Here is a 114,217-nt window from a genome sequence, read left to right on the forward strand (position 1 = left end):
GGCCCAGCCGATGCCGGTGACCACGCCGCGAAAGCGCTTGCCGGGATAACCGACCAGGAAGACTTCGGCCTCCTGGCCAGGCTGGATAGCCTGCAAATAGGTTTCCTTGAAATCGGCGATGGCATACCAATGGCGGTCGTCGACCAAGGCGAACAACTGACTGCCGACCTTGGCATATTCGCCTTCTCGGGTGTTTAAATTGGTGACGTAGGCGGCGAACGGCGCCCGCACGAAACAATATTCCAAATCCAGTTGGGCGGCAGTGACTTGGGCCTTGGCCGCTTCGACCCGGGCGTTGATATCGCCGACCTGGGCAATCAACGATTGGGCGCGGCTGCTTTCGCTTTCGGCTTCCGCAATCGCGCTGGCCATCGCCTGCTCTTTGGCCACGGCGTCGGCCAATTCGGCGCGCGACGCATCCAGCCGGGAACGGGCCTGACGCAGCTGGTCGCCGGTCACGTATTGTTTGTCGGCCAGCGGTTCCAGTTCCTGCAAACGGTGGTGCAGATACTCGTCCTCGGCGGTGATGCGTTTGATCTCGGCCGCCGCCGCCGCGCGTTGGTGGCGCAGGCGTTCGACCGCGCTTTGCGCCGAGCTGCCGGACGCCCGTCGCGATTCGACCTCTTTTTCCGCCAACAATAATTCGGCTTTGGCCCGGTCCAATTTGGCCTGGTAAGGCCGCGGATCGATGACGTAGAGCAACTCGCCCTTGCGCACGAACTGGTTGTCTTCGACGTGCAATTCGGTGATGCGGCCGCTGACTTCGGCGGTGATGCCGACGATGTTGGCACGCACCATCGCATCGTTGGTGCGCGGATGCCGGTAATTGATGCGCCAGACCATGCTGCCGGTGACAATCGCGCCCAGTACGATCAAAATGCCGAGGATGCGGCCGATCAGAACCCGGCGTTGCGGAAGATCGGGATTTTGCGGAGTTTCCATCGAAATCCTAACGAGAGTAAAACAACAACCAAATGCTGAAGGTGCACAAGGCCCACAAACTCGGCGCAACCAACAACGGCGGCCCCAGATGCGGCGCCAGCCGCAGGCGGACCAATTGCCACATCAGCAGCATGCTGGCGGCCAATCCGGCCATGATGCAGACGATCCAGGCCGGCCAGAACGAGCCTTGCAGGCTCAACATCGGATCGCAGCCAGTCGCGAATAACGTCGCGGCAAAGAGCGCGGCCGTTTTGGGCAGGTTTGGAATCGGCTTCATGGCGGCCTCCGGAAATAGCGGAAATCGATGCGGCCCGCAGCCGCTGCCTATCCGGCAGACGTTACAGGCGGGTGTGCAACCGGCGTCTGCGCAATATCCCACGCAAAGCCGATGCGGAGCTATTCTAACCCCGATCGGACAAGCTTATTATTTGCTGCTTGTTGTCAATTTGTTGCACCAATTTGGTTAGGCGACTACGTTACTATATCAGCATTTTCTTCTGGAGCAGGCCTGCCTTGATGACGCTATTTCTACGCAACGCGCGGCTGGCGAACGCTCCGCGGCCGCACCAGCCGCGCCGAGCTTGGTTTCGGCCCAGCCCGAGGTTTGCCGCCCTGGCCTTGGCGTTGCCGTTAGCGGCCTGCGCGCCGCCAACGCCGTTGCGCAGCGAAGCGGCACCTGCCGCCTCTACGCCGCCGCCTAGCGTGAGTTGGGCGGAGTACCGGGAGGCCAAGGCCGCAACGTCCGCCATGGCACTCGACGCTGAAGCCGCAACCCCGAAACCTGGGCAAAGCTACGATTTGCCGGCTCTGGTCGATCTGGCCTTGCAGACCCATCCGGAAACCCGGCAAAGTTGGGCAGAGGCCAAAGCCGCCGCCGCCCGCGTCGATAAACAACGCAGCGCTTGGTACCCGATGCTGACCGCGCTGGCCTTCGGTCAGTATTTCAAAACCAGCATTCCGATCCCGGAAAGCGCGCTGGTCAGCCACGGCTACGGCAGCTTCGCCGGCCTGGAACTGGCCTGGACCCTGTTCGATTTCGGCCGCCGCGAAGCCTTGGTCGATGCCAGCCTGCAACGTCTGGATGCGGCGCAATTCGCGTTGACGCGCAAACACCAGCAAATCGCTTACCGGGTCGCGACCAGCTTTTTCAGTTACCAAGCGATGCTGGCCAAAGTCAATGCCGCCCAGCAGACGTATGCGGCCGCGGAAACCAACGCCGCGGCCGTCAAAGCCAAACTGCAACGCGGCTTTGCGACCCGTCCCGACCTGTTATTGGCGATTCAGGAACAAGCCAAGGCCAATTACGATTTACAGGACGCGCGCGGTTCGGTGACCCAGATTCGGGCCGAGCTGGCCGCCAACATCGGTATATCGCCGGCGCAAACCTTACAACTGGCCGATTTGAGCCAGATAGCGCTGCCGGCCAAATTGGCGGCGTCGGTCGAAAACATCGTTGACGACGCCTTGGCGCAACGGCCGGACCTGATGGCGCAACTGGCCGAATTGCGCGCCCGCGAAGCCGAAGTCAAAAAAGCCCGCGCCGAGTTCTGGCCCAAACTGTCGGTGAAGGGCAACGTCGGCAACCAGTATTGGGGCGACGTCCACACCCGACCGGCCAGCCGGCAAAACTATGCGGCCGACGACTTGGTCGGCAGTGCCATGCTGAATCTGGAATGGAAATTGTTCGACGGTTTCGAGCGCAGCAGCGCGGTCAGGGAAGCCGAAGCCAAACAACAGGCCAGCCAGGCCGAAGTCGAAAGCTTGCGCCTGGCCATCATGCGCGACATCTGGCAGGCCTATGCCGATACCAAAACCGCGCTGGAAAAGCGCGAATTCGCCTTGGCGCTGTTGCGCGCCGCCGAAGAGTCGTTCGCCGCCACCCAGGAATCCTACAACCACGGTTTCTCCACCGTGATCGAATTGTTGTCGGCACAAAAGGATTTGGCCCGCGCCCGCTACACCGAAATCGACAGCCGGGCCGGCTTGCTGAAATCGGCAGCGGCCTTGGTTTATGCGGCGGGGGGAAGAAACGCGGGGGAATGAAGGATGGTAAGGGCGGCGGGAATATTGTCGGCCAAGTTCGTAGGCCAGCATATTCAAGGGGGAAAACTACGCCGACAGGCGTTTCTGGCTATTTGGATTTGCCGGAAACGCTTTCGCTTATTCCGGCCTACGGGGGTTGTTGACCTAACAGGTTGGTGAAAAACTCTTTTTTGAGACCGATTGAGTCTATATTTAGTATCCAAATAAAGAACCAATACTAAATAGAGCTATTTTCCTGTTAAATTAGAGGCCGAGATATGGTTTTTCACCAACCTGCTAATCGTTAGAGTTTTTACGTTTTGTTGTGCCGGAGAACATTCGTTTAACCACGGCATGTCTTCCATTTTCTTTATCTATGTGTTTTTTCACAATATCACCTGGAACCAGTGTCAATATAAGAGCCCATAATTGAAAAAAAGTAAGAACTGATAGCAGTGAGAAGGAGCCACCTCTAAGAATTTCTTTATATTGATGGAAAGCATCGATTGTCTTTGCTAACTCGATTAACGGGAAAAGCACTAATACAACAGCAATGATTGAAGTAGAAATAATGATTGGTGACAAGAGCAACATTATTGTGCCTTTTTCTTTTTCAGGAATTTTTACGCCATCATTTCCAAACACTTTCTTTAAACTATCTGGATGCAGTATTGCAAGCCACGCGCCCATGACGCCAAATATTATCGATGATGTATTTCTTAGACCTTCAAATAAAGGCGTTTGCCTTGACATTTCAATCAATTGACCGTGAACAAATGCTAACAGAGCAACGCAAGCCACGAGCAAATATTTGAGAATTTTGAGCCTCATTATTTGCGTTATCCGACAAGACCCAAAATAACGTTCCTGTTTTGAGTTAGAGAGTCGAGAAGTGATTGGGCATTAACGATTTCGTCATTATTCCTTTCGACGTCTAAGTCATATTCCGTTTTAGCAATCGAGTGAGACAACCATCGTATTTCTGTAACACCAGATAACTTAAATCCAATGTCGTCCCACTTTGATTCATGGTTCTCCTCCCACTCTTCTACCATCCCATCAAACTGCTCAACGGTCGGATTAAAAGGGATCTCGTACTTGATTTTCACGTCTGCAGTTAGAATCCGCTCTTCCTGACTCACCCGCAGACCTTCAAGCATTTTCTGCCAAACAGTTCTGTGCAATTCCACTTGGGGGCTTAACAGGCTGGTGAAAAACTCCCAAAGCTGCAGTCATCAAGGCGCATAGCCTCAGCAAACAAGTAAAATAGCGCATCTAAATTGGAGAAGCCCCCCATGCGCGGACACGATGCCATTCAAAATAGCTGGTTCAGCTACGTTAGCCTGGAAGACCGTATTCCCAAACAGCATCCGTTGCGTCGTTTACGGCTACTCGTCGATGGCGTATTGGCCTCTATGGATGCGGTCTTTGCCGAATGCTACTCCCATACTGGCCGCCCGTCGATTGCGCCCGAAAAACTGCTGCGCGCCTTGCTATTGCAAGTGCTGTACACCGTTCGTAGCGAACGCCAGTTGATGGAACAGCTGGACTACAACCTGCTGTTTCGCTGGTTTGTCGGTTTGGGTATCGACGATGCTGTCTGGGAACGCAGCGTGTTCAGCGCCAACCGCGAGCGCCTGCTGTCCGAAGCACTGAGTCGCGAGTTTTTTGAGCGGGTCTTGGCCATTGCCGAATGGCAAAACCTGGTGTCCGACGAACACTTCAGTGTCGACGGCAGCCTGATCGAAGCCTGGGCCTCGCACAAAAGCTTCGTGAAGAAAGACGGCAGCGGTCCTGATAAACCCGCCGGCCGCAATCCCGAGGTCGACTTCAGCGGCGAAAAGCGCAGCAATGCCACGCATCAGAGCACGACAGACCCCGAAGCGCGGCTTTACAAGAAAGGCGAATACACCGAGGCCAAACTGCGTTACATCACCCATGCCCTATCCGAGAATCGTAACGGCCTGATTGTCGATGTCGAAACCACCCAAGCCACCGGCACCGCTGAAATCGAAGCCGCGCAAACAATGATCAAACGCCGTGTTCCCAAAGGCGGCAGCGTCGGTGCCGACAAAGGCTATGACCAACCGGCGTTCGTCAACAAACTCAAGACGCAAGACATCAAAGCCCATGTTGCTCGCAAAAAGACCGGCAGTGCCGTCGATGGCCGCACCGCGCGCGGCAAAGCGTACGCTCAAAGCCTCAAGCGCCGCAAAATCGTCGAAGAAGCCTTCGGCTGGATCAAGACCGTCGGGGGCCTGCGTAAAACCCGCCACATCGGCTTAGCCAAAGTCGCAGGTCAGGCCTTGTTTTGCTTTGCCGCCTACAACCTGACGCGCTTGCTCAACCTATTGGTGTTCACGCCGAAACCGGCGTGGAGTGCGCCCACCTAGGGCGAAGTGCGCCTGAAAACCGTCCACAGACGGCTTCAGGCGAATAAAAAGCCCTTGAAACAGGGGCAAAACGGTTGAAACTCGATGTCATGACCGATTTCAACACGAAAAAATCACGGAAACCGTGGGTAAGGGGAAATATCAGTGGGTTTTTCACCAGCCTGTTAATCGATTTTTTCTAATTACTTTTGTTATCGTGTCGCACGAGCTTCGTAGAGCTTCGATTTGTCCAGGCTTCTTATAAAGAAATGATTTGAAATCTGCTTTTAAGTGTTTCGAGTCACTGCCGTCGAAGGAGTATCCGAATACTTCAGCTCCATCATGATTTTCTTCAACAACCACATAAGATGTAAATTTTGCACAATACTCACGCAAGTATTTTTCAAGGTTCGACTTTCCAATAAGTAGTGTGTGATAGAATCTGATCGCAGCGAACACGTTGCTATTTGGTACAAACCAAAAATACGTTGCATATCCAGGAATAGAACCTTCAGGTAGATCAGTAAAATTAACTTCTGCGTTACCAACAGGTTGTAGACCATTTACGGTTACAACCCGGCCTTCGTTAGTAGGTGTCTCGTTCCAAGTAACTAAGACGAAGTCACCTGTTTGTTGATTACGCTTTATATCAAAACAGAACGTTCGGTATATGTCTTCACCGTCTTCAAGCTCATAGGTGCATGTTTCATTTAAAGATTTATCATTACCGGAAACCCATTCATAAAGTTGATTCAATATGTCCGCAATATTCCCGAATTCAGGACTCGATTCCCCGTACTTGTAATATCCACATTTTGCAATTTTATAAAATTGGATTTTTACTTTCTCGATCATTCCATATCCCTTTTTTTATACTCTAACAAGTTATTACCCAGGTCTACATATCTTGTACACTAGACTTATTGCTTAAGGGAACCTCTAAAAATTGCGCCCGGCGAGTAAAATGAGTCGGAGCTAAAGACCTTTGGAGAGCAGAGATGACGGTGGCACAAGACGACCTTTTCGGTTCCCTGTTTGAACATCGAGATCGTCGAATCGATCGTTTGGGTAATCCGTTGTTGGAATTGGACGCGCAAGTGGATTGGGACGCGTTCCGGCCGCTGCTGGATCGAGTCCATCACAAAGTCCGCAAATCGTCTGCCGGGCGTAAGCCTTGGGATGGGGTGTTGATGTTCAAAGCGTTGGTCATCGCCAGTCTCTACAATCTGAGCGACGAGCAACTGGAGTTTCAAATCGAAGACCGGCGCAGTTTTCAGCGTTTTATCGGTTTGTCGGATGCCAAGCACGCGCCGGACCGCAACAGTTTCTGGCTATTTCGCGAGTCGCTCAAGGCGTTGAAATTGACCGAAACCTTGTTCAACGAATTCAACCGGCAATTGGATCGCGCCGGCCTGATTGCCCGCAAGGGTCAACTGATTGACGCCAGCTTCGTCAAGGCGCCGGTGCAGCGTAATACGCCGGACGAGAACGCCCGGATTAAAGCTGACGAAACCGTCGAGGACTGGTCAGCCTCCAAACGCCGTCAGAAGGATACCGATGCGCGCTGGACCAAGAAAGGTGACAAGAGTTATTACGGGTACAAGAATCACGTCAACGTTGATAATGCCCACAAGTTGGTGCGCAAATACACGGTCACCGATGCCAGCATCCACGACTCCCAAGCCCTGAACGGCTTGCTCGATAGCGGCAATACCAGCCGGGATGTGTGGGCCGACAGTGCGTACCGATCCGAAGCCACGGAAGCCTGCCTTAAAGCACAAGGCTACCGCAGCCGGATTCACCGCAAAGGGGTGCGCGGCAAACCGCTGACTGACCGGGAAAAACAAGGTAACAGTACCCGCTCCAAAACCCGTTGCCGGGTCGAGCACGTGTTTGCCTGGATGGCGCAATGGGGCGGTAAGACGATCCGTTGCATTGGCCTAGCCCGCGCCGAAGTGCGTATCGGCTTCATGAATCTGGTGTACAACATGCGACGTTTTTGCGCCATTCGCAGGGTAGCTGCGTCTTGATGCCGCCCATCGGAGCTGAAAAGGTTTCGAGTTGAAGGTAGTCCGCTTGGAAATGTCCGCTTTCGAGCGCGTTTTACGCCCCGAATCTGATTAATCGTGGATTTTTAGAGGCTCCCTTAAGTCAATCTCCGCCTGAAACGCTTTGGAGCTCCGAACGGGATAACACGCATTTTTGGCATGATGCCTAGGTCTAGATAGCCACAACCAGCGAGTAACTAGAGAAAAACGTTTCAGATCTCTTAATGTCTGCTCGTCATAAACGTGCTGTCGTTCGGAAAATTCACCGATAGTCAGCTTGGGGTCGGTAAGGCTCTCTGAAGTTAGAGTCCAATTCGAAATACCAACTTGGCATTAAAACTCGTCAATCAGATTTGTTGTAGTCGGTGGCAAGGACCGGAAAGCAAAGCAATTATTTTCCTATACAAAAACTGGAAAAAATCTCGCCCAATAGGTCGTCGGAGCTGAATTCTCCGGTGATTGCCGACAGGCTGGTTTGAGCTTGGCGCAGTTCTTCGGCGACCAGTTCGTGGGCCAGGTGCTGCAATTGTTCGGCGGCGTTTTGCACGGCCTGAGCGGCCTGTTGTAGGGCTTGAATATGGCGGGCTCTGGCGACGTAAACGTTATCGGCGCCCTCGCTGAAGCCCATACTGAGCTTCAGGTGTTGCCTCAACAATTCCAAGCCCAGGCCCTGTTTGACCGACAAATGGATCTCGGTGCCTTGCGGGCCGTCTTCGATTCGAGGCTGGCCGCCGACTAAGTCGATTTTGTTGAACACTTTGGTCACGGCGATACCGGCCGGCAACTCGCCATCCAAGTTAGCACCGGCGGCGTCGTTGCTGTCGATCAACAGCAACACCCGGTCCGCCTTGGCGATTTCCTGGCGGGCGCGGCGGATGCCCTCCTGTTCGACCGGATTGTCGCTGTCGTGCAGGCCGGCGGTATCGATCACGTGCAGCGGCATGCCGTCCAGTTGAATCCGCTCGCGCAGCACGTCGCGGGTGGTGCCGGCGATGTCGGTGACGATGGCCGCATCGTGGCCGGCCAACGCATTCAACAAGCTGGACTTGCCGGCGTTGGGTTTGCCGGCCAACACCACAGTCATACCGTCGTGCAACAGCCGGCCTTGTTCGGCGCTGCGGCGGATTTCGCCGATCTGGCTTTGTAAACGTGCGATCCGACCGGCAACGACGCCGTCGCCGAGAAAGTCGATTTCTTCGTCGACGAAATCGATGGCGGCTTCGATAAATACCCGCAGCTCGATCAATTCGTCGATCAGTTCGGCGATTTTCTCGGAAAACACACCTTGCAGCGACTGCTGCGCCGAGCGCACGGCTTGTTCGGTGCTGCTGGTAATCAAATCGGCAATCGCTTCGGCCTGGGCCAGATCGATTTTGTCGTTCAGAAAGGCGCGGCGGCTGAATTCGCCCGGTTCGGCCAGCCTGGCGCCCAGTGCCAGTACCCGCCGCAGCAGCATATCCAACACGACGCTGCCGCCGTGGCCGTGCAGTTCGACGACGTGTTCGCCGGTAAACGAGGCCGGGCCGCAAAAATACAGCAGCAGGCCGCTGTCGATGGCGCGGCCGTCGGCTTCCAGGAAGGATACGAATTGGGCGTAGCGGGGTTGGGGGAGCGGTTTGCCGGTCAGTTGGCCGGCGATGCCGGGCGCGGCAGGCCCGGAGATGCGGATCACGCCGACGCCGCCGTTACCCGGCGGCGTGGCGATGGCGGCTATGGTGTCGCCGTCCAGCATTAAGGTACTACGCTATGCTTGTGCGCATCCTCTTCCAGCACGTGTTTGGTGATGTACCACTGTTGAATGATCGACAGGCTGTTGTTGCAAATCCAGTACAGTACCAAACCGGACGGGAAGAACAGGAAGAACACGGTGAACACGATAGGGAACATTTTCATGACCTGCGCTTGCAGCGGATCGATCGGCGCCGGGTTCAGGCTTTGCTGAATCTTCATCGTGATGCCGTACAGGATCGGCAACAGGTAGAACGGGTCTTGCGCCGACAAGTCCTGAATCCACAAGGCAAAGTCGGCTTGGCGCACTTCGACCGTTTCGATCAATACCCAATACAGCGAAATGAACACCGGAATCTGCACCAGGATCGGCAAACAGCCGCCGAGCGGGTTGACCTTCTCCTTTTTGTACATGGCCATCATTTCGGTGTTGAACTTCTGGCGGTCGTCGGCGTAACGCTCCTGCAAGTCTTTCAGGCGCGGCTGAATCTTGCGCATTTTCGCCATCGACTGGAAGCTGGCTTTGGATAATTTGAAGAACAAGGCTTTGATGACGAAGGTCACGCCCAAAATCGCCACGCCCCAGTTGCCGACGAAACCGTAGATTTGGTTAAGCAGCCAGTAAATGCCTTTGGCGATCGGCGTCAGCCAACTGTAATCGACAGTCAGTTCCAAGCCAGGCGCCAAAGCTTCCATGATCGGCTGAATTTTGGGGCCGGCGAACAATTGGCTGCTGAACGAGGCTTCTCCGTTGGCTGGCACGATCAAATCCGGCGACAGCGAGCCGACTTGGTAGCGGGTATCCTTCAAATCGTTGGTGTAGAACTGGGCGTCCTGATCGGCCGGCGGAATCCAGGCCGCAGCGAAATAGTGTTGGATGATGCCGCTCCAACCGCCTTTACTATGGACGTTGTCTTTGGCTTTGACGTCGTATTTGTCGTCGGCCATGTCCTCGAATTTGATTTTTTGGAACTTGTCCTTTTCGGTGTAAACCACGCCGCCGGAAAAGGTTCTGATGAAGCTGTTGTTGCTTTTATCGCTGTACAGCGTTCTCAGCAACTGGTTGTATTGCTTGCCGGACCAATCCTGGGCGGTGCGGTTGCTGACCTTTTGCTCCAAACCGATGGCATAGTTACCGCGTTTGAAGGTATAGGTTTTGGTGACGGTCAGACCCTGGTCGTTGGTCCAGGTCAACGGAATCCGCAATTCGTCCTGGCCTTCAGCCAATTGGTATTCGTGCTTTTCGGCGCTGAACACGCTTCTGTGGTCGGGAGCCGGCGCCGAGTTGGCGTTGGCGATCAAACCGCTTTGCGCCAGGTAGAGGCTTTCCGGATTGCTGTCGAACAGGCGGATCGGGTTAAGATTTTTTTCCGGCGGCGTCATGCCGATCAGAGCATAGGCCTTGTCGACAACGGTGTTGACTTTTTCGTGGGGATATTTCAGTAAATCGAGATTGCGCAACGTGCCGCCTTGGATATCGATTTCCAATGCGAAAACGTCGGTTTTGACTTTGATGACTTTATCGGCAGGAGCTTGAACAACGGCTGGATTTGCGGCGTTTTGCCCGGCTTCGGCGGCCTGTCCGGCTGTAGCTGGCGTCGCGTCTCCCGCGATCACGGGCTTGTCGGAAATGATCGCTTGCGGCTTCGGTCCATAATCGATCTGCCAAGACTCCCACAACATGTAGGAGATCATCAACATCGCCATGACCAAGACAAATCTTATGTTATCCATTGTTATTTACTCAATTTTTCCGGAACAGGATCAATGCCGCCCTCGTGAAAAGGGTGGCATTTCAATAATCGGCGAAGCGTGAGGTAAGAGCCTTTGAAAGCACCATGAAGCTGGATTGCCTCTAAGCCATAACTTGAACAGCTGGGATAAAAACGACATCTCGGCCCCAGCAAAGGACTTATGAAGTATTTGTAAACCTTGATCAGGGTTATGAGCAGGAATCGCATCGCTCTACCAGTTTCAGCCAATGCCTTTCCAATGACTTCCTCAATATCGGCGAGGCTGCGCTAGCCGCGTCGCCCCGCGCCAAAACGACAATATCAATGCCGACGATGTGTTGACGCTGCAATCTGAAACTTTCCCTGGCAGCCCTTTTAATGCGGTTCCGTGCGACTGCTTTTTTTATCGTTTTTTTGGCGATGGCCAGGCCCAAACGCGAATGGGCCAGGCAATTGCTTACCGCCAATACCGTAAAATACCTGTCGGTCGATTTTACCGGGTTGGCGAATACTTTTTTATACTCAGCGGGCGTCCCTAGCCGATACTGATCGGGAAAGCCAAAACCTTCCGCCGACAATTAAACCGTCAACGAAGCGCGGCCTTTGGCTCTGCGCGCGTTAATTACTTTGCGGCCGCCGACGGTAGCCATCCGGGCGCGAAAACCGTGAGTTCTGACGCGTTTGATTTTGCTGGGTTGGTATGTTCTTTTCATGAGGTACTGCCCTGATTGATAACGGATAAAAAGGCTGCGAATCATACGTGAAGCGGCGCGCCACTGTCAATTCAACTTGCCGATTCCAAATTGGTGCGAAATCGGCTAATCTCTGGCCCACTTCCGCCAAGGCGGACACCATCGGGAGAAATGACATGCAAAAATTATCGCTTAAATCGGTGCTGGCAACCGGCTTACTGGTTTCCGGCTGCGCGACCACCACCGGCTGGACGCCGACCGTGGACACCTACAACGACCGTAACGCTTACCGGTTGAACCAGGACATGCAGGAATGCCAACAGTTGGCATCGCAATCCGCAAGTACCTACAAGGATACCGCAATCGGCGCCGGCGTCGGCGGCCTGATCGGTGCGGCCGGCGGCGCGGCAATCGGTGCGGCAACCGGTAACGCCGGCAAAGGCGCCGCCATAGGTGCGGCCGCGGGCGGCGTCGGCGGCGCGGCACAGCAAGGCATCCATTCCAACGACAGCTACAAGAACGCTTACCGTAACTGCTTGCGGCAACGCGGCCACAACGTCATCAACTAAAGGTAAGGCAGCAACCGGCATTGGAGGGCTTGCTACCGCTCATTGTGCTCGCCGCCGCGATCGTGCTGGTATTCGACTATACCAACGGCTTTCACGACGCCTCCAATATCGTTGCCGGAGTCGTCGCCTCCAGGGCGATGACTCCGCTCCAAGCCGTCCTGGTCGTGGCTTGCGGCGAGTTTCTCGGGCCGGTGCTAGGCGGCTCGGCCGTTGCCAACACGCTGGGCAACCTGATCGATCTATCGCACCTCCCCAAAGGCCAAGCCTTGCCCATCGTTATCTCCGGCTTGTTCGCCGCCGTCGCCTGGAACCTGTTCACCTGGTGGCGGGGCTTGCCTTCGTCCTCATCGCACGCACTGGTGGGCGGATTGATAGGCGCGGTACTGGTTTCGGCCGGAGCCGAACCGGTTTATTGGGGATTCGCAGAGCTGCGCCGCGGAGAATTCGACGGCTTCAGTAAAGTTTTGCTGACCTTGTGCCTATCGCCGCTTTTGGGCTTTTTCGCCGGCTTCGTGCTGCAGCGGCTGACCATGTTTTTACTGCGCGCCGCCCATCCGCGCATCAACAAATATTTGCAACAAAGCCAATGGTTGACCGCTGCGGCGTTGGCCTTCGCTCACGGCAGCAACGACGCCCAAAAAAGCATGGGTATTTTGACGTTGGTGCTGTTGCTCGGCGGCGCCATCGATAGTTTTCGGGTACCCGGGTGGGTGGTCTTGCTCTGCGCCGGCGCAATGACAGCCGGCACGCTGACCGGCGGTTGGCGCATCGTCCGCACGCTGGGTTTCTCGATCTACAAAATCCGGCCGCTTCACGCCTTGAATTCGCAATTGAGCGCCTGCGGCGCCATATTCGTCGGTTCGTTGTGCGGTGCGCCGGTGTCCACCACCCATGTCGTGGCGGCGTCGATCATGGGCATCGGCGCCTCGGAGCGGCCGCGCACCGTGCATTGGGGCAAAGCCTGGGAAATATTGGAAACCTGGCTGATCACCATTCCCGGTTCGGCACTGATCGCCGGCTTGAGTTACACGTTGATCAGCCATTTGCCCGCATTGGGACCTTGAACCGCCATGCCAAGCCAAAACACGTCTGCCATTTCACGCATCCTGCAACGGATTTTCCCGAAAACCGCCGATTTTTACCTGCTATTGCACGAGCAATGCCGCCAGGTATGCGTCACGGTCGATAACCTAGCCCGGTTCATGGCCAACGAATGCATAGCCGCCGGCGAGATGTTGAAGGAAGACGAACACGAAGCCGACCGTCTGCGGATGCGCAATCTGCACGCGCTTAACAGCTCGTTCGCGACGCCGATGGACCGCGAAGACATCTACCGGGCGATAGCGGCGCTGGACAGCATCGTCACCTATTGCAAAAGCACTTACAACGAAATGCAAGCGCTGCAACTGGCGCCGGACCGACATTCGCTGGCCATGGTGCAAGAGTTGCAAGTCGGCATCAACGCCTTGGAAAAAGGCTTTGCAGTGCTGGGAAAACAGCCGCGCGGCGCCGAACCGCATGCCTTTGCCGCCCGCCATTCGGAGCGGCGCATCGAAAAAATGTACCGCAAGGCCATCGCCGACTTATTCCAGGGCGACGATTATTTGAATATGTTCAAACAACGCGAGCTTTACCGCCATCTTTCCAATGCCGCTGACAAGGTCCACGCCACCGCCAACGTGCTGGAAGACATCATCGTCAAACTCGGTTGAGTTTGGCACGGCTTGGGACGGCTGGCAAAGCTGAAACCGGCGAAATACGGCGCTTCCGGGCCTTGCCGCCCAACCCAAAAGCCCGATCATCCATGCTACAATCAGCCGCGATTCACATACCGTTTCTCAAAGAGGTTCAATTCGTGGCAAACATCTCCAGCCGAAAATCCGCAATGACTCTTTTCAGCTCGGCCAATTGCATAATGAGCCACTGCGCCAGGCTGGTGGTGCATGAGAAAGGCGTACCGGCCGACATCGAATTTTTCGACCCGAACGATCCGCCGGAAGACTTGCTGGAATTGAACCCGAACGGCAACGCGCCCACCTTCGTCGAACGTGATCTGGTTCTGTACGACGCCCGCATCATCATGGAATACCTCGACGAACGCTTCCCCCACCCCGCCCTACACCAGATGGACCCCGTATCCCGCGCCAACGCCAGGATGTTGATCAAACGCATCGACCAGGAATGGTACCCGTTACTGGAGGAAGTCCAGATTCACGGCGATAAGAAAGCGGCAAAAGCCAAGAAACTGTTGCGGGAAAGCTTGATCGCGGCGGCGCCGGTATTCGAAGCCACCCCCTATTTCATGAGCGAAGAATATTCCCTGATCGATTGCGCTATGGCGCCGTTTTTGTGGCGCCTGCCGAGCATCGGTATCGACATCGCCGGACTCGGCAAAGGCATCACGGCCTATGCCAACCGCTTATTCGGCCGCAAAGCCTTCCAGGAAAGCTTGAGCCGCGAAGAAAAAGACATGATGCAACTTGCAAGCAAATGACCCCATTAAAACCTTATCTGATCCGCTCCATTTACGAATGGATCGTCGACAACAGCCTGACTCCGCATTTATTAGTTAATGCCGAATATCCCGGCGTCGTGCTACCGACCGATTTCGTCGAGGACGGCCGCATCGTGCTGAACATCCGGCCGGAAGCCATTCAAGGGCTAAATTTGGGTAACGACGAAATACAATTCAACGCCCGCTTTGCCGGCAAAGCCATGCGTATCGTCGCCCCCTGCAAAGCCGTACTGGCGATTTACGCCAAAGAAAACGGCAAAGGCATGATCTTCGATCCGGACGATACCGACGACGAAACCCCGCCGGCCCCCACCGAACCCAAACCGCCGCAAAAACCGCAACTGCGCGTTGTGAAATAAAACGATACTGGTTCAGGCAATAAAGCTTGGATTCGGCATCCGCTAGGGCTTTGGTTGTGCCGTAGCCGGTTTCCGAACGGCCAATCCGACTACACAAGTTTTCGCCGCGCAGCAAAACTTAGCCGAAATCGATTGAATCGCAGCCCAACCCTTACCGGTATTCGCTTGGATGTTGCCGCTAGATGCGGACGGCAGGCGCCCGGATTTCCGGGGAATATTATTATTTGGGGCGGGACTCTTTAGTCGCTCCACTCTCTCAAAGGTCCGAGCCTGGGAGAAATCAGAGGCGATTCAACGGGTATGTCAGGTGCTTTTGTAAGCTTGGGTGGCGCGGATTCCGCGTTCCAGCGATTGCTGTTGTTTTGCCATCGCCGATTTGTCGGCTTCGACCTTGCTCAAGAATTCAGCATCGTCGGCTAATGTGGACAAGGCAATTTGCTTGACCCATTCCCGGCGCTCGTCGGGTATCGGTTGGCTGGCGATGTGTTCCAGATAAGCCTGCCTGGAAGCCAAAATGCCTGGAAGCTCGTCCCATTCGGCGTTTGCCAGGCATTGTTGGATCCGGCTTTTGAAATCCAGCAGCACCGCCGCGTAATTGTCGATGCTGCGGTCGGGTTCGTCGCCTGCCGCTTCAGCCGATGGCATCCCACGCCTCTTTGATATCTTTCATCAATGACGCGACTTCGTCCAAGATCTGCTCACTATTCTCGCCGCTGGCTTGCAATAAACGCAGGTTGATATAGTTATACAACTGATTCAGGTTGGCAGCGATATCGCCGCCCTGTTCGATGTCGACCGCCTCGTTCAAGCCGCCGATGATGCCCATGGCTTTGGAGATGTAGACGCTCTTGGCTTCCAGATCGCCGTGGGCAATCGCGCCTTTCGCGGAATTGATTCGAGCCAGAAAGCCTTCCATCAGCATTTGTATCAACCGGTGCGGAGACTCCTCTCCCAAACCGCTAGAGGTATGCACATCCGCGTATTGCCTTGCACCGTTTCGAGTTTTCGCCATTGCGTACATGTTATTCCCCTATTACAACGAGTTAATCCAATTCGTCAGAAAAGAACCCGTGCTCTTAAATTGCCCGACCGCACTGTCCATTGCGATAAATTGTTTCTGTAAAGCCGCCTGCACCCGCTGGAACCTGACATTGACGTCGTCTTTTTGGTCATCCAGCTTGGAAATGGTTTTGTTCAACGAGGTTTGCTGGCTGTCTATCGAGCCGCCGGATTGCAACAGCCCCGACAGCTTGCCAGCCAAGCGGGTTGCGACGCCATCGGTAGACGAAAATACATCGCTGACCGATTGAAAATTCGCAGCCAAGGCGGTTTTCAATTTGGCACTGTCCAACGACATCACGCCGGCTTTATCGATGGAAACCCCGATCATCGCCAACGAGTTGAAATTGCCGCTGGCGGAAGAAACCGTTCCGGTCGTATTCTGCCGGATTTGAGTCGCTACGTAACGCAAAGTAGAATCGCCGATCAAGGCGCCATTGCCGCTACCGCTGCCATCGGTGCTACCACCGTATTTACCAAGGTTTTTCACCGTGGAATTCAATTTGTTATAAGCGGTGACGAAGGCATTGATGCTATTTGCTATCGCATCGTTATCGATTCCGACATTGATAGTCACCGGCGTATTGACCTCGGTTTGCGCCGCCAAATTTAAAGTGACGCCGGGCAATACATCGGTAATGCTATTGCTGCTTCTGGTAGCAACTTGGCCGTCGATGGAGATCACCGCGTCCTGCGCCGGGGTTTTGATATCCAGGTTAGCGTCGGAAAGTTGGGACAAGCTGACGTTGCCGCCGATAGTACCGTCATCGGTGCCGCTTACGGTAAAGCCGCTTGCGGTACCGGTATTTTTTGCGGTCAACACCAGTTTCGAAACCGTTCCGGTATGCGTCGCATTATCCACGTTGACGATACTGGCCGAGACAAAGGTATTGCCGTCGGCTTTGTTGATCGCATCGCGCAGTTTTTCCAAGGTATTGTTACTACTGTCGACCGTAATATCGAAGCTATCGCCCGAGGCCGCAGAAAACGATAGCGTGCCCGAGTTCAAAGCACTCGTCACGCCGCCGGTAAACTCGACATTGGCAACCGCTTTTTTCGCTTTGGCCAACTGCGTGATTTCCAACGAATACGTTCCGGTAGCCGCATACGCGTCCGCCGTAATTTTGAGCTTGGACTCATCCGAAGACGAGCTGGTATGCGCGCGAAAGGCACTACCGTCTTTCAACGCATTGATTGCCGTTTGAAAGTCCGATAGTGCGCTCTTTAATGTCCCCAATCCACTCAGCCGGGCACTGGCCGTATCCCGATGCCGCTGTATCGCATTCAATTGCGGCTGGGTTTCGGCCGTTGCGAGTTGCGTTACCAGCGACTGAATGTCGATACCGCTACCAAGGCCAGTCGAAGACACTATGCTCATGACACTCTCCCAAGCTTGACTAGGCTCGATCCTGAATCACCGAACCCTGGTCGCCTTGCAGTTCCTGCATCCGTCTAATAAAAGCCAACATTTCTTCGGATGGAATTTGCCGCACCAGTTCCCCACTCTCGCTATCGACGATTTTGACTACAACTTCCTTGGTGTCGTCGTCGACTTTGAACTGCAAGTTACGTTGAGTCGCTTGCAGTATGGAGTTTCCCTCTTTTGCGGCTTGCCGGACCACCTCCAAAGGCGGCTTCTGATCGGCTTTGTCTTTTTTCTCGTTACCGGACAAAGCATTGGTGGCGCTTTGCTTGTCTTGAGATAAAGCGGCGACATTGTTGTCGCCCCGATCGGTTGCTGCCTTCGCGTTTTGAGGCGGTACTTTACCAGTCTCTTGCTTATCGGTTTTTACGGTAGTCACAGGAACCAGCTTCAACACATTTGTAATTTCACTGTTCATGACATTAACCCTTGTTTAATTAAACATGACGGAAGGCCGCATCAAGCAGCCTTCCTCTCAACCTTATCTAAGCAAGCTGAGCACTGTTTGCGATGATTGGTTAGCTTGCGCCAGCATCGCGGTACCGGCTTGTTGCAGAATTTGGGTACGGCTCAGGTTAGACGTTTCGGATGCGAAATCGGCATCCATGATTCTGGACCGGGCTGCACTTTGGTTTTCGATAGAAGACTGCAAATTACCGATGGTCGTGGTGAAGCGGTTTTGGATCGCACCCAGAGTCGAGCGGAAATTATCGATCTTCTTGATCGCGTTATCAATGGCGTCTATTGCATTTCGGGTATCGGCAGAAGCCGCGCCGGAACCGATCGAGACGGCATTGGTACTGAACAGCGATTGTATACCGGAAGCGGTCGCCAAATCACTGACGTTAATCGAAATCTGGTTATTAGCCGAAGTACCGGCCCCGACTTGGAAGTTAACGTTTTGCAGCGATCCGTTCAACACTTTTTTACCGTTGAACTCGGTATTTTTAATGATACGGCCGATCTCGTCGCCTAATTGTTTAAATTCGGTTTGCAGTTTTTCCCGGTCGCTGGAGCTTACCGCACCGAAGTTGGAAGCCTGGACCGCCAAGTCCCGCATCCGTTGCATGGTTTCGGTGATGGAACCCATCGCGCTTTCCGCGGTTTGCGCCATTGAAATGCCGTCGTTGGCATTGCGGATCGCAACCGTCATACCTCTGATTTGCGAGGTCATACCGTCGCTGATCGCCAAACCGGCAGCGTCGTCTTTGGCAGAGTTAACCCGCAAACCGGAAGACAATCTCTCCATCGAGGTTTTCAGCGAGTTGGTTGTGTTGCTCAATAACCGTTGGCTGGTTAAGGAAGCTACGTTGGTATTGATGACCATTGACATGATGTTATCCTCCTAGTACGCCCTGCTGCATAAGCGGAAACGACTGATGTTGGTTAAGTGACTGAAGAAAAATGTTTCATTTCGAACTCGAAGGATGTATCGGCGTCGTTTTGGATAACTTTAACCCCGCAGTTTCAAAAATATTGGGCAAATTCGCCTTGGGCGCGCAAAAAATCGGCTTCGCGACCGATGTCCAACCAGTAGTCGTTGACCGCAAACATAGACACCGTCTCGCCTAGAGCGATTTGCTGGTTGAAAAGAGTCGGCATGTCCAGCTTTTTTTGCTCGGCAATACTCTTGATCAAACTGTGATCTAACACATAAATTCCCGCGTTAGCCAGACAGCTCTGCAGCGGCTTTTCCTCGATACCGACGATGCGTTGCTGCTCTGCCGAGACCACGCCGTAAGGAATTTGGTACTCGTATTGCCTGACGCACATCGTGGCGATTGCCTGCTGTTCGTTGTGGTAAGCCAACAGCCGGGAAAAATCGATCTGGGTCAGAATATCGCCGTTCATCACGATCAACGGCACGTCCGGCAACTCCTCCGGCAGCAAGCCGATCGCACCGGCAGTGCCCATCGGCTCGGCCTCGTCGATATAACTGATCGAAATCCCCCAGCGGCCGCCGTCGCCGAAATAGTTTTTGATTTGGTCGGCCTTGTAGTGGACCGCAATGAAAAACTGGCGAAAACCGGATTTGACGAAATTCTCGATAATGGTCTGCAAAATCGGCTTACCGCCGATTTCCAGCAACGGCTTCGGGCAATCGTCGGTATAAGGCCGCAAACGCTTGCCGAAACCGCCCGCCATCAAAAATACCGGATTCGGAAACGACGGTTGCTTGTACAAAGCCTGCAGCGACTCCAGCCGCACCACCCGGCCTTGTTCGTCGACCACCGGCAATTGGTAGAGGTGGTGCCCCTCCATCATCGCAATCAACTGAGTTTTGCTATCCAGCAAACTCGCCACCTTCGGCCGCTTGTTCATGACTTCGGCCACTGGATGCTCCAACGACAAACCGCGGATCAGCGCCCGGCGGATATCGCCGTCGGTGACGACACCGACCAATTTTTCCTGGTCGTCCACCACCAACGCAATTTGCAGCGCGCCGCGGTCGATCACTTCTATTGTCGTCCGCAGGCTCGCTTCCGGCCTGATCAATACCTGTTGCCAATGTTGTTTCATCTCTTCTATAAATCCTGAATCTGAGAACGAGCCGGATACACGATCTGTTGCGCGCCGATGTCCTTTGTCACGACGCTGCCGGCACCGACGATGCTGCCGCTGCCAATATGGATGCCCTGGATCACGACCGCGCCGGTGCCGATATGGGCGCCGTCGCCGATTTCCACGCCGCCGCTCAAAACCGCTCCCGGCGCGATATGCACGTGCCGGCCGATCCGGCATTCATGGTCGACGACCGCTCCGCTGTTGATGATACAGTTCTCAGCAATTAACACGCCAACTTGAATCACAGCTCCGGCCATGACCTGGACTCCGGCGGCCAAACGTACCTGGTCGACCACAAACGCCGCCGGGTCCAACACGCTCTGGAAGCGGTAGCCGGCGGCCGTGAAGTCGTCGAACAGCTTTCGCCGCAAGCCGCCGTCGCGCGGCAAAGAGCCCATGCCGTTGACCAATAACACGCGATCCGGATCGAAGCCGCTTACCGCCTCGTCTCCGCCCAGAATCCGGCAGCCCAACCATTCGCTGCCGGGTACGCGCGCCGGATCGGTCACGCCGGCTATTTCGTAGCCGCAACGCTGCAACATGCCCAACAACACTTTGGCATGGCCGCCGCTACCGAGTAACACCACCGGCTTTCTCATGGCAGCTCCCGCCGATCGCCAAGCAAATCGTCGATGGCATAGTTTTGCGAGCTGGCAGTACCCAAAAAACGCCAATATTCCATCGGACTCAGTCCGGTGCCGGGACGTTTACACGCCAAATTTTCGACGCTAAACAATTCGCCCGCTGCGATAGGTGCAGCCGCAACCAGGCTCTTGCGGGCCACCTCGCGCGTTTGCAACTCGACCGGCTGCGGTATTTTTAGCGGCGAACCGAGCGCCCGTTCGATACTCCTGACCGCCGCGACCATTTGCTTTAGCTCATCCGGCTCCAGCGACACTTGATGGTCGGGACCTTTCGCACTCCGGTCCAACGTAAAATGTTTCTCGATCAATACCGCGCCGCGCGCCGCCGCGGCAATCGGCACCGCCAAGCCCTCGGTGTGGTCGGAATATCCAGCCGGCAAGCCAAAAGCTTGGGCCAACGTGTCCACGGCCTTTAAATTTACATGTTCCGGCGGCGTCGGATATTCGCTGGTGCAATGCAGCAGCGTCACTTTTTGCCGTAACATGGCCTGCCCTGGCGCCGATGCGTAAGCTTCGCGAAACCGCGCCAAGCCCGGCCGCTCCCAGCCCAGATAACCGAAGGCCAGCACGCCCAACGCGGTTTCCACTTCGCCCAACGTCGCCATGCCTGTGGAAAGAATGATGTCTTTACCAGTCTCGGCATGCGCCAATAAGAACGGGCCGTTGGTGATTTCGCCGGACGGAACTTTCAGTTTGGCGACCCCGACTTCGTCGGCCAAAAACCGCAAACTGTCGAAATCGAAGGCAGTAGACAAAAACTCGATATGGCGGCCGCGGCAATAATCGCGCAATTGGGCGTGAAATTCGTACTTCAACTCCAGCTTACGCAGCATGTCGAGCTGGCTTTCCCCGGCATCGGTGGTTTGCTTTTGATACTCGGCTTTGGCTGCCGCTTGCGTGACCAGTTTTTCGGCCTTGAATGTCTGGAACTTAACCGCATCGGCACCTGCCGCCGCCGCCGCGTCCACCAGGCGCATCGCAGTTTCCAGACTTCCGTTATGATTGACGCCCGCCTCGGCGATGATAAAAACCCGGCTCATGCCTTTCTTGACTCCCCGGCCGCATCCGGCCATGACTGGCTAAAGCGTAAAGGTTAGCCCAATCGGCAACGGCCTGCTGCCTCGAACGCGGAAATGGCGGCGAAGAAAGGCTTTAAACGATTGCTTGAACAGGATACAGGGGCGGCCGGACCAAGCTAAGCGGTATGGTCGAGCCGATGGGGGTTTCGGAGCGGAATTCGGTGCGGATAACCGGTTCCTGCTCCGAGACGGGATTGTGTCTAAGCCCGGCGTTTACGCTGATAGGCCAGGAAGCCGGCGATGCCGCTGGCGAAAAACCAGACCGCGCCCGGCAGCGGCACCGGCGGCGCGCATTGGTTGTCTTCGCTGCTAACGCAGACGTTCAGCGCGCCGGTATTGTCGCCGAAGATATCGTCGTTGAAACCGAACTGTATGTGGGTGGCCCCGTCCGGAATGCCGAAACTGGAACCGACCAAAAAGCCCTGTCCTTCGCCGGTATAAACCACGGTACCCAACGTCAACAATTCGATGATACCGCCGTTGTCATCGGTCAATGCGCCGAGCAAGGCCTGCAAAAACAAGCCGTAAGGCGCCGGATCGCTTGGATTCTGGGTTTTGCCCCATTCGCTTTCGTAGTAGTAACTGGGAAATACCTGTCCGCTCGCGCCCAACTCGTCGTCTTTAAAAACGCTGCCGACGTAACCGTTGTTATTGACGTCGGGTATAGCTCCGAATGCACTGGTCAAACCGCCGAGAAAGAAAATGTGCAGCACATCGCCCGCACCGACGCCGATATCGGACAATTTCAGCCGGGCCGGCGCGGTGTAATCCGGAATCGCATCGCTGCCGTCCGCACCGACGCCGTAACGGTAAGCGTCGTTCAAACCGCCAACTTCCCACGCCCACGGGCCCGCCGTCCCAGCCACGTTCAGTACTTGGTAAGACGCATGCGCCTGGGCGGAAGAAAACGCCAACAACCCGGCCAAACACACTCGACGTAAACAGCCAAAATGATCTTTCATAATCGAACTCCTAAAATATTTTGAATCGCGCGGCCCTTGGTTTTAAAGACCAACCCTTTTTTCAAGCAGAAAGCGCACCAAACCGGATATTGCTTTTTATTCAAAAAGTTATTCCTACTCGGTCGGCGGCGCCGCCAAGACTTGTAAAATTTTTCGACACCACCATTGGACGTTGGCTTGCCGCTATCTGCCTCGACCAGCCAAGCTTGCCATCGTTATCAAACGGCAACTGAAACCGTCTCTGTCTGTACCCGGCCGGGTATCGGTGTTAAACGTGTAAAATTGCGCCAGGGCAATCCGCCGCTCGAGCCGGACCGCACGCCAGCAGCCGGCCCAACGAATAAACCCGCCATTCAGACCACTCCAGCAAATCGAATATGGCCATCATTTCACTGAAACAACTACTCGACTACGCCGCCGAACACAGCTTTGCCGTCCCGGCCTTCAACATCAGCAACATGGAACAGGTACAGGCCATCATGCAGGCGGCCGACGCTTGCGACAGCCCGGTGATCATGCAGGGTTCGGCCGGCGCCAACCGCTATGCCGGGGAAATCTTCCTGCGCCATTTGATCCAGGCCGCCGTCGAGCAATATCCGCATATTCCGGTCGTGATGCACCGCGACCACGGGCCCAGTCCGGCGATTTGCGCCCAAGCGATCCAAAACGGCTTCAGTTCGGTGATGATGGACGGCTCGCTTTTGGAGGACATGAAAACCCCGGCCTCGTTCGAATACAACGTCGCAGTCACTCGCAAAGTGGTCGACATGGCCCATGCCTGCGGCGTGTCGGTGGAAGGCGAAATCGGTTGTCTGGGTTCGCTGGAAGCCAAACCCGGCGCCGACCACAGCCGACTATTGACCGATCCCGACGAAGCCGCACAATTCGTCGGACTTACCGGCGTCGACGCGCTGGCCGTCGCGATCGGCACCAGCCACGGCGCCTACAAATTCAGCAAACCGCCGACCGGCGAAGTATTGGTGATCAAGCGCTTGAAAGAATTGCAGCAACGCCTGCCGCACATGCATTTCGTCATGCACGGCTCCAGCTCGGTGCCGCAGGAATGGCTGGAAGTCATCAACGCCCATGGCGGCGAGATTCCGCAAACTTACGGCGTGCCGGTCGCGGAAATCGTCGAAGGTATCAAATACGGCGTACGCAAGGTTAACATCGACACCGACCTGCGCATGGCTTCGACCGGGGCCATGCGCCGCTTTCTGGCGCAACCGGAGCACGTAGCGGAACTGGATGCCCGCAAAACTTATGCCGCGGCGCGCGACGCAATGCAGGCTTTGTGCCGCGAACGTTACGAAGCCTTCGGCTGTGCCGGCCACGCCGGCAAGATCAAACCGCTGCCGCTCAGCGCAATGGCGCAGCGTTACTGAGCCGAAGCCGGCCGGTTCGATGCAACGAAGGCAAAATTCAGATAATCGAACAGTTCCCGGGCATGCAGATCGCTAATCCGATCGCTGCCGAATTGCGGCATCACGCCCGGCGAGCCGTCGGGCATGCGCGGATTGCGGATAAAGGCCAAAAACTCGGCGAAATCGTGCAATTGCGGCGCATTGCGCAGCGGCATATTCGGTTCGATGATGTTTTCGCCGCGGCGGTGGCAGCCGGAGCAATGGCTGTCGAATACCTGGCGGCCGATTTTGAATTGCACCGGCGCTTCCGGTGTAAAGCCGTGATAGACCAACTGGCCGCCGAAAAAGCCCAGGCCGGCCACCGTAACTACGCTAGCGAAATACAATACCGGCAACGCTTTCGACTCAAGGCACCGGCGGCCAATCACCGCGGCGCTGGCGATCAGCAGCAAATACAGCGCGGCTAACACAGCCTTGATTTGAATCTCGAAAAACCAGGCCCCGCCGTAAAAACGCTGCCAATCGAAAATGCCAACCGGAATCGCCAACAGGGTAAACGCCAGCGCAAACACCGCCACATGGTAGGCCGTAGCGCGAAAGGCCGCCTGCTTGGTCAGCGCCGCCAATATCGAAAACCCCAGCGCACCGATCGACATACCGGCCGGTACGTGTACCAGCACCGGATGCAGCGGATGGCTGTAGCCAAGCGCCGCCAGGAAATCGTAAAACCAGTGGCTCATGCGGGCCGTTCCAAATCGTAAAACCGCTTTTTCAATAATCCGTTCAAATCGGTGCTTTGCAACACCTGCTTGATCGCGGCCGATGCGCCGCCGCTACCGTAAGGATGCTGCAAATTCGCCAATACCGGCGCCAATTCGCCGGACCAGACTTGTTCCAGCGCGGTTTTGATCGCATCGGCTCGCGGCGGGCAATGCAGTACGCTGGCGGCGCACAAACGGCCGCGCTGGCGGTCGCCGATATTGACGGTAGGAATCTTGAAGGCCGGCGCTTCCAACAAACCGCTGGACGAATTGCCTACCACCGCATCGACGAGGCGCATCGCCGATAAATAGCGTAGCGATCCAAGCGATACGAAAGCCGCGACCCGCTGCGGCCAACGCTGGCGGTAACTTTCAATCGACTCGGCAATGACTCGGCCGTCGGCATCGGCATTGCTATAGGTAAAAATGACATTGACCTCGGGATATTCGTCGAGGGCTAGCAACAACTGATCGAACTGCTCGTTAGCGCTGGCATGCTCCAAGGTCGCCGGATGAAAGGTTACCAACAGATTGCGCTCGGCCAACTTGAAACCGATGGCGGCTTCCAATTCGGTACGCGACAACAGCGGCAAGCGGACAATTTGGTCCAGGCCCGGCGCGCCGACGTTGAATACCCGCTCCGGCTGTTCGCCGAGTTGAATCACCCGTTGCCGGTAGACTTCGGCGGCGGTGAAATGCAGATGCGACAATTTGGTTAACGCATGCCTGATCGCGTCGTCGACCGCGCCTTCGCTGAGCTCGCCGCCATGGATATGGGCCAGCGGAATCCGTAAATTCATCGCCGCCTGCGCCGCCGCGAAAATTTCGAAACGGTCGCCTAGCACAACAACGATATCCGGCTGCAACTCGGCCAAGGCATCGGCGAAGCCGATCAAGCCCAGACCCATCGCCTTGCTGATGCCGACCGGGGTATCCGACGACAGCAGCATTTCCACCTTGCGGTTTATCGTAAAACCGTCGGCTTCGATTTGGCGCCAAGTCAAACCGAACTCCGGCGACAAGTGCATGCCAGTGGCGATCAATTGCAACGCCAGCTCAGGATCGCCGGCAATCTCTTTCATCAGCCAATACAGCAAGCCGTACTCGGCCCGCGAGCCGGTAACGACGCAGATTTTGCGTGGCTCGGCCATCAAAACACCACACTGCTGGGCACGTTAACCACACGGTCGGCCAGGCGGCGCGAATGTTCCAGGCCGTCGCATTGGCAGTGCCGGTACATCGGTAAGTTCGGCATCAATTCCCACAGCGGCCGGGCCATCACGCCTTGGGCGTTGCTGTATTCCAGAAAGGCGTCGCGCTCGGCAAGATCGTCGAGCATCAGCGCGTTCAACCAGTAATTGGCACATGCAGCTTCCGGCTCTTGCAGAACGCTGACGCCGTTCGCCGCGCCCCAAGCCAAATAGCGGGCAGCGAGTTTGCGTTTGGCTGCGACGAACGCCGGCAATTGCTCCAGTTGCGCCAAACCCAGCGCCGCATTTAAGTTCGGCATCCGATAGTTGAAGCCGATTTGGTCGTGTTCGAATTTCCAGGCATGCGCCAATTTGGCAGTCGTGGTCAAATGCTTAGCCTGCCGGGCCAGGTCGTCGTCGTCGGTCAAAATCATGCCGCCGCCACCGGTGGTGATGATTTTGTTGCCGTTGAAACTGAGCACGCCGAGCTTGCCGAAGGTGCCGCAGTGCTTAGGCTTGGTTAGTTCATTAGGCTGGAATAAATGCGGCTCGGAGTTAGCCGAGCCGCTTGTTTCCGGCGAGAGGTTGGACTTGCCGGAAACGCCCGCCTCCGCTGCCGCTGCAGCGGGCTGATTCCGGCCTACATCATGAAAAATCCCGCTACCCAACGCCTCCGCCGCATCTTCGACCATCGGCAGATCGTGAGCCTCGCAAACCTCGAGCAAACCGGCCATATCGCAGGGATGGCCGAAGGTGTGCATCGGCAGGCAGGCGGCGATGCGTTTGCCGCTGGTTTTGTTGTAAACGCCGTCGGCGCGGCGTTCGCCGTGTTGCTCGAGAAACGCCGCCAACGCCGCGGTCGATAAACCCAAAGTCGCGCAATCGACATCGACGAACACCGGCTCGGCGCCGCAGTAATGGATCGCGTTGCAGGTGGCGACAAAAGTCACTGCCTGGGTAATGACCTCGTCGCCGGGGCGGACGCCGGCCAGCAACAAAGCGATATGCAACGCCGCGGTACCATTGACGGTAGCGACGGCATGTTTGGCGCCGCAATACTCGGCAATCTTGTTTTCGAAATCCGTCACGTACGGCCCGACGCTGGACACGAACGTGCTATCGATCACGTCGTTCAGATAGCGTTTTTCGTTACCGCTAAAGCGCGGTTCGTGCAATGGAATGAAGGCGTCGGTTTGGTAAATCTCGCGGACGAAACCGACGAAGCGCTCAAACATTGTAAATATCCGTTTTGTACTTTTTCAGATTGCCCGCTTCGCTAAACCAGGCCACGGTGCGGCGCAGGCCTTCTTCCAACGGCACCTGCGGGGTAAAGCCGGTCAAGGCCTTGAGTTTGGCGTTATCGCACCACAGCCGGTTGACTTCCGATTTTTCCGGCCGCAAGCGTTGCTGATCAAGCAGAAATTCGACGTCACTATTCATAATGGCCTTGATCAGATTCAGCGTGTCGCCGACCGAAATTTCGAAATTGGAACCGATATTGACCGTTTCGCCGACGGTGTTGTCGGACTCGGCCAGCGCGATGAAACCGCGGCAGGTGTCTTCGACGTAATTGAAATCGCGGGTCGGCGACACGTCGCCCAATTGAATTTGCTTTTTACCGGCGGCGATCTGGCTGATGATGGTCGGAATCACTGCCCGCGCCGATTGGCGAGGGCCATAGGTATTGAACGGCCGGGCAATGGTCAGCGGCAGATCGAAGGCATTGAAAAAACTCATCGCCATCGCATCGGCGGCAATCTTCGAGGCGCTGTACGGCGACTGCGGTTGCAGCGGATGTTTCTCGTCGATCGGCACGTATTGGGCGGTGCCGTACACTTCGCTGGTCGAGGTATGGATCACCCGGCCGACGCCGGCATCGCGCGCCGCCTGGCAAATATTCAAGGTGCCGCGGATATTGGTATCGACATAACTGTCCGGCGCCGCGTAGGAATAGGGAATCGCGATCAACGCCGCCAAGTGGAATACGGTATCGATGCCCTGGCAAAGGCTGCGGCACAACGCCGGGTCGCGCACGTCGCCGCACACCACGTCGATGTCGTTCTTGCAGGCGACGTCATCCAACCAGCCCCAGGAATTGAACGAATTGTAATGGGCCAAGGCGCGCACTTCGCAGCCGCGCGCCGCCAGCATTTCGGTCAAATGGGAGCCGATGAAACCGTCGGCGCCGGTCACTAAAACTTTATTCATACCAACCCTTGCTTAATAAAGGCCTCGGCGATAGCCCAGTCGTCTTCGGTGTCTATATCCAGGCTTTGAATGGTGTTCATCACCAACGGCACGGTCTGCGGCGGGTAAAACGACTTATGCGTCAACAAAAAATCGGTCCGGCACAAATACATCGCGCCGTTCGGCGTCAGTAACGGCCGGCTTTGTTGCCGGCTGGCTTGGGTCGGTTGCCGGTTGTCCAGCGCCTGCATAAAGCCGTCGCATAATTGGAACAAGGTGGTCAGGTTGCGCTGAATTTCCTTGCAGCCGATTACCGCCGCGACGTTACCGCCGTTAGCCAATGCCATAGCCTGGCGAAGTATAGCCGGGCTGCGGAACGGCGAGGTCGGTTGCAACAACATGACCCAGGCCGGCAGATAGGCGTAATGCTGGCGAAACCAGTCCAAGGCATGTTCCACCACCTGCAGCGACGATGCGGCATCCGTGGCATGACAGGCCGGACGCAAAAACGGCACCACCAGTCCGCTGCCGCGGCCGATTTCGGCATACTGTTCCGAGTCGGTGGACAACACGGCCAAGGCCTTGGGCAACCCGGCCTCGCCGATGGTTTGTGCGGTCCAGCTCAATAGCGGTTTGCCGGCCAACGGCCGGATGTTTTTGTCCGGCAAGCCTTTGGAGCCACTGCGGGCCGGCACTACCATCAATAAATCCAATGCCTCCGCCATGCCGAGCTCCCCTTAAATCAACCTCAAACCCGGCGGCAAGGCTTCGCCGAAGATTTGTTTTTCCTGGCTTTCGTCGAGCACCTTGTATTCGGCAACCATCTCCTGCCAAGACGCCGGGGCTTTGGCCTGCTTCAATTTTTCCAACACTTGCTGGCGTAAGGCATCGTCGATATCGCGGACGCGGTCGTCGCAGCGCCGGGCCAGCAAGGTCGCGGCAAAGCCGGCCTGGGCCTGCTTCTTCCAATCGACCGCCAGCAACTGTTGCAACCAAGCGGCCGCCTGCGCCGGCGGAATCACGTCGTGGTTATTGCCGTGAAACAGTATCCGTGCCCCGATCCGGCCCAAGGCCCACCAGCTTTGCTCCGGCTCACCGGCTTTGGCCAAGCGTTTTAACAGCCATTCGCCCAGTTGCAGTTTATCCGCCACGGCCAAGCGCTCCAGCGACGCCGCCAAGCGCAACATATCTTCGTAACCGCGGGTGGCGATTTGTTTCGCCAGTCCCGGCTGGCGCGCCGAGGCCGGGTTGATGAACTTGCCGATGTCGTTAAAGATGCGCTGCTGCGCCTCGGCCGGCAAGCCGCCGGCCACCCGCCGCCAACAGGTCCACCATTCGGCCCAGTTTTGTTTTTCGTTGACGAACTGCAGGCCTTCCGGATACAGCTTCCACAATTGTTCGACTCGCCAATCGTCCAGCGGATAACCGAAACCGGGGCGCAGGCAAAATCCGGCCAGGCTGAACCACAGCCGCTCGTGCTGCTCGCTACGCCGGCGGTATTTGCTGCCGTCCAACAAAGCATTGCACAACTCGCGCAGCAGCGGGGTTTGCCAATCGCCGCGCGGCGCAGCCAACACTTTTTCCAAATCGGCACGCAGGATTTTTACCGCCTGCGGGTCGACTTGTTTGGATTTGGCACCGAACACGGCCTGAATTTTTTCCACAGCTTGCGGCAGTTGTGCAGGCAAATCGGCGTTCACCAGCGCGGATTTGGCTTTGCGGATCTGAAACTCGACGTCCCAACGCTGGCCCTCGCCATCGAGCGCGACGCATTGCAAACGCAGGGTGCCGACTTCGGTATAGGTTGCCGACAACTGCACGGCGACTTCGGCTTTTTGCTGGCCTTCGAACGCCACCGCCAACGGCGGCAGGCTATGAAAGCGGTCGTCGTCGAGCTCGACCAGATCGCCGGAGCGATAATCGCCGTCGCCGCTGGCGGACAGCAAATGGAATCGCACCGGTTGGCCGACGCGTAATGCAAAGTGGCGGCCGGCCAGCAATAGCTCATGCCCCTCTTCGCTGCCTTTCGGCAGAATGCAGACGCCGCGCCGGTTTTCCCCGGCGCCGTCGATCAGCAAAAAGTAACTGCGCGCCGCGCCGCCGCCGATCCGCAATTTTTTATCGCGGCGGGCGATGGCATAGCTGACCGCACCGTAGGCGACCGCCAACTCCGGGTCCGGATTGTCCAACACGGTCGGCGCCCGGCCGCCGCGCCAGGCCGACAACAACGCGGTTACCCGCTGCACCAGTGCCCGGCTGCGGAAGACGCCGCCGTTCAACAACAGCGCATCGGGCACAATGCCGGACTCGCCGAGCGCCTGTTGCGCGGCATGAGCATGCGACTGCAAAAAGCCGGCGATGTGCTTGCTGATCGCCGGCTCCGCGGCGTAAGGCAGGCCGAATTCGACCACGCCGCTACGCTTCTTGTCCGGCAGTTCCTGCAAACCGGACAAGGGCAAAAAACCGTCCAGCGCAATCTGCCTGACCTCTTCCCGGCTCAAAGCCGCGCTCTTGCTGCCGCCGATCAATTTGGAGCCGCCGCCCAGCAAGGTCACGGCAACCTGCTCCGGCGCATCGTCCGCCAACAAGCGCTCTTTGGCGATCCGGCATTGCTCCAGCAGTTGCGCCAAATCGGCGCTGGACAATTTGCGTTCGGCGCCGCGCAGCCGATTCTCGGCCAGATGAGCCAAGGCCAGATCGATATTATCGCCGCCCAGCATCAAGTGGTCGCCGACGCCGATCCGGGTCAATTGCGGTTCGCCGGCGCCGTATTCGATCTTGATCAGAGTCAAGTCGGTGGTACCGCCGCCGACATCGCACACCAACATCAAGCGGCTGCCGGCCAGGCTAGGCTCGATACTGCCGGCATGGCGCCGCAACCAGTCGTAGCAGACGGCCTGCGGCTCTTCCAGCAGCCGCACGTCGGCCAGACCGGCCAATTTCGCCGCTTCCAGCGTTAACGACCGTGCGGATTCGTCGAACGAAGCCGGCACGGTAACGACGATGGTTTGCCGTGCCAACGGCGCATCGGGAAAGCGCTGTTCCCAAACGGTACGCACATGCTGCAAATAACTCGCACTCGCCGCCAGCGGCGATACTTTGAATACCGACTCGTCGCTACCCCAAGGCAAAATCGGCGCCGTGTGGTCGACCGCCGTGTGCGACAGCCAGCTCTTAGCACTGGTTACCAGCCGCCCTTGCGATTTGGCGCCCAATACTCGGGCGGCCTCGCCCAGCACGGCGCCGTCGTCGGCCAACAGGAAACCGGCGCCGGCGCTCAATTCGCCCGGCGCCGGATGGTAGCGCACCGACGGCAGCAGCGGTTTCGCCGCGACTTCGCCCGGCGCGGTCATCTGCGGTATTTCGAACAGACGAATGGTCTTTTGCGGATCGCCGGCAGCGGCATAGGCCACTACGGTATGGGTGGTACCGAGATCGATACCGACTAAATATTGGCTGGCTGAGGTATTCAAAATCGTTAGTTCTGGCTGGTGGGTTGCGGCTGGTACAGCCATTCGTTGACTTCTTGCAGGTTTTGCGGCGAGATCACGCCGACCGCGTGTAAAAAGCGCATCCGGCTTTTAACGTAGCTGTAGCGACCCAGCGCTAAATCGCGTTTGGCGCGGAATTCGGCTTGCTGTGCATCCAGCACGTCGCCAACCGTTTCCAGACCGAATTTAAAGCCTTTTTCCTTGGCTTCGCGCGATTTTTTCGCCGATTCCAAGGCTTTAGCCGACGCGGCAATCCGCCGCACGCTGGCGTTGGAGGTCAAAAAGGCGTCGCTGATTTCCTTGACCAAACCGCGGATTTTGCTTTCGTTTTCGTTTTTTGCCAACTCCAGCCGGTGCTGCGCTTCGTTGGTTTTCTCGGAAATCACGCCGCCGCTGAAAATCGGCACGCTGACGTTGATGGCGGCAGTCTGCACTTCGGTTTGCGGCGTACGCGAACTTTGGTAGCCGGTATCGCTGTTGAAATAATTGAATTGCAAATCGACCACCGGCAAATGCCGGGCGCGTTGCATCGCCACGTCGTCGCTGGCCGCTTCGATTGCGCTCAGTTGCGCCCGCAGCAGCGGATTTTCGCTTTTCGCCACGGCAATCCAATCCTCCAGATTACCCTCCAGCGGCCGGTACTCGATATCTTCCCGCAGCCGCGCCAAGTCTTGCGGCAGGTTATTGGTCATCTCCCGCAAATTTTCCCGGGCTTTGACCAATACGGTCTCCGCTTCGATCTGGCTGGCCTGCAATTGGTCTAGCCTGGCCTCGACTTCGTAAAGATCGGTAATTTTGACCAGTTGTTTGGCAAATTGGCGTTTGATTTGTTCGTGCTGCATGGCCAGCGCTTCGGTCTCGCCGCGCAGTAAATTCAATTGGTCCTCGGCTTGCAGCAGGTCGAAGTAACGTTCGACCACATCGTCGATCAGCGCGTTTTCGGCTTCGATCTGCTCTTCGATATAGACGTTCTCGGTTTCCTTGGCCCGACGCCAGTTCCAGAATTTGGCGAGATCGACCAGCGATTGGTTGACCGAAATGTAATAGCGCTTGCCGGGATAAGTGGTGTTGACCGAACGCGCGGTGCCGCTGACGGTCTGGTCGTTATGCGACCAGTTACCGGTCGCCGTGACTTGCGGCAAGAACTCGCCGAAGGATTGTTCTTTTTGAGAAGTACCGATATTCAGTTTCAAACCGGCGGCTTTCAATTTCGGATCGCCGCCCAGCGCCTGTTGATAGACGGTCAACAAATCGTCGGCAACGGCCTGGCCAACACCGGATACCGCCAACACTAAGGCAAAACTCCAAGCCGATTTCATCAGTCTTCGTTGAAGGCGCGGGCCACAGCGTTGGTGATCGGTTGCAGCAAATATTCCAACACGGTACGTTCTCCGGTCGTGATCAACACCTCGGCCGGCATGCCCGGCAACAATTCCACCTCGCCCAGTTTGGCGTAACTGTCCGGGGTCAATTCGATCTGGGCCTGGTAATAGGCCATGCCCGATCTTTCGTCGCTGAGCCGGTCGGCGGACAGATTGGTAACGATACCGTCGAGCTTGGGCACTACCGATTGTTTGAACGAACTGAAGCGGACTTCGGCTTTCAGGCCTTCGTGTACCCGGTCGATGTCCATCGTCGACACCTGGGCGTTGACGATCAGATCCTCGTTTTGCGGCACCAAGTCCAGAATCTGCCGTCCCGGCCCGACCACGCTGCCGACATTATGTAACGTCATCCCCAGGACGCGGCCGGCGCCAGGCGCCCGAATTTCGGTTCTGGCCAGTCTTTCCCGGGCCGCGGTCAAGCGCTGAGTCACGTCGAAAAGTTGAGCCTGCGCCTCGCCCAGCTTGCCGGCGATGCCCTCCTGGAATTGTTTTTCCAGTTGCAAAATCTGCAACTGGGTTTCGCCGATCTGCATTTCGTTACCGGCAATTTCGGCGGCCAGTGCGGCGATTTCGCCGGCAGCCAGGGTCAGGTTGCGCTCGATATCGCGCACTCGTTGCTTGCCGGTAAAGCCTTCGGCCAGCAATTCGCGCAAATCTTTCAGCTCGTCTTTATACGATTCGACCAAAGCCTGTTTGGCGGCGCGCTGCCCGCGCAAGCCTTCCACCCGGCTGGCTAACTGCGTGCTACGCTGCTTCAGCACCGAAATTTCGCCTTCGTGGGAAAGTTTTCGTGCCAGGAAAATCCGGCTCTCGGCCTGTTTGGCTTCCAGCGTACGAGCGTCGGCGTCATCCTGCAACGTATCCGGAAATTCGACGGCCGGCTTGAGGTCGCGCTCCGCGCTGAGCCGGGCGACTTGGGCCGACAAAGTAATCTGCTGGCTGCGCAGGATATCCTGTTCCGCGCGGATTGCGGTATCGTCGAGCCGGATCATCACGTCGCCTTCCTTGACGAAATCGCCGTCTTTGACCAGTAACTCGCTGACGATGCCGCCGTCCAGATGCTGCACGGTTTTGCGGTGTGATTTCACCGCAACGTAGCCCGGCGCCATCGCCGAGCTGTCGAGCGGCGCGAAATAACTCCAGACGCCGAAGATGCCGAGCGTGGCAAAAATGACGGCGTGGCCGATATTGCGGATCGGCCGGTCGTCGGTGACTAAAGAGACGGCTTCCAGTTCCGAAGATTGGCTCATCGATTAGGCTCCGGCGTGGGCTTGTTCGGCCCGTTGTTGCTGCGCGGTTTGCAACGCGACCTTTTGCAAGTGGGCCACAACCTGGTCCTTTGGTCCGTACACCGACAGTTGGCCGTCGCTGAGCAACAGCAATTTGTCGACATTGTTCAAAACGTTGTTGCGGTGGGTGATGACGATCACAGTGACTTTGTTGGCTTTGAGGCGTTGAATGGTGCGGCCCAACGCGACTTCGCCCTGTTCGTCCAAGTTGGAGTTGGGTTCGTCCAACACCACGATGACCGGATTACCGTACAAAGCCCTAGCCAAACCGATGCGTTGGCGCTGGCCACCGGACAGATTGCCGCCATTGGCGCCGATCAGGGTGTTATAGCCGTCCGGCAAATGCAGCACCAGTTCGTGGACATCGGCCATCTTCGCCGCGGCGACGACTTTCTCCGGATCGACGTCGCCGAAGCGGGCGATGTTTTGGCTGATGCTGCCTTCGAACAATTCGATGTCTTGCGGTAGATAGCCGATATGCGGCCCGAGTTCGTCGCGGTTCCAATTGAAAATCTCGGCGCCGTCCAGCCGAATAGTGCCGCTGGAGGTTGGCCAGATACCGAGCAAGGCACGGGCGAAGGTCGATTTACCGGCACCGCTGGGGCCGATCACGCCGACCACGTCGCCTTTGGCGATAGCCATGCTGATGCCTTTGATGACTGGAGTTTTCGCGCCCGGCGGCGTCACCTGCGCTACCTCGAGTTGAAAGGCACCGACCGGATCCGGCAAGGTCATTTTCTTCGATTCGGCCGGCATCTGCACCAACAACTCGTTCAGCCGGTTATATTGGCCGCGGGCGTTGATAAAACCTTTCCAGGTGCCGATCACGATATCGATCGGCGCCAACGCCCGACCCAGCAAGATGGAACCGGCGATCATCAAACCGGAGGATATCTCGTTTTCGATGACCAGATAGGCGCCGAGCGCCAGTATCAACGATTGCGACGACAAGCGTACCAATTTGGAAACGGCATTGATCAGACCGGCGCGGGAACTGGCGATGGCCTGTAGCCGCAGCACCTTATGCACGCTGTTCAGCCAGCGGCTCTGGATGTTGGGCAACATGCCCATCGCATCCAGCACCTCGGCGTTTCTGAGGTTTTTACTGACCAGATTGCGGGCATTCATCGCCGTACCGTTGGCTTCGCTCAACATCCTGCTGGTGGTTTTTTCCTGCACGTAAGCGACGATGACTAGCAGAATTGCCGTGACGACGCCGGCCCAACCGTACCAGGGGTGGAACATAAACATCACTGCCAAATAGATCGGCAACCAGGGCGCATCGAAAAAGGCGAACAAACCGCTGCCGGTCATGAATTGGCGTAATGAGGTCAAGTCGTCGAGCGGTTGGATGCTGGCGCGTTGACCGTTCGAATACAAGGCCATTTTATAAGCCACTTTCAACAAGCGTTCGCTGAGCAGTACCTCAATGCGAGTACTGACTCTGACCAATATCTGCGAGCGCACCCATTCCAACACGCCCATCGTTACGAACAACACCATCAAAATCAACGTCAACAGCGACAGGGTCGTCAGGTTGCCGGTCGGCACCACCCGGTCGTAAACCTGCAGCATGTAGATGGTCGGCACCAGTTGTAATACGTTGATTACAAAACTAAAACCGGCAGCGGAGATAAACGCGCCCTTGCACAGCCTCAACGCTTCAACTAAATCGGATTGGGGGGTGTTCATATCCTTGGTTGCGGCTCAAAGTTCCCGAAAACAGCACAATTTTCACACACTCGCCAGCGCCCCACCAAATCCGTCGCATTTGCCGGACCGGTAAATTTCGATGCGCAGCTCAGTTTTGTGTCTACACTTCGTGACAATTGGCCAAACTGTGACAGGCGTCAAACAGGGCTGATATTTAATTAGCGTAGATGCTGCTATAACTCATCGCCAGTAAAAATCCATTAAAGTTTTTTTGCCCCTTACCGAAAAGCTAACACACAAGTAGGTACTCGGCCGTTGTTCTAAAGCACCGAACACAATTCCGCCGAATTTCAGAAATATTCATACAGGACCGCAATTATGGCTATCACTACCGATACAGACATTACCACTTTGACGCCAGCCCAGATTGCGGCTCTGACGACCACTGAAATTGCTGCTCTGACTACCGGCGCTACCGGTCAGATTGCGGCTTTACTAACAACCCAAATTCCGTCTCTAAGCGCGGCTCAAATAGCGGCGTTTACAGTCGATCAGATACCTTCATTCACGACCGAGGCAATTAACAAACTTTCTGCATCGCAGATCAGCAAATTCTCCTCCACGCAAGTCGGTGCGCTGGAAACTGCCGATTTTAGTGCGATCTCATCGGCCGCGATCGCCGGCATGACTACCGCCGTCCTCAGCGGCCTGACCACGACGCAGATTCAATTGCTGACGACCGGCACCAACGGCCAAGTCGCCGGCCTGAGTGTGGGCAGCGCTGGACAAATCGCAGCGTTGACAACTACGCAAGTTAAAGCGTTGACCTTCGACCAAGTCGCGTCGTTGACTTCCAATCAGGCCAAGTACCTCAGCGGCGCTCAAGTCGCCGCGCTGGATGATGCCGATTTCGGCGCGCTGAAGGATTCTGCGCTCAGCCAATTGACCACGTCCGCCATCTCGTCTATCACGACGACGCAGATTCAAAACCTGACATCCGCCCAATCCGACGGCTTGACCAATGCGCAAGTCGCACGCTTAAATTCTGCGCAAGTGGCGCAAATCTCGACCGATGCGCTGGCGAGTATCACCACCGCCGCGATCAAAGGCCTGACAGCGTCCGCCGTGGCGGGTTTGACCGACGCTCAGGTGGCGGCGCTGACCACCGGCAGCGCTGGTCAAGTTGCCAGTTTGACCACCTTGCAAGTTGCAGCACTGAAGTCAACTCAAATCGACGCCTTGACCTCCGCCCAAGCCGCGGCCTTGACTTCGGCTCAAGCTGCAGCGCTTAACTCGACTCAAATCAGTAATTTGTCGACCTCCGCCTTTGCCGCATTGGATTCCGATGCTATCCGTGGTTTGTCGACCGCCGCAGTTGCGGCATTATCCACCGCAACCGACGGCCAAATCGTGGCCTTGTCGACGCAGCAGGCCGCTGCATTCACTTCTGCCCAAATTGCGGCATTGTCTTCCAGCCAGTTTTCGGCCATGGAATCGACCGATCTAGTCGCGATTTCCAGCAGCGCGATCAAAGGCATGACCACCTCCGTGCTGACCTCGCTCAGCACTACGCAAATCCAGAAACTGACCACCGGCACCAACGGCCAAGTGGCCGGACTGACGACCGCGCAAATCGCGGCGATGACCAGCGACCAAATCGTGGCTTTCGGTTCGTCGCAAGCCGGTTCTTTGACCAGCGCTCAAGCCGCGGCATTGACCTCGACCCAAGTAGCCAATATGGAAACCGAGGATTTCGCCGCCTTGACCACCGGAGCCAACGGCGCCCTGGCCAAATTGACGACCAACGCAATCACGGCACTGACCACCGGCGCCAGCGGCCACATTAGAGCTTTGACTACCGGCCAAGCCGCCTCGTTGACTGCGGCCCAAGTCGGCAAATTTAACTCCGACCAATTGAGCGACATGGAAACGGCCGATTTCGCGGCGCTGAGTTCCAGCGCAATCGCCGGCATTTCCACCACCAACATCTCGTCGTTGACCACCAGCCAAATTGCCGCACTGTCCACGACGCAAGCACCGGCGTTGACGGCAGCCCAAATTTCCAAACTGTCGACCGGTCAAGTTCAAGCCATCGAAACCGCCGATTTTGCCGAATTGTCCAACTCTGCGGTAGCAGGCTTCACCACCGCACAAATCGCGGCGTTGACCACTGGCGCGACCGGCCAGATAGCTGCGCTGACAACCAATCAGGCCGCTTCGCTGACATCCGCCGAAATGGCCGCATTCAGCTCAGATCAAATCACCAGTTTCGAAACCGCCGATTTGGCGAAAATCAAAGTTGCCAGCATCAAAGGCCTGACGACCGACGCCTTGGCCGCATTGACTACCTCGCAAATTCAGGCACTGACCACCGGAGCAACCGGGCAAATCGCTGCGTTGACCACCGCCCAAATTCAGGCATTGACGCCGACACAAATCGAAGCTCTGACGACTGCACAAGCGGGTTCTTTAACATCCAGCCAAGTCGCAATCTTGAGCACAGCCCAGTTTGCGTCGATGGAAGCCACGGATTTTGCCGCGATCACGTCATTAGGCATCAAAGGCCTCTCAACCGCAATCGTAGCGAACCTGACTACCACGCAATTCGCCAGTCTGACCACCGGCACTAACGGCCAGATCGCGGCACTGACCACCGCTCAAATTGCCGTGTTGACTACCGGCACTAATGGCCAAATTGCCGCGCTTACCACCGATCAAGCCGCATCGTTGACATCGACTCAAGTCGCCAAATTCACCTCCGATCAATTTGCGTCGATGGAATCCGCGGATTTCGCAAAATTGTCTCCGGCCGGCGTCAAAGGCCTATCCACCGCAACGATCGCCGGTTTGACTACCGCCCAGATTGCCAGCATGTCCACCGGCGCGACCGGCTTGTTGGCCGGTTTGTCGACCTCTCAGATTGCGGCCTTGACATCGACGCAATTGGAAGCTCTGAGCTCCGATCAGGAAGCTTCTCTGACATCGGCTCAGGTGGCGGCACTTAGCACCGGCCAATTCAGCGTGTTGATCAGCGAAACCACGGATTCCGCGGATTTCGTCAACTTCTCGTCCATCGGTATTAGAGGCTTGTCGACCGGGGTCATTTCCAATCTGACCACCGACCAAATCCAATTGCTGACCACAGGCAGTGCCGGCCAGATTGCCGGCATGACCAGCCTGCAAGTCGCGGCCTTAACCACTGACCAGATTGTCGCGTTGACCACCTCGCAAGCAGCATCGTTCAGTTCCAGCCAACTGACCGGCCTGACTACGACCCAAGCCGCCAACCTCGAATCCGCCGATTTCCAAAAATTGAGCAGCAATGCGATTAAGGGCTTGAGTTCAAGCGTGATAGCCTCGTTGTCTACTACCCAGATCGCCGACCTGACCACAGACCAAGTTGCCGGTCTGACCACGACTCAAATTGCCGCGCTGACGACCAGCCAATTGCCAAAATTCAGTTCGGAGCAAGCGGCTGCTTTGACATCGACTCAACTCGCCAAAATGAGCTCGGCCCAAATAGCGATCATGGAATCGACCGATTTTACGGCCATATCCACGGCGGCCATCAAAGGTTTGGCAACTGCGGTCTTGCAAGCACTGGCTACTGACCAAATCGCGATTCTGACCACCGGCGCGACTGGTCAAGTTGCGGCTTTGACTTCTGCGCAAATTGCCGCCCTGACCACATCTCAGATAGCTAAATTCACCTCCGCGCAGGTCAATTCTTTAACTTCGGACCAAGTCACTAAATTCAGCGTCACTCAGTTGGCGAAGATCGAGACTTCCGATATTTCGGCACTGAAAACCGATGCCATCGCCGCTTTGACCAGCACCCAATTGCAAGGCCTGACTACGCAGCAAATTGCCGCGTTGACGACTACCCAAGCCGCAGCTTTAACCGCGGACCAGGCGTCGAAATTAACCGCGACCCAAGTCGCCAATATGCCGACACCGTCTTTCGCCGCACTGACCACCGGGGCCACCGGTGCTTTGGCCAAGCTGGCCACCGATGCGATAGCCGTTCTGAACGCGAATCAGATTCAAGCCCTGACTACAGCCCAAGCCGCATCGTTGACCTACACCCAGTTCAACAAGTTTACCTCTACCCAAATCGAAAACATGCAGGCGGTAGACTTTGCAGCGCTGACCACCAACGTCATCGCCAACATGTCGACAACGTCGCTGAAGGCTCTATCGACCGACAAGATTACCGAATTGTCGACGGTACAAATTGCCGCATTGACGCCGGACCAGATCGCGGCGTTGACCACTACCCAAATGCAGGCATTGACCGAAGGCACAGCCGGCCAAATCGCTAGCTTAAGCGCCGATCAGGTCCAGCAATTGAGTACGACACAGATCGCCGCTTTGAGAATTGCGCAAATCACGGCACTGGAAACCAACGATTTGGTAGCGATGAGCAAGGTTCAAATCGCGGCACTGACTACCGGCGCAACCGGGCAAATTGCCGCTCTAACGACAGCCCAAGTACAGAGCCTGACCACGAGCCAAGTCGAAGCGTTGACCTCCAGCCAAATCGCTTCGTTGAGCGATGCCCAAATTGCCGCACTGGATTCCGGCGACTTGGCTTATCTCGCTTCAACCGCGATCGGCGGCTTGTCGACCGACCAAATTTCGGCACTGACCAGCAACCAAATCGCCGGTTTGACCACCTCGCAAATCAAGGCGCTGACCTCCGACCAGTTGCAGACGTTGTCGGTCGGCACCGCGGGCCAAATCGCCGCGCTGACCACCGAGCAGATTCAAAAACTGACAACCACTCAGATTTCTCAATTGCTGCCCGATCAGATCGCTGCGATCGAAACCGCCGATTTGCAAAAGCTGACGGTAGACCAAATCAAGGCCCTGACAACCGGAACTGCCGGCCAAATCGCGGCATTGACCAGCACCCAAGTGCAAAAACTGACTACAACCCAGGCCGGAGCTCTAACCTCGGCGCAAATGGCATCGTTGCGCGCCGACCAGGTCGCCGCAATGGAAACCGAGGATTTGGCACAAGTGACAACCGATGCGATTAAAGGCTTGTCGACTTCGGCTATTCAAGCTTTGACTACCGCAACCAACGGCCAAATTGCCGCTTTAACTACCAGGCAATTGACCGAGCTGACCAGTAGCCAGCTCACTTCGTTGACTGCCGGTGCCAGTGGTCAGATTGCCGCACTGACCTCAACCCAAGTGTTGAATCTGCAAGCCAGCCAGATTGCGTCGCTGACTACCGACCAAATCCAGGCATTGGAAACGACGGATATAGCGGCGCTGAAAGCGGCTCAGATTCAAGCCTTGACCACTGGCGCAACCGGCCAAGTTGCCGCTTTGAGCTCCACTCAAGTTGCCGCATTGACCTCCGATCAAGCGGCAAAATTGAGCGGTGCACAAGTGGCTTCTTTGACACCGGGCCAGGTAGCCGGCTTGGAAACCGCGGATTTGAGTGCGGTTACCACCACCGCAATTCAAAGCCTGACCACCGACGCGCTGCAGGCTCTGAGCACCGGCACCAACGGCCAAATCGCCTCGTTGACCACAAACCAAGTTGCAGCCTTGACCACAACGCAACTGACGGCTTTGACCGTGGAAGCCGATGGTCAAATCGCCTCTTTGACGACCGATCAAGTAGCCAATTTGACCACCACCCAAGTGAGCAAATTAACTACCAAGCAAATCCAAGCCTTGGAAACTGCCGACATAGCAGCCTTGAAGACTCCGCAAATCCAGGCGTTGACCACCGCTCAAGTCGCCGCTTTGACGTCATCGCAAGTGACGGCGCTGACTTCCGACCAAGCGGCGAATTTGAGCGGTAGCCAAGTTGCCGCTCTAACCCCGGGTCAAATAGCCGGATTGGAAACCGCCGATTTGCGGGCGATTTCCGCAACGGCGCTGCAAAGCCTGACTACCGATAGCTTGCAAGCGCTGACCACGGCAACCAACGGCCAGATCGCAGCGCTGACGACGGCACAAGTTGCGGCACTGACGACAACGCAAATTCAGGCATTGACTCTGGGAGCCGGCGGCCAAGTTGCCGCTCTGACCACCGAACAAGCGGTGGCATTAACCAGTGACCAATTGCAAAAACTAACCACTAACCAGATTCAAGCGCTGGAAACGGCAGACTTGGCGGCATTGAAAACCACGCAAATCGAGGCGTTCACATCTACCCAAATCTCGGCGTTGACGACTTCGCAAGTGGAAAAACTGACCAGCAGCCAAGTGCAAGCGCTTAGCTCGACCCAGTTGGGGGCGCTGAGTGCCGACCAAATCGTGAAAATGGAAACCGCCGACTTGCGAGCGGTTACCACCGACGCGATCAAAGGGTTGTCGATTTTGGCTCTGCAAGCCTTGACCACGGCAACCAACGGCCAAATCGCGGCGTTGACGACCGACCAATTGCGGGCTTTGACTTCCAACCAATTGCAAGCTTTGACGCTGGGAACGGACGGCCAGATTGCAACGTTGTCTTCGGCCCAGTTCGCGGCACTGTCGGCAACGCAAATAGCACAACTGACCACGCGGCAAATCGAAGCGATCCAAACCGCCGACCTGCAAAAACTGTCGCTCACGCAAATCAGTGGATTGACGACAGACCAAATGGGGGCGCTAACCACAGACCAAGTCGTGGCCTTGGATACCTTGCAAGTTTCGGCGCTGACATCGACCCAAGTGTCGGCACTGTCGAATGCGCAAGTCGCCAAAATCGAAGCCGGCGACATGGCTTTCGTCAACGTGGCGGGCTTATTGGCTACCGGCGGCTTGACCGCACTGACTTCATCGCAAATTCAGGCTTTGAATACAACCCAGTTGGCCGCGCTATCCACTACCCAGATTGCGGCCTTGTCTGCCGGCGCCGGCGGCCAAATTGCATCGCTAACCACGTCGCAAATCAGCCAGTTGAGTACCACTCAAGTCGGTGCGTTGACCTCGGACCAAATTGCTTCGATCGAAGTCGCCGATTTGCAAAAAATGACGACGACCCAAATTGCGGCGATTTCCACCAACGTGATCGATAAGTTAACAACTGCGCAAATCGACGCTTTGACAACCACCCAAGTGGAAGCGTTAACCACAGTCCAACTGCCAAAACTGACGGCAACTCAATTGAACGCGTTGTCGACTTCGGATATCCAGGCGTTGACCGAAGCGCAGTTTGCGGTACTGACCACCAGCCAGCTCGATGCGTTGACTTCGACCCAAGTCGGTGCGATCACCGCCAACCAGCTCGATTTCCTGACCGGCGCCCAGGTCACCAGACTGGCAACGCTGGGTTACAGCACGGTAGACACAGTTGGCATCGAAACTACTTCGACGGTAACAGGCACTACGGTGGCAGACGTGATTGTCGGCGGCGACGGCGCTCAAACTATCGACGGCGGAACCGGTGCGGATGACCTGTCCGGCGGCGCAGGCAACGATACCTTTGTGTTCGATACCGGCGACGTCAGTTTCGGCGAAACCATAAACGGAGGTACCGACTGGGATATCCTGAAAGTCGTTACCAGCACCGATTTTGCCGGAGCCGGTAACTCTGGCATCACCAATGTTGAAGAGTTGATTATTACCTCCACCCAAACTGCAACTTTCACCGGCGCGCAATTGACCGGCTCGACATTACTGGTGAACGCTACAGGGGCTGCTGCAGCAACCTTGCAAGTCAACGTCGTCGGTGGTACGGCGGTCAGCTTAGCGGGCCTGACCTTTGACGCATTCGGTTCAGGCGACGCTTTCGATACAGGTGTCGACAAAGTGCTTATTACTGGAGATTCCGACGCCAACACCATCACAGGCACTAGTTTGGCTGACGAAATAACGGGGGGTGCGGGTGCAGACACGATGACGGGAGGTGGCGGTGCAGATACCTTCGTATTTGCGGCTGGTGACAGTGGCAACGTGCAGAGCGGCAGTTTCGACACAATAAACGGCTTTATTCTGGCCGATGGTACTGACCCGGATACTCTTGAGTTGGGTAACCCAACTATTACTGCCGATGCCGCTGGTATAGATATAAAAGATAAACTTAGCGGTGTTGCTCCCAGTAAAGATATAACGGCTACTACCTTGAATGGCATCATTACTTTGGGTGGCGCTGATGCTGGAGACATTAGTACTTTGCCTCAATGGGTTGAAGTTGCGAGAGCAATGACGACAGTAGATGGCGCAGTTAGCGCGTTTAAATTGGGTTCAGATACTTATGTGTTCCAAGAAAACACCGGCGGCGATTTGTTGATCAAATTGACCGGTATCTCCACGGCAGACGCTTTGGCAACCTCCGGTACCGGAGCAAACGACATCCTGATCGGATAAGCTCTAGCCGTAAGCCCAAAAGCCGTCCCCTGCGCGAGCGGGGACGGCTTTTTTATTGCCGTTATTCGGCGGGCCTTAATGCCTGGCAAATAAAAACACTGCCGGCAGTCTATAATTTCCAGAATACGGCCGCCGTGGCAACTCAGCAGTTTTGCATGCACAGCGGCAGCCCCGAGCCGCCGGAACCGAATTTTTATTGCCTACGATTCCCGAAACTCGCAACCACAACGCAAAACAAGGTAGATACATGGAGAAAACCCCTTTTTGGCCGATCGATATCGAGAACGGCGTTAGCGTATGCGCGGCCAGCGACATCAATTTGATGACCCCCTACGTGTTGCTGGAACAGGAGGATTGGTTCGAAGACGAAATGGATTTTATCCGGAGCTACATCGAGCCGGGCATGAACAGTCTGGATATCGGCGCCAATCATGGGGTATATGCACTAAGCATCGCTAAACTGCTCGACAGCGGCAGGGTCTGGGCGTTCGAACCGACCTCGGCGCCGGGAACAATGTTGCAGCGCAGCATCGAGCTGAACGCCTTTTCCGGTAAAGTCAACCTGCTGCGTTTCGGCTTATCCGATACCACCCGGCAAGCGGAAATCAGCGTATCGGCCAACAGCGAACTTAACTCGTTGAGCGGCAGCGGCCAAAATAAGGAGACCATCCAGTTACGCACCCTGGACGACAGCTTGGCCGAATATGCTCCAGGCGTAACGGTCGATTTCGTCAAAATGGACGCCGAAGGCGAAGAGGTTAATGTGCTGAAAGGCGGCCAACGCTTTTTCAGCGAACAGTCGCCGCTATTGATGTTCGAGTTAATGCACGGCAGCCAAATCAATCACGGCCTGATCGACGCCGTCCGCCAATTCGGTTTCGGCATTTACCGCTTGATCGCCGAGCCCAACGTCTTGGTCGAGTTCGATGCCGCTCAACATAGCGAGACCTTAAACCTGTTCGCCTGCAAACCGGATCGGGCGGAAATATTGCGCCAACGCGGTTTGTTACTGGAAGCTATCCCGCAATCCGCCGTAACGTTAGACAACTTCGACGTCGACGCTTTTTTTGCCGGTTGCGATTACTCCCGCTATTGCCTGCCGCTCGACAGCGGCGAATTGGCGCCGGATTTTCGGCAACTACTGATGCTTTGCGCCGCCTACGAATGGGGCAACCGCACTGCGGGCGAAAAGTTGAACTTGCTGCAGCAAGCCAGAATTTTAGCCGAGCCGCACAACACGCTGAACATAGCGGCCGAGTCGGAAAAGACGCCCTGGCTGGTCATGCTGGTTTACGTTTACTACAAATTGGGCATGCGTGCTGCCGCCTTGTCGACCGCAGCCACATTGTTGTTAAACATCAACGTGTTGACCGACTTCCACCACCCGTTTCTGCCGCCGCTGAGCCGGGACTTGAAACGCCCGGTCGTCGGGTCGGTCGGCGAATGGTTGAAATGCCTGCTGATCGAGTTCTACGAGACCAAGCGCAGTTTTTCTTCCTATTTTTTGGCCGATCCGCTGAGCGTGCTGGATTTGATCCAAAACAGCCCGAACTTATCGGTCGGCATCGCCCGCCGCTATGCGCTGGCCAGCTTGCGTCGGCAAAAACCGATTCCCGAGCATATCAAGCAACTGATCGTCCAAAACAATCGCAACAACATAAGCATTTGGCGGGGCCTGTTAAACCTGCCGCAGGCTTTCAACCTGCTCGACGCCTTATTAAGAACCGAAGCTCAGCCGTTGCGAGTCAATATCGTCGATATCGGCGCCAGTTCTCACGGCCAATTGACCGAACCTTACGCACCGTTGATGCAAGCCGATTTGGCGACCGTGGTCGGATTCGAGCCCGATCCGGAGGCGCACGCCAAGTTATGCGAGATTTACGCCGGTAACGCATCCTACCGCTACCTGCCCTATTTCGTCGGCAAGGGCGGTCCGGCGACTTACTACGAGACCAACTGGTTCATGACCGGCTCGTTGTACAAACCGAATAAACCGTTATTGGACGCGTTTTTCCAACTGGGCGACGTGGTGCAGTTGGTTGCCGAACACCCGGTCGAAACGGTCAGCCTGGACCAACTCAGCGACTTGGGCAACGTCGATATGGTCAAAATCGACGTCCAAGGCGGCGAGCTCGACGTGTTCAAAGGCGGCGCCAAAGCGCTCGCCGATACCTTGGTGATTTGGACCGAAGTCGAATTCGTCGAGCTATACGAAGGCCAGCCGTTGTTTGCCGAAGTCGAACAATTCCTGCGCTCGCAAGGTTTTATGTTCCACTGCTTCACCGGCATCGTACCGCGCAGTTTCAAACCGCTGGTTCTGAAAGACAACCCCTACGCCGGCATCAAGCAGGCGATCTGGTCCGACGCAGTGTTCGTGCGAGACTTTCGAAAACTGGACCGGCTCAGCAACCTGCAATTGCGCAAACTTGCGGCGATATTGGACAGCGTGGTGCAGTCGCCCGATTTTTGCCTGCTGGTACTGAAAGAACTGGACCGCAGAGAAGGCTCGCAGTTGGCTGAGCTATACACCAACAACCTACCCAGCCATTTTGCGCTGACGACGCCGACCGCCACGCTGCTTAGCGCCAACGATGCCACCGTCGTCCAGCAGAAAACCATGAAAGCGTTGGAGTTGCAAAACAGCAATGACGCCCCCGGAGCCAAGCAATTGTTTTTGGAAGTGTTGCAACTGCAACCGCAAAACTTCCCGGCGCTGTACTCGCTGGCGGTGCTTGCGTCGCAAGCCGACGAACAACAGGAGGCGTTGGACTGGATCGGCAAAGCCATCGCCAGCGACACCGGCCGCAGTTATGCGCCGGCGCATTTCGTGCAAGCCGTGGTACTGCAATCTCTGGGACGTTTCGACGAATCGTTGGCGGCCTACCAACAGGCGATTGCGCTGGATCCGGCCTACGAAAGCGCAATGATCAACCGCAGCAACCTGTACTACGAGATCAAACAACACGTCAAAGCGATCGAAAGCTTTAACGAAGCTCTAAAAGTCAATCCTAAGTCGGATAAGGCGCTGGCCGGTTTGGGAATTATCCTGACCGAAATGAACCGCTACGAAGACGCGATTCCGCTGTTCGAGCAACTGTTGGCGGCCAATCCGGAATTCGATTACGGCCGAGGTTTGCTGTTTCACGCCGAACAACATTGCTGCGACTGGCGCCGGTTCGAGGAAAGCCGCGATATTATCGAAACCGGCGTCCGCGCCGGGCGCAAGGTCTGCAAAACGCTGCCGTTCATGTCCTTGTCCAACTCGCCGGAAGATTTGCTGCAATGCGTCAAGATTTTCGCAGAGCATTTGTTTCCGCCGAAAAACAAGGCGTTATGGAACGGCGAGCGCTACCGGCACGATAAAATCCGTCTGGCCTACGTGTCGCCGGATTTTCGCGAGCATCCGGTCGGGCATTTGATGGCCGGCATCATCGAGCACCACGACCAATCCAAATTCGAGACCATTGCCATTTCGCTCGGTTTGGACGACAAAGGCGCATTGCGGCAACGCTTCGAAAACGCATTCGGCCGATTTATCGACGTGCGCGGCAAAAAATCCTGGGAAATCGCGGAATTGATCCGTAGCCTGGAAGTGGACGTGCTGATCGATTTGGCCGGCTATACCGCCGACTCCCGCACCGATATTTTCAGTTACCGGCCGGCCCCGATCCACGTCAATTTCCTGGGCTACCCCGGCTCGTTGGGTCTGGATTATATGGACTATATCCTGGCCGACCGCGTCGTCATCCCGGAAGGCCATCAAAAATATTACAGCGAGAAAGTCGCCTATCTGCCCAACGCTTATCTGCCGACCGACTCGAATCTGAAAATTGCCGAACGTACGCCAACCCGCGCCGAAATGGGCTTACCGGAAACCGGCGTCATCTTTTGCTCGTTCAACCACGATTACAAAATCAATCCGCCGATGTTCGACATCTGGATGCGTCTGCTCGGGCAAGTACCCGGCAGCGTGTTGTGGCTGATGAAATTGAACGAACCCGCGCAACGTAATTTGCGCCGGGAAGCGGAACAACGCGGTATCGACCCGAACCGGCTGGTGTTCGCCACTCGCGTCCCGGCGGTGGAAGACCATCTGGCCCGCTATCGGCTGGCCGACATGTTTCTGGATACCACGCCTTACAACGCGCACACCACCGCCAGCGACGCGTTGCGGGTGGGACTGCCGGTGGTAACTTACCTGGGCAATACCTTTTCCGGCCGCGTCGCGGCGAGTTTGTTGCATGCAATCGGTTTGCCCGAATTGATCGCACACTCGCTGCAAGAGTACGAGACTTTGGCATTGAAACTGGCCAACGACAGCGCTTATCTGGCCGACATCAAAACCAAACTGCTCGAGAATCAAAAATCCTATCCCTTGTTCGACACCGAATTGTTCTGCCGCAATCTGGAACAGACGTTGTGCGAGATCGTTGCAAATCCGCGCGGACCGGTGTAACCAACGCGTAACGGCGATGCCCGACGACAAACTGCAGCAGACGCTGCGAGACGCCATTGCCCGGCACCAAGCCGGGCAACTGGCCCAGGCGCAAGGGCTGTACCTTCAGGTATTGCAGCTAGAGCCCGAGCATGCCGACACGCACCACAACATGGGGATTCTGGCATTACAGGTAGGCCAATTCGACGTTGCGCTGAACCACCTCGAACGCGCCATGGCGGCCAATCCGGCACAGCCCAAGTTCCGGCTGAGTTATCTGCAGGCGCTGGTTCAGGCCGGGCGTTATCCGCAAGCGCGCGAAGCGTTACAGGACGCCAAACAACGTTATGGCAGTCAGGGGCCGGATATCGCGGCTTTGGAACAGGTTCTGGCCGCCCCGGCCGCGGCGGATCTGCAATTGTTGTATGCAAACTTCCAGCAAGGCCGTTATGCCGAGGGCGAACAACTCGCTCGCCGCTTACTCGCCCTGTTTCCCGAGTCGGGGATCGTTTGGAAAACCTTGGGCTTATTCTTGCTGCAACAGCAGTTTTTCCCGGACGCGCTGCAGACCCTGGCCCGCGCCGCCGATTTGCTACCCGACGACACCGAGGCCCATTTGAATTACGCGTCGGCTTTGCACGGCCAAGGCCGCTTTGCCGAAGCCATCGACGCCTACCGCCGTAGCTTGCAACTCGAGCCGGACAACGCAGCCGCGTATGCCAATCTGGGCAGCCTGCTCTACAATTTGGGCCGCTACCGCGAAGCCGAAACCTGTTTTGCCCGGCTGACGGACTTAAATCCCGCCGCAATCGAAGCCTGGCTGCGGCTTGGCCTCAGCCAACAAGCGCAAAACCAACTCGCCGCCGCCGAGCAGGTTTTCCGCAAAGCACTGGCGCTAGCGCCGCTCCAAGCCGAAACCCATTACCAGCTAGCGTTGGTGCTGAAACGCCAAGCCAAAACAGCCGAGGCTCTGGCTACATGCCGGCAAGCGCTGGAACTGAACCCGAATTATGCAGAAGCGTTTTGTCTGTTGGGTTCGCTGTATTACGAAGCCGGCGATTTGGTACAGGCCGAAATCCAGTTCCGCAACGCTTTGGCCAGGCAAACCGATTATCCGGAAGCGCTGAACAATCTCGGCACCACCTTACAAATGCAGCGGCGCTTGGCCGAAGCGGAAACCGCCTACCGCCAAGCGTTCGCACTGAATCCGGCTTATATCGACGCCGTAACCAATCTTGGCATCAATTTACAAAGCCAGGGCCGTATCGCCGAAGCCGAAGCCTGCTGGCGCAATAGTCTGGCTCTGAATCCGGACCAAATCGCTACGCAAAGCGGCCTGTTGTTTCATTTGAACTACAACGCACATGACCGGAATTGCAATTACCGGGAGGAAGCGCGGAAATTCGCGGCCATGGCCGAACGGGCGGCGCGGCCGTTTAGCGATTGGCTGTGTGAGGAAACACCGGAGCGGTTACGGATCGGCCTGGTGTCCGGGGATTTACGCGACCATCCGGTCGGACATTTTTTGTTAGCGTTGTTGCGCAACAGCGAGCCGCAGCGGGTGGAATTCATCGCCTACGCGACCCAGCCCGGCTTGGACCATTATTCGCTGCGCTTGCAACCCTATCTGAGCGAATGGAAAAACATCGGCGGCTTGACCGACGCAACCGCTGCCGAGCTGATTCGCCGCGACGCGGTGCATGTCCTGATCGATCTGGCCGGGCATAGCGCCCACAATCGATTGCCCTTATTCGCCTGGAAGCCGGCGCCGGTCCAGATCAGTTGGCTCGGATATTTGGCTTCGACCGGCCTCCCGGCCATGGATTACGTACTCAGCGACCCTTACTCGATCCTGGCCGAAGACGAAAAGCTCTTCACCGAGGCGGTCTGGCGTCTGCCGCAGACTTGTTTATGTTTTACGCCGCCGCAACAGGCTGTCGAGGTCGAACCTTTGCCGGCGCAGCAAAACCGTTATATCACCTTCGGCAGTTTCAACAATCTGACCAAAATCAGCGACGACACGGTGGCGCTCTGGGCTCAAATATTGCGCAAGCTCCCCGATGCCAAACTGTTCCTGAAAGCCAGCCAGTTGAGCGAGGCGTCGGTACGGGAGCGAACCGTCGCTCGCTTTGCCGGCCACGGTATCGACGGAGACAGGTTGGTGTTAAGCCCGCCGTTTAGCGATCGGGCGCAACATTTGGCGGCTTACCGGTCAATTGATATTGCGTTGGATACGTTCCCCTATCCTGGCGTAACGACCAGCGTGGAAGCGTTATGGATGGGGGTTCCGGTGTTAACCCTACGCGGCAACGGCCTACTGGCGCGCGCCGGAGAATCGATCGCCACCAATGCCGGACTGGCTGACTGGATTGCGGCAGACCAGCCGGACTACCTGGGGAAAGCCTTGGATTTTGCCGCCGATCCGGGCCGGCTTTGCCGGTTACGCGCGGAGCTACGGGAACGGCTGGAGCATTCGCCGCTGTTCGCCGGCCGGCAATTTGCCGAGCATTTTGCGCAAGCCATGCGGTCGATGTGGAACGCCAGGACCAATCGCTAATCTTACCGCTCCGCTACGGCGGCCATTTGAGAATCGGAAACAGCCGAAACTAACGGCTGACGCCGGACAAGAACGGCACGAAGCTCACCCGTTCGATGACTTCGTCTTCGAAACCGTGTTCGGTACGCGTGATCCGGTGCAACTCCTGCATGCCTTCCAGGCCGACCGGGATGACCATGACGCCGCCGACGGCAAGCTGCTCCAATAATGCCGACGGAATTTCCGGCGGCGCCGCAGCGGCCAAAATACCGTCGAACGGGGCATGCTCCGGCCAGCCCCAACCGCCGTCGCTATGCTTGAAACCGACCGTTTTTATGCCCAACTCCCACAACGTATCTCTGGCTTTTTTCATCAACGGCGCAATCCGCTCGACCGAATAGAGCTGGCCGACCAATTTGGCCAGAATCGCGGTCTGGTAACCGCAACCGGTGCCGATTTCCAACACGTTATGCCGCGGGCCGTATTCCAGCAACAATTCGGTCATTTTGGCAACGATATAGGGCTGGGATATGGTTTGGTTATGGCCGATCGGCAGCGCCGTATCTTCGTAAGCCCGACTCTCCAGCGCCTCGTCGACAAAGATGTGCCGCGGCGTTTCCGCCATCGCCGCCAACACGCTGCCGTTAGTGATACCCTGCTGCCGCAGCCGGGCAATCATGCGCTCGCGCGTGCGCCGCGAAGTCATGCCGATGCCTTGTAGACGCCGACTCATACCTATGCCTCCAATGCCAACCATTCGCTCAGGCCTGCCAAACGCTCATAACGGGTCAAATCCAATTGTAGCGGCGTTACCGATACAAAACCGTTCCGGATCGCATCGAAGTCGGTGCCCGGACCGGCATCCTGCTCGCTCCCCGGCGGGCCCACCCAGTAAATGGTATGCCCGCGCGGATCGCTGGCGCGAACCACCGCTTCGGCTTTATGCCGTTGGCCCAGGCGCGTGGCTTGATACCCCTTCAATTGCTGTAACGGTACATCGGGTACGTTTACATTCAACAAGGTGTCCTCCGGCAGCGGGTGGGCCAGAATCTTCTGCATCAGCTCGACGGCAACCTGGGCGGCAGTTTCGAAATGTTTAGGATCGGCCGACGCCAGCGAAATGGCGACCGCCGGCAAACCCAAAAAACGGCCCTCGGTTGCGGCCGCGACCGTTCCGGAATATAGAACGTCGTCGCCCAAGTTAGCGCCGTGGTTGATACCGGCAAACACCATGTCGGGCTCGGATTTCAACAAGCCGGTGATCGCCAGGTGAACGCAGTCGGTCGGCGTGCCGTCCACACGCACGAAGCCGTTATCGCAGGCCGTAGCCCGTAACGGCATATCCAACGTCAACGAATTGCTTGCGGCGCTGCGGTTTTTATCCGGCGCGACGACCGAAATCTCGGCGTAATGGCTCAACGCTTGCGCCAGCGTGTTAATCCCTTGCGCCAAATAGCCGTCGTCGTTACTGATCAGAATGTGCATACTGCATTAAAACGCATTAAAATTGCCGCATCTTAGCAAAAAAACCGCAAAACCAGCAGCTTACGTGACAAAAAAAACCACTTCTCCGGACGACTCCGCGCTGTTCAGAAACACGGTAGGCCAAGTCAAAGCTATCGATACCAATACCGTCAATCTGCAGCCGGCCGGTAAGCCACGCCCATTTCCGAAAAGCAAACCGCTGGAACAAGTAGACCCGTTGCGAAACGATATTGCCGGCGAATTGGACACCTTGTTCCAGGAGGACCGTATAGCGTTTATGGCGCCCGGCCTGCAAAAAAGCGTGTTAAAGAAACTGCGCAAGGGACAGTACGGCCTGGATGTGGAAATCGACCTGCACGGCCTGACCAGTCGCGCCGCCAAACAACGGCTGCTGAACTTTCTACACGATTGCGTCGAAAACGGCATCAGGTGTGCCCATATCATTCACGGCAAAGGCTATAACTCGCCCGACAACCAACCGGTTTTAAAGAACGATATCAATTTATGGCTGCGGCAACACCAGGATGTGCTGGCTTTCTGCTCGGCACCACCGAAATCCGGCGGCTCAGGAGCGGTATTCGTATTGCTCAGGCTTTCCGACAAATTTGGTTTTTCCGATTCCGACCTTTGAACGCGGCCGGGGATTGAACGGTAGCGTGTATTCGCTGCCCAAGCGGATTGCGAAGCGCGATATGGATATGATGAAGTGCGTTGGTCAACTAACTTGTTGGAGCGTCCGTTCGCTTGTGAACTTGACTATGGCCGCTAACCAGTTACGGGATGGGCGGGATTTGCAAGGAATCCGCAACACAGCAAGCCTTGATGAAGAAATAGGCATTCGGACCGCCACGTTGCGTAGCGGGAAAACGTCGGACCGCCGAGGCCAACAACTGCGCCGGCGTCCAAGCGGTACAACGAATCCCTATCCAGCTTTCCAGCGAGGTGCGCGACTGTTGCCAGAGCTTACCCCCGGCAAGTTAGATCGTAAAACAAGAGCTCGATCCCCAGCGGCGGGGAGATACGGTTCGACAATCGCCATCGCCGATAATGCCGTTTCGGTGGTAAACGGCCAGCTTATTTTCTTGCGGAACCGGATCGATTAGGCTTCGCTTCTGAGCTATTTGCGGGGACGATACCGGTAATTGCGCCGAAGGCGATTTTACTGCCGATCAGCTTTTCGACTTGGCGCAAAGCTTGGTTTTCTTCTGCGGAGACCAGCGATACCGCGAGTCCGCTCAAACCCGCTCTACCGGTGCGGCCGATGCGGTGCACGTAGTCGGCGGAAGAACGCGGCAACTCGAAGTTGACCACATGCGGCAGTTTGGCGATGTCGATGCCGCGAGCGGCGACATCGGTCGCGACCAACACCCGAATGCCGCCGGTTTTGAAGTCGGCCAGGGCACTGGTGCGGGCGCCCTGGCTTTTATTGCCGTGGATCGCCTTGGCGCTGATTTGCGCGGCATTCAGTTTGTCGGTCAAGCGGTTGGCATTGTGTTTGGTGCTGGTAAAAACCAAAACTTGGCGCCAGTCGTTGCTTTTAATCAAGTGCGCCAATACTCCGGCTTTAGCCGGCTTCTCTACGGCATAGGCGATTTGTTCGATGCTGTCGGCCGCTGAGTTTTCGGCGGCGATTTCGACTTGGGCCGGATTGCGCAATAGCGTTTGCGCCAATCGGCGAATGTCGCCGGAAAAGGTGGCCGAGAACAGCAGGTTCTGCCGGGTTTTAGGCAGCATGGCCAAAATCTTATTGATGTCGCGGATAAACCCCATGTCCAGCATGCGGTCCGCTTCATCCAGCACCAGCATCTCGACCTGATTCAGCTTGACAGCGTTCTGGGCGACCAGATCGAGCAAGCGGCCAGGCGTCGCGGTCAGAATGTCGACGCCGCCGCGCAAACGCTGCATTTGCGGATTGATTTTGACACCGCCGAAAACGACGTCCGATTTCAGCCGTGGCTGCAGATGGACGCCGTACTTGGCAACCGATTCGGCCACTTGCGCCGCCAACTCGCGAGTCGGCGTTAATATCAGCGCCCTGACCGGCCGACCTCGACCGTTAGCGGAGGGGGCCAGACGTTGCAAAATCGGTAAGGTAAAGCCGGCGGTTTTGCCGGTGCCGGTCTGGGCGGCGGCAAGCATGTCGCGGCCGGACAGCACCAGCGGAATCGCTTGTTGTTGAATCGGTGTCGGCGCGCTATATCCGGCTTCGCGGACAGCGCGTATTAAAGGTTCGGCCAAGCCGAGCTTAGAAAATGGCATGAAAAATTCTCGATATGCGGGAGCGAAATCCCGTTAATAAGTGGATTTTGTCTAACCGGAGAAACCGATTAGCGAAAAGCGTAAGACACCGATGCATCGGTGCCTGTTTGAAGTCGGGTCCGGATATGGTCTCGGTTAACGGCGTCTACCCTGTTTGCCGCCGGCACTTTCAAAACCGACTCTGAGCATATTGCCGCCGAATTGGAAGCCACTCAGTTTGGCTATCGCCGCTCTGGCTTCATGGCCTTCCATACCGATGTAACCGAAGCCGCGGCACTTGCCGCTGAACATGTCGATCACGAGTTCGATGGAATGCACTCTGCCAAATTCGGAGAACAGAGCAGTGACAGTGGTTTCGGTCGCGTCGCTGGGCAAATTGCCGACAAATATTCTTTTCAAAATGTGTCCTGAGTTGAGGTGGGCGGTATGCGACTGCTGTTTCGAGCAGGGCGCTAACGGAAGAGAGGTTATTGAACTTTCCGGGCCTTGATCGGGCGCAGGAAAATCAGTGCGCTGGGGCAAACTGTTGGAAAACAATGGCCCTCTCAGCAGGGATACCTCAAAACTGCCGTTTTGCATGTTTGAGGTGGGGCCGGAACGGGAGCGATAACGCTTTGATTCGGTTGATTCGTGTTCCGTGCGTAACGGTTCGGCGTTTAACTACAGGTTGCCGAGTCAAGCGACTCGCAACCTGTAGAGCCAATCGATTAGATGACTTTTACGTTTTCAGCTTGCAGACCTTTAGGGCCGCGGCCGATGCTGAATTCGACTTTTTGGTTTTCTTCCAGGGTTTTGTAACCGCCGGAATTGATGATGTTTTTGAAGTGAACGAAAACGTCGGGGCCGGATTGTTGCTCGATAAAGCCGAAGCCTTTATCGGAGTTAAACCATTTTACGGTGCCAGTCGTGATTGTAGACATAAGTAAGTCCTTGAAAAAATTTAAAATATTGCCTATGAGGCAGGTGTAGCCGGTAAAATTGGAACTTACTTTATGAAATCAGAGCGAGTTGCGGCTTCGGCGGAAGCGGCATCGAAATGGTAATCAGCAGGGTAAATCTTAATTTTGGAGCTGGCAGGAGTATGGATGCCTAACCGGCGCGAGTCAAGCACTATTTTTTCCGTATGGCGATACCTCTGGCCGCGCCCGATACCACGCGCGCCCTGCCGGACACTTTCGCTTTGCCCGCCACACCGTAATCGGCATCGGCCGGGATCGGATTATAAGCCGGTATCGTCTCGACAATACCGGATTTGCGAGGCGACCGGGTTTAATCCGCCGCAATCAGCACGCGAGCTTGAAAGCGGATTAGAAACGCCGCCGCTATTCGCCGGCCGCGACGCAGACCCGGTTGCGCCCGCTGTGCTTGGCCCGGTACAGCGCCTGGTCGGCCCGATTCAGCAACGCATCGACACTGCCGTCGCCGGCGCTTAATGCGGCCGCGCCGATCGAAACGGTGAAACTCAGCGGCATAGCCCCATCGAGCGGCACCCTGGCCTTCCCAAGCGCCTCTTTCAACCGCTCCGCCGCGTCGATTGCGTTGCCTTTATCGGTCTGCGGCAGCAAAACTGCGAACTCCTCGCCGCCCAGGCGGCCGATGATGTCCGCTTCGCGCAAGGTTTCCCGGCATACGTCGGCCAATTTCTTCAGCACTGCGTCGCCGGCCTTGTGGCCGTGTATATCGTTGACCTGCTTGAAGAAATCGATGTCCATCATCAACATCGCCAGCGGATTGCGGTAGCGTAGCGCGCTGGCAAGCTCCTGTTCGGCCTGCTCCATGAAGTAACCGCGGCTGCTGACGCCGGTCAGATGGTCGGTACGCGCCTGCCGGGTAAGTTCCGCTTCCAGCCGCTTGCGCTCGGTAATGTCGGAATGGGTACCGCTCATCCTGATCGGCTTACCGGCCGCGTCGCGCTGCATGACCTTGGCTTGATCCAAAATCCAGCGAATGCTGCCGTCCTTATGCAGCATCCGGTATTCCAATTTATGCGCCGGCGAACGGCCTTCGATCACGTCCAGAATCGACTGCCAGGCTTGCTCCCGGTCGTCGGGATGGACGAAATCGGTCCATTGCTGCGTGGTATGTCGGATTTCGTCATGGCTGTATCCCAGCATTTCCGCCCACCGCGAATTGCGCAGCACCTCGCCGGTCCGGATATTCCAGTCCCAAAAACCCAATTCGGCACCTTCCAACACGAAGCGGAGCTGTTCCTCGTTGCGGCGCAAGGTGTCTTCGATGCCCTTGCGCTTGGTAACGTCGCGGATGATGCTCAGCGCGTGCCAGGAATTTTGCAGTTTGACCGCAGAAATCGACAGCTCGATCGGAAACTCGTCTCCGCCTTTTCTCAGCGACGAGGCCTGAATGGTTTTACCGATCATGATGCCCTGTCCGGTCTGCTCGAACTTTTGGTAACCGGCCCGGGCAAAATCGCGCATCGGCGCCGGCACGATCATTTCGTGCAGATTCCGGCCCAACGCTTCGGCTTCGCTGTATCCGAATAGCTGTTCCGCCGCCCGATTCCAATGCACTACTTCAGCATCTTTGCCGATGATAACGATGGCATCCTGGGCAGCCGAGCTGATCAGCCGAAATTTTTCCATGCTCTCGGCCAATTCCGCACTTTTGCTCTGCAACTCCTCAGTGCGCTGCCGGACCAGTTCTTCCAAATGGTCGCGGTGTAGCTGCAATTCGCCGGTAGCCTGTTGCAGTTTGCCGACGACACGATTGATATGTCTGACAAACGGCTGAAAGATCAAGCCGGCTTCCAACGCCAGCAAGGCCAACGTCAACAGCCACAACGCGGTTTCGGTAGTTTCGACCCGTCTGACATTTGCTTCACCCTCGGCTTGGTACTGTTTAACCATGGCGTCCAGAGCCGCCACCAGCGTGGTCGGTGCGGTACGGGTAATTTGAAGCAATAACGGATTGTCTGCGGTCAAAGCCTCGTCGCTCAGTTGCAGCAGTTGCCGAACCGCTTGGATATACGCCGCCACTTGGGCGTCCACTCCGCCGCCAGCGTCGAAATACATGGCATGCACCTTCGGCGAATGGCTGGCGGGCAAACCCATGGCAGGATCGCCGCGCGTCAAGCCCCGATGGGAACGCTCCATCAAATCGACCGCATCCTGCAGTTGGCTGCGGATGGCCGGCCGCCCTGGCGGCGGCGTCATCGCCAGTAAATTGGCAAACAATGCGGTGCGTTGGCTAAGCATGCGCTGGCGGCCGCTGACATTGACAATCGCGGCGGTACTTTGCTGCTCCGTAATAACCAGACGTAAGCTAATCCACGCCGCGGTGGACAGCGCGGCAACCAGCATTAATGCGACAGCGTAACGTCTGGTCAAGGCGCGGGCGATGGCGCAATTTTGCGCAAAGTGAACGTCGGTCAACAACTTGCGGTTTACCATCGAAAACTCTCTCCGCTGCTTTACTTGCCGCTGTAGCGAAATTAGAAATTCGCGGGGTTTCTATACCAACGCCGAACCCCGATAATGCCGAGTTTGCGGCAATCCGAGTTTACCCCTTTAACGGCTTGTTTGCTTAGCGGAGAAATACCGATGGTCACGTTGCATCAATTTCGAAGAGCTTGGCATATTCCGAACCCCAGCCAGTTTTGCGTCAAGCTGGAAACTTATCTGCGCATGGCCGAAATCGAGTACCGGATAGTGGAAACGCTGCCGCTTGCCGCACCGCTGGGCAAACTGCCCTACATAGAACACGACGGCCGCAAAATCGCCGATAGCCGGATCATTATCGGCTATCTGCAACAGCGTTTCAGCGACGGGCCGGACCAAACCCTCACCGCGCGACAAAAAGCCCAAGCCCTGGCTTGGCAACGCCTGCTGGAAGAGCATTTGTACTGGGTTTGCATGTATAGCCGCTGGCAGACCGGGCCGGAGAATTGGCGCATCAACAAGCAAGCGATTTTTCAGGGCCTACCGCCGCTGCTGGCCGATAGTGTCGCCAGCCTTTACCGACTGCGCATCAAAAGCCAGATTCGCGGCCACGGCATCGGCCGCTTGCCGGCCGCACAGGCATTCGAGTTGGGCCGGCAGGACGTAGCCGCGTTGGCCGTCGCACTGGCGGGCCAAGCCTACCTGCTCGGCGACCAACCCGCCGGCGTCGACGCTTCCGCCTACGGTATTTTGATTAACCTGCTGGCCTGCCCGGTTGCCTCGCCGGTCAAGGACTATGCGCTGGCGCAACCGGCCTTGACCGAATATTGCCGGCGCATGCAACTGCGCTATTTTCCGGAACTGGGTGAACCGCAATTCGGTTAAGCGCCCAGCTCGGCGCAAGCGGCGCGGATTTCGGAGCGCAGCCAAACATTGGCCGGCTCCTGGTCTTGCAACGGATGCCACACCATGACCGTGGCGTAATCCGGCAAATCCAGCGGCAACGGCACCCATTGCAGCGGCTGGCTTTGCGCGAGCTGTTCGGCGGTGCGCTTAGGGTAGGCCATGACCAGGTCGGTTTGCGCCACAATCAACGGCGCCGACAAAAAATGCGAAACCGTCAGCGCCACCCGCCGCTCCAGGCCGCGCTCGGCCAACCAGCTATCGACCTGGCCGCTACCCGCGCCGGTGCGGGACAGCAGGATGTGCGGCAAGCCGATGTATTGCTCCAGGGTCAAGTCTGGATTCACGACCGGATGGCCGATCCGCGCCACGCACACCATGCAGTCGTCGAATAAGGTCTGGCAATGCAGATACTTGGGCGGGTTTAGCATCACTTCGAAACCCAAAACCAGATCGATTTCGCCCTGCTCCAGCGCTTCGAGCGGAAATCGGCTGCTGGTGCGTTTGAAATGGATGTTCACCCCCGGCGCCTGGCGGGCGATGCGCGGCGCCAGTTTCGGCAATAGCAAGGCTTCGACGTAATCGGTGGCGGCGATTGTAAACGAGCGCCGGCTGCCGGCCGGATCGAACGGGGCCGGCGCCTTGATCAAGCCTTCCACCTCCTTCAGCACCGCCGCTACCGGCTCGACCAGTGCCAAGGCCCTGGCGGTCGGGACCATGCCGGCCGGGGTCTTCACCAGCAACGGATCTTCCAACTGCTGGCGCAAGCGCTGCAGCACATGGCTCATCGCCGATTGGCTGATGAACATCCGCTCCGCCGCCCGCGACACGCTGCGTTCTCGCATCAGCCAATCGAAAGCGACCAGTAAATTCAAATCGAAGCTTCGTAAATCGGCCATGGCTGGATTCCCACAAAGTTTTAGCGCCGCATGTTAGCGAACACGCTTCGAAAACCGGCATCGAAAATATTCATCCGCACATGAAAATTCGCCATTTTACCCACGGCTGCCGCCGGCCTAGAGTAAGCCCCGACGCCGCCGTTGGGCTCATATTCCTCCCAAGGGGTTCGCAAAACCCGAGCACACGGCGCGTCACCCGAGTTCGGCTCGCTGCCGGCGCCAGGCGGCCGGATTCGGATTTTAACGGCCTCAAACCGGCCGGTCCCTATACTTCAAATTCAGGAGAATCACCATGCCTTTGTGGAAAGTCTACCATCCGACCGGCGCCTTCAGCGCCGAAGACAAACAAGAACTGGCAGAACGCATCACCGGCATATATGCCGGCGTGCCGATACCCAAGTTTTACGTCGTGATCCTGTTCGAGGAGATTGATAAGGGTAACTGCTTCGTCGGCGGCAAGCCGCATAACAAATTCGTCCGCTTCAAGGTGGACCAGATCGCCAGGACCATTCCCGGAGCTATCCTACGAGAGTGGTGGATCCGCACGCTGGATGCCGTGGTCGCGCCATACGTCAAGGAACGTGGCTACGACTGGGAAATATCTATCGATGAAACGCCGTTCGACTTGTGGTCGTTGCAGGGCGAATTACCGCCGCCGTTCGAATCGGTCGCCGAAAAACGCTGGGTGGCGGAAAACCAGGCCAGCCCGTACACGCTGCAGGAAAAGCTGCCGGTTAACCTGATGCTGACGCCGGGCGTGACCGACCGTTCCTAAACCACGCGGCCGGCCCCGTACGGGCCGGCCTTTCGCCGTTTTCACCCAGGATCCGCCCATGACTTACCAATCCATCAACCCCGCCAGCGGCGAACTGATCGCCTCCTTTCCCGAAGTCTCCGATACCGAACTGGAGCGCGCCATCGCCGACGCAGACCGTACTTACCGAAGCGAATGGCGCCGCCGCTCGGTCGGCGAACGCGCCGGCATCGTCGCCAAAGCAGCCACGCTGCTGCGGGCACGCAAAACCGAATACGCACAATATTTGACGCTGGAAATGGGCAAACTGATCGGGGAAGCTGAAACCGAAGTCGAGCTTGCCGCCTCGATCCTGGATTATTACGCCGACAATGCCGCGACCTTTCTAAAACCCAAAACCTTGCCGAATGCGCCGAATGCCCAAGTGTCGATCGAGCCGATCGGCACGATTCTGGGCATAGCGCCGTGGAACTTCCCGTATTACCAGGTAGTTCGCGTAGCCGGGCCGCAGTTGATGGCCGGCAACGTACTGTTGCTGAAGCACGCCGAAAACGTGCCGCAAGCGGCGCTGGCCTTGGCGCAGTTGTTCGCGGACGCCGGCGCGCCGAATGGCGTATACACCAATCTGTTTGCCGGTATCGAGCAAATCGGCCGAGCCATTGCCGACCCGCGCATTCGCGGCGTCACGATCACCGGCAGCGAACGCGCCGGAGCGGCTGTGGCCGAACGCGCCGGCCGGGCATTAAAAAAAGTCGTCGCGGAAATGGGCGGCAGCGATCCGCTGATCGTGCTGGAAGACGCGCCGCTGACAGCGGCGCTGGACGGTGCGGTATTCGGCAGGATGTTCAACAACGGTCAATGCTGCGTCGGCTCGAAGCTGATTATCGTGGTCGGCCGCCAGCGCGCCGCGGCTTTTCTGGACGGATTCGTCGAGCGGTTAGCGGCGCTTCGGGCCGGCAATCCTATGAATCCGCAAACGACGCTGGCACCCGTGGCGTCGGAAACAGCCTTGAACCGGTTGCTGGATCAAATCGGCCAAGCCCGGCAAGCCGGCGCGCACATTGCGCTGGGCGGCAAACGCCTCGCCCGGCCCGGTTACTTTCTGCAACCGACCGTGATTACGGACATAGACGAACGCAATCCGGCGTTTAACCAGGAACTGTTCGGGCCGGTCGCAGCGTTCCACGCGGTCGACAACGCCGAACAGGCGATTGCATTAGCTAACGCCACGCCCTACGGCCTCGGCGCCTCGGTATTCACGGCCGACATCGAACGCGGCCGCACGCTTGCCGCGCAAATCGACTGCGGCATGGTATTCGTCAACCAACCGGTCTGGAGCGCACCGGAACTGCCGTTCGGCGGCATCAAAAACTCCGGCTTCGGCCGCGAATTGGCCGAGCGCGGTTTCTATGAGTTCGTCAACGAGAAACTGGTCAACTTAGCGCCGGCGGGCGCCGGCTTTTGGGGACCGGTGGCATTGGAATGATGTTTTGCCGGCAGGTCTACGGATGGCACTCCGGCAGCAGAGAACTGCGCCAATATTGGTCTTCCTTCTCGAACAGGCGCCGGCTTTCCTCCGGCCCCCAGGAACCGGCCGGATAGGTGGGGATATAGTCGCGTTCGATCGCCCAGTTTTGCAGGATGGGATCGACGATGCGCCAAGCGTATTCCACTTCGTCGAAGCGCAGGAATAGCGAGCGGTCGCCTTTCATGACGTCCAGCAGCAAGTCTTCGTAAGCGTCGACCCGACGCTCGTCAGGCTGGCGGAAGCTGGCATCCAGACTGGTGGTGCGGGTACGCATCTCCAGACCGGCTTCCTTGACCGTCATTTCCATCCGGATGCATTCGTCGGGCTGGATACCCATCAGCACCCAGTTCGGCGTCATGCAGTGCACCTGGGTGTCGCGGAAAAATTGCAGCGGCGGATGGCGGAAACAAATCGAAATCGACGACTGGCCCTTGGCCATGCGCTTGCCGGTGCGCAGATAAAACGGCACGCCGCGCCAGCGCCAGTTGTCGATCAGCAATTTCACCGCGGCATAGGTCTCGGTGGTGCTTTCGGCCGGGATATTGGGTTCTTCCAAGTAGGCCGGGACTTTGTGGCCGCCGATGCTGCCCTTGCCATATTGGCCGCGGAAAGCGTGGGCGTGTACGGCCGACTTCGGAATCGGCCGGATCGATTTCAGGACTTTGACTTTTTCGTCGCGCAGCGATTCGGCGTCCATCGATACCGGCGGCTCCATCGCCACCAGGGTCAATAGTTGCAGCAGGTGGCTTTGCACCATGTCGCGCAAGGCGCCGGCGCTGTCGTAATATTCGCCGCGGCTGCCGATACCCAGTTCTTCGGCGTGGGTGATTTGCACGTGGTCGATGTAATTGCGGTTCCACAACGGTTCCAGCATGACGTTGGCAAAACGGAACACCAACACGTTCTGCACCATGCCCTTGCCCAGGTAGTGGTCAATCCGGTAAATCTGGTCCTCGCTTAAATAGCGGCTCAGACGTTTTTGCAGCGCTTGCGCGCTCTCCAAATCGTAACCGAACGGCTTTTCGATCACGACCCGGCGCCAGCCGTATTCTTCGTTGAGCAGGCCGACGCCGCTCAGGGACTCGATCACGTTACCGAAATCACCGGGGCCTATCGCCAGATAAAACGCGACATTGCGCGAAAAATGCGGCCGGTTGCCGAGGGTTTCGGCCAGCGTCCGGTAGCATTCGGCCTGGTCCAGATCGCCGCGATGGTAATCCAGGCGCTCGGCGAAGCGGGCGAACTCGGCTTCGTCCAGCGGCGTTTTCGATTGCTCCTGCAACAGGTTTTTCACTTCCGCCAACCAAGTCGCCCTGTCCCAGGGCCGGCGGCCGACCGCCACAATCCGGGTGTCGTCCGGCAGTTTTTTCTCCAGTTGCAAATGGTAAAACCCAGGCATCAATTTCAGCCGCGCCAGATTGCCGGTGGCGCCGAAGATCACATAGGTGCAGGGATCTGTATTCATAGCTTTGACTCCTTGCCGAAACGGCGCTGCTTAAAACTGTTGCCGGCAGTTTGCATGATTTCCGCGCCGGAGTCGAATCCCGAGCGTTTTACTTGGGAATGCCCACCGCTCCGGCACCGCGATTGCCGCCAAATTCGGCCGTCGCGAACGCCGGCGGCAAATCGAGATTACCTTGCCAAGTATTTTTGCAGCTTGGCCGCGACCGGTGGGGCCGGTAACGGCGGCGGCATGTATTTCTGAATCTTGCTATCGCACGGCATCGCAGGCAAAGGCGGCGGGGGCGGCGTCGGCGAAGCGAAGCTACGCTGCCCGCCGTGTCCGGGCGGCTTCGGAATCAACCCGGCTCGGCTGAGTTCGCCGTTTTTCACGAAAATCTCCAGATCATCGGCCGCGTTTTTACCGAGCACGACCATAATCGAATTACAGCCGCTATAGCCGACTTTTATTTGCAAAAAAGGATTCGTCAGCATCTCGTTCAATTTTGCATAACTGACTTTTACGAACGGTTCCTTGGCTCGATTTGTCGTGAGAAATTTGGATAAATATCCGAAGACGTCACTCTCCGGCGAATCGCGCACATCCAAAGCCAATTCGGCGACTTCCGGCCGCAGGTCGATGTAGTCGTCGGCCAACTGCGACAAAAAAATTCGCAGCGATTCCAGTACGTGCTTCACGTCCGGTCCGTCGGTGGCCAAGGAAAATAACGCTTGCACGTTGTTGTGCGGATAACTGTATGTTGGCATTGCAAAACCCTCGTAGTAAATAGCGATAGCGCCGGATGCGCCGTTACGGGGCGGACGCCGACGCGTGCCGAATCGGCCACCGCATCGCGCGGCCTTAATCCACCCTGAACTCAAGCAATTCAATTTGCGAGCCAACGGCTGCGCTTCCGCCGAAAAAAACTAACCCTTTGTAAGTTACAGGTTTTTTTCATGGCCGCCCGCCTCGGCACAGCAACTTAGAAGTAAATCCGGCGCCGACAGCGGACGGTATTTAGTAGGCGGCACGAAATAGCGTCCGTTTCTACGCCTACGCGGCATAAGCCAACCAGCGAGCCTGAACCCGTACCACCCCGAACCCGGCGCCGCGGGGAACCGGCCAATCGTTTACAATCGCTCGACAACCGATAGGAACCGACATGATGAAACTGTACGACATGGAGTTATCCGGCAATTGCTACAAAATCCGCCTGCTGTGCGGCTTGCTGGGTATCGATTACGAACGGGTACCGGTCGATCTGATGCAAGGCCAGCATAAATCCGAGGATTTCCTGCGCCTGAATCCGCGCGGCCAGATCCCGGTGTTGGAGGACGCCGGCGTACTAATCTGGGATTCTTCGGCGATTTTGCTGTATCTGGCGCGACAATACGGCGGCGAACAATGGCTGCCGTTGGCGGCCAAACCGATGGCGGAGGTGATGCAGTGGCTTAGTCTGGCGCAAAACGAACTGCTATACGGCTTGGCTCGAGCGCGGGCCGCGAAAAAATTCAACCGGCCCTGGGATGTCGAGCAATGCCAGCAACACGGCAGACTGGGCTTGCAAGTGCTGGAACGGCAATTGGCGACTAACGCCTGGCTGGCCGGCAGCCAGCCGACCATTGCCGATATCGCTTGTTATCCTTACGTGGCCTTGGCGCCGGAGGGCGGTGTGGCATTGGCCGAGTTCCCGGCCGTGCTGGCCTGGATGCAGCGTATCCGGGAATTGCCCGGATACGTCGCCATGCCGGGAATCGGCGCAGATTAGCGGCTTGCAGGCGGAAGCGGTATCCGCTGCCGCCTGCGGCAATGGCTAGGACGCGGCCAACATGCCCAGCGCCGTCAAGCTGGGCAGGAAGAAATAAGCCCCGCCGCGGGTCGTGACGAACTGTTGGAAGCCGCACACGCGGCGGCGTAACGGTTCGTCCTGGATCGTAAACTTGCGGTCGGTTTCCAGTGCGCTGCCGATCAACGGATCGTCTTCGTCGTACAAACCGGCGAATTTGAGGTTATTGATCCAGGTGTGTTGCACGAATTCGAATTGGCGTTCGATATTGGCGTTCAGGCAGATGAACAGCAGACCGCGTTCGTCCTTGCCGGTGTCCTGGCTCGGATCTTCGAGGAAGCGGCCGTAGCTACGGCCGCGGCGCAAGATACGGTGGCGATTGGCGACTTTCAGCGATTCGGCCTCGTTTTCGCCTAAACCGACCCCGCGCGGATTGGCGCGACGAATGTGCGAGCCGAACGGGCAGCCGGTACCGTCCTTGTCGTTGGCAAAAGTAAAACTGTTGTTGATTTTATCGGGGTCGGTCTTCTCCCCCGGCGCCACCACCGCCCCGCTTTTCCAGCGGCCGACAAACTTGGCCGCCAGATATTCCGGATCGATACCCTGCCTTTTCGCTTCGTCGTTAATGAACTGCCAGAATTCGCCGACGTTTTGTTTAAGCTGGCGAAACACCAGGTAAGTGCCGTTGGCGCCGAACTGCTCGCTGACCGGCATTTGGGTCTTCTTGCCGTCGTACTGGTTCGGGTAACCCAATAAAAACTCCCCGGTCGCGATTTCGCCGGCGCCGGTCACGGTCGGAAAGCCGTCCACCACCGGATCGGAAATGCCGTCGGCAAAGCCGAAATGCTCGCGGACGAAACCGTGCTGGTTTTGTACCTTGGCGCCGGCATCCAGCCGGTCGATTTTGCTTAAGCCGGCCGCTTTGAAGCCTTTTTCGAAACTGCTGCAACTGGCGGCGTGAATCGCGTCGTCCTTGGAAAACAGAATCAGCAGAATGTCGACTTCCTTATTGCCGTTGCCCCAGTTCCATTTGCCCGGATCGTTGGGGCCGCGGTCGCCGAGCAAGGCCGAGCGGTGTTCGGAATTCATCCCTTCGCGAAACGACAGTTCGAAACTGTAACGCTTGGCTGCGTCCGCCTCCAGTTTGCAATAGCCGGGATAGCTGATCGCCAAGTTCAGGCGGTTTTCGGTGGTGTCGTCCGGCTTTTCGGCGCCGTGGCTGATTCGGCCACTGTCGACCAGATTTTTCAACCAGGCTTTGGTTTTGCCGGCGTCTTCGATGCGGAGCAGATAATAACTGGCATTGGCCATGTATTTGTTGTAGCCGCTGAATACGATGCCTTGCACTTCGTCTAGTTTTATCGTTGTCATGGTTCAGATCCTTATAAGCATTTCAGCCAGGCGGCCAGATCGGTGGTGGAGAACAGGCCGGCATGGATGCGGCGGTTGTTTTCGATGTTTTTCACCGACAGATCGGTATAGGCGCTGTACCAGACCAATTCCGGCAACTGGCTGTTACGGGCGAAGTTTTTGAAACGCTGCTCGTCGCGGGAACCGCCGCGCAACGCCAACCACTGCGTATCCGGAAAACCTCTGTCCTTGGCTTGCTGGGTGTTGCTCCAGACCGCGGTCAAACCGACGCTGGCGTGGTCGATGAATTCGCCCAGGTAGTTTTCCCAACTGCCGTCGTAGTTGCTCATGAACAGCAGACGCCGGCGGCCGCCGGCATTGCCGGGCAGGATCACCCAACGGGCAAAATGGATCGTGACGATGCCGCTCAAATTGCCTTTGGTCGCCACCAGTTTGGCGACCAGATTGATGCCGGCCAACACCACTTTCAACGTGTAAAACCGGAAATTGCCGGGCTTGATTTCGATGACGCTGGTCAAATGGTTTTGCAATTGGCGGTCTTCCACGCGCTGAATCGCCTGCATTTGCTCGGACACCACCCAAGGCTTGTCGTCCTGCTTGTCGCGCATTTCGTGCCAGCGCAGTACGACGCCGAACGCCACCGCACCCAGCACGGCCAGCGTCGCCAGAAACTCGGTAAACGGCCCGAACCAGCCGAAAAAACCGCCGACCAAAACGATGCCTACCAACGCCAACAGCGCATTGAATAACTTGTCGCCGTACAGCGTCAAAAACGGTTGCGCCGCGATCTTGGGAATGCCGGCCGGATACACCGTCTGCAAATGCTGCACCACCGCGGCCTGGATCTGCGCTTCAGTCTGGCCGACCAATTCGCTGCGCTTGTCGTCGATGAATTTTTCGATATGGCCGCGGATTTCCCGCTGCCGGTAAATCGTATTGCGGTTCTGGCCGGGATGGGCGACGTAGAACGCATTGGCGCCCTGGTCGTTAGCCAGCAGGTAAGCCGCCAACTGGCCGGCGTCGCTGCCCGGATAACCGACGCAGCAGCTATAGACTTTGTTGACGAAATCAGGATTCCTCTCAATCAATTCGTTGACGAAATCTTTAACTTCGCCGTCGATATTGGCCTCGAACGCCAGCAAGGCCGGCGCCGGCGAACTGCCCGGCGAGGGATGGTCGCCGGGTATGACGAAGAAGGTGCAGTAATGCAGATGGTCGTAGGCGGCAAAAGATATCTCCTGGCTCTTCTTATTCTTGATATCCAGCCCGATCGGTTCTAGATAGGTTTTCAGCACCTCCAGCTTGTCCGGCAAAATTTCCGTGATAACGGTCATCGGATTCTGTTGCATAGCAAAGTCCTCTTGAAATTATTATGGTCTGGTAGAAATTACCGATCGAACGCCAGCACGAATTGATCGGGGAACGGGCCGTCGTACAGCAGGCAACCGCATTTCCTGAGATTGTTCAATCTCAGCAAACTGCCTACGATCAACGGAATCTGGATCCGGTTGACGTACTCGCCGAAACAGCGGTGCATGCCGTCGCCGAAATGCAGGTATCGGTCCAACGGCCGGTCGTCGCGGACGCTGAACGGTTCCGGCCAGGCGCTTTCGTCGAACATCGCCGACGCGGTGAAGGCGAATACTTCGCTGCCTGGCGGAATTTTCACGCCGGCGATTTCCGCGCCGCTTTTGCAATGCCGCCGCATCGCTGCCGCCATCGTGTTGAAGCGGAACACGTCGAAACACAGGTGCAGCAGCTTGTCTTCGTCGTCGACCGCTTGCTTGGCCCGCGCCAACACGTCCGGCTTGGCCAGGAATTGTTCGACGATCAGGGTACTGGCCATCGAGGTGGTGTCCAAGGCACCGACGATCAGACCGGAGATATTGCGGCGGATGCCGTCGTCGTCCAGATCGTGCTGGCCGTCCAGTCCCATTTTGATCAGGCGCGACAGGAAGTCTTCGAAAACTTCGCCGTTTTGCAGGCGCTGCCGGCGTTCGGCGATCAGATTCAACAGATACGGCCCCATTTCCCGGAAGGATTGCTCGGCGGTTTGCTGAATCCCGCGGTTATTGGCCAAATTCAAAAACAGGTCGTGAAACAGCGAGCGCATCCAGCGCATCATCGTCACTTCATCGGGGCCAGGCACGCCCAGATAATCTTCGATAAAGCGCCGCGCCGCTGGCCGCGCCAGTTGCGACACCATATCGATCCGGCCCACCGGCAATGCGGCTTGCACCAATTCGTCGCAGTGGTGGCGGACGATGCGCCGGATCAGATCGGCTTCGTTGGGCTGGATCACCCGCCGCAATGCGCCCTGCTCGCGGCTGTATTGCTCGGAGCGGTCCATGCCCAGAAAGAACGGCCCGTTCAAACGCTGCATGTTGGGCGCGTTGATTTCGGCGATGGTGAATTCGGTATCGCGCGCCAGCGTCTCGCGCACGTCGGCGTCGCGGGTGACGATACCGAACTTGCCCAGCACCAGCACCGGCTTATGCTTGCGCAGCAAACCGAACAGCGGCCGCTGTACCTTGGCGCCGGTCAATTGGGCGATGCCGCGCGCCAAGTAGTAAGACGCCAGATTCTGCGGCGTGGTCGAAGTCGGATGGTGATCCAGCTCTGCTTGGCGCGGAGGCCGGTGTTCGCGGTACATTTTCAGCGCCAGCTCGCCGCTGCGGCTGGCACGTAGCTGCCGGCAAAATGCCTGGTATTCTTGAGGCAAACTGTCTAAGGCCGGAAATTCGCCGCCGTATTGGTCCGGAAAAATCACCGGCGCCGCAAGTGCCGCCAGCGCATAATCGGCGATACCGGGTTGCGCCCCGCTCAGATACGCCCGACCGTCGTTTAACAAGGCGTCGATTTCGCCGAACAGCGCTTCGATTTTGGCGCGGTTGGGTTGGACGTAATCGGCGCCGACCGGCAGATTTTTCTGCATCGCCGTGCGGATATACGGATAGGCCTTTTCCAGAATGACCTGTTGCCAACTCGCAATGCCGCGCCGCCAGGCCGGCAGCAAAATCTCCGGGTGCGGCAGTAGCATCGAATAGGCATAGTCGCGGGTCGCCAGACCCAGCGCATCGAGTTTACCCAGCAATTCGCCGGTGGTTTGCCGCTCCGCGGCGCCGGCCGGAAACAGGCGGCGTTCGGCCGGCAAGCGGGCATCGATGTATTCGACGATGTCGCGCCAGTTATCCAGCGTCGCCTCGCTGCTGACGAATACCGGCATGGCCTGGCCGCCGCCACCGGCCAACCGGAACGGCAGCAAATGCAATACCGGCGCGCTGCCTTGTTCGCGGTAAGCTACGCCGCCGGTTTCCAAGACCCAGCGCACCAGCTCGCAAATGTGGGATGTCGGAATCGTCAGCAGCCGATTCGGTTTTTTGGAACGGGCTCCGCGCCGCGTGTCTCCGGGTTTAATCATGTTTCCTACCTCTTGCTTTTATAGTTATTGTGTCGCTTTCCCTGCCGGGCGGCGTATCTCCGCCGCAGCCTGAGACGGCCGCTATCCGCAATTTAGCGCGAACTGCCTATAGCCGCCGATTCAAGAGCGCAATAATAGACCAATCGTAACTATTTGATATAGAAAGCGAAAGAAAAATGAAGCCTAGCAACATCCATGCCGAAATGAGATTTGCATCACAAAAACCATCGGCTTCGAGCAACAGACTTATCTAACGCTCAAAGACTTGCTCTCGGCTCGCGCAATTGCAATCTTCCTGTAACCGGACCTTAACCGTCCTGTCATTGTGCCGTTCCTATAATCCCCGGCTCATCAAACCGCCTTGGGAGCCCACCTCATGCAACACTTCCGTAAATTTCGCAGTAAACCGTTGGTTTTGGCCTTGAGTCTGGCCGGCTTGTCGGCCTTGCTGCCGGTCCACGCCGAAACCGGCGACGCGCCGCAGATCGAACAAGGCATCCAGATCGGCGACTTGGCGCCGGGCCGGGCGATCATTTGGAGCCGTGCCGACCGCCCGGCGCGGATGTTCGTCGAATACGCCTACAATCCAAGCTTCGCCGACTCGGTGTTGATCCGCGGCCCGTACGCGATGGCCGAGTCCGATTTCACCGCCCGCCAGGATTTGACCGACCTGGACGACGGCAAGGATGTTTACGTCAGAGTCTGGTTCGAAGACCTGACCAACGCTCGCAATAAAAGCGCAGTCGTCAATGGCAAATTCCATACGCTGGGCAAACGCGACAACATCCGTTTTGTTTGGGGTGGCGACATCGCCGGCCAAGGCTGGGGCATCAACGAAAGTTTCGGCGGCATGAAAATCTACGAAGCAATGCGCCAGGTCCATCCGCAATTCTTCATCGAGAGCGGCGACAGCGTCTATTCCGACGGCCCGATCAAAGACAGCGTGGTTGCCGAAAACGGCCAGGTCTGGACCAACTTAGTGACGCCGGAAGTCAGCAAAGTCGCCGAGACGCTGAACGAATTCCGCGGCCGCTACAAATACAACCTGCTGGACGCCAACGTGCGCCGTTTTAACGCCGAAGTCCCGCAAATCTGGCAGTGGGACGACCACGAGGTGGTCAACAACTGGTCCGACGCCAAAGACTTGAGCGCCGACGGCCGTTACACCGAGAAAAACATCCCGACCCTGATCGCCCGCGCCACCCGCGCCTTCCAGGAATACGCACCAATACGGCCGCATACCGCCGAGGAACCGGAACGGATCTACCGCAAATTGTCTTACGGCAAATTGCTGGACGTGTTTGTCATCGATATGCGCAGCTACCGCGGCCCCAACACCGCCAACCTGCAAACCGAGGAAAGCCTGGACACCGCCTTTCTGGGCGAAGAGCAATTGGCCTGGCTGCAACAGGAATTGGAACGCTCCGATGCGACCTGGAAAGTCATTTCCGCCGACATGCCGATTGGTTTGAACATCGGCGACGGCCAATTGGCGGACGGCACGCCACGCTGGGAAGCGATCGCCAACGGCAATCACGGCCCGGCCGCCGGTCGCGAGTTGGAAATCGCCCGTTTGTTGAAATTCATCAAGGATGAGCGCATCAAAAACATCGTCTGGCTGACCGCCGACGTGCATTACGCCGCCGCGCATTTCTACGATCCGGCCAAAGCCGCCAGCAAAGACTTCCTGCCGTTTTGGGAATTCGTTTCCGGCCCGTTGAACGCCGGCTCGTTCGGGCCCAACAGTACCGACGGCACTTTCGGTCCGCAAGTGGTGTTCAGCAAGGCACCGCCGGCCGGCCAGGCCAACCTGTCGCCTTATACCGGGCTGCAATTCTTCGGCCAAGTCGACATCGACCAGCGTAGCCGGGCCATGACAGTGCAACTGAAAGACCTGAACGGCGCGGTAGTGTTCAGCAAAACCTTGCCGGCGCAAACCGGCCGAGACCGCAAAAACGAGTGGGGCCGCGACTAATTGATGTCGGGGCCGGACGGCGTGCCGTTCGGCTACTTTCGGTTTCAACGCAGCAACCGGATTAATTTAAGGAACAAACCATGCCAAAATCTTACGTATTTCATCTATTACCGCTGGCCTTAGCCGCCAGCTTTGCCATGCCAGCACTTGCCGACGCCGATTTCAAACGCCACCACCCGCCGCGCACGCAGGTGCCGCTGGTGATCGGCCATCGCGGCGCGTCAGGTTATTTGCCGGAACACACCCTGGAAGGCTACGCCAAAGCCATCGAGTTAGGTGCCGACTTCATCGAACCGGATTTGGTATTGACTAAGGACGGCAAAATGATCGCCCGCCACGAGCCGATGATAGGCGCGACCACCGACGTCGCCAGCCATCCCGAATTTGCCGACCGCAAGAGCAAACGCCTGTTGGACGGCGTCGAAGTCGAGGACTGGTTCGCCAACGACTTTACCCTGGCCGAAATCAAAACGCTGCGCGCCGTGCAACCGCGCGCCAACCGGCCACAGGAATTCAACGGCCTGTACCAGATTCCGACGCTGGACGAAGTGATCGCCCTGGCTAAGAGCCAGTCGCGCCTGAGCGGCCGCACGATAGGCATTTATCCGGAAATCAAGCATTCCACCTACCACGCCGATCTGCGTAATGCCAACGGCCGGCGCCAATTCGGCCGCCATTATTTCGAAAACCGGCTATTGGCAAAATTGCACGCCGAATACGGCAACAGCGAATGCGCGCCGGTGTTTATCCAATCCTTCGAAGTCGGTAATCTGCAATACCTGAGCAAGAAAACCGACATCAATCTGGTGCAATTGATCGACGCCGACGACGTCAACGCCGACGGCTCGATCTCGTTGGTGCCGCCTTACAAACAACCTTACGACTTCGTCAAAGCGGGCGATACCCGCACCTTTGCCGACCTGTTGACCGCGGACGGTCTGGATTTTGTGGCGTCCTACGCCGACGCGATCGGGCCATGGAAACCGTATCTGGTTAAAACCGTGGCCGACAACATCGACCGTAATGGCGACGGCGCGATCACCATCAACGACCGCCGCGTCGACGGCAGCACCGGCGTGTTGGAACTGGCTCACGCCAAGGGTTTGAAAGTCCATACCTGGACCTTCCGCAACGACGCCAGCGGCTACGGCTTCGCCGACCCGCAAGCGGAAATGACTTATTACTACGACTTGGGCTTGGACGGTTTGTTTACCGACTTCGCCGACACCGGCGTCGCCGCGCGGGATGCATCGACCAATACCGGCAGCAATATCGAAGCTTGCGGCCGCCATGGCCGGCACAATCGCCAACACCGTTGATTTCGTAAGCGCCTCCGGCACGCGGTGGCCGGAGGTGCGTTTTCGCCCTTCCGCCATCGCTCTCGTTCCGAACCGTTCTGGCAAAACCGAACCGGGGCAGTTTTTGCCGTATCCACTGATTTGGTTTGGTAGTATGCGACACCAATCCCGACACTGCCTTTGCCTTTTCCAGCCGATATGCGCGACCCGGACCGCCAACCGCCAACCACCGTGAAGCCGACCGCCGAAACCGCCGCGGCGGTCCGCAACAATATCGATGCGCTTTACCGCGCCGAATCGCGGCGGGTGTTTGCGACGCTGATTCGGCTGCTCGGCGATTTCGACATTGCCGAGGAAGCCCTGCACGATGCGTTTCGCAGCGCATTGGAACAATGGCCGCGCGACGGCATCCCGGCCAATCCACGCGCTTGGCTGGTATCGGCCGGCCGTTTCAAAGGCGTCGATAAACTGCGCCGACAAAGCCGCTACGACTTATACGAAGATATGGAACAAGTCGCCGGAACCGAATCGGCGTCGCCCGATCTCGACGGCGACGGCCTGGAAGACGACCGGCTGCGACTGATCTTTACCTGTTGCCATCCGGCGCTGCCGGCCGAAGCCCAGGTCGCGCTGACGTTACGCGAAGTGTGCGGTTTGGCCACCGAGGAAATCGCCCGCGCCTTTCTGTTACCGACGCCGACCCTGGCGCAACGCATCGTCCGTGTCAAGGCCAAAATCCGCGACGCCAAAATTCCGTACCGAACCCCGGAACGCGGCGAGCTGACCGAACGCTTGCCGCCGGTGTTGCAGGTGGTGTATTTGGTATTCAACGAAGGTTACTCGGCCTCGTCCGGGCCGGAGTTAAACCGTCCCGACTTATCCGCGGAAGCGATTCGGCTGGGCCGGCTGTTGCTCGAATTATTGCCGGCCGCCGAAGTGCAAGGGTTACTGGCATTAATGCTATTGCACGAATCGCGCCGTCCCGCTCGCTGCAGCGCCGACGGCGAACTGGTCTTGCTGGAGGAGCAGGACCGGTCTTTATGGGCCTCGGCCCTGATTGAGGAAGGTTTGCAACGGGTGGAAAAAGCCTTGCGCCAGCCGGGTTACGGCGTCTACGCCCTACAAGCCGCTATCGCCGCAGTTCACGCCGGCGCAACCTCGGCGGCCGCTACCGATTGGCGGCAAATCGCCGGGTTATACGAGGTATTGTTGAAGCTAGCACCTTCGCCGGTCATTGCATTGAACCGCGCGGTTGCCATCGCCATGCGCGACGGCCCCGCCGCCGGCCTGGCTTTGATCGACGCTATCCTGGCCGAAGGCAATCTGGCCGACTACCATCTGGCCCACGCCGCCCGCGCCGACTTATTGCGCCGCCTGGGGCGTACCGATTCTGCGCTGCACGCCTACCAAATGGCGCTGGCATTGGCAAAGCAGGAACCGGAGCGGCGTTTTCTGCAACGCCGGATCGGCGAACTCGGCGGTTGAGCCATCCGGCATCGGTTGCGGCGGCCGTTACCGCCGATTCGATTGCCGGTTCAAAGTTGCGCCGGTGTGGTATCGTAGCGCCCGCAAATTCGCCGTCCCGAGCCTCATTCCAAGGAAAGCCAGCAATTCATGGGTGCACAAGAAAACTTCGAACAACTTCCGCTAAAAGATTTCACCGAGAAGGCCTACCTCGATTATTCGATGTACGTCATTCTGGACCGGGCCTTGCCGCACATCGGCGACGGCCTCAAACCCGTGCAGCGCCGCATCGTTTATGCGATGTCCGAACTGGGGCTGACCGCGTTAGCCAAATACAAAAAATCCGCGCGCACCGTTGGCGACGTACTGGGTAAATACCATCCGCACGGCGACTCGGCCTGCTACGAAGCCATGGTGCTAATGGCGCAGGATTTCTCCTACCGTTATCCCCTGATCGACGGCCAGGGCAACTGGGGCTCGCCAGACGATCCCAAATCGTTCGCGGCGATGCGTTACACCGAATCGCGGCTGACCGCCTACGCCCAAACCCTGCTCAGCGAGCTGGGCCAGGGCACGGTCGATTGGGTGGACAACTTCGACGGCACCTTGCAGGAACCTTCGCTGTTGCCGGCGCGCTTGCCCAATGTACTGCTGAACGGCACCACCGGCATCGCGGTCGGTATGGCCACCGACATTCCACCGCATAATTTGCGCGAGGTCGCCGCCGCCGTGCTGCAACTGCTCGACGAGCCGGAGACGCCGCTGGAAGGCTTGTTGGAACATATCAAGGGGCCAGATTTTCCGACCGACGCCGAAATTGTCACGCCGGCCGCCGATCTGCAAAAGCTGTATCTGACCGGCAACGGCTCGGTGAAAATGCGCGCCAAATACGAAATCGAAGACGGCAACATCGTCATCACCGCGTTGCCGCACCAGGTGTCCGGCGCCAAGTTGTTGGAACAGATTGCGGCGCAAATGCTGGCAAAAAAGTTGCCGATGATCGAGGACTTGCGCGACGAGTCCGACCACGAAAACCCGACTCGCTTGCTGATCATTCCAAAAACCAAGCGCACCGATTTCGATGCGGTGATGTCGCATTTGTTTGCGACCACCGATCTGGAGAAAAACTACCGAGTCAACCTGAACATGATCGGCCTGAACGGCAAGCCGCAGGTCAAAAACCTCAGACAGATTCTGACGGAATGGATCGCGTTTCGGACCGAAACCGTCCGCCGGCGTCTGCAATACCGTTTGGACAAGGTGCTGGCGCGCTTGCATATCCTGGAAGGCTTGCTGATCGCCTACCTGAACATCGACGAAGTCATCGCCATCATCCGCCACGAAGACCATCCCAAACCGGTGCTGATGGCGCGGTTCGGTTTGACCGACGTGCAGGCCGAAGCCATTCTGGAATTGAAACTGCGGCATCTGGCGAAGTTGGAAGAAATGAAGATTCGCGGCGAGCAGGACGAATTGGAGCAAGAGCGCCAGGCGCTGGAAAAAACGCTGGGGTCGGCGCATTTGTTGAATCGCTTGATCCGTAAAGAAATCGAACGCGACGCCGAGAAATACGGCGACGCCCGCCGCTCGCCGATCATCGAACGCGAGGCGGCGCAAGCGCTGGACACCACCGAACTGATCGCCAACGAACCGGTCACCGTGATCCTGTCGCAAAAGGGCTGGATCAGAGCAGCCAAGGGCTACGACATCGAAGCGGAGGGTTTGAGTTACCGCGCCGGCGACGGCTATCTGTCCTCGGCCAAGGGGCGCACCACGCAACCGGCTTACGTATTGGATTCGACCGGCCGGGTCTATACCGTCACCACTCACGATTTACCGTCGGCGCGCAGCCAGGGCGAACCCTTGACCGGCCGCCTGAATCCGCCGCCCGGCAGCCTGTTTACCGCCGTGTTTACCGGCCAAGCGGACGACTGGGTGTTGATGTGCAGCAGCGCCGGTTACGGCTTTCGGGTACAGTTGAAAGAGCTGTACAGTAAAAATAAGGCTGGCAAAGCGGTGCTGACCATCCCGGAAAAAGCCAAAGCGTTAACGCCGGTGCCGATTGCGCCGGAACGTGACTTGCTGGCAGTGGCGACGTTGCAGGGCCGGCTGCTGATCTTCCCGGTCCAGGATTTACCGGAACTGGCCAAAGGCAAAGGCAACAAGCTGATTCAGATCCCGGCGTCGGACTTGGCTAACGGTAAGGATGCCGTAGTCGCCGCCACGGCTATTTCCGCGGCCGGCGAGCTGAAGGTGATTTCCGGCAAACGTTTCGTCACGTTGAAGAAAATCGATATCGAACAATACGCCGGAAGCCGGGCGAATCGCGGCACCGCGTTGCCGCGAGGCTTCCAAAAAGTCGATGCGCTGGAATTCGGCTTCGACTAGCGCTGAAATTCTTTTTTATCAATAGTTTGTAAACAATGATCGCATGATTATCACAATGCCGCCGCCGAACTCAAAACGGTCATATCCGGCATAAGAAAAAAAGTAGTTGACGCATTCCGAATAAACGCCTATCATGGCGATCTTTCTGAAGCGCTAAGGCTCTTCGGGGATAAAAAGAAGGTCAATTCGGGGTATAGCGCAGTCTGGTAGCGCGTCTGCTTTGGGAGCAGAATGTCGGGAGTTCGAATCTCTCTACCCCGACCAAGATTTGCGCTTGTAGCTCAGCCGGATAGAGCATCGGCCTTCTAAGCCGAGGGTCGCAGGTTCGAGTCCTGCCAAGCGTGCCATCGCGAAAATCATCCATTATGGTGAGCGTAGCTCAGTTGGTAGAGCCCCGGATTGTGATTCCGGTTGTCGTGGGTTCGAGCCCCATCGTTCACCCCATCCAGACCAAGTCAAAAAGTTAGCCTACTACCAATAGAGATCATTAGGCCAGCCTTATCTGCTACTCAAAAAAGAACAAACGATCTACCACCTGTTCACTTAAAAACCCCTCACCTGAGCATCTTTTTCGTCCTTTTATTTATCGGAGAAGCTATCTCCAACAGTTCGCCGACTTCTTAATATCAGCTTGGCAACTCGCTCAGACGCTATTCAGCTGACTCAGGACCATCCCATGCCCGCCCTACCGAAATTCATACCCCTAGCCAGCGCGGTTTTTGCGCAAATTTTTCGATGTGAATTTTGGTTACGCCGTTGCCATCCTTCGATCCGCCGGAAACTCGGCACTTCAGGATAATGAGTAAATTTCGCGATGTGCAAATAATGCAAATAAATGGCGTTTCCTGCAATTAGGAAACGCCAATTTACCGCCAAAGACCGAAAGATAAAAAATTATTTTCTTTATCTTTCAATGGGTTGATTGGTGGAGGTGGGGGGAATTGAACCCCCGTCCGCAAGCACTCCGCCACAAGCTCTACATGCTTATCCCGCGCTTTTAATTTAACTGTTGACTACCCGTCGGGCCAAGAGGATCAACAGCGATTTCGATTGGATTTAGCGATTCAGGCTCCGAACTAAGCCCTGGCGCGATCTTATGTAATATGATCCCTGAGCGCCTCTCGAAAGAGACTCCAGACGCATAAGTACATCTGGTCAGAGAAGTGGTGCAGGTTTTAAGCTGCTAAGGCCACTGAGTAGTTTTCGTCGTTTGCGAATACTTTTTTTCAGTAGGTTTTACGAGCTGTACTGTGCTCGGCATGCACCTGAGGTTTTGCTACCCACGTCGAAGCCATGTCACCCCCGGAATCTTCATTCTACCAAAACGATAAAAGAATTGCTCTTTAAGATAGGGACTCGCTCGATAAGTTCAACCCCTTCCCCGCCCGCCTTCACCTTGATTTCCGCTTGAATCGCCGGCATTTAGCGTTACGGTTGAATTGACCGGCCGACGCCGCACCGCATTTAGCGATTGTTCGCCCGCCGGCTATCGTCTATATAATCCCTAGCCCGATTGGGCTTGACCAACGTCAGTCACAGGAGGCATGGCGTGCAATATAAAGATTATTACCAGATTTTAGGTGTCAGCCGTGATGCGGCATTGGCCGACATCAAAAAGGCTTACCGCAAATTGGCGCGCAAATACCATCCGGATATCTCCAAGGAGCCGGATGCCGAAGCCAAAATGAAGGAAATCAACGAGGCGTACGCGGTGTTGTCCGACACCGAAAAACGTGCGGCGTACGACCAACTTGGCCGCGGCTACCGTTCCGGCCAGGAGTTTCATCCACCGCCGAACTGGGATGCCGGCTTCGAATTCTCCAGCGGAGACGCGGCCGATTTCGGCGATTTTTTTAGTCAGTTGTTCGGGCGGATGGGAGCACGCGGCCGCGGCGGCCCGTTCGAAGCGCACGCCGGCGGGTTCCAGGCTCAAGGCGAGGACCATCATGCCAAAGTGTTGCTGGACGTGGAAGATGCGTTTCGCGGAGCCACCCGCCAGATCAGCCTGCGGGTGCCAACGATGGACGCCGGTGGCCACGTCACGCTACACACCCGTACCTTGAACGTCAAAATCCCCAAGGGCGTCTACGAAGGCCAGATCATTCGCCTGGCCGGCCAAGGGGCACCAGGGATAGGCAACGGCAAATCCGGAGATTTATTGCTGGAAGTGCATTTCAACCCGCACCCGAAACTTCGGGTAGACGGCAGTAATCTGCATCTGACATTACCGGTCGCACCATGGGAAGCGGCACTCGGAGCAGTGTTGCCAATCAATCTGTTCGACACCGGTTTGAAAGTGCGGATTCCGGAAGGCACCCAAAGCGGCCAGCAATTACGGGTGCGCGGCAAGGGCATCCCCAGCGCGACACCTGGCGACTTGCTGCTGGACATCCAAGTGGTACTGCCGCCGGCCAACACCGACAAGGCCAAAGAACTTTACCAAACCATGGCGCGCGAGCTGGCTTTCGATCCGCGCGCAACGCACAGGAGTTAAACATGTCCGGATCGTTGACCGCCATTGCCCTGGACGCCGTGCTCGAGGAACACGGCTTGACTTTGCAGCAACTCGCCGCGCTGTGTGCGGTAGACCACGACTGGGTCAGCCGCCACATTGAAGAAGGCTTGTTAACTCCAAGCCAGCACGGCGGCGAATGGCGTTTTTCCAGCGCCACGCTGCTGCGGGTAAGACGCATCGCCAACATCGAGCGCCAGTTCGAGGCCTTACCCGAACTGGCGGCGCTGGTCGCCGACATGCAGGAAGAAATCGACGACCTGCGCCGCCGCTTGCGTCGCGCCGGCCTGGAATAAACGATGAACCACGCCATCCAACACAGCCACCGCTGGCTGAACCGACTACAAACCGTGTTATTGGTCGGCGCCATGCTAGGCGTCTGCTCGTTGGCCGGCAGCCTGTTATTTGGCGACGACGGCGTCTGGATGGCGTTGGCCGCGGCCGGCTTCGGCCTGTTGATCACGCCCGGCAGCGCCTGGCGCCTGACTTTGCATTTCTACAGGGCGCGGCCGATCTACCCGCAAGAAGCGCCGGCATTATGGCAAATGTTGGAAACTTTGGCCGAACCCGCCGAATTGCCCGGCGTGCCGACACCCTACTTCTTCCCCAGCCCGGTCATCAACGCCTTTGCGGTGGGCAGCCGCGAGCAATCGGCGATCGCGTTGAGCGACAGCCTATTGCAACGTTTGTCGCCCCGAGAGCTGGCCGGCGTCTTGGCCCACGAACTTTCGCATATTGCCAATAACGATCTACGAGTAATGGGTCTAGCCGACGTAGTCAGTCGCATTACGGCGATATTTGCCAGCCTGGGCCAATTGTTTCTGCTATTGAGCATTCCGGCAATGCTGTTTGCCGGTGTCGTATTGGAATTCAACTGGCCGGCGATACTGCTTTTGCTATTTTCGCCGCACTTGGCTTTGTTGGCGCAATTGGGCTTGTCCAGGACCCGCGAATACGACGCCGATTTGAACGCGGCAATACTGACCGGCGACCCGTTGGGTTTGGCCCAAGCGCTGGCGCACATCGAACAAGCCAGCAAAGGCTGGCTGGCGGTGCTGCTTCCCGGTTGGGGCAACCCGGAACCCTCCTGGCTGCGCACCCATCCGCCGACCGCAGAACGGATTTGCCGCCTACAAGCCTTGGTGCCAGCGGCGCCTAGCCACTGGCTAAATTACGCGCCGCTCTTGGGTTATAGCGTAACCCCGGTGCCACGAGCACCACGCTGGCGAATTGGCGGATTGTGGCGTTAATTTCGGCCATCCTCTTGTTTTTATCGGCCCAGTCCCAAGTTTAAGCGGCAAACCCTTCGCCGTCGCGAAGGCTACCAGTCCACATTTAGAGGCCAACATGAGCGAATCGATTCACCTAGCCTGCCCGCACTGCGCAGCCATCAACCGCCTGCCTGCCGCACGCCTCAGCCAACATCCGAAATGCGGCCAATGCCACCTTCCGCTGTTTACTGCTCATCCGCTGGAATTGACGGCGGCCAATTTCGACAAGCATGTGCGCCGCAGCGATATCCCGTTGCTAGTGGATTTTTGGGCGGCTTGGTGCGGTCCTTGCCGAATGATGGCGCCCGCCTTTGCGCAGGCGGCCGGCTTACTCGAGCCGACGATGCGCTTGGGCAAGATCGACACCGAGGCACAAACCGACTTGAGCGAGCAATTCCAGATCCGCAGCATTCCGACACTGATTCTGTTCAAGGACGGCCGCGAAGTTGCCCGCCAAGCCGGCGCAATGACTACCCAAGACATCGTGCGCTGGGCAAAAAGCCACGCCTGAAACAATTTGCTATGGCAATCGCTTCAGCGGAATTTGGAAGCGTTGCCGGGCAATGTCGCCGGCCCGACCGCTGTAACCGCTCAAATACAAGTCCCGGCCGCAGACGTGCGGCAAAGCCGAACAGCGGCCGGCAATTGCAAAGCGCTCGCCGGCCAAACGAAACGTCAGCGGTACGCAATCGTTACGCAGAATCGGACCAGCCACCGACAAATCGATACGCTGTTCGCAGCGTTCGTAGAGCAGAGAATCCACTTCCAGTACCAACTCGGCGATAACGACCCGGTCGTTATCGCCGAGGCAGCCGTAAATCGTACAACGGCAGTCGTGCAAATCCGCCAGCAAGCATTCCGCTAACTTGGTTAGCGTCGGCCGGCCGGCTATCAGCGCGCGTAGATTATCCAAACCGTGGTATTGCCTCATAAGCTTTGCCGATAGCGTCGATAGGTGTTTGCCATTAAAATAGCCCGCTAACCTTTGCATGCAAACAGGCCGCGCGCCCCGGATAATTGATGACCGATTATAAACTGACCCACCTGAAACAGCTCGAAGCCGAAAGTATCCATATCATCCGCGAAGTGGCCGCGGAATTCGAAAAACCCGTCATGCTGTATTCCATCGGCAAAGACTCGGCAGTGATGTTGCATCTGACCCGCAAAGCTTTTTTCCCCGGCAAACCGCCTTTCCCGCTGCTGCATGTCGATACCACCTGGAAGTTCCGGGAAATGATCGAATTCCGCGACCGGATGGCGAAAGACTTGGGCTGGGATTTGATTGTCCATATCAACCAGGAAGGCGTGGCTGAAGGCATCGGCCCATTCACCCACGGCAGTAAGAAGCACACCGACGTGATGAAAACCGACGCGTTGAAACAAGCCTTGAACAAATACCAGTTCGACGCCGCATTCGGTGGCGCTCGCCGCGACGAGGAAAAATCCCGCGCCAAGGAACGGGTTTACTCGTTCCGCGACAAGAACCACCGCTGGGATCCGAAAAACCAACGCCCGGAGCTTTGGAATATTTACAACGGCAAGATCGACAAAGGCGAGTCGATTCGGGTGTTCCCTTTATCCAACTGGACTGAGTTGGACATCTGGCAATACATCCATCTGGAGAACATTCCGATTGTACCTTTGTACTTTGCCAAAGAACGTCCGGTGGTCAACAAGGACGGCATGCTGATCATGGTCGACGACGACCGGATGCCAATAGGCCCCGACGACAAAGTCGAAATGAAAATGGTGCGCTTCCGTACCTTGGGCTGCTACCCGCTAACCGGCGCCGTCGAATCGACAGCGACCACTTTGCCGGAAATCATTCAGGAAATGTTGCTGACCACCACGTCCGAGCGTCAGGGCCGCTTGATTGACCACGATCAAGCCGGGTCGATGGAGCAGAAGAAGCGGGAAGGTTATTTCTAAAGCGAAAAGGCAATGAAGAAATTGTTGTGGGCATTTATGCTGTTGTACGCTGCCGATAGTTCGGGTGGTTTTTATAAATGCACCGATGCAAAAGGCCGCGTGGTTTATTCCGATACCGCTTGCGATCACAAAGCCGATCGAAAAATTCCGGATTTGAAGCCGCTTGCGGAAGTAAAAGCCGAACAGCCAGCGGCCTCTAAGCTGACCGATAAGATAAAAGGCCTTTTTCAGAGTAGTCCAGGCTCGGAGTCCGAGTCTTCACAGCCACTGTCGAATCGCACGGATCAGACCCGGCAAAAATTCGCGTGCGATGGCCGAGTGTATTGCTCGCAAATGACTTCTTGCGAAGAAGCCACTTTCTTCATCAATCATTGCCCGGATACCAAAATGGACGGTAATAACGACGGCGTTCCCTGCGAAAAACAGTGGTGCCGATGATTTCGTTTAATTTTTGATAGGCGACTCATGCAACTCCACGAACAGATACAACAACACCTTGCGAAGCTTGAACCCAGCCTGCAAGCCGAGGTACTGGATTTCGTGCTGTTCCTGGAAGAAAGACAAAAGAAGCGGCAGCCAGATCAATCAGTAAGCGAAGAAGAAGCCCTGCAAATTCATCAACAACTGATGGACAGGTACGCCGACGCGTTTGTCAAACTGGCCCAATAAATGGCCAAGTTGTTTTTCATCTCGAAATCACTGGCATTGCAGATACATAGTCAGCAGATAGCGCGCTTTGGCGGCGCTTTAGGCATCAGAGATGAAGCTCTGTTGGAATCGGCGCTCGGTGCGGCGCAGCAGACTTGGCATTACAGCGGCGACATTTTTCAGACCGCTGCCCAGTATTGCTATTCGTTGGCCAATAACCATCCGTTTCTGGATGGCAACAAGCGGGTAGCGGCTGCGTGTATGTTGGTGTTTCTGGTCGCCAACCAAAAACAACCGAATTTGGATAGCGACCAACTTTACGAGTGGGTCATTAATACGGCGACCCGGCAAGTCAATCGCGAAGACTTGGCCGACTTTTTAAAACAGCATTGCGCATAAAACAACTTTCGAACACATTTAGGCATTCAGGAATCCCATGTCCCACCAATCCGACCTCATCGCCACCGACATTAACGCCTACCTGGCGCAACACGAACGCAAGGAGTTGCTGCGGTTTTTGACCTGCGGCAACGTCGACGACGGCAAAAGCACTTTGATCGGCCGCTTGTTACACGATTCGAAAATGATTTACGAAGACCAGTTGGCCGCCGTGCAAGCCGACAGCGTCAAATCCGGCACCACCGGCGCCGGCAAGATCGACCTGGCGTTGCTGGTCGACGGCTTGCAGGCCGAGCGCGAGCAAGGCATCACCATCGATGTCGCCTACCGCTACTTTTCGACTTCGACCCGCAAATTCATCATCGCCGACACCCCGGGCCACGAGCAATACACCCGTAACATGGCGACCGGCGCTTCGACCTGCGACTTGGCGGTGATTCTGATCGATGCCCGCTACGGCGTGCAGACCCAGACCAAGCGCCACAGCTTCATTGCCTCGTTGCTGGGCATCAAGCACATCATCGTCGCGGTCAATAAAATGGACTTGGTCGGCTACAGCCAGGAGACTTTCGAGAAAATTCGCGACGATTACATGGCTTTCGTCAAAAACCTGGATTTGCACGACATCCACTTCATTCCGATGTCGGCGTTGGACGGCGACAACGTGGTCAACCCCAGCGCCAACATGCCCTGGTTTAGCGGCTTGCCGATGATGGAACTGCTGAACAGCATCGAAATTGCCAGCGACCACAACTTCGACGATGCCCGCTTCCCGGTGCAATACGTCAACCGGCCCAACCTGGATTTTCGCGGCTTCTGCGGCACAGTCGCTTCCGGCCTGTTTAATCAAGGCGACGCGATTACCGTGCTGCCGTCCGGCAAGACCAGCACGATCAAATCCATCGTCACTTTCGACGGCGATTTGCAGCAAGCCTTCGCCGGCATGGCCGTCACTTTAACCTTGCAGGACGAAATCGACATCAGCCGCGGCGACGTGATTCTGGGTGGGCAGCAAACGCAACCCAGCGTCGCCGACAAATTCAAGGCCAATATCGTCTGGATGACCGAACAAACCATGTTGCCCGGCCGCCAATACGTGATCAAATTGGCGACCCGCAGCGTATCGGGCTCGGTCGCGTCGATTCACCACCGCATCGACGTCAACACTCTGGAACACCACGATGCCGACGAATTGAAACTGAACGAAATCGGCCTGTGCACCGTCGCGGTCAACGCCCCGGTGGTATTCGAACCTTACAAACGCAATAAGTCGACCGGCTCGTTCATCGTCATCGACCGGCTGACCAACGTCACCGTCGGCGCCGGCATGATCGTCGGCGATGCCAGCAAGGACGAATGGGCGCCGGTGACCGCCGAAGAACGCGCCAGCCGTTTCGGCCAAACCGCAACCATCGTCGCACTATCCGGCGCCGACGCGAAAACCATGGCTTACCACTTGGAACGCCGCCTGTTCGACACCGGCCATGTCGCAACCGTGCTGGAACAAGCCGATCCTGCGCTGGCCGCAGCGATCAAACACGCCGGTTTGATCGGTTTGTGCGTGGGGCTGACAGCCAACCAAGCCGACCTGGTTTTTGATGCGGATAAACAGTCTGTCGACGACATTTACGACGAACTGAAACAGCGGGAAGTGGTGCGTTAAATCGGTCTGCCGCCAAGCTCGACGACTTGGCGGCTATTCGCCGCTCAACAACCTGTACCAGCAAACGGGTATCGACTGACGATGAAAGTCCAACCTAAACAGCCGCAACCGGCGGAATTGCAGGCCATCCACCAATTGTTTCAAGCCGGGCAAGTGCCGTTGGCGGAAATCCGCGCTCAGGCTTTGGCCGCGGCGTATCCCAAATCGCTGCCGGCACTGAACCTGCTGGGCATGTGCCAGCAAGCACAAGGCAAATTGCGCGACGCGGCCGCCAGCTTCCGCAAGATGATCGCGCTCGATCCCAACATCGCTGAAATCCATTTCAACCTCGGCGCAATTTACACCCAACTCAACGACGCCAAAGGGGCTATGGCCGCCTACCGCAAAGCGCTGCAAATCAAGCCGGACTTGACGGTCGCCCATTTCAACCTCGGCGCGCTGTTGCAACAGCAAAGCCAGTGGCAAGAGGCGGCCAAGCATTACCGGCGGGCGGTGGAACAACAGCCCGGCTACTATCAGGCCTGGGCCAATTGGGGCGCTGTATTGCAAACCGTCGGCGATTTGAAAGCCGCCGAGCACTGTTACCGCAAGGCTTTGGACATCAACGCCGACGCCCTGGGCTATTTCAACCTCGGCACCAATCTTTACGACCAGGGCAGCCACGCCCAAGCTATCGAAGCATTCAAGGAAGCTTTGCGTCTGGACCCGCAATTCGCCGATGCCTGGAACGATCTGGGAGAGATTTACCGCGACCAGGGCAATATGGAAGAAGCGGTGCGCTGTTACCGCGCCGCACTGCAAGCCAATCAACAACACGGCCGCGCCAATTACAACCTGGGCGAGAGTTATTGTTTGGGCAACCAGTTCACGCAAGCGATTCAGTATTTTGCCGCATCGGATTTCGCCGATGCCCAGGAGCGGGTGCTTCTATGTCTGTACAAAACCAGTCAATTCGACGCCTTTAAACAACGCCTGGACGAACTAGTTGCCCAAGGGCGCCACAACTCGGTATTGCTGGGTAGCTTGGCGACCCATTACGCCATCAATTTCCGCCAACCAGACACTTACGGTTACTGCCGCAATCCGATGGAGTTTGTACAGCACACTCGCATCGACGAGCTGGCCGAGCCCAGCAGCGCGCTGCTGAATAAATTACTCGACGACGTCAAACACCTAGTCATTGCCGAGCGTAAACAGGGCCGCTTGTATTACGGCATGCAGTCGGCTGGGAATTTGTTACAGCGCCCCGAAGCGTCGTTTCAACAGCTGGCCAAGTTGATCCGGGCCAAGGTCGAAGCCTACCGGCGACACTTCGCCGGCCGCGAGGATGCGTTGATTCGGTTGTTTCCGCAAGCCCTGGAATTCGCCAGTTCCTGGTATTTGCGGATGAACCAAGGCGGTTATCTGACTTCGCACATCCACGAGGAAGGCTGGATCAGCGGCTGCGTCTACCTGCAACTGCCGGACAAATGCGACAACCACGAAGGCAGCTTCGAATACGGCACGGACGGCGACGACTACCCACGCCTACACGACGATTTCCCCACCCAAATCGTCGACCAAAAAGTCGGCGACCTGGTGCTATTCCCGTCATCATTATTTCATCGGACCATTCCGTTCAATTCCGACCAGGAACGGATTTGTATCGCCTTTGATATCAAACCGGGCAATAGCGTCGGCTCGAAAAAATAAACATTCGGTTAACAAAGACCCATTTTGACGTCAGACCCGCGGGCAACTGATTGGCGGTGTCGATTTAATGGATTACCACCTGCCAGCTATGCTGCCGCCTTGACTAGGTCGTGAAGTTGCTCTAGCTTTTAGCACGAAAAGGCAATTCCTTCCTCAAAACGACCACATCAGCAATGACAACTATCACCCTTTCTCCCGGTAAAAACATTAATCGATTACTAGCCGGATCTAACCGGAAGGGTATCCTCGTATGAGCTTGCGGGTTGCAATTGTCGGTCTAGGGCGTATAGGACGTGGCGTTTTGCGAACTAATTTTTCCCAGATTAGCGGTGGACGCTACGAAATCTGCGTCGTATGTGACGTGATGACGATAGACCACGTCGCGTATCTGTTGGCAAACGACAGCACATACGGCAGGCCACCGTTTCGAGTCGATTGCGACGGTAACGATCTGATTTTGGACGGCAAAAGAATACGTTACCAGCGTGTCGACAGGCGGCGTAGCGGGCCTTCCGAGCACGGCCTGGATGTTTTGAAAGAATTCGAATTGGATGTATTGTTCGACGCGACCGGTACCGCTAGCATCAACGATTTTCAAACGATTCTGGAACGGAATATCGCCCGCAAAGCATTGTGTACCTGGAATATTACCGGATGCGACATCAGCATAGTCTATGGCGTAAATCACGCGGATTATCTGCCCGATAAACACCACGTCATCTCTGCTAGCACCTGTACCGGTAACGCGATGGTGCCTATATGCTACATTTTAGACAAGCATTTCGGCATAGTTTCGGCACGGATAGCGACAATACACCCCCAACTATCCGACCAAAGGGTATTGGACGGTTACCATTCGTCTTCCCAATTAGGCCGGGGTTGTGCAGCGTCAATCATCCCAACTGGTACCAATGTCGCCAAATCGACAAGTTTGGTATTACCCAATTTAGCAGGCAAATTAGAAGCCATTTCCTATCGAGTGCCGACGGCGATAGTCTCCGTTATCGATTTTACGGCTTACTTGGCTACGGATACGAGTCAACAGGAATGTATTGAATGGTTCGAACGGTACGCAGAAAACCAGTTATCTGGAATAATTTATTGCGATTACGGTGCGTGGGGCCACCAAAAAGCTAGCATAGATTACATGCGAACCGACTATTCGGCGATTCTGCTGATGGGCCAAATCACGGTCAACAACAAAAGACAAATTGGCTTAGCTTTGATGCACGATAACGAACACGCTTATTGCTGTAGAGTGTTAGACGTCCTCGGAGTACTGGAGTCGAGAGCCGTAACCTGAGCCGTGCAAATGGATGCTATTACCGGCTTCCCTCCTATAGCCTCAGATAAGGCAAGTGTGCTTATTTTAGGCAGTATGCCTGGAATCGCTTCACTCAACGCTGGCGAGTATTATGCTCATCCTCGCAATCAATTTTGGCCCATTATCTGTCAACTATTACAAATCGACACTCTATGCTCTTACGATGCTAGGCGAAAAGCAATGAATGACCGAGGCATCGCCGTTTGGGACGTGATAAAAACTTGTACCCGTTATGGCAGCTTGGATTCCGCAATTAATAAAAAATCAATCATTACCAACGATTTCGATAGTTTTTTTGAACTACACCCGTCGATCTGCCACGTGTTTTTCAACGGAGCTACCGCCGAAACACTTTTTCGGAGACATTTCTTAGCAAAATTGCAGAACAACCCCAGAAATGCGCTTATCTATACAAGACTGCCATCGACAAGCCCCGCCCATGCAGCGTTATCGATCGACCAAAAGCTGACAGCTTGGAAAGCCGTCACCGACGCAACTAGCGCCCAATCCAATCCTAAGCTGCAGGAGATAGAAATAAATTTAGGATCCTAAAAAAGAAAAAAGCCCAACTAACAAGTTGGGCTTTTGTTTGAGACGGTGTCGGATAAAACCTAAACTGAATTATTCATCAGACGTTGTTGGTTCTGCTCTATCCACCAATTCTACGTAAGCCATCGGGGCGTCGTCGCCAGGACGGAATCCGCATTTGATGATCCTCAAATAGCCACCATTTCTGGTTGAATAACGGGGACCCAACTCGTTAAACAACTTGGTCACGACATCGCGGTCACGCAACTTGGCGAAGGCTTGGCGACGCTTTGCAACCGAATCGTTTTTCGAAAGGGTTATCAGAGGCTCGGCAATCATTCTTAATTCTTTTGCCTTAGGAAGAGTAGTTTTAATCAACTCATGTTTAAACAGAGAGCAGGCCATGTTGCTGAACAGCGCTTTTCTATGACTGCTGTTTTTATTTAACTGTCTTCCAGATTTACGGTGTCTCATTTCTTAATGCCTTATGTTCAAATTCCAGCTTGGGATTGGTCTGCCAAATTCTCAGGCGGCCAATTCTCGAGCCGCATGCCTAACGACAGTCCTTTAATGGCCAGGATGTCTTTAATCTCTGTGAGCGATTTTTTGCCCAAATTAGGCGTCCGTAACAACTCCACTTCGGTGCGTTGGATCAAATCGCCAATATAAAATATGTTCTCGGCTTTCAAGCAATTTGCCGAACGAACAGTCAACTCCAAATCATCAACGGGCCGCAACAAAACCGGATCGAAAGATTCTTCTTCGATTGCGACTTCTTCCTGAACCTGCTCATTAACCTTCTCAAAGTCAACGAAAACAGATAACTGATCATGCAATATCGAAGCGGCAGTTTTGATTGCGTGCTCGGGATCAACCGTTCCGTTTGTCTCCAATTCGATGACCAAGCGATCCAGATTGGTACGCTGTTCGACACGGGTGCTCTCTACATGATATGCAACTTTGACGATAGGACTGAACGCTGCGTCCAACATCAAAACACCTACAGGCGCATCGTCATACATTTCTTTACGCACGCTAGCAGGAACATAACCTCTGCCGCGCTCGACCTTAATTTTAATGTTTAATTCGATATCTTGAGTCACGTTGGCGATAACCAAATCCGGATTGGCTATCTCAACGTTGTGTGGCAATTCTATATCGCCAGCGGTTACCGTTCCGGCGCCTTTTTTTGACAAAGTCAATGTGACTTCATCCCTGGAATGGACAATTACGGCCAGCTTCTTCAAATTCAAGATAATATCGATGACATCTTCTTGAACGCCTTCTATCGTTGTGAATTCGTGCAAGACTCCGTCGATAGAAATCTCCGTGACAGCACAACCAGGAATAGAAGAGAGCATAACTCTTCTCAAAGCATTACCGAGCGAATGACCGAATCCTCTCTCAAGAGGTTCAATCACAATACGGGAATGGTTAGCCGATTCGTTTATAACCTCGACTAATCTCGGCTTCAGAAGGCCGCCAATAGAACTCTGCATATCTTGTTTCCTAAGGCCTGTTTACTACTTAGAATAAAGCTCAACGACCAACTGCTCGTTGATGTCGGAACCCAGATCAACACGGTCAGGCACGGACTTGAAAACACCACTCATTTCTTTGGTATTAACTTCCACCCATACAGGAAAACCATACTGCTCTGCTACAACCAAGGCATCCTTGATACGCTGCTGAGACTTGGCTTTTTCTCTAACCTTTACCACGTCTCCCGCAGACACTTGGTAGGACGGGATGTTGATAAGGCGATCATTAACCAGGATAGCCTTGTGAGAGACCAACTGTCTTGCTTCAGCACGGGTCGCGGCATATCCCATACGATAAACTACGTTGTCCAGTCTAGACTCAAGGAAATCCAAGAGATTTTGACCGGTGGCGCCTTTTTGCAAATCCGCCGCTTTGTAGTAGTTTCTGAATTGCTTTTCCAACACGCCGTAAATGCGACGCAAGCGCTGCTTCGCCCGAAGCTGCATTGCATAATCAGAGTTTCTAGTGCGTTTAGCCCCGTGCTGACCAGGGCGCTGATCCAATTTGCACTTACTCTCCAGAGATTTACCCCGGCTCTTTAAAAAAAGATCTGTGCCTTCTCTGCGGCTCAACTTACACGCAGGACCAAGATATCTTGCCATTATTTACTCCACTACCTAAACGCGACGCTTTTTCGGGGGACGGCATCCGTTATGAGGAATAGGCGTCACATCCACAATATTCGAAATTTTAAAACCCATACTGTTTAATGAGCGAACCGCAGACTCACGGCCAGGACCGGGTCCTTTGATCATAACATCTAGGTTTTTCATACCATACTCTTGAGCGACTGCCCCGGCTTTTTCAGCCGCCACTTGCGCCGCAAATGGGGTGCTCTTTCTTGAACCACGAAACCCCGAGCCGCCCGAAGTCGCCCAGGACAAGGCGTTGCCTTTCCGATCTGTGATTGTAACGATCGTATTATTAAAGGAAGCGTGGACATGAACAATGCCGTCAGCGACTTCCTTTTTTATCCGTTTCTTAACTCGATTTTGGGTTGCCATCAAATTGCCTATCTATTCTAATTATTACTTGGTGACCGATTTACGAGGTCCCTTTCTTGTCCTCGCATTCGTACGAGTCCGCTGACCTCTCAACGGAAGCCCCCGACGATGGCGAATTCCGCGATAGCAGCCAAGATCCATAAGCCTCTTTATGTTCATAGAGACTTCCCTACGCAGATCGCCTTCAACGGTCATACCAGAAATGACTTTGCGTATTGCCTCAACTTGATCTTCAGTCAGATCCCTGATTTTGGCAGCGGGATTAACACCAACTTCACTGCAAATATCTCTAGCAGTCTGCCTACCAATTCCGTAAATAGCTGTTAAGGCTATCTCCGCATGCTTATGATCAGCCACGTTTATACCAGCAATACGAGCCATTCAAACACTCCAAAAACGATACTATAAGGTTAAACGGAGAAGTATAACACTCCGAAAAATAAATCGCAAAAACAACTATCCTTGCCTTTGCTTGTGACGACCATCTTTACAGATGACCCTGACTACGCCATTTCTTTTTATAACTTTGCAGCTTTTGCAAATGGCTTTAATTGAAGCGCGTACTTTCACGGCTAACTCCTAATCTCAAGATTTTTTCAAATTGGCTTTTTTCATTAATCCTTCGTACTGCTGCGACATCAAATGCGTTTGCATTTGGGATATAAAATCCATCACGACAACAACAATAATGAGCAACGATGTACCGCCAAAGGAAAATGGGACATTCCAGTATACAATCAAAAATTCCGGAAGCAGACAGATCAAAGTGATGTATACAGCGCCAATTAACGTTAGGCGAGTCATGACTTTGTCAATGTAACTTGTAGTCTGTATTCCGGGACGTATCCCTGGCAAATAGGCGCCGGACTTTTTGAGGTTTTCCGCTGTCTCCTTGGAATTGAACACCAATGCCGTGTAGAAAAAGCAGAAAAAAACAATCGCTAACGCATAACACAGCACATAAACAGGCTGTCCTGGAGACAAAACGGAAGCAACATCTTGCAACCAAGAGAAACCGTCGATGTTACCGAACCAGCCCGCAATCGTTGCCGGGAAAAGAATAATGCTTGAAGCAAAAATCGGGGGAATTACGCCTGCCATATTCAGCTTTAACGGTAGAAAAGAGCTCTGCCCGGCGTAAACTTTGTTACCCTGCTGCCGCTTGGGGTAGTTAATCGTTATTCTCCTTTGCCCCCGCTCGACAAACACCACTATACCTGTTACGAAAATCGATAGCGCGAACAGCAGCACTATAAACGCACCATTCATTTCACCGGTGCGAGCCAACTCCAACGTGCCACCAATGGCCGACGGCAAACCGGATACGATGCCAGCAAAAATCAGTAGCGAAATCCCGTTACCAATGCCACGCTCAGTGACTTGCTCACCAAGCCACATCAGGAATATAGTCCCAGTAACCAACGTGATCGTTGTAACAACAATAAAACCTATTCCAGGCTGTATGACAACAGCGAGACCGCCAGCAGTCTGGTTTTGCAGCGCGACAGAGATACCTACCGATTGGAACATCGCCAAAATAACGGTGCCATAACGAGTGTACTGAGAAATTTTCCGCCGACCGGACTCGCCTTCCTTTTTTAACTGCTCCATTGCTGGAATGACTATGGTCATCAGCTGCATTATGATCGAAGCAGAAATATATGGCATGATACCAAGCGCGAACAAACTTAAACGCATCAAAGCTCCACCAGAGAACATATTGAACATGTTCAAAATTGAGCCCGATTGCTGCTCAAACATCGTGGACAACGCCTTAGGATCTATCCCGGGGACAGGTATATGTGCGCCGATTCGATAAACAACGAAAGCACCGAGAACAAACAAAAGCCTCGATTTCAGCTCACCAAACCGAAAACTTCCAGCAGACACTTCGTAACCTTTAGCACTCACTTAGGCCTCTACTTTGCCACCAGCAGCTTCAATCGTTAACTTCGCACCAGCCGTAACACCAACACCTTTCAATGTAAGCGGGCGAGATATAACACCGGTATTTACTACTTTGACTTTCTTCGCAAACACAGGAACCAGATTATTATCAACCAACACCTGTATATCAACCAAGTCTACATTCAATGAATTTATTTCACTTAAACGGACTTCAGCAGAGTATTTCTTAGTGCGAGAAGTAAAGCCAACTTTAGGAAGCCTTCTTTGGAGCGGCATCTGCCCGCCCTCAAAGCCGACTTTATGGAACCCACCAGCCCTCGCTTTCTGCCCTTTATGGCCGCGGCCGCAGGTTTTACCGTCAGTAGAGCCGATACCGCGACCGACCCGCTTAGCTTTTTTTCTAGACCCGTATGCGGCTTGTATGGTGTTTAAATACATTTAGACTTCCTCTACTTTAAGCATGTAAGCGACTTTATTAATCATGCCTCTGTTCTCCGGCGTGTCGACTACTTCTACCACTTGACGAATTCTGCTCAAACCCAAGCCTTTCAGGCACAATTGATGACTTTTTAGCCTACCGTTCTTACTTTTTGTCATCATCACACTCAACTTTCTGCCAGACATGTTCTTATCCTGTAATTTGTTCTACAGTCAAACCGCGCTTAGCCGCAATTCTCTTGGCGTCTTGCATCGCAGTTAGGCCATTGATAGTTGCTCTAACAACGTTAATAGGGTTACTGGTTCCGATACATTTGGCTAATACATTATGCACACCGACTACTTCAAAAACCGCCCTCATAGCACCGCCCGCGATGATACCAGTACCATCAGATGCAGGCTGCATATACACTTTAGCGGCACCAGTATTTGACATTATCGAGTATTGCAAGGTCCCATCCTTGAGAGCAACCTTTCTCATATTTTTACGCGCTTGCTCTAAAGACTTCTGTATAGCGACAGGAACTTCTCTCGCTTTTGATACACCGTAACCGACGCGCCCGTCGCCATCGCCTACTACTGTAAGCGCGGCAAAACCAAATACCCTACCGCCTTTCACAACTTTCGCCACGCGACGAACGGATACTAATTTCTCTTGCAGCCCGTCAGCGCTACCTTGAGATGGTGCTGTTGCCATATTTTTCCCCTAAAACTTCAATCCGGCTTCGCGAGCAGCATCAGCCAATGCCTTCACGCGACCGTGATATTTAAAACCTGACCGATCAAACGCGACTTGTTGGACACCTGCTGCTATCGCTCTTTCCGCAATAAGCTTACCTACCTCAGTAGCTGCATCGACGTTACTGGTATTCTTTACTTTAGCCTTTACATCGGCAAGCACAGTCGAAGCGGAAGCCACTGTTAGCTTACCGTCCGCACTTAGCACTTGGGCATAAATGTGTTGGGACGTACGATGTATGGTCAACCGATTGACATTCAACTTTTTGATCTTGCAGCGCAGCTTGAGTGCTCGCTTCAGCCTGGAAGATTTCTTATCCATTTATGCTACCTATTTTTTCTTGGCTTCTTTTCGAGCCACGTATTCATCAGCGAGCCTGACACCCTTGCCTTTGTAAGGCTCTGGCGGCCGAAACGCTCGAATTTCGGAAGCCACCTGACCCAATTTCTGCTTGTCGCTACTCTTAACCAAAAGCTCTGTTTGTGAAGGCGCTTCTACAGTGACACCCTCGGGAACCGTATATTCGACTGGATTGGAATACCCTAAAGACAAAGTCAATTGATTCTCTTTGACTTGTGCTCTGTAACCGACGCCAACTAACAACATCCTTTTTACAAAGCCTTCAGATACACCCTTGACCATGTTATTGATCGATGCTCGAGCGGTTCCGGCATGAGCTTTTGCACCTTTTACCGAATCATCCCATTTAACGCTGATTACATTGTCCGCGACTTCCAGATCAACTGACGGAGACAACTGGAACGAAAGCTCACCAAGCTTTCCTTTGACTACCGTTTGTTTGCCTACTACTTTGATATCTACGCCCGCCGGTAAGACAATCGGCGCGTTAGCTACTCGTGACATGATATATCCTTGAACTTTCTTAGCAAACGGTACAAATAACTTCGCCGCCGTGCCCAATTGCCCGAGCCGCGCGATCTGTCATTACACCGTTTGAAGTTGATACGATTGCGATACCGAGGCCGCCGAGCACCTTAGGCAACTCATCCTTTGACTTATATATCCTCAAACCTGGCCGACTAACCCGCTTAACACTCTCAATAACCGGCACGCCGTTGTAGTACTTAAGCTCGATAGTCATCTCAGTGTGACTACCTGTTATTTCGGTCTTGTAATCGCTGATGTAACCTTCTTCCTTCAGAACTTTCGCAATCGCGAGCTTTAATTTAGAAGAAGGCATTTTCACATTCTTTTTACCCGCAGACTGACCATTTCTGATTCTGGTCAACATGTCTGCTATCGGATCTGTCATACTCATTTTTTATTCCCCAACAACCTGAACGTAACTATGGTTACCAGCTAGCTTTCGACAATCCGGGCACATCGCCTCGCATTGTCGCTTCTCTTAGCTTATTTCTGCTCAAACCAAATTTTCTGTAGTATCCGTGCGGCCGCCCGGTGAGCTTACAACGATTACGTAATCTGGATTTGCTGGAGTCTCTGGGTAATTTCTGCAATTGAATCTGCGCGGTCTCCTTTTCTTCAAAAGAAGCACCCGGCGAACGAATGACTTCTTTCAGCGCATTTCTTTTACTTTCGTATTTTTTGATTAAACCTGCACGTTTGGTTTCGCGTGCAATCATAGATTTTTTTGCCATCTGAACACCCTTAGTTTTTAAATGGAAAATTGAACAGCTTCAACAACGCCAAACCTTCTTCATCGGTTTTCGCTGTCGTAGTAATACAAATATCCATCCCACGAAGAGCGTCTATTTTGTCATAATCGATTTCTGGAAATATAATTTGCTCCTTGATTCCGACGGAATAGTTCCCCCTTCCGTCAAAACTCTTGGAACTCATCCCCCTGAAATCGCGAATTCGAGGTATTGAAATAGTGATGAGCCTATCCAAAAACTCATACATTCTATCGCTTCGTAACGTTACCTTGCAGCCAATAGGCATGTCGTCACGAATCTTAAAACCAGCTATAGATTTACGAGCTAGCGTGATAACTGCTTTTTGTCCCGATATTTTTTCCATATCGGAAACCGCTGACTGGAGAACTTTCTTGTCGGCGACCGCACCACCGACACCCATGTTAAGCGTGATTTTCGTCAGCTTGGGCACTTGCATTACGGTCTTATAGCCGAACTGATTAATCAGAGCCGGAACTATTTCTTCTTTGTATTTCTTTTCTAATCTGGACATAGCTTATTCCTCAATCTCCGATAGCTTCTTTGGTAGATTTAAAAAATCTAACTTTCTTACCATCAGCTTCAAGCCTAAAACCCACTCGATCGGCCTTCTTGGTTTTCGGGTTGAATATAGCTATGTTTGAAACGTGAATAGGCATGTTTTTATCAACAATCCCACCGGAAATACCAAGATTAGGATTGCCTCTTTGGTGTTTTTTAACCAAATTAACACCTTCCACCAAAACCCGGTCGTTCTCCAATACTTTTGAAATCCGCCCTAGCTTGCCTTTTTCCTTTCCTACACAAACGATAACTTCGTCGCCTTGCTTAATTTTTTGCATACTCGGTACTCCGTTATAGCACTTCTGGGGCTAATGAGATGATTTTCATAAACTTATCACCTCTCAGCTCTCGTGTAACTGGCCCAAAAATACGCGTACCGATCGGTTGAAGCTGGTTATTTAAAATGACCGCTGCATTTCCGTCGAAGCGGATAACAGAGCCGTCGGCCCTACGAACACCCCTTTTTGTTCTTACTACCAAAGCGTTGTAGACGTCACCCTTTTTAACACGAGTACGAGGCATTGCGTCTTTTACACTTACTTTGATAATGTCGCCTATGCCGGCATAACGGCGGTGCGATCCCCCAAGAACCTTGATACACATGACCTTTTTTGCGCCACTGTTGTCGGCGACGTCAAGGCTAGTTTGCATCTGAATCATTTTAAATTCCCAACTAAAAATATAAATTACTTGTTAGAAGTCTCTATAACTTCCAGCAACTTGAATGATTTGTTTTTTGAAATCGGCCTGCATGAGGCAATTGCGACAATATCGCCTTCCTGACATACATTATTCTCGTCGTGAACCAGCAACTTAGTTGAGCGCTTAATGTATTTGCCGTACACAGGATGCTTAACCAGCCTTTCCACTAAAACGGAAGCGGTTTTGTCCATTTTGTTACTGACCACTCGGCCTGTAACTTTACGCACACTTTCTGTATTCTCACTCATGATCAAGCCCTTGCCAATTCGCTCAAGATAGTATTAATACGGGCTATGTCTTTTCTGACCGCCTTTACTTGACTAGGCTTAGCAAGTTGGCCTGTGCCCTTCTGCATCCGAAGATTAAATTGCTCACGAGACAATTCCAACAAAGTTTGGCTTAATTCATCCCTACTTTTACTTCTCAATTCTATTGCTTTCATTACATTATCGTCCGAGCAGAAAACGTTGTTTTTACTGGCAGCTTGGCGGCCGCGAGCTCAAACGCCTCTCTTGCCAACTCTTCAGATACACCTTCTATCTCGAACAGCATGGTTCCAGGCTTAATTTGAGCAACCCAGTATTCTACACTACCTTTGCCTTTACCCATACGAACTTCTAAAGGCTTTTTAGTGATTGGCTTGTCAGGAAAAATACGGATCCAAATTTTTCCGCCCCGTTTGACATGCCGACTAATAGCTCGACGGGCCGCCTCAATTTGTCGGGCGGTCATTCTACCACGACTTATCGATTTCAAACCGTACTCTCCGAAGCTAACAGACGACCCACGCAACGCGGTTCCGTTGTTTCGCCCAGTGTGTTGTTTGCGGAACTTGGTTCTTTTTGGTTGAAGCATTTTATCTATTCCCCTTCAACTTATTTTTTTGATTCGGCATTGAGCGAAGCGGTATGCGCATCCATATCGAAAACCTCGCCTTTGAATATCCAAACTTTGATACCGATGATACCGTAAGTAGTTTTTGCCTCAGCCGTACCGTAATCTATATCTGCACGCAAGGTGTGGAGCGGCACGCGACCTTCACGGTACCATTCGGTCCGAGCAATCTCAGCACCGTTCAAACGTCCGGCCACTGTGATCTTGATTCCTTCGGCACCCAGCCTCATTGTATTCGTTACAGCCCGCTTCATAGCGCGACGATACATAATGCGCTTCTCTAGTTGCTGAGCGATGCTCTCGGCAACCAAGTAGGCATCCAACTCCGGCTTCCGGATTTCTTCCACATTTAACTGGACAGGAACACCCATCATTGCCGAAATATTCTGGCGCAATATATCTATGTCCTCGCCTTTTTTGCCGATAACAATACCCGGGCGAGCCGTATGCACAGTTATATTTGCGTTATTGGCCGGACGATTGATCTGGACACGACTCACCGAGGCGTGCGCTAATTTCTGCTTAATATATTCCCGAACTTTCAAATCTTGCAGCAGAAGCACAGGGTAATTCTGGCTATTTGCATACCATCTCGAAGTCCAATCTTTTACGATCCCGAGACGAATCCCAGTGGGATGAACCTTTTGTCCCATCTTATACCTCTATTTCTCTGCTACTTTGATTGTTATATGGCAAGTTCTTTTCAAAATATGATTCGCCCGCCCTTTTGCTCGAGCTGAGATCCGCTTCATAGTGCGGCCCTCGTTAACGAAAACGGTGGACACCCTCAATTCGTCGACGTCTGCATTTTCGTTGTGCTCAGCGTTGGCGATAGCTGACTCAAGTACTTTCTTAAAAATCGCAGCAGCTTTTTTAGAGCTGAAATTCAAGACATTTAAAGCGTTTTCAACGGGCAACCCTCTAATCTGGTCACCCACCAAGCGGGCTTTTTGCGCCGACAACGGAGCGTTACTCAATTTTGCCGATACTTCCACATTCACTCCTTATCTCGATTTTTTGTCAGCGATATGGCCTTTATAAGTTCTCGTCGGCGAGAACTCACCCAATTTATGACCGACCATATTCTCAGAAATCAATACCGGTACGTGTTGCTTACCATTATGAACCGCAATAGTCAAGCCCAACATATCGGGACTGATCATCGACCGTCTAGACCAGGTTTTAATTGGTTTCCTATTATTTGTTCTCACCGCCTCTTCAACTTTCTTCAGCAAGTGATGATCAATAAATGGACCTTTTTTAATTGAACGTGGCACGTCAGATACCTCTTATTTTTGCTTACGGCGTCTGACAATCATGTTGTCAGTACGTTTATTTTTTCTGGTTTTATAACCCTTAGTAGGAGTACCCCAGGGAGACACAGGATGTCGACCGCCGGATGTTCTACCTTCACCACCACCGTGCGGATGGTCTACAGGGTTCATAGCAACACCTCGCACAGTAGGCCTGACGCCACGCCATCTCTTGGCACCAGCCTTGCCCAACGAAACCAAGTTATGCTCTGAGTTTGAAACCTCGCCGACGACACCCTTGCAGTCAGAAGGCACTTTTCTCATTTCGCCGGAACGCAATCTCACAGTAACGTATGCACCATCTTTAGCAACCAACTGCACCGAAGTACCGGCACTTCTTGCTATTTGCGCACCTTTACCAGGCTTTAGCTCTACGCAATGCAAAGTCGTACCTAATGGCATGTTACGCAGAGGCATGCAGTTACCTACCTTCACAGGAGTGGTTTCGGAACTCAATATCTCTTGCCCGATTTCGATGCCTTTGGGTGCAATTATGTATCGACGCTCCCCATCCCTAAACAAAACCAACGCGATATTCGCAGTTCTGTTTGGATCGTACTCTATGCGCTCGACGATTGCTGGAATGTCTGTTTTATCGCGCTTAAAATCGATGATTCGATAAAACTTCTTGTGGCCGCCGCCGATGTGGCGCGTTGTAATCCGACCCAAATTATTGCGACCACCGGTATTGCTCTTTTTTTCTAGTAGTTGTGCAAATGGCTTACCCTTATGCAAATCATTATTTTGTACACGCACTACAAACCGAGAACCTGGAGATGTCGGCTTTGATTTTAGAATAGCCATGCTCTTCTACCGCTCCTATTTGCCTTAAAAGTTATGCTGTTGCAAGTTCGATGTTATGGCCCGACTGCAATTTCACATATGCTTTTTTCCAGTCTGAGCGTTTACCCAATGCGCGTCCGAATCGCTTAATCTTTCCCTTAACATTTAGCACGCGAACCGACTCCACTTTCACGCCGAACATCAACTCAACCGCTTTTTTGATTTGCAGCTTAGTCGCTGTTTTTTGTACTTTAAATACGAATTGGTTATTTTGATCCGCAGCGTTAGAACTCTTTTCAGAAATGATCGGTGCGTACAAAATATTAGCTAATTTTACCTTCTGATCGCTCATGCCAAACGCTCCTCTATTTGCTTCAGTGCAGTAGCGGTCGCTATCACCTGATCTGCCGCCACCAACGACACCGGATCAACGCTTGTCGGGGTAACCACAGCGACGTACGGCAAATTTCTTGCAGCCAAAATTAAATTCTCGTTCAAGTCATCCGCAACAACCAACAACCGCTTAGCCTCTATGCCTTTGATCTTTGCCAAGAACTCTTTCGTTTTTGGACTCTCAGGAATTATGTCGTTGCATACAGCAATTCGGCCTTGTCTCAATAATTCGGAGAATATTGAGCGGATCCCCGCCTTATACATTTTTTTGTTCAGCTTCTGATCGAATGATCTTGGCTGCGCAGCGAAAGTGACACCACCAGTACGCCAGATCGGGCTTCTTGTTGTACCAGCGCGAGCGCGGCCAGTGCCTTTCTGCCTAAATGGCTTCAATCCACCACCACTTACCGCGGACCGGTTCTTTTGTGCCTTCGTGCCCGCCCTTGCAGCTGACAAATATTTGGTTACAAGCTGATGGATTAACGTTTCGTTAAATGCTTGGCCGAATACGGCTTCTGACACTTCAAGTGCCTGTGACGAACCGCCGCCGTTGATTGCAGGTATTTGTAATGCCATAAATTAACCTTTATTAATCATTTTTACCGCCGGGGTGATAACTACATCACCACCTTTCGCGCCCGGCACGGCACCTCTGACGAGGATTAAATTCCGCTCGATGTCGACAGCATGAATCTTAAGATTCTGCACGGTGGTCTTAGCCGCCCCCATATGCCCGCACATCTTTTTGCCTTTAAATACCCGGCCCGGTGTTTGGTTCATACCGCTTGAACCCGGAACCCTGTGAGAACGAGAGTTACCGTGCGTTGCGTCCTGAGTTCTAAAGTTGTGTCGTTTAACCGTACCGGCGAATCCTTTACCGATAGAAGTACCAGCAACATCGACAATTTGGCCAGCCGAAAACAGATTAATGTTGAGCTCTGAGCCAGGCGCTAACTCGACACCCTCGTCTTCGCCTAACCTAAATTCCCACAACCCTCTACCTGCAGTGACGTTGGCAGAAGCATAGTGGCCCGCCATCGCTTTATTGACCTTAGAAGACTTTACGTCACCGGCGGCCACTTGGATTGCGCGATAACCGTCATTTTCCAAGCTCTTTACTTGTATGACCCGGTTAGAGTCGACATGAAGCACGGTTACCGGTACCGAAGAACCATCTTCGCAAAATATTCTGGTCATACCACATTTACGACCAATAAGACCTATTGACATCTGCCAATCCCTCTAATCTATAACTTCTCGTTATTTCAGCTTAATTTGAACATCAACCCCAGCCGCCAGATCAAGCTTCATCAAGGCGTCAACGGTCTTATCGGTAGGTTCGACAATGTCCAACAACCGCTTATAAGTTCTCAATTCGTATTGGTCGCGCGCGTCTTTGTTGACGTGAGGCGAGATCAATACGGTAAAGCGCTCTTTTCTAGTAGGCAAAGGAATCGGGCCTTTAACTTGAGCCCCGGTTCGCTTTGCTGTCTCTACTATCTCTCCTGCCGACTGATCGATCAGTTTGTGATCGAAGGCTTTCAATTGGATTCTGATAGTTTGATTTGCCATATTTAATTACTCGACAATAGAAGCCACAACACCCGCACCTACGGTACGACCACCTTCGCGGATCGCGAAGCGCAAGCCGTCTTCCATCGCGATCGGCGAGATCAATTTAACGGTGACGGAGATATTGTCGCCCGGCATTACCATTTCTACGCCTTCAGGCAGCTCAACCGCACCGGTTACGTCAGTCGTTCTGAAGTAGAATTGCGGACGGTAGCCGTTGAAGAATGGGGTGTGACGACCACCCTCTTCTTTCGACAATACGTAGATTTCCGCTTTGAAATGGGAGTGCGGCTTGATGCTGTTTACGTGCGCCAATACCTGACCCCGCTCGACATCGTCACGTTTAGTACCACGCAGCAGGATACCGACGTTGTCACCGGCTTGGCCTTGGTCCAGCAATTTGCGGAACATTTCGACACCGGTGCAGGTGGTTTTTTGGGTATCGCGAATACCGACGATTTCAACCTCTTCGCCAACTTTGATAATACCGCGCTCTACACGACCGGTTACCACGGTACCGCGACCGGAAATGGAGAATACGTCTTCGATCGGCATCAGGAATTTGCCGTCGATCGCACGTTGCGGCTCTGGGATGTAGCTGTCCAGCGCCTCAACCAGTTTAACAACCGATTGGACACCGATTTCGCTTTGCTCGCCTTCCAGTGCCTTCAACGCTGAACCAACGATGATTGGGGTGTCGTCGCCCGGGAATTCGTATTGGTTCAACAACTCGCGAATTTCCATCTCAACCAGTTCGATCAACTCAGCATCGTCAACCATATCGGCTTTGTTCAGGAACACGACGATGTAAGGAACACCTACTTGGCGAGACAACAGGATGTGCTCACGCGTTTGCGGCATCGGGCCGTCGGCAGCGGAGCAAACCAGAATAGCGCCATCCATTTGAGCGGCACCGGTAATCATGTTTTTGACGTAGTCGGCGTGACCCGGGCAGTCAACGTGGGCGTAATGGCGATTCGCTGACTCATATTCAACGTGAGATGTTGAAATGGTGATACCGCGAGCGCGCTCTTCGGGTGCGTTGTCGATTTGATCGAATGCTTTCGCTTCGCCACCTTGCAGTTCAGCCATCACTTTGGTCAAAGCCGCTGTCAGCGTGGTTTTGCCGTGGTCAACGTGGCCGATCGTCCCTACGTTTACGTGCGGTTTCTTTCTTTCAAATTTTTCTTTAGCCATGATTCAATACCTGATATTTAAAAAACTTAAGATACTTTTCTAATAATCGCTTCCGCAATATTTGCAGGTGCTTCGTTATATTTTTCAAACTGCATACTATAAGTAGCTCGGCCCTGAGTGGCCGAACGAAGATCGGTAGCGTAACCGAACATCTCCGCTAGCGGGACCTCACACTGAACTACCTTGCCCGCGGGCACATCATCCACTCCGTGAATCAGCCCCCTACGCCGATTGATGTCACCAACCACATCCCCCATATATTCTTCGGGAGTAACGACTTCAACCTTCATAATCGGCTCCAGCAATACCGGACACGCAGCCTTTGCTCCATCCCTAAAGCTCATAGATCCTGCTATTTTGAAAGCCATTTCATTCGAATCGACATCATGATATGAACCATCGAATAAACTAACCTTTACATCAACAACCGGAAAGCCGGCTAATACACCGTTTTCCATTTGCTCTTGAACCCCTTTATCGATAGCCGGTATGTATTCCTTAGGAACAACTCCTCCAACTATTTCATTGACAAACTCGTAACCGGAACCAAGCTCCTTTGGTTCGATGCGCAACCAGACATGACCATATTGCCCTTTGCCGCCAGTCTGCCTAACAAATTTACCTTCGCTTTCTACGACTTTCGTTACCGTCTCCCGGTAAGCAACTTGTGGCGCGCCCACATTGGCCGCGACACCAAACTCTCTTTTCATCCGGTCCACAATAATTTCCAGATGCAACTCACCCATCCCGGATATGATCGTTTGCCCGGACTCAGGATCGGAGTTCACGCGAAAGGAGGGATCTTCTTGCGCCAACTTTGATAGCGCATTGCCTAGCTTGTCTTGATCTGCTTTCGTCTTGGGTTCGACCGCTACCGAAATAACCGGCTCAGGGAACTCCATTTTTTCCAACAACACTGGAGAACCCATCTCGCAGAACGTGTCTCCAGTTGTAACTTCTTTCAGCCCAACTAGCGCAGCAATATCCCCAGCCCTAACTTCACTTATCTCTACGCGGCTATTTGCATGCATTTGCACAATCCGGCCTATGCGCTCGCGTTTATTCTTGGTCGCGTTCAGCGCAGTATCGCCGGACTTAAGCACACCCGAATAAACCCGAAAGAACGTTAGCGTACCTACAAACGGGTCAGCTGCAATCTTAAATGCCAAGGCCGAAAATGGCTCATCATCCTTGGCATACCTAAAAATTTTTTCTCCGGCATCATTCAAACCAGAAACAGAACTAATATCGACTGGAGAAGGAAGATAGTCGATTACGGCATCCAATAAACATTGGACCCCTTTATTTTTAAAAGCCGAACCACAGAAGGCAGGAACCAATTCATTAGCCAACACCCGCGCCCTTATTCCTGCCTTTATCTCCGATTCTGAGAGCTCTCCTTGCTCCAAGTATTTCTCCATCAATGCGTCCGAACCTTCCGCCGCCGCCTCCAGCATGTGTTCACGCCATTTAGCACACTCGCCCAGCAACTCTTCGGGAATTTCTGACTCTACGAACTCCAAGCCCATATCGGCTTCGGACCAATAAATGGCTTTCATTTTCAGAAGATCAGCGACACCTTTGAACGAGTCTTCCGAACCGATCGGCAATTGCATCGGAACCACCGAAGCACCCAAACGGCTTTTTATCTGACTAACCACCCTTAGAAAGTCCGCCCCAACACGATCCATCTTATTGACGAACACCACACGAGGCACCGCGTATTTATTTGCTTGCCGCCACACAGTTTCAGATTGCGGCTCGACCCCTCCAACCGCACAAAACACCGCACAAGCACCATCGAGAACCCTGAGAGACCGCTCGACCTCGATAGTAAAATCTACATGGCCGGGGGTATCAATAATATTGATCCTATGCTGCTCGTTAGCGCGATCCATCCCCGACCAAAAGCAGGTTGTGGCAGCAGATGTGATGGTAATTCCGCGCTCCTGCTCTTGCTCCATCCAATCCATGGTTGCCGCACCATCGTGAACCTCACCAATCTTATGAGAGACGCCGGTGTAGTAAAGTATTCTTTCAGTTGTTGTTGTCTTCCCGGCATCGATATGAGCCATGATGCCTATATTACGATAGCGCTCTATAGGCGTCTTTCGAGACACAACAACAACCTACGCAGGATTACCAGCGGTAATGTGCAAACGCTTTATTGGCTTCAGCCATTCTGTGCGTATCTTCGCGTTTTTTCGCGGCCGCACCACGCCCCTCAGAAGCATCCAAAAGCTCGCCCGCCAATTTCGCAGCCATCGTTCTTTCATTTCTTTTGCGGGCCGCATCTATCAACCACCGCATCGACAAAGCCAACCTCCGAGCAGGACGCACCTCGACAGGAACCTGGTACGTAGCACCGCCTACCCTTCTGGACTTCACTTCCACTCTGGGCTGCACATTTTCCAGAGCTTTAGAAACCAACTCCAAAGATTCCTTATGACCCTTGCCTTCGATTACATCCAACGCACCATACACAATCTTTTCGGCAACGGACTTTTTCCCATCCACCATAATCATATTCATGAACTTCGAAAGCATATCACTTCCAAAGCGCGGATCCGGATTGATTATTCTTTTTGCAGCAACTCTTCTTCTTGACATCTGTTACCAACCCTTATTTTTTCGGCCTTTTAGCGCCATATTTCGAGCGACCGCACTTTCTATCCTTAACCCCGGATGTATCAAGGCTGCCCCTTACCACGTGGTAACGCACACCCGGCAAATCCTTTACCCTGCCACCACGAATCAGAACCACGGAGTGCTCCTGCAAATTATGCCCTTCACCCCCGATATAACTACTCACCTCTGCGCCGTTAGTCAAACGCACCCTGGCAACTTTCCGCAACGCAGAATTAGGCTTCTTTGGCGTCGTGGTGTACACCCGCGTGCAAACACCTCTTCTTTGCGGGCACGCTTCCAATGCGGGTACATTGGTTTTCTCTATTTTCTTAGCGCGAGGCTTACGGACCAACTGATTGATCGTGGCCATTCTTAACTACTCCGAATATGCAATGTTAATAAGTAATATCTTTCCGAAACGACATTACTCTGCTCAAACCGCTAGGCCGATTCGAGCAGAGCATGATACCGTTACCAAGTAACTAGGTCAAGCTTTTTTGTGGCTATTCAACGTTTAGCGCCTGCTTCAAAGCTTCTTCCACATCAACCGCTTCCATCGACTGACTTGATGCATCTGAAGTTGAAGCAAACTCGTTAGATCGTCTTTTCCGGCGCTGTTCGTGATAGGCCAATCCTGTTCCGGCTGGAATCAAACGACCTACGATCACGTTCTCTTTGAGGCCGTTCAGACTATCGCTGATGCCGCGTACTGCCGCGTCAGTCAAAACACGAGTGGTTTCTTGGAACGACGCCGCCGAAATAAACGACTCGGTAGCGAGAGATGCTTTGGTGATACCCAATAATAACGAATCGTAACTCGCCGGGATTTTCCCTTCTCTTTCGACTTGGTCGTTCACAGCATTAATCATGGTACGTTCGACCTGCTCGCCTTTGACAAAATCGGTATCGCCCGACGCAGTGATCTCCACTTTTCTCAGCATCTGCCGGATGATCGCTTCGATATGCTTATCGTTGATTTTCACGCCTTGCAAGCGATAGACGTCTTGAATCTCTTTGACCAAGTAATCAGCCAATTCCTCGATACCGCGCAAGCGCAGGATATCGTGCGGCGTCAACTCGCCCTCGGCGATGGTTTCGCCCTTATCGACGAATTCGCCTTCGAACACGGTGATGTGACGCCATTTGGGGATCAGCGTTTCGTATTGTTCCCCCTCGGAATCCGTGATGATCACACGCTGTTTACCTTTGGTTTCCTTGCCGAAAGATACCATACCGGTCGCTTCCGCCAAAATTGCCGGGTCCTTGGTTTTACGCGCCTCGAACAAATCGGCAACCCGCGGCAGACCACCGGTAATATCGCGAGTTTTACTGGATTCTTGCGGAATTCTCGCCAATACGTCGCCGACTTTAACCTCACCGCCGTCTTTAACCCCAACGATAGCGCCGGCCGGCAGAAAGTATTGCGCGGGTATGTCGGTACCCGGCAAATTGATCTGGCCACCTTGTTCATCGATCAGCCGTACCATCGGCCGTAGCTCTTTACCCGCCGAGGTTCTTTGCTTAGGATCGGTTACCACCCGCGAAGTCAAACCGGTCACCTCATCCGACTGCTCCTGTACGGTAATACCGTCCATAAAATCGATCAACTGAATGAAACCGTCCACCTCTGTAATAACCGGGTGGGTGTGCGGGTCCCAGTTAACAATGATATCGCCAGCGCTGACAGGCGTACCGTCGGCAACCGACAATACTGCACCGTACGGGATCTTGTAGCGTTCACGCTCGCGTCCGTAATCGTCCATGACTCCAACTTCGCCGGATCTGGATACGGCCACCAAGTTGTTTTCCCGGTTTTTCACCGTCTTCATGTTATTCAGTTTTGCCGTACCGCTCGATTTAACTTGCACGTTACTGACCGCGGCCGACCGCGATGCCGCACCACCGATGTGGAAGGTACGCATGGTCAACTGGGTTCCAGGCTCGCCGATCGATTGGGCGGCAACCACGCCGATAGCCTCGCCGATATTAACTAAATGGCCACGACCCAAATCGCGACCGTAGCACTTGGCGCATACGCCATGGCGAGATTCACAAGTGATGACCGAACGCACTAGCATCTTATCGATACCGTTCTCTTCCAGTACTATGACCAAGTTTTCGTCGATCATAGTACCGGCCGGTATTAGCACGTTATTGCCAGCAGGTTCAGTGACGTCGATCGCCGCTACCCTTCCAAGCACACGGTCGACCAGCGGCTCGACAACATCTCCGCCTTCGATAATCGGCATCATGGTCAAACCGTTTTGGGTACCGCAATCGAACTCGGCGATAACCAAATCCTGTGCGACATCAACTAAGCGCCGAGTCAGATAACCGGAGTTCGCAGTTTTCAACGCGGTATCGGCAAGACCTTTACGGGCACCGTGGGTGGAAATAAAGTATTGCAATACGTCCAAACCTTCCCGGAAGTTCGCCGTAATCGGCGTTTCGATGATAGAACCGTCCGGCTTAGCCATCAAACCACGCATCCCAGCCAACTGCCGGATTTGAGCCGCGGAACCCCGAGCCCCAGACTCGGCCATCATAAAAATGGAGTTGAACGATTTTTGTTTGACGGTCTGGCCGGCTTTGTTAACAACCTCGTCTTCCCCCAAGCCCTCCATCATGACTTTCGCCACTTGGTCGTTGGCGCGAGACCAGATATCGACAACTTTATTGTAACGTTCGCCGTCGGTAACCAAACCGGATGCGTACTGGTTCTGGATCTCGCTAACTTCGGCGTCCGCAGCCCGGATAATGTCGGCCTTTTTCAGCGGAATTTCCATGTCTTCGATACCGAACGATACGCCGGCTCGAGTCGCGTATTTAAAGCCCAAATACATGATCTTGTCGGCAAGAATAACGGTCTCTTTGATACCCAGGTAGCGATAGCTGTAGTTGATTAAACGCGAGATATTTTTCTTGGTCATATCGACGTTGACCAACTCGTACGGCATGCCATCCGGCGCAATACCCCAAATAATGGCGCGGCCGACAGTGGTTTGTTTCCGGCTGACTATAGTTTCGAACTCGCCCTGGGCGTTTTTCAACTTCTCGGTTATGCGAACCTGAATCTTGGTCTGCAATTCTACGGCTTTGCTATCCAAAGCCAGCATGACTTCCGACACATCGGAGAAGACGCTACCTTCGCCAACCGCGTTAATTTTCTCGCGGCTAATGTAATAGAGCCCCAAAACCACGTCCTGCGAGGGATTGATCACCGGCTCGCCGTTTGCAGGCGACAGAATGTTATTGGTCGCCATCATCAAAGTACGGGCTTCCAACTGCGCTTCCACAGACAAAGGAATATGAACCGCCATCTGGTCGCCGTCGAAGTCGGCATTGAAAGCGCTACAAACCAAAGGATGCAACTGGATGGCCTTACCTTCGATCAAGGTCGGCTCAAACGCTTGAATACCCAAGCGGTGCAACGTCGGCGCACGGTTCAACAGCACAGGGTGCTCGCGGATCACTTCTTCGAGGATGTCCCAAACTTCAGCGCCTTCGCGCTCTACCATTTTTTTGGCAGCTTTGATGGTTGTCGCCAAACCGCGCAGTTGCAATTTGCTGAAAATAAATGGTTTGAACAGCTCCAAAGCCATTTTTTTCGGTAATCCGCACTGGTGCAAACGCAAGGTCGGACCCACCACGATTACGGAACGGCCGGAGTAATCCACCCTTTTCCCTAGCAGGTTTTGACGGAAACGGCCTTGTTTACCCTTGATCATGTCGGCCAGGGATTTCAAAGGCCGGCGGTTACTCCCGGTAATGGCCCGACCGCGGCGGCCGTTGTCCAATAAGGCATCTACCGCTTCCTGCAACATCCGTTTTTCGTTACGCACGATAATGTCCGGCGCGTTCAAATCCAACAACCGCGTTAAACGGTTATTGCGGTTGATCACGCGGCGGTATAAGTCGTTCAAATCGGACGTCGCGAAACGACCACCATCCAACGGCACCAACGGACGCAATTCCGGCGGCAATACCGGCAGCACAGTCATGATCATCCATTCCGGACGATTATTCGATGCCAACAAGGAATCGATCACCTTCAAGCGTTTGGAAAATTTCTTGATTTTAGTGTCGGAATTGGTCGAATTGATCTCTTCGCGCAACTTGTTGATTTCGTCTTTCAAATCGATCGACTTCAACAAATCGTAAATGGCCTCCGCCCCCATTTTCGCGACGAAATCGTCGCCGTGCTCTTCGACCGCGTTCAAATATTCTTCGTCGGTCAATAACTGGCCTTTCTCCAGCGGCGACATGCCGGGATCGACCACGACAAATGTTTCGAAATAGAGCACGCGCTCGATCGAACGCAAAGTCATATCCAGCAACAGCGCGATCCGCGACGGCAAAGACTTCAAGAACCAAATATGCGCCACCGGGCTGGCCAAATCGATATGGCCCATACGCTCGCGCCGGACTTTGGACAAGGTCACTTCGACGCCGCATTTTTCACAGATTACGCCACGGTGTTTCAAGCGCTTGTATTTACCGCACAAGCACTCGTAATCGCTAATCGGACCGAAAATTTTTGCGCAGAACAAACCGTCCCGCTCGGGCTTGAAGGTCCGGTAATTGATCGTCTCAGGTTTTTTTACCTCACCGTAAGACCATGAGCGAATCATGTCCGGAGAAGCCAAACCAATGCGTATAGTGTCAAAATCGTCTGTACGGCCTTGACGCTTTAAGAAATTCATTAAATCTTTCAAGAGCTTACCCTCTTCAAAATGTTACCGATACCGTCCGAAATCTAGTCGTGTGAGGCCGACTACTCTTGTTCCATCTCGATATTGACCGCCAAGGAACGTATCTCTTTGACCAATACGTTAAACGATTCCGGCATACCGGCTTCCATGGAATGGTTGCCGTCGACAATGTTTTTGTACATTCGGGTCCGCCCTGTGACGTCGTCCGACTTGACCGTCAACATTTCCTGCAATGTGTAGGCCGCACCGTAGGCTTCCAGGGCCCAGACCTCCATCTCACCGAAGCGCTGACCACCGAATTGCGCTTTACCACCCAACGGCTGTTGCGTGACCAGACTATATGGACCTGTGGAACGCGCATGCATTTTGTCATCGACCAAGTGGTTCAATTTCAGCATGTACATATAACCCACGGTAACTTCGCGCTCGAACGGTTCGCCAGTCAATCCGTCGTAAAGCACGGTTTGACCATGTTCAGGCAAATCGGCCAAACGCAGCATGGTACGAATATCTTCTTCAGAAGCGCCGTCAAATACCGGAGTCGCCATCGGCACACCGCTGACCAAATTGAGCGCCAACTCCAAAATCTCTTTATCGCTGAACAGGCTCAGATCTTCCTTTTTACCGCTGCAGTTGTAGATTTTTTCCAAGAAACCGCGAATTTCGGCGACCTTGGCTTGCGCCTCCAACATTTTTCCAATCTTGATACCCAAGCCTTTTGCCGCCCAGCCCAAGTGGGTTTCCAGCACCTGGCCCACGTTCATCCGCGACGGTACGCCGAGCGGATTGAGCAGAATGTCGACCGGATTACCGTCCGCGGTATAAGGCATGTCTTCGATCGGCACGATCTGTGAGATAACACCCTTGTTACCGTGGCGACCTGCCATCTTATCGCCCGGCTGGATACGTTTTTTCACGGCCAAATAGACCTTGACCATTTTCAGCACGCCTGGCGCCAGATCGTCGCCCATCGTGATTTTTTTCTTTTTCTGCTCGAAACGCTCGTCAAATTCTTTGCGTTGCTGCTCGACTTGTTCGGCAACGGTTTCCAACTGAAGGTTGGCATCCTCGTCCAAGGTTCTGATTTTCAACAACTCGGAATGGGTCAATTGATCCAGATAATCGGCGCTGATTTCTTCGCCTTTTTTAAGACCATTCGGCCCTTTTTCGGCTTTCTTGCCGGTCAGCAAGGTTTTGACCCGCGCAAAAATGTCGTGCTCGACAATTTTCAACTGATCGTCCAAATCTTTGCGATAACGCTTGATTTCGGCTTCCTCAATCTCCAGCGCACGTTTGTCTTTCTTAACGCCATCGCGAGTGAAGACTTGCACGTCGATCACAGTACCGCGGACGTTGCCGGGCACACGCAAAGAAGTATCTTTCACGTCGGCAGCTTTTTCGCCGAAAATCGCCCGTAACAGTTTTTCTTCCGGCGTCAGTTGAGTTTCGCCTTTCGGAGTTACCTTACCGACCAGAATGTCGCCACCTTTGACTTCGGCACCGACATACACAATACCCGACTCGTCCAACTTGGAAAGCGCTTCCTCGCTGACGTTTGGAATATCGGCAGTGATTTCTTCCGGACTATGTTTGGTCTCCCGCGCGACACAGGTTTTTTCTTCGATGTGAATCGTCGTAAAACGATCTTCTTTCACGACCCGCTCTGACACCAGGATCGAGTCTTCGAAGTTGTAACCGTTCCAAGGCATGAAAGCGATCAGCATGTTCTGACCCAGCGCCAACTCGCCTAAGTCGGTAGACGGTCCATCGGCCAAAATATCGCCTTTATTGACGATGTCACCCAGCTTGACCAAAGGTTTTTGGTTGATACAGGTATTTTGGTTGGAGCGGGTATATTTGATCAGATTGTAAATATCCACACCCGGTACGCCGGCAACGGTTTCGTCATCGTTGGCGCGAACCACGATACGGCCCGCGTCGACGGCTTCGACCCTACCGCCGCGGGTAGCAACTACCGTTACCCCGGAGTCTTTAGCGACAACCCGCTCCATACCGGTACCGACCAACGGTTTCTCCGCACGCAAAGTCGGAACCGCTTGGCGTTGCATGTTCGAGCCCATCAAGGCGCGGTTGGCGTCGTCGTGCTCCAAGAATGGAATAATGGAAGCCGCTACGGAAACAATCTGTTTGGAAGACACGTCCATATATTGCACGGTGTCCGACGACGCCAGGGTAAATTCGTCCTTATAACGGCACGACACCAAGCCTTCGACCAGCTTACCGTTTTCGTCGACAGCCACGCTGGACTGAGCGATGACGTATTCGCCTTCTTCAATCGCAGAAATGTAATCGACTTGGTCGGTTACTTTGCCATCGACCACTTTTCTATATGGCGTCTCCAGGAAACCGTATTCGTTGGTTCTGGCATATACCGACAACGAGTTAATCAAACCGATATTCGGCCCCTCTGGTGTCTCGATCGGGCACACCCGGCCGTAGTGAGTGGTGTGAACGTCGCGAACTTCGAATCCTGCACGCTCTCTGGCCAAGCCGCCTGGAC

General features: G+C 54.9%; 109 protein-coding genes, 3 tRNA genes, 1 other RNA gene and 1 pseudogene (2 of these 114 running past the window's edge). 37 read left to right on the plus strand and 77 right to left on the minus strand.

Annotation, left to right across the window (positions count from 1 at the left end):
- Both MKFW12EY_RS17735 and MKFW12EY_RS17740 read right to left on the minus strand, forming a co-directional pair.
- Positions 1-942, minus strand: partial view of an efflux RND transporter periplasmic adaptor subunit gene (locus MKFW12EY_RS17735; protein ID WP_221053495.1) — the 5' portion only. The gene continues 210 nt to the left of window position 1, outside the view; only the first 942 of its 1,152 coding nucleotides appear in the window; it begins with the start codon at positions 940-942; its stop codon lies beyond the left edge, outside the window.
- Between the two features lie 7 nt (positions 943-949).
- Complete coding sequence (locus MKFW12EY_RS17740; RefSeq protein ID WP_054763424.1) at positions 950-1,219, minus strand: YtcA family lipoprotein; 270 nt, start codon at positions 1,217-1,219, stop codon at positions 950-952.
- 239 nt (positions 1,220-1,458) lie between these two features.
- Between MKFW12EY_RS17740 and MKFW12EY_RS17745 the strand changes: the two genes are divergently transcribed.
- Positions 1,459-2,985 carry a TolC family protein gene (locus tag MKFW12EY_RS17745; RefSeq protein ID WP_245006350.1) on the plus strand — a complete coding sequence of 509 codons (1,527 nt, stop codon included), beginning with the start codon at positions 1,459-1,461 and terminating at the stop codon, positions 2,983-2,985.
- A gap of 276 nt (positions 2,986-3,261) precedes the next feature.
- On the opposite strand, the gene MKFW12EY_RS17750 is transcribed toward MKFW12EY_RS17745, so the two are convergent.
- Both MKFW12EY_RS17750 and MKFW12EY_RS17755 read right to left on the minus strand, forming a co-directional pair.
- The gene (locus tag MKFW12EY_RS17750; protein ID WP_054763775.1) at positions 3,262-3,795 is read right to left on the minus strand and encodes a hypothetical protein; all 534 of its coding nucleotides are present in this window, start codon (positions 3,793-3,795) and stop codon (positions 3,262-3,264) included.
- Between the two features lie 8 nt (positions 3,796-3,803).
- Positions 3,804-4,124 carry a hypothetical protein gene (locus MKFW12EY_RS17755; RefSeq protein WP_221053496.1) on the minus strand — a complete coding sequence of 107 codons (321 nt, stop codon included), beginning with the start codon at positions 4,122-4,124 and terminating at the stop codon, positions 3,804-3,806.
- A 135-nt stretch (positions 4,125-4,259) separates the two neighbouring features.
- Here MKFW12EY_RS17755 and MKFW12EY_RS17760 point away from each other — a divergent pair, with 135 nt between their 5' ends.
- Positions 4,260-5,357: an IS5 family transposase gene (locus MKFW12EY_RS17760; protein ID WP_221053058.1), complete on the plus strand. Its 1,098-nt coding sequence runs from the start codon at positions 4,260-4,262 to the stop codon at positions 5,355-5,357.
- Positions 5,358-5,510: 153 nt separating this feature from the next.
- Here MKFW12EY_RS17760 and MKFW12EY_RS17765 read toward each other — a convergent pair whose 3' ends face one another.
- Positions 5,511-6,191, minus strand: coding sequence for a hypothetical protein (locus tag MKFW12EY_RS17765; RefSeq protein WP_221053497.1), 681 nt, complete (start codon positions 6,189-6,191; stop codon positions 5,511-5,513).
- A gap of 143 nt (positions 6,192-6,334) precedes the next feature.
- Here MKFW12EY_RS17765 and MKFW12EY_RS17770 point away from each other — a divergent pair, with 143 nt between their 5' ends.
- Positions 6,335-7,366, plus strand: a complete 1,032-nt coding sequence (locus MKFW12EY_RS17770; RefSeq protein WP_245006310.1) for an IS5 family transposase — start codon at positions 6,335-6,337, stop codon at positions 7,364-7,366.
- Between the two features lie 409 nt (positions 7,367-7,775).
- Here MKFW12EY_RS17770 and mnmE read toward each other — a convergent pair whose 3' ends face one another.
- Genes mnmE through rpmH form a run of 5 tightly spaced genes read right to left on the minus strand, consistent with a single transcriptional unit; the run spans position 7,776 to position 11,558 of the window.
- Complete coding sequence (mnmE, locus tag MKFW12EY_RS17775; RefSeq protein ID WP_054763657.1) at positions 7,776-9,116, minus strand: tRNA uridine-5-carboxymethylaminomethyl(34) synthesis GTPase MnmE; 1,341 nt, start codon at positions 9,114-9,116, stop codon at positions 7,776-7,778.
- Entirely contained in the window at positions 9,116-10,846 is a 1,731-nt protein-coding gene (gene yidC, locus MKFW12EY_RS17780; RefSeq protein ID WP_054763658.1) for a membrane protein insertase YidC, read from the minus strand. Before yidC ends, mnmE begins: the two co-directional genes overlap by 1 nt.
- A 2-nt stretch (positions 10,847-10,848) precedes the next feature.
- A complete protein-coding gene (gene yidD, locus MKFW12EY_RS17785; protein ID WP_082410012.1) occupies positions 10,849-11,073 on the minus strand; it encodes a membrane protein insertion efficiency factor YidD in 225 nt (74 codons plus the stop codon).
- Positions 11,055-11,423: a ribonuclease P protein component gene (gene rnpA, locus MKFW12EY_RS17790; RefSeq protein WP_054763659.1), complete on the minus strand. Its 369-nt coding sequence runs from the start codon at positions 11,421-11,423 to the stop codon at positions 11,055-11,057. The genes yidD and rnpA overlap by 19 nt, the downstream gene beginning before the upstream one ends.
- Positions 11,424-11,558 (minus strand): 50S ribosomal protein L34, encoded by a 135-nt coding sequence (rpmH, locus tag MKFW12EY_RS17795; RefSeq protein WP_054763660.1) that lies wholly within the window; start codon positions 11,556-11,558, stop codon positions 11,424-11,426.
- Between the two features lie 155 nt (positions 11,559-11,713).
- Between rpmH and MKFW12EY_RS17800 the strand changes: the two genes are divergently transcribed.
- The 5 genes from MKFW12EY_RS17800 to MKFW12EY_RS17820 all read left to right on the plus strand — a co-directional run bounded on the left by MKFW12EY_RS17800 (position 11,714) and on the right by MKFW12EY_RS17820 (position 14,980).
- Positions 11,714-12,106 carry a glycine zipper family protein gene (locus tag MKFW12EY_RS17800; protein ID WP_064026065.1) on the plus strand — a complete coding sequence of 131 codons (393 nt, stop codon included), beginning with the start codon at positions 11,714-11,716 and terminating at the stop codon, positions 12,104-12,106.
- A gap of 29 nt (positions 12,107-12,135) precedes the next feature.
- Positions 12,136-13,170 (plus strand): inorganic phosphate transporter, encoded by a 1,035-nt coding sequence (locus MKFW12EY_RS17805; RefSeq protein WP_157199452.1) that lies wholly within the window; start codon positions 12,136-12,138, stop codon positions 13,168-13,170.
- 6 nt (positions 13,171-13,176) lie between these two features.
- Positions 13,177-13,818 (plus strand): DUF47 domain-containing protein, encoded by a 642-nt coding sequence (locus tag MKFW12EY_RS17810; RefSeq protein WP_054762670.1) that lies wholly within the window; start codon positions 13,177-13,179, stop codon positions 13,816-13,818.
- A 173-nt stretch (positions 13,819-13,991) separates the two neighbouring features.
- On the plus strand, positions 13,992-14,600 hold the full coding sequence (locus tag MKFW12EY_RS17815) for a glutathione S-transferase N-terminal domain-containing protein (protein WP_221053498.1): 609 nt from the start codon (positions 13,992-13,994) through the stop codon (positions 14,598-14,600).
- Positions 14,597-14,980, plus strand: coding sequence for a ClpXP protease specificity-enhancing factor (locus tag MKFW12EY_RS17820; RefSeq protein ID WP_064022679.1), 384 nt, complete (start codon positions 14,597-14,599; stop codon positions 14,978-14,980). The genes MKFW12EY_RS17815 and MKFW12EY_RS17820 overlap by 4 nt, the downstream gene beginning before the upstream one ends.
- Positions 14,981-15,283: 303 nt before the next feature.
- Here MKFW12EY_RS17820 and MKFW12EY_RS17825 read toward each other — a convergent pair whose 3' ends face one another.
- The 9 genes from MKFW12EY_RS17825 to MKFW12EY_RS17865 form a co-directional block, all read right to left on the minus strand.
- Positions 15,284-15,625, minus strand: a complete 342-nt coding sequence (locus MKFW12EY_RS17825; protein WP_054762672.1) for a flagellar protein FliT — start codon at positions 15,623-15,625, stop codon at positions 15,284-15,286.
- On the minus strand, positions 15,612-16,001 hold the full coding sequence (gene fliS / locus MKFW12EY_RS17830; protein ID WP_064026060.1) for a flagellar export chaperone FliS: 390 nt from the start codon (positions 15,999-16,001) through the stop codon (positions 15,612-15,614). The genes MKFW12EY_RS17825 and fliS overlap by 14 nt, the downstream gene beginning before the upstream one ends.
- 12 nt (positions 16,002-16,013) lie before the next feature.
- Complete coding sequence (fliD, locus tag MKFW12EY_RS17835) at positions 16,014-17,417, minus strand: flagellar filament capping protein FliD (RefSeq protein ID WP_064026058.1); 1,404 nt, start codon at positions 17,415-17,417, stop codon at positions 16,014-16,016.
- A 19-nt stretch (positions 17,418-17,436) separates the two neighbouring features.
- A complete protein-coding gene (locus MKFW12EY_RS17840) occupies positions 17,437-17,880 on the minus strand; it encodes a flagellar protein FlaG (RefSeq protein ID WP_054762674.1) in 444 nt (147 codons plus the stop codon).
- 63 nt (positions 17,881-17,943) lie between these two features.
- Entirely contained in the window at positions 17,944-18,795 is an 852-nt protein-coding gene (locus tag MKFW12EY_RS17845) for a flagellin N-terminal helical domain-containing protein (protein WP_054762677.1), read from the minus strand.
- A gap of 134 nt (positions 18,796-18,929) precedes the next feature.
- Complete coding sequence (locus tag MKFW12EY_RS17850) at positions 18,930-19,982, minus strand: nucleotidyltransferase family protein (RefSeq protein WP_054762679.1); 1,053 nt, start codon at positions 19,980-19,982, stop codon at positions 18,930-18,932.
- 5 nt (positions 19,983-19,987) lie between these two features.
- The gene (locus MKFW12EY_RS17855) at positions 19,988-20,626 is read right to left on the minus strand and encodes an acetyltransferase (protein ID WP_054762680.1); all 639 of its coding nucleotides are present in this window, start codon (positions 20,624-20,626) and stop codon (positions 19,988-19,990) included.
- Complete coding sequence (gene neuB, locus MKFW12EY_RS17860; RefSeq protein WP_221053499.1) at positions 20,623-21,711, minus strand: N-acetylneuraminate synthase; 1,089 nt, start codon at positions 21,709-21,711, stop codon at positions 20,623-20,625. The genes MKFW12EY_RS17855 and neuB overlap by 4 nt, the downstream gene beginning before the upstream one ends.
- A gap of 239 nt (positions 21,712-21,950) precedes the next feature.
- A complete protein-coding gene (locus MKFW12EY_RS17865) occupies positions 21,951-22,712 on the minus strand; it encodes a hypothetical protein (RefSeq protein WP_221053500.1) in 762 nt (253 codons plus the stop codon).
- Positions 22,713-23,089: 377 nt separating this feature from the next.
- Here MKFW12EY_RS17865 and fba point away from each other — a divergent pair, with 377 nt between their 5' ends.
- A complete protein-coding gene (gene fba, locus MKFW12EY_RS17870; protein WP_054762688.1) occupies positions 23,090-24,097 on the plus strand; it encodes a class II fructose-bisphosphate aldolase in 1,008 nt (335 codons plus the stop codon).
- Here the strand turns inward: fba and MKFW12EY_RS17875 are convergent.
- From MKFW12EY_RS17875 to MKFW12EY_RS17915, 9 genes are read right to left on the minus strand one after another with little or no spacing between them, the layout of a single operon-like run.
- Positions 24,091-24,816: a DUF2231 domain-containing protein gene (locus MKFW12EY_RS17875; protein ID WP_221053501.1), complete on the minus strand. Its 726-nt coding sequence runs from the start codon at positions 24,814-24,816 to the stop codon at positions 24,091-24,093. The genes fba and MKFW12EY_RS17875 overlap by 7 nt on opposite strands.
- On the minus strand, positions 24,813-25,988 hold the full coding sequence (gene neuC / locus MKFW12EY_RS17880) for a UDP-N-acetylglucosamine 2-epimerase (RefSeq protein WP_221053502.1): 1,176 nt from the start codon (positions 25,986-25,988) through the stop codon (positions 24,813-24,815). Before neuC ends, MKFW12EY_RS17875 begins: the two co-directional genes overlap by 4 nt.
- Positions 25,988-27,262: a LegC family aminotransferase gene (locus tag MKFW12EY_RS17885; RefSeq protein ID WP_054762692.1), complete on the minus strand. Its 1,275-nt coding sequence runs from the start codon at positions 27,260-27,262 to the stop codon at positions 25,988-25,990. Before MKFW12EY_RS17885 ends, neuC begins: the two co-directional genes overlap by 1 nt.
- The gene (locus tag MKFW12EY_RS17890) at positions 27,255-28,235 is read right to left on the minus strand and encodes an NAD-dependent 4,6-dehydratase LegB (protein WP_054762695.1); all 981 of its coding nucleotides are present in this window, start codon (positions 28,233-28,235) and stop codon (positions 27,255-27,257) included. Before MKFW12EY_RS17890 ends, MKFW12EY_RS17885 begins: the two co-directional genes overlap by 8 nt.
- Positions 28,232-28,939, minus strand: coding sequence for an acylneuraminate cytidylyltransferase family protein (locus MKFW12EY_RS17895; protein WP_221053503.1), 708 nt, complete (start codon positions 28,937-28,939; stop codon positions 28,232-28,234). Before MKFW12EY_RS17895 ends, MKFW12EY_RS17890 begins: the two co-directional genes overlap by 4 nt.
- 12 nt (positions 28,940-28,951) lie before the next feature.
- Complete coding sequence (locus tag MKFW12EY_RS17900; RefSeq protein WP_221053504.1) at positions 28,952-31,729, minus strand: Hsp70 family protein; 2,778 nt, start codon at positions 31,727-31,729, stop codon at positions 28,952-28,954.
- The gene (locus MKFW12EY_RS17905) at positions 31,693-33,024 is read right to left on the minus strand and encodes a TolC family outer membrane protein (protein WP_054759340.1); all 1,332 of its coding nucleotides are present in this window, start codon (positions 33,022-33,024) and stop codon (positions 31,693-31,695) included. The genes MKFW12EY_RS17900 and MKFW12EY_RS17905 overlap by 37 nt, the downstream gene beginning before the upstream one ends.
- Positions 33,024-34,340, minus strand: a complete 1,317-nt coding sequence (locus MKFW12EY_RS17910) for an HlyD family type I secretion periplasmic adaptor subunit (RefSeq protein ID WP_054759338.1) — start codon at positions 34,338-34,340, stop codon at positions 33,024-33,026. Before MKFW12EY_RS17910 ends, MKFW12EY_RS17905 begins: the two co-directional genes overlap by 1 nt.
- A 3-nt stretch (positions 34,341-34,343) precedes the next feature.
- The gene (locus tag MKFW12EY_RS17915; protein ID WP_221053505.1) at positions 34,344-36,071 is read right to left on the minus strand and encodes a type I secretion system permease/ATPase; all 1,728 of its coding nucleotides are present in this window, start codon (positions 36,069-36,071) and stop codon (positions 34,344-34,346) included.
- Positions 36,072-36,410: 339 nt separating this feature from the next.
- On the opposite strand from MKFW12EY_RS17915, the pseudogene MKFW12EY_RS23320 reads away from it, so the two are divergent.
- Positions 36,411-36,560: pseudogene (locus MKFW12EY_RS23320) on the plus strand (hypothetical protein); the annotation flags it as partial.
- 23 nt (positions 36,561-36,583) lie between these two features.
- Here the strand turns inward: MKFW12EY_RS23320 and MKFW12EY_RS23205 are convergent.
- On the minus strand, positions 36,584-36,718 hold the full coding sequence (locus MKFW12EY_RS23205; protein WP_256360505.1) for a hypothetical protein: 135 nt from the start codon (positions 36,716-36,718) through the stop codon (positions 36,584-36,586).
- Between MKFW12EY_RS23205 and MKFW12EY_RS17920 the strand changes: the two genes are divergently transcribed.
- The 3 genes from MKFW12EY_RS17920 to MKFW12EY_RS17930 all read left to right on the plus strand — a co-directional run bounded on the left by MKFW12EY_RS17920 (position 36,708) and on the right by MKFW12EY_RS17930 (position 51,340).
- Positions 36,708-44,348 (plus strand): beta strand repeat-containing protein, encoded by a 7,641-nt coding sequence (locus MKFW12EY_RS17920; RefSeq protein ID WP_245006526.1) that lies wholly within the window; start codon positions 36,708-36,710, stop codon positions 44,346-44,348. The genes MKFW12EY_RS23205 and MKFW12EY_RS17920 overlap by 11 nt on opposite strands.
- 247 nt (positions 44,349-44,595) lie before the next feature.
- A complete protein-coding gene (locus MKFW12EY_RS17925) occupies positions 44,596-48,804 on the plus strand; it encodes an FkbM family methyltransferase (RefSeq protein ID WP_221053507.1) in 4,209 nt (1,402 codons plus the stop codon).
- A gap of 16 nt (positions 48,805-48,820) precedes the next feature.
- Complete coding sequence (locus MKFW12EY_RS17930; RefSeq protein ID WP_221053508.1) at positions 48,821-51,340, plus strand: tetratricopeptide repeat protein; 2,520 nt, start codon at positions 48,821-48,823, stop codon at positions 51,338-51,340.
- A gap of 49 nt (positions 51,341-51,389) precedes the next feature.
- Here MKFW12EY_RS17930 and MKFW12EY_RS17935 read toward each other — a convergent pair whose 3' ends face one another.
- Together MKFW12EY_RS17935 and surE are read right to left on the minus strand one after the other, a co-directional pair.
- Positions 51,390-52,052, minus strand: a complete 663-nt coding sequence (locus MKFW12EY_RS17935) for a protein-L-isoaspartate(D-aspartate) O-methyltransferase (protein ID WP_064022698.1) — start codon at positions 52,050-52,052, stop codon at positions 51,390-51,392.
- 2 nt (positions 52,053-52,054) lie between these two features.
- Positions 52,055-52,804, minus strand: coding sequence for a 5'/3'-nucleotidase SurE (gene surE, locus MKFW12EY_RS17940; protein WP_064039575.1), 750 nt, complete (start codon positions 52,802-52,804; stop codon positions 52,055-52,057).
- Between the two features lie 64 nt (positions 52,805-52,868).
- On the opposite strand from surE, the gene MKFW12EY_RS17945 reads away from it, so the two are divergent.
- Positions 52,869-53,435 (plus strand): Smr/MutS family protein, encoded by a 567-nt coding sequence (locus MKFW12EY_RS17945; protein ID WP_054759320.1) that lies wholly within the window; start codon positions 52,869-52,871, stop codon positions 53,433-53,435.
- A gap of 443 nt (positions 53,436-53,878) precedes the next feature.
- Here the strand turns inward: MKFW12EY_RS17945 and MKFW12EY_RS17950 are convergent, their stop codons facing one another.
- The 4 genes from MKFW12EY_RS17950 to MKFW12EY_RS17965 form a co-directional block, all read right to left on the minus strand.
- Positions 53,879-55,063, minus strand: a complete 1,185-nt coding sequence (locus tag MKFW12EY_RS17950; RefSeq protein ID WP_054759318.1) for a DEAD/DEAH box helicase — start codon at positions 55,061-55,063, stop codon at positions 53,879-53,881.
- A 135-nt stretch (positions 55,064-55,198) separates the two neighbouring features.
- A complete protein-coding gene (locus tag MKFW12EY_RS17955) occupies positions 55,199-55,462 on the minus strand; it encodes an RNA recognition motif domain-containing protein (protein WP_054759316.1) in 264 nt (87 codons plus the stop codon).
- Between the two features lie 308 nt (positions 55,463-55,770).
- Positions 55,771-55,983: a cold-shock protein gene (locus MKFW12EY_RS17960; RefSeq protein WP_064022702.1), complete on the minus strand. Its 213-nt coding sequence runs from the start codon at positions 55,981-55,983 to the stop codon at positions 55,771-55,773.
- A gap of 402 nt (positions 55,984-56,385) precedes the next feature.
- Positions 56,386-58,470: a diguanylate cyclase gene (locus MKFW12EY_RS17965; protein WP_221053509.1), complete on the minus strand. Its 2,085-nt coding sequence runs from the start codon at positions 58,468-58,470 to the stop codon at positions 56,386-56,388.
- Between the two features lie 150 nt (positions 58,471-58,620).
- On the opposite strand from MKFW12EY_RS17965, the gene MKFW12EY_RS17970 reads away from it, so the two are divergent.
- Complete coding sequence (locus MKFW12EY_RS17970; RefSeq protein WP_054759306.1) at positions 58,621-59,343, plus strand: glutathione S-transferase family protein; 723 nt, start codon at positions 58,621-58,623, stop codon at positions 59,341-59,343.
- On the opposite strand, the gene MKFW12EY_RS17975 is transcribed toward MKFW12EY_RS17970, so the two are convergent.
- Entirely contained in the window at positions 59,340-60,260 is a 921-nt protein-coding gene (locus MKFW12EY_RS17975; protein ID WP_221053510.1) for a LysR family transcriptional regulator, read from the minus strand. The two genes, MKFW12EY_RS17970 and MKFW12EY_RS17975, sit on opposite strands and share 4 nt — an antisense overlap.
- Positions 60,261-60,552: 292 nt before the next feature.
- Between MKFW12EY_RS17975 and MKFW12EY_RS17980 the strand changes: the two genes are divergently transcribed.
- Entirely contained in the window at positions 60,553-61,035 is a 483-nt protein-coding gene (locus tag MKFW12EY_RS17980) for a tautomerase family protein (protein ID WP_054759305.1), read from the plus strand.
- Positions 61,036-61,093: 58 nt separating this feature from the next.
- Entirely contained in the window at positions 61,094-62,500 is a 1,407-nt protein-coding gene (locus MKFW12EY_RS17985) for an NAD-dependent succinate-semialdehyde dehydrogenase (RefSeq protein WP_221053511.1), read from the plus strand.
- 16 nt (positions 62,501-62,516) lie between these two features.
- Here the strand turns inward: MKFW12EY_RS17985 and zwf are convergent, their stop codons facing one another.
- Positions 62,517-64,007 (minus strand): glucose-6-phosphate dehydrogenase, encoded by a 1,491-nt coding sequence (gene zwf, locus MKFW12EY_RS17990; RefSeq protein ID WP_054759303.1) that lies wholly within the window; start codon positions 64,005-64,007, stop codon positions 62,517-62,519.
- A gap of 167 nt (positions 64,008-64,174) precedes the next feature.
- Entirely contained in the window at positions 64,175-64,750 is a 576-nt protein-coding gene (locus MKFW12EY_RS17995) for a hypothetical protein (RefSeq protein ID WP_054759301.1), read from the minus strand.
- Between the two features lie 395 nt (positions 64,751-65,145).
- Between MKFW12EY_RS17995 and MKFW12EY_RS18000 the strand changes: the two genes are divergently transcribed.
- Complete coding sequence (locus MKFW12EY_RS18000; protein WP_221053512.1) at positions 65,146-65,751, plus strand: glutathione S-transferase family protein; 606 nt, start codon at positions 65,146-65,148, stop codon at positions 65,749-65,751.
- A gap of 45 nt (positions 65,752-65,796) precedes the next feature.
- On the opposite strand, the gene MKFW12EY_RS18005 is transcribed toward MKFW12EY_RS18000, so the two are convergent.
- The 3 genes from MKFW12EY_RS18005 to MKFW12EY_RS18015 are packed head-to-tail and all read right to left on the minus strand — an operon-like array spanning position 65,797 to position 70,561.
- Positions 65,797-67,140 (minus strand): Dyp-type peroxidase, encoded by a 1,344-nt coding sequence (locus MKFW12EY_RS18005; protein ID WP_054759299.1) that lies wholly within the window; start codon positions 67,138-67,140, stop codon positions 65,797-65,799.
- An 11-nt stretch (positions 67,141-67,151) separates the two neighbouring features.
- Positions 67,152-68,474, minus strand: coding sequence for a hypothetical protein (locus tag MKFW12EY_RS18010; RefSeq protein WP_221053513.1), 1,323 nt, complete (start codon positions 68,472-68,474; stop codon positions 67,152-67,154).
- A gap of 53 nt (positions 68,475-68,527) precedes the next feature.
- Complete coding sequence (locus MKFW12EY_RS18015) at positions 68,528-70,561, minus strand: cytochrome P450 (RefSeq protein WP_054759294.1); 2,034 nt, start codon at positions 70,559-70,561, stop codon at positions 68,528-68,530.
- Positions 70,562-70,937: 376 nt separating this feature from the next.
- Between MKFW12EY_RS18015 and MKFW12EY_RS18020 the strand changes: the two genes are divergently transcribed.
- The 7 genes from MKFW12EY_RS18020 to MKFW12EY_RS18050 all read left to right on the plus strand — a co-directional run bounded on the left by MKFW12EY_RS18020 (position 70,938) and on the right by MKFW12EY_RS18050 (position 78,130).
- A complete protein-coding gene (locus tag MKFW12EY_RS18020; protein WP_221053514.1) occupies positions 70,938-72,536 on the plus strand; it encodes an alkaline phosphatase D family protein in 1,599 nt (532 codons plus the stop codon).
- A gap of 80 nt (positions 72,537-72,616) precedes the next feature.
- Positions 72,617-73,855, plus strand: coding sequence for a glycerophosphodiester phosphodiesterase (locus MKFW12EY_RS18025; RefSeq protein ID WP_221053515.1), 1,239 nt, complete (start codon positions 72,617-72,619; stop codon positions 73,853-73,855).
- A 177-nt stretch (positions 73,856-74,032) separates the two neighbouring features.
- Positions 74,033-75,319, plus strand: coding sequence for an RNA polymerase sigma factor (locus MKFW12EY_RS18030; protein ID WP_221053516.1), 1,287 nt, complete (start codon positions 74,033-74,035; stop codon positions 75,317-75,319).
- Positions 75,320-75,448: 129 nt separating this feature from the next.
- Positions 75,449-77,686, plus strand: coding sequence for a DNA topoisomerase IV subunit A (gene parC / locus MKFW12EY_RS18035; protein WP_221053517.1), 2,238 nt, complete (start codon positions 75,449-75,451; stop codon positions 77,684-77,686).
- A gap of 187 nt (positions 77,687-77,873) precedes the next feature.
- Positions 77,874-77,950: transfer RNA gene (locus MKFW12EY_RS18040), tRNA-Pro, on the plus strand.
- A gap of 6 nt (positions 77,951-77,956) precedes the next feature.
- A tRNA-Arg gene (locus MKFW12EY_RS18045) sits at positions 77,957-78,033 on the plus strand.
- Between the two features lie 21 nt (positions 78,034-78,054).
- Positions 78,055-78,130, plus strand: a tRNA-His gene (locus tag MKFW12EY_RS18050).
- A gap of 479 nt (positions 78,131-78,609) precedes the next feature.
- On the opposite strand, the gene ssrA is transcribed toward MKFW12EY_RS18050, so the two are convergent.
- Positions 78,610-78,990: a transfer-messenger RNA gene (gene ssrA / locus MKFW12EY_RS18055) on the minus strand.
- Positions 78,991-79,235: 245 nt separating this feature from the next.
- Between ssrA and MKFW12EY_RS18060 the strand changes: the two genes are divergently transcribed.
- From MKFW12EY_RS18060 to trxC, 4 genes are all read left to right on the plus strand, one after another.
- Positions 79,236-80,180: a DnaJ C-terminal domain-containing protein gene (locus MKFW12EY_RS18060; RefSeq protein ID WP_221053518.1), complete on the plus strand. Its 945-nt coding sequence runs from the start codon at positions 79,236-79,238 to the stop codon at positions 80,178-80,180.
- A gap of 2 nt (positions 80,181-80,182) precedes the next feature.
- Positions 80,183-80,494 (plus strand): helix-turn-helix domain-containing protein, encoded by a 312-nt coding sequence (locus MKFW12EY_RS18065; RefSeq protein WP_054759292.1) that lies wholly within the window; start codon positions 80,183-80,185, stop codon positions 80,492-80,494.
- 3 nt (positions 80,495-80,497) lie between these two features.
- Positions 80,498-81,448, plus strand: coding sequence for a zinc metalloprotease HtpX (locus MKFW12EY_RS18070; RefSeq protein ID WP_054759290.1), 951 nt, complete (start codon positions 80,498-80,500; stop codon positions 81,446-81,448).
- A gap of 97 nt (positions 81,449-81,545) precedes the next feature.
- A complete protein-coding gene (trxC, locus tag MKFW12EY_RS18075; RefSeq protein ID WP_221053519.1) occupies positions 81,546-81,980 on the plus strand; it encodes a thioredoxin TrxC in 435 nt (144 codons plus the stop codon).
- A gap of 9 nt (positions 81,981-81,989) precedes the next feature.
- Here trxC and MKFW12EY_RS18080 read toward each other — a convergent pair whose 3' ends face one another.
- The gene (locus tag MKFW12EY_RS18080; protein WP_221053520.1) at positions 81,990-82,400 is read right to left on the minus strand and encodes a hypothetical protein; all 411 of its coding nucleotides are present in this window, start codon (positions 82,398-82,400) and stop codon (positions 81,990-81,992) included.
- Between the two features lie 89 nt (positions 82,401-82,489).
- On the opposite strand from MKFW12EY_RS18080, the gene cysD reads away from it, so the two are divergent.
- From cysD to MKFW12EY_RS18120, 8 genes are all read left to right on the plus strand, one after another.
- Entirely contained in the window at positions 82,490-83,398 is a 909-nt protein-coding gene (gene cysD, locus MKFW12EY_RS18085; protein WP_064028987.1) for a sulfate adenylyltransferase subunit CysD, read from the plus strand.
- Positions 83,399-83,410: 12 nt separating this feature from the next.
- Positions 83,411-83,836, plus strand: coding sequence for a DUF4124 domain-containing protein (locus MKFW12EY_RS18090; protein ID WP_157199185.1), 426 nt, complete (start codon positions 83,411-83,413; stop codon positions 83,834-83,836).
- Between the two features lie 27 nt (positions 83,837-83,863).
- Positions 83,864-84,067 carry a hypothetical protein gene (locus MKFW12EY_RS18095; RefSeq protein ID WP_054759286.1) on the plus strand — a complete coding sequence of 68 codons (204 nt, stop codon included), beginning with the start codon at positions 83,864-83,866 and terminating at the stop codon, positions 84,065-84,067.
- Positions 84,068-84,445: a type II toxin-antitoxin system death-on-curing family toxin gene (locus MKFW12EY_RS18100; RefSeq protein ID WP_054759285.1), complete on the plus strand. Its 378-nt coding sequence runs from the start codon at positions 84,068-84,070 to the stop codon at positions 84,443-84,445.
- A 37-nt stretch (positions 84,446-84,482) separates the two neighbouring features.
- Positions 84,483-86,108 (plus strand): sulfate adenylyltransferase subunit CysN, encoded by a 1,626-nt coding sequence (gene cysN / locus MKFW12EY_RS18105; protein ID WP_221053521.1) that lies wholly within the window; start codon positions 84,483-84,485, stop codon positions 86,106-86,108.
- Between the two features lie 81 nt (positions 86,109-86,189).
- Positions 86,190-87,800, plus strand: a complete 1,611-nt coding sequence (locus tag MKFW12EY_RS18110) for a tetratricopeptide repeat protein (RefSeq protein WP_221053522.1) — start codon at positions 86,190-86,192, stop codon at positions 87,798-87,800.
- A 250-nt stretch (positions 87,801-88,050) separates the two neighbouring features.
- Entirely contained in the window at positions 88,051-89,103 is a 1,053-nt protein-coding gene (locus tag MKFW12EY_RS18115; RefSeq protein ID WP_054759283.1) for a glyceraldehyde 3-phosphate dehydrogenase NAD-binding domain-containing protein, read from the plus strand.
- Positions 89,104-89,112: 9 nt separating this feature from the next.
- Positions 89,113-89,676: a DNA-deoxyinosine glycosylase gene (locus MKFW12EY_RS18120; RefSeq protein WP_221053523.1), complete on the plus strand. Its 564-nt coding sequence runs from the start codon at positions 89,113-89,115 to the stop codon at positions 89,674-89,676.
- Positions 89,677-89,745: 69 nt separating this feature from the next.
- Here the strand turns inward: MKFW12EY_RS18120 and rplQ are convergent, their stop codons facing one another.
- The 34 genes from rplQ to rpoB all read right to left on the minus strand — a co-directional run.
- Positions 89,746-90,126, minus strand: coding sequence for a 50S ribosomal protein L17 (gene rplQ, locus MKFW12EY_RS18125; RefSeq protein ID WP_054759281.1), 381 nt, complete (start codon positions 90,124-90,126; stop codon positions 89,746-89,748).
- Between the two features lie 17 nt (positions 90,127-90,143).
- On the minus strand, positions 90,144-91,151 hold the full coding sequence (locus tag MKFW12EY_RS18130) for a DNA-directed RNA polymerase subunit alpha (RefSeq protein WP_054759279.1): 1,008 nt from the start codon (positions 91,149-91,151) through the stop codon (positions 90,144-90,146).
- 24 nt (positions 91,152-91,175) lie between these two features.
- On the minus strand, positions 91,176-91,796 hold the full coding sequence (gene rpsD / locus MKFW12EY_RS18135; RefSeq protein WP_054759277.1) for a 30S ribosomal protein S4: 621 nt from the start codon (positions 91,794-91,796) through the stop codon (positions 91,176-91,178).
- A gap of 15 nt (positions 91,797-91,811) precedes the next feature.
- Positions 91,812-92,198 (minus strand): 30S ribosomal protein S11, encoded by a 387-nt coding sequence (gene rpsK / locus MKFW12EY_RS18140; protein WP_020484822.1) that lies wholly within the window; start codon positions 92,196-92,198, stop codon positions 91,812-91,814.
- 24 nt (positions 92,199-92,222) lie between these two features.
- Positions 92,223-92,579 carry a 30S ribosomal protein S13 gene (gene rpsM / locus MKFW12EY_RS18145; protein ID WP_054759275.1) on the minus strand — a complete coding sequence of 119 codons (357 nt, stop codon included), beginning with the start codon at positions 92,577-92,579 and terminating at the stop codon, positions 92,223-92,225.
- A gap of 75 nt (positions 92,580-92,654) precedes the next feature.
- Positions 92,655-92,768, minus strand: coding sequence for a 50S ribosomal protein L36 (gene rpmJ / locus MKFW12EY_RS18150; protein WP_081607976.1), 114 nt, complete (start codon positions 92,766-92,768; stop codon positions 92,655-92,657).
- 15 nt (positions 92,769-92,783) lie between these two features.
- Positions 92,784-94,109 (minus strand): preprotein translocase subunit SecY, encoded by a 1,326-nt coding sequence (gene secY / locus MKFW12EY_RS18155; RefSeq protein WP_221053524.1) that lies wholly within the window; start codon positions 94,107-94,109, stop codon positions 92,784-92,786.
- The gene (gene rplO / locus MKFW12EY_RS18160) at positions 94,110-94,544 is read right to left on the minus strand and encodes a 50S ribosomal protein L15 (RefSeq protein ID WP_054759273.1); all 435 of its coding nucleotides are present in this window, start codon (positions 94,542-94,544) and stop codon (positions 94,110-94,112) included.
- Positions 94,545-94,730: a 50S ribosomal protein L30 gene (gene rpmD / locus MKFW12EY_RS18165; protein ID WP_054759271.1), complete on the minus strand. Its 186-nt coding sequence runs from the start codon at positions 94,728-94,730 to the stop codon at positions 94,545-94,547.
- 4 nt (positions 94,731-94,734) lie between these two features.
- Positions 94,735-95,241: a 30S ribosomal protein S5 gene (gene rpsE / locus MKFW12EY_RS18170; protein WP_054759269.1), complete on the minus strand. Its 507-nt coding sequence runs from the start codon at positions 95,239-95,241 to the stop codon at positions 94,735-94,737.
- A gap of 9 nt (positions 95,242-95,250) precedes the next feature.
- Entirely contained in the window at positions 95,251-95,604 is a 354-nt protein-coding gene (rplR, locus tag MKFW12EY_RS18175; protein WP_054759267.1) for a 50S ribosomal protein L18, read from the minus strand.
- Positions 95,605-95,613: 9 nt separating this feature from the next.
- The gene (gene rplF / locus MKFW12EY_RS18180; RefSeq protein ID WP_064042138.1) at positions 95,614-96,147 is read right to left on the minus strand and encodes a 50S ribosomal protein L6; all 534 of its coding nucleotides are present in this window, start codon (positions 96,145-96,147) and stop codon (positions 95,614-95,616) included.
- A gap of 19 nt (positions 96,148-96,166) precedes the next feature.
- A complete protein-coding gene (rpsH, locus tag MKFW12EY_RS18185) occupies positions 96,167-96,562 on the minus strand; it encodes a 30S ribosomal protein S8 (RefSeq protein ID WP_054759265.1) in 396 nt (131 codons plus the stop codon).
- Between the two features lie 34 nt (positions 96,563-96,596).
- Entirely contained in the window at positions 96,597-96,902 is a 306-nt protein-coding gene (rpsN, locus tag MKFW12EY_RS18190; protein WP_082409656.1) for a 30S ribosomal protein S14, read from the minus strand.
- A gap of 10 nt (positions 96,903-96,912) precedes the next feature.
- Positions 96,913-97,452 carry a 50S ribosomal protein L5 gene (gene rplE / locus MKFW12EY_RS18195; protein WP_054759263.1) on the minus strand — a complete coding sequence of 180 codons (540 nt, stop codon included), beginning with the start codon at positions 97,450-97,452 and terminating at the stop codon, positions 96,913-96,915.
- Between the two features lie 10 nt (positions 97,453-97,462).
- A complete protein-coding gene (rplX, locus tag MKFW12EY_RS18200) occupies positions 97,463-97,780 on the minus strand; it encodes a 50S ribosomal protein L24 (protein WP_054759261.1) in 318 nt (105 codons plus the stop codon).
- 13 nt (positions 97,781-97,793) lie between these two features.
- Positions 97,794-98,162, minus strand: a complete 369-nt coding sequence (gene rplN / locus MKFW12EY_RS18205; RefSeq protein ID WP_054759259.1) for a 50S ribosomal protein L14 — start codon at positions 98,160-98,162, stop codon at positions 97,794-97,796.
- Positions 98,163-98,188: 26 nt separating this feature from the next.
- Positions 98,189-98,452 (minus strand): 30S ribosomal protein S17, encoded by a 264-nt coding sequence (rpsQ, locus tag MKFW12EY_RS18210; protein WP_054759343.1) that lies wholly within the window; start codon positions 98,450-98,452, stop codon positions 98,189-98,191.
- 2 nt (positions 98,453-98,454) lie between these two features.
- On the minus strand, positions 98,455-98,646 hold the full coding sequence (gene rpmC, locus MKFW12EY_RS18215; protein ID WP_064029013.1) for a 50S ribosomal protein L29: 192 nt from the start codon (positions 98,644-98,646) through the stop codon (positions 98,455-98,457).
- Entirely contained in the window at positions 98,646-99,059 is a 414-nt protein-coding gene (rplP, locus tag MKFW12EY_RS18220; RefSeq protein WP_026602118.1) for a 50S ribosomal protein L16, read from the minus strand. The genes rpmC and rplP overlap by 1 nt, the downstream gene beginning before the upstream one ends.
- Before the next feature lie 20 nt (positions 99,060-99,079).
- Complete coding sequence (rpsC, locus tag MKFW12EY_RS18225; RefSeq protein WP_054759257.1) at positions 99,080-99,751, minus strand: 30S ribosomal protein S3; 672 nt, start codon at positions 99,749-99,751, stop codon at positions 99,080-99,082.
- A gap of 9 nt (positions 99,752-99,760) precedes the next feature.
- Positions 99,761-100,093 (minus strand): 50S ribosomal protein L22, encoded by a 333-nt coding sequence (gene rplV / locus MKFW12EY_RS18230; protein WP_054759341.1) that lies wholly within the window; start codon positions 100,091-100,093, stop codon positions 99,761-99,763.
- A 9-nt stretch (positions 100,094-100,102) separates the two neighbouring features.
- On the minus strand, positions 100,103-100,375 hold the full coding sequence (rpsS, locus tag MKFW12EY_RS18235; RefSeq protein WP_064042135.1) for a 30S ribosomal protein S19: 273 nt from the start codon (positions 100,373-100,375) through the stop codon (positions 100,103-100,105).
- 12 nt (positions 100,376-100,387) lie between these two features.
- Positions 100,388-101,215, minus strand: a complete 828-nt coding sequence (gene rplB, locus MKFW12EY_RS18240) for a 50S ribosomal protein L2 (RefSeq protein ID WP_054759255.1) — start codon at positions 101,213-101,215, stop codon at positions 100,388-100,390.
- A gap of 31 nt (positions 101,216-101,246) precedes the next feature.
- Complete coding sequence (gene rplW / locus MKFW12EY_RS18245; RefSeq protein WP_054759253.1) at positions 101,247-101,546, minus strand: 50S ribosomal protein L23; 300 nt, start codon at positions 101,544-101,546, stop codon at positions 101,247-101,249.
- A complete protein-coding gene (gene rplD, locus MKFW12EY_RS18250; protein WP_054759251.1) occupies positions 101,543-102,163 on the minus strand; it encodes a 50S ribosomal protein L4 in 621 nt (206 codons plus the stop codon). Before rplD ends, rplW begins: the two co-directional genes overlap by 4 nt.
- A 3-nt stretch (positions 102,164-102,166) precedes the next feature.
- Positions 102,167-102,817 (minus strand): 50S ribosomal protein L3, encoded by a 651-nt coding sequence (gene rplC / locus MKFW12EY_RS18255; protein WP_054759250.1) that lies wholly within the window; start codon positions 102,815-102,817, stop codon positions 102,167-102,169.
- A gap of 30 nt (positions 102,818-102,847) precedes the next feature.
- On the minus strand, positions 102,848-103,159 hold the full coding sequence (rpsJ, locus tag MKFW12EY_RS18260; protein WP_020484801.1) for a 30S ribosomal protein S10: 312 nt from the start codon (positions 103,157-103,159) through the stop codon (positions 102,848-102,850).
- 6 nt (positions 103,160-103,165) lie between these two features.
- Positions 103,166-104,356: an elongation factor Tu gene (gene tuf, locus MKFW12EY_RS18265; protein WP_054763846.1), complete on the minus strand. Its 1,191-nt coding sequence runs from the start codon at positions 104,354-104,356 to the stop codon at positions 103,166-103,168.
- A 26-nt stretch (positions 104,357-104,382) separates the two neighbouring features.
- The gene (gene fusA / locus MKFW12EY_RS18270; protein ID WP_221053525.1) at positions 104,383-106,476 is read right to left on the minus strand and encodes an elongation factor G; all 2,094 of its coding nucleotides are present in this window, start codon (positions 106,474-106,476) and stop codon (positions 104,383-104,385) included.
- A gap of 19 nt (positions 106,477-106,495) precedes the next feature.
- The gene (rpsG, locus tag MKFW12EY_RS18275) at positions 106,496-106,966 is read right to left on the minus strand and encodes a 30S ribosomal protein S7 (protein WP_054763028.1); all 471 of its coding nucleotides are present in this window, start codon (positions 106,964-106,966) and stop codon (positions 106,496-106,498) included.
- A gap of 13 nt (positions 106,967-106,979) precedes the next feature.
- Complete coding sequence (rpsL, locus tag MKFW12EY_RS18280; RefSeq protein ID WP_013820393.1) at positions 106,980-107,354, minus strand: 30S ribosomal protein S12; 375 nt, start codon at positions 107,352-107,354, stop codon at positions 106,980-106,982.
- Between the two features lie 133 nt (positions 107,355-107,487).
- Positions 107,488-111,687, minus strand: coding sequence for a DNA-directed RNA polymerase subunit beta' (rpoC, locus tag MKFW12EY_RS18285; RefSeq protein WP_221053526.1), 4,200 nt, complete (start codon positions 111,685-111,687; stop codon positions 107,488-107,490).
- Positions 111,688-111,758: 71 nt separating this feature from the next.
- Positions 111,759-114,217, minus strand: partial view of a DNA-directed RNA polymerase subunit beta gene (rpoB, locus tag MKFW12EY_RS18290; protein ID WP_221053527.1) — the 3' portion only. The gene runs 1,618 nt beyond the window's last position; 2,459 of the gene's 4,077 nt are visible here — the last part of the coding sequence; the start codon falls outside the window, past its right edge; it ends in the stop codon at positions 111,759-111,761.

The sequence above is a fragment of the Methylomonas koyamae genome, from assembly GCF_019669905.1.
GTDB classification, from domain to species: Bacteria; Pseudomonadota; Gammaproteobacteria; order Methylococcales; family Methylomonadaceae; genus Methylomonas; species Methylomonas koyamae.

What these genes read in the sequence shown, in the direction of transcription:
- MKFW12EY_RS17840 (WP_054762674.1), bottom strand. Translation starts at nt 17,880, where the DNA reads ATGAACAGTGAAATTACAAATGTGTTGAAGCTGGTTCCTGTGACTACC.
- rpsK (WP_020484822.1), bottom strand. Translation starts at nt 92,198, where the DNA reads ATGGCAACCCAAAATCGAGTTAAGAAACGGATAAAAAAGGAAGTCGCT.
- rplX (WP_054759261.1), bottom strand. Translation starts at nt 97,780, where the DNA reads ATGCAAAAAATTAAGCAAGGCGACGAAGTTATCGTTTGTGTAGGAAAG.
- rpsD (WP_054759277.1), bottom strand. Translation starts at nt 91,796, where the DNA reads ATGGCAAGATATCTTGGTCCTGCGTGTAAGTTGAGCCGCAGAGAAGGC.
- MKFW12EY_RS17865 (WP_221053500.1), bottom strand. Translation starts at nt 22,712, where the DNA reads ATGAAAGATCATTTTGGCTGTTTACGTCGAGTGTGTTTGGCCGGGTTG.
- MKFW12EY_RS17975 (WP_221053510.1), bottom strand. Translation starts at nt 60,260, where the DNA reads ATGGCCGATTTACGAAGCTTCGATTTGAATTTACTGGTCGCTTTCGAT.
- MKFW12EY_RS17740 (WP_054763424.1), bottom strand. Translation starts at nt 1,219, where the DNA reads ATGAAGCCGATTCCAAACCTGCCCAAAACGGCCGCGCTCTTTGCCGCG.
- fliS (WP_064026060.1), bottom strand. Translation starts at nt 16,001, where the DNA reads ATGTACGCAATGGCGAAAACTCGAAACGGTGCAAGGCAATACGCGGAT.
- MKFW12EY_RS17810 (WP_054762670.1), top strand. Translation starts at nt 13,177, where the DNA reads ATGCCAAGCCAAAACACGTCTGCCATTTCACGCATCCTGCAACGGATT.
- rpmC (WP_064029013.1), bottom strand. Translation starts at nt 98,646, where the DNA reads ATGAAAGCAATAGAATTGAGAAGTAAAAGTAGGGATGAATTAAGCCAA.
- rpsC (WP_054759257.1), bottom strand. Translation starts at nt 99,751, where the DNA reads ATGGGACAAAAGGTTCATCCCACTGGGATTCGTCTCGGGATCGTAAAA.
- rpsM (WP_054759275.1), bottom strand. Translation starts at nt 92,579, where the DNA reads ATGGCTCGTATTGCTGGTATAAACGTGGCTGATCATAAGCATGCGGAG.
- MKFW12EY_RS17760 (WP_221053058.1), top strand. Translation starts at nt 4,260, where the DNA reads ATGCGCGGACACGATGCCATTCAAAATAGCTGGTTCAGCTACGTTAGC.
- MKFW12EY_RS17875 (WP_221053501.1), bottom strand. Translation starts at nt 24,816, where the DNA reads ATGAGCCACTGGTTTTACGATTTCCTGGCGGCGCTTGGCTACAGCCAT.
- MKFW12EY_RS18115 (WP_054759283.1), top strand. Translation starts at nt 88,051, where the DNA reads ATGAGCTTGCGGGTTGCAATTGTCGGTCTAGGGCGTATAGGACGTGGC.
- MKFW12EY_RS17850 (WP_054762679.1), bottom strand. Translation starts at nt 19,982, where the DNA reads ATGAAACAACATTGGCAACAGGTATTGATCAGGCCGGAAGCGAGCCTG.
- MKFW12EY_RS17815 (WP_221053498.1), top strand. Translation starts at nt 13,992, where the DNA reads ATGACTCTTTTCAGCTCGGCCAATTGCATAATGAGCCACTGCGCCAGG.
- rpsL (WP_013820393.1), bottom strand. Translation starts at nt 107,354, where the DNA reads ATGGCCACGATCAATCAGTTGGTCCGTAAGCCTCGCGCTAAGAAAATA.
- fliD (WP_064026058.1), bottom strand. Translation starts at nt 17,417, where the DNA reads ATGAGCATAGTGTCTTCGACTGGCCTTGGTAGCGGTATCGACATTCAG.
- rplP (WP_026602118.1), bottom strand. Translation starts at nt 99,059, where the DNA reads ATGCTTCAACCAAAAAGAACCAAGTTCCGCAAACAACACACTGGGCGA.
- MKFW12EY_RS18095 (WP_054759286.1), top strand. Translation starts at nt 83,864, where the DNA reads ATGCAACTCCACGAACAGATACAACAACACCTTGCGAAGCTTGAACCC.
- MKFW12EY_RS17995 (WP_054759301.1), bottom strand. Translation starts at nt 64,750, where the DNA reads ATGCCAACATACAGTTATCCGCACAACAACGTGCAAGCGTTATTTTCC.
- neuB (WP_221053499.1), bottom strand. Translation starts at nt 21,711, where the DNA reads ATGAGCCGGGTTTTTATCATCGCCGAGGCGGGCGTCAATCATAACGGA.
- fba (WP_054762688.1), top strand. Translation starts at nt 23,090, where the DNA reads ATGGCCATCATTTCACTGAAACAACTACTCGACTACGCCGCCGAACAC.
- rpsH (WP_054759265.1), bottom strand. Translation starts at nt 96,562, where the DNA reads ATGAGTATGACAGATCCGATAGCAGACATGTTGACCAGAATCAGAAAT.
- MKFW12EY_RS18020 (WP_221053514.1), top strand. Translation starts at nt 70,938, where the DNA reads ATGCAACACTTCCGTAAATTTCGCAGTAAACCGTTGGTTTTGGCCTTG.
- rpsQ (WP_054759343.1), bottom strand. Translation starts at nt 98,452, where the DNA reads ATGAGTGAGAATACAGAAAGTGTGCGTAAAGTTACAGGCCGAGTGGTC.
- MKFW12EY_RS17960 (WP_064022702.1), bottom strand. Translation starts at nt 55,983, where the DNA reads ATGTCTACAATCACGACTGGCACCGTAAAATGGTTTAACTCCGATAAA.
- MKFW12EY_RS17895 (WP_221053503.1), bottom strand. Translation starts at nt 28,939, where the DNA reads ATGGCGGAGGCATTGGATTTATTGATGGTAGTGCCGGCCCGCAGTGGC.
- MKFW12EY_RS17770 (WP_245006310.1), top strand. Translation starts at nt 6,335, where the DNA reads ATGACGGTGGCACAAGACGACCTTTTCGGTTCCCTGTTTGAACATCGA.
- MKFW12EY_RS18005 (WP_054759299.1), bottom strand. Translation starts at nt 67,140, where the DNA reads ATGACAACGATAAAACTAGACGAAGTGCAAGGCATCGTATTCAGCGGC.
- rpoC (WP_221053526.1), bottom strand. Translation starts at nt 111,687, where the DNA reads ATGAATTTCTTAAAGCGTCAAGGCCGTACAGACGATTTTGACACTATA.
- rplW (WP_054759253.1), bottom strand. Translation starts at nt 101,546, where the DNA reads ATGAGCGATCAGAAGGTAAAATTAGCTAATATTTTGTACGCACCGATC.
- surE (WP_064039575.1), bottom strand. Translation starts at nt 52,804, where the DNA reads ATGCACATTCTGATCAGTAACGACGACGGCTATTTGGCGCAAGGGATT.
- MKFW12EY_RS18130 (WP_054759279.1), bottom strand. Translation starts at nt 91,151, where the DNA reads ATGCAGAGTTCTATTGGCGGCCTTCTGAAGCCGAGATTAGTCGAGGTT.
- MKFW12EY_RS17750 (WP_054763775.1), bottom strand. Translation starts at nt 3,795, where the DNA reads ATGAGGCTCAAAATTCTCAAATATTTGCTCGTGGCTTGCGTTGCTCTG.
- rplF (WP_064042138.1), bottom strand. Translation starts at nt 96,147, where the DNA reads ATGTCACGAGTAGCTAACGCGCCGATTGTCTTACCGGCGGGCGTAGAT.
- MKFW12EY_RS17985 (WP_221053511.1), top strand. Translation starts at nt 61,094, where the DNA reads ATGACTTACCAATCCATCAACCCCGCCAGCGGCGAACTGATCGCCTCC.
- MKFW12EY_RS17915 (WP_221053505.1), bottom strand. Translation starts at nt 36,071, where the DNA reads ATGAACACCCCCCAATCCGATTTAGTTGAAGCGTTGAGGCTGTGCAAG.
- MKFW12EY_RS18110 (WP_221053522.1), top strand. Translation starts at nt 86,190, where the DNA reads ATGAAAGTCCAACCTAAACAGCCGCAACCGGCGGAATTGCAGGCCATC.
- MKFW12EY_RS17950 (WP_054759318.1), bottom strand. Translation starts at nt 55,063, where the DNA reads ATGCCATTTTCTAAGCTCGGCTTGGCCGAACCTTTAATACGCGCTGTC.
- MKFW12EY_RS17925 (WP_221053507.1), top strand. Translation starts at nt 44,596, where the DNA reads ATGGAGAAAACCCCTTTTTGGCCGATCGATATCGAGAACGGCGTTAGC.
- yidD (WP_082410012.1), bottom strand. Translation starts at nt 11,073, where the DNA reads ATGCGATTCCTGCTCATAACCCTGATCAAGGTTTACAAATACTTCATA.
- cysD (WP_064028987.1), top strand. Translation starts at nt 82,490, where the DNA reads ATGACCGATTATAAACTGACCCACCTGAAACAGCTCGAAGCCGAAAGT.
- MKFW12EY_RS18090 (WP_157199185.1), top strand. Translation starts at nt 83,411, where the DNA reads ATGAAGAAATTGTTGTGGGCATTTATGCTGTTGTACGCTGCCGATAGT.
- MKFW12EY_RS17820 (WP_064022679.1), top strand. Translation starts at nt 14,597, where the DNA reads ATGACCCCATTAAAACCTTATCTGATCCGCTCCATTTACGAATGGATC.
- MKFW12EY_RS17930 (WP_221053508.1), top strand. Translation starts at nt 48,821, where the DNA reads ATGCCCGACGACAAACTGCAGCAGACGCTGCGAGACGCCATTGCCCGG.
- MKFW12EY_RS17965 (WP_221053509.1), bottom strand. Translation starts at nt 58,470, where the DNA reads ATGGTAAACCGCAAGTTGTTGACCGACGTTCACTTTGCGCAAAATTGC.
- rpsE (WP_054759269.1), bottom strand. Translation starts at nt 95,241, where the DNA reads ATGGCAACAGCACCATCTCAAGGTAGCGCTGACGGGCTGCAAGAGAAA.
- rplN (WP_054759259.1), bottom strand. Translation starts at nt 98,162, where the DNA reads ATGATTCAGATGCAAACTAGCCTTGACGTCGCCGACAACAGTGGCGCA.
- MKFW12EY_RS17845 (WP_054762677.1), bottom strand. Translation starts at nt 18,795, where the DNA reads ATGTCAATGGTCATCAATACCAACGTAGCTTCCTTAACCAGCCAACGG.
- rplC (WP_054759250.1), bottom strand. Translation starts at nt 102,817, where the DNA reads ATGTCAATAGGTCTTATTGGTCGTAAATGTGGTATGACCAGAATATTT.
- MKFW12EY_RS17890 (WP_054762695.1), bottom strand. Translation starts at nt 28,235, where the DNA reads ATGAATAAAGTTTTAGTGACCGGCGCCGACGGTTTCATCGGCTCCCAT.
- MKFW12EY_RS17855 (WP_054762680.1), bottom strand. Translation starts at nt 20,626, where the DNA reads ATGAGAAAGCCGGTGGTGTTACTCGGTAGCGGCGGCCATGCCAAAGTG.
- MKFW12EY_RS17800 (WP_064026065.1), top strand. Translation starts at nt 11,714, where the DNA reads ATGCAAAAATTATCGCTTAAATCGGTGCTGGCAACCGGCTTACTGGTT.
- MKFW12EY_RS17755 (WP_221053496.1), bottom strand. Translation starts at nt 4,124, where the DNA reads ATGCTTGAAGGTCTGCGGGTGAGTCAGGAAGAGCGGATTCTAACTGCA.
- rpmH (WP_054763660.1), bottom strand. Translation starts at nt 11,558, where the DNA reads ATGAAAAGAACATACCAACCCAGCAAAATCAAACGCGTCAGAACTCAC.
- MKFW12EY_RS17885 (WP_054762692.1), bottom strand. Translation starts at nt 27,262, where the DNA reads ATGTTTGAGCGCTTCGTCGGTTTCGTCCGCGAGATTTACCAAACCGAC.
- MKFW12EY_RS18070 (WP_054759290.1), top strand. Translation starts at nt 80,498, where the DNA reads ATGAACCACGCCATCCAACACAGCCACCGCTGGCTGAACCGACTACAA.
- MKFW12EY_RS17905 (WP_054759340.1), bottom strand. Translation starts at nt 33,024, where the DNA reads ATGAAATCGGCTTGGAGTTTTGCCTTAGTGTTGGCGGTATCCGGTGTT.
- zwf (WP_054759303.1), bottom strand. Translation starts at nt 64,007, where the DNA reads ATGAATACAGATCCCTGCACCTATGTGATCTTCGGCGCCACCGGCAAT.
- MKFW12EY_RS18065 (WP_054759292.1), top strand. Translation starts at nt 80,183, where the DNA reads ATGTCCGGATCGTTGACCGCCATTGCCCTGGACGCCGTGCTCGAGGAA.
- MKFW12EY_RS18100 (WP_054759285.1), top strand. Translation starts at nt 84,068, where the DNA reads ATGGCCAAGTTGTTTTTCATCTCGAAATCACTGGCATTGCAGATACAT.
- rpsG (WP_054763028.1), bottom strand. Translation starts at nt 106,966, where the DNA reads ATGTCAAGAAGAAGAGTTGCTGCAAAAAGAATAATCAATCCGGATCCG.
- MKFW12EY_RS17970 (WP_054759306.1), top strand. Translation starts at nt 58,621, where the DNA reads ATGGTCACGTTGCATCAATTTCGAAGAGCTTGGCATATTCCGAACCCC.
- rpsJ (WP_020484801.1), bottom strand. Translation starts at nt 103,159, where the DNA reads ATGGCAAATCAAACTATCAGAATCCAATTGAAAGCCTTCGATCACAAA.
- rplB (WP_054759255.1), bottom strand. Translation starts at nt 101,215, where the DNA reads ATGGCTATTCTAAAATCAAAGCCGACATCTCCAGGTTCTCGGTTTGTA.
- MKFW12EY_RS18120 (WP_221053523.1), top strand. Translation starts at nt 89,113, where the DNA reads ATGGATGCTATTACCGGCTTCCCTCCTATAGCCTCAGATAAGGCAAGT.
- rpmD (WP_054759271.1), bottom strand. Translation starts at nt 94,730, where the DNA reads ATGTCTGGCAGAAAGTTGAGTGTGATGATGACAAAAAGTAAGAACGGT.
- MKFW12EY_RS17900 (WP_221053504.1), bottom strand. Translation starts at nt 31,729, where the DNA reads ATGGCTGTACCAGCCGCAACCCACCAGCCAGAACTAACGATTTTGAAT.
- MKFW12EY_RS18015 (WP_054759294.1), bottom strand. Translation starts at nt 70,561, where the DNA reads ATGATTAAACCCGGAGACACGCGGCGCGGAGCCCGTTCCAAAAAACCG.
- mnmE (WP_054763657.1), bottom strand. Translation starts at nt 9,116, where the DNA reads ATGCTGGACGGCGACACCATAGCCGCCATCGCCACGCCGCCGGGTAAC.
- yidC (WP_054763658.1), bottom strand. Translation starts at nt 10,846, where the DNA reads ATGGATAACATAAGATTTGTCTTGGTCATGGCGATGTTGATGATCTCC.
- MKFW12EY_RS18000 (WP_221053512.1), top strand. Translation starts at nt 65,146, where the DNA reads ATGATGAAACTGTACGACATGGAGTTATCCGGCAATTGCTACAAAATC.
- cysN (WP_221053521.1), top strand. Translation starts at nt 84,483, where the DNA reads ATGTCCCACCAATCCGACCTCATCGCCACCGACATTAACGCCTACCTG.
- rplQ (WP_054759281.1), bottom strand. Translation starts at nt 90,126, where the DNA reads ATGAGACACCGTAAATCTGGAAGACAGTTAAATAAAAACAGCAGTCAT.
- MKFW12EY_RS17910 (WP_054759338.1), bottom strand. Translation starts at nt 34,340, where the DNA reads ATGAGCCAATCTTCGGAACTGGAAGCCGTCTCTTTAGTCACCGACGAC.
- trxC (WP_221053519.1), top strand. Translation starts at nt 81,546, where the DNA reads ATGAGCGAATCGATTCACCTAGCCTGCCCGCACTGCGCAGCCATCAAC.
- MKFW12EY_RS18080 (WP_221053520.1), bottom strand. Translation starts at nt 82,400, where the DNA reads ATGAGGCAATACCACGGTTTGGATAATCTACGCGCGCTGATAGCCGGC.
- MKFW12EY_RS17825 (WP_054762672.1), bottom strand. Translation starts at nt 15,625, where the DNA reads ATGCCATCGGCTGAAGCGGCAGGCGACGAACCCGACCGCAGCATCGAC.
- tuf (WP_054763846.1), bottom strand. Translation starts at nt 104,356, where the DNA reads ATGGCTAAAGAAAAATTTGAAAGAAAGAAACCGCACGTAAACGTAGGG.
- MKFW12EY_RS23205 (WP_256360505.1), bottom strand. Translation starts at nt 36,718, where the DNA reads ATGCCGGCGATCGCGGCCGATGAGATCGCACTAAAATCGGCAGTTTCC.
- MKFW12EY_RS18030 (WP_221053516.1), top strand. Translation starts at nt 74,033, where the DNA reads ATGCGCGACCCGGACCGCCAACCGCCAACCACCGTGAAGCCGACCGCC.
- rplE (WP_054759263.1), bottom strand. Translation starts at nt 97,452, where the DNA reads ATGTCCAGATTAGAAAAGAAATACAAAGAAGAAATAGTTCCGGCTCTG.
- rplR (WP_054759267.1), bottom strand. Translation starts at nt 95,604, where the DNA reads ATGGATAAGAAATCTTCCAGGCTGAAGCGAGCACTCAAGCTGCGCTGC.
- rplO (WP_054759273.1), bottom strand. Translation starts at nt 94,544, where the DNA reads ATGTATTTAAACACCATACAAGCCGCATACGGGTCTAGAAAAAAAGCT.
- neuC (WP_221053502.1), bottom strand. Translation starts at nt 25,988, where the DNA reads ATGGCCGAGCCACGCAAAATCTGCGTCGTTACCGGCTCGCGGGCCGAG.
- MKFW12EY_RS18010 (WP_221053513.1), bottom strand. Translation starts at nt 68,474, where the DNA reads ATGACCGTTATCACGGAAATTTTGCCGGACAAGCTGGAGGTGCTGAAA.
- MKFW12EY_RS18025 (WP_221053515.1), top strand. Translation starts at nt 72,617, where the DNA reads ATGCCAAAATCTTACGTATTTCATCTATTACCGCTGGCCTTAGCCGCC.
- MKFW12EY_RS17745 (WP_245006350.1), top strand. Translation starts at nt 1,459, where the DNA reads ATGACGCTATTTCTACGCAACGCGCGGCTGGCGAACGCTCCGCGGCCG.
- MKFW12EY_RS17765 (WP_221053497.1), bottom strand. Translation starts at nt 6,191, where the DNA reads ATGATCGAGAAAGTAAAAATCCAATTTTATAAAATTGCAAAATGTGGA.
- MKFW12EY_RS17935 (WP_064022698.1), bottom strand. Translation starts at nt 52,052, where the DNA reads ATGAGTCGGCGTCTACAAGGCATCGGCATGACTTCGCGGCGCACGCGC.
- MKFW12EY_RS17980 (WP_054759305.1), top strand. Translation starts at nt 60,553, where the DNA reads ATGCCTTTGTGGAAAGTCTACCATCCGACCGGCGCCTTCAGCGCCGAA.
- rplD (WP_054759251.1), bottom strand. Translation starts at nt 102,163, where the DNA reads ATGGCATTACAAATACCTGCAATCAACGGCGGCGGTTCGTCACAGGCA.
- parC (WP_221053517.1), top strand. Translation starts at nt 75,449, where the DNA reads ATGGGTGCACAAGAAAACTTCGAACAACTTCCGCTAAAAGATTTCACC.
- rpsN (WP_082409656.1), bottom strand. Translation starts at nt 96,902, where the DNA reads ATGGCAAAAAAATCTATGATTGCACGCGAAACCAAACGTGCAGGTTTA.